This is a genomic window from Brevundimonas diminuta 3F5N (genome assembly GCF_900163625.1).
Classification (GTDB): domain Bacteria; phylum Pseudomonadota; class Alphaproteobacteria; order Caulobacterales; family Caulobacteraceae; genus Brevundimonas; species Brevundimonas diminuta_A.
Window position 1 is genome coordinate 55,910 of sequence record NZ_FUIE01000020.1, and the last position, 114,556, is coordinate 170,465.

Consider the following 114,556-nt stretch of genomic DNA (forward strand, 5'->3'; position numbering starts at 1 on the left):
TCGGATCTGGTGGCCCCAACCGATGTCCGTCTTGGCGTCGGCGAGAGCCTGAGCCGCAGCCTCACGTTTCTGAAGCTCCAGCTCGTACAGACGCGCCCGCAGCATCTTCCAGGCCTGTTCGCGGTTCTGGTGCTGCGAACGACCGGCCTGGCAAGCCACGACCGTATTGGTCGGAATGTGCGTCAAACGCACGGCCGAGTCCGTCTTGTTGATGTGCTGACCGCCGGCGCCGGACGCGCGATAGGTGTCGGTGCGCACATCCGACGGGTTGATGTCGATCTCGATCGTATCGTCCACGACCGGCGACACCCCGATGGAGGCGAAGCTGGTGTGACGCTTGGCCGCCGCGTCATAGGGGCTGATACGGACCAGGCGGTGAACGCCCGATTCCGACTTCAGCCAGCCATAGGCGTTCGGCCCGGCGATCTGCAGGGTCGCGGACTTGATGCCCGCCTGTTCGCCCTGTTCCTCGGCCTCGATCGTGACCTCGTAACCGTGGGCGCGGGCCCAGCGGCTGTACATCCGCATCAGCATCCCGGCCCAGTCGTTGGACTCGGTGCCGCCGGCGCCGGAGTTGATTTCCAGATAGGCGTCATTGCCGTCGGCCTCGCCGGACAGCAGGGCTTCAAGTTCGGCGCGGGCGGCGCGTTCCTTGATGGCCTTCAACTGCTCGCGCGCGTCCTCGAGGGTGGCTTCATCGCCCTCCTCGTCGGCCATGTCGGCCAGCATGATCCCGTCTTCGAGACCCTGCTCCATTTCCTTGACGGCGTTGACCTGGGCTTCCAGGCGCGAGCGTTCGCGGCTGACGGCCTGGGCTTGTTCGGGATTGTCCCACAGCGTCGGATCCTCGACCCGCGCGTTCAGCTCATCGAGCTTTCTTAGAGCGACATCCCAGTCAAAGTCGCCTCCTGAGCAGAGCGACGCTCTGCTCGATGTCGGCCTTCATGGCCTCGACATCCGGTCTCATCGCAATCTCCGCGATATAGGGTGAAACGGCGCGCCTGATGACAGGCGCGCCGGGTGGTGGGCTTACCTAGAGGGTCAGTAGAGGTCGCTCAAGTCCTCAGCCGGCTGCTTCTTGGGCGGCGGCGGCGCCACCGGCGGCGGCGCGACCGGCGCGGGAGCCTGAGACTTCGCTTCCTGCTCGCGACGAATGACCTCGTAGTAGTTCTGCGGTCCTTCCGGCGCAGCCGGACGCGGCGCTTCTTCACGCAACTGGCGCTCGGTGCCGGGCCGGAAGGCTTCCTCGATGCCGTTCACGGTGCGGAAGATGGCGTTCTTCGGCTTCACGAAGGGACGCGCGGGACGTTCCTTCAGAGCGTCTTCCATGAAATCGATGAAGATCGGCACGGCGGTCGAGGCCCCCGCCTCGCCCCCGCCCAGCGAGCGGTTGTCGTCGAAGCCGACGAAGACGCCGACGACGATGTCAGCCGAGAAGCCGACGAACCAGGCCGAGCGGTATTCATTGGTCGTGCCCGTCTTGCCCCCGACCCAGCGGCCCAGACCGCGGGCGCGGGCGCCGGTGCCGCGCTGGATCACGCCCTCCAGCATGGAGCTCATCTGATAGGCGGTGATCGGGTCGATCACCTGGGTTCCGCGGTCCTGCAGACGCGGCGATTCCTGGCCGCTGAAGCCTCGGCCGCAGTCGCGGCATTGGCGACGGTCGGCGCGATGGATGGTCTGGCCGTTCCGGTCTTGGGCCAGTTCGATCAGATAGGGATCGACCCGGCGCCCACCGTTGACGAAGGCGGCATAGGCGGCCGTGATGCGGTACGGCGTCGTTTCACCGGCGCCCAGCGACATGGCCAGGTTCGGCGACATGTCGTCCACCACGCCCATCTTCTTCGACAGGTCGACGACGTTCCTCATGCCCACCGCCTGGGCCAGACGCACGGTCATGACGTTGCGAGACAATTCGAGGCCGCGACGCAAGCTTTGCGGGCCGTAGAACTGGCGGCTGTAGTTCTGGGGCGTCCAGGCGCGGCCGCCGGGGCCGCCCGGGAAGCTGATCGGCGCGTCCAGAACGATCGAGGCAGGCGTGAAGTCGCCTTCCAGCGCCGCCGCATAGACGAAGGGCTTATAGGCCGAGCCGGGCTGGCGGCGGGCCTGGGTCGCGCGGTTGAAGCTTGACAAGGCGTAGGAATAGCCGCCGACCATCGCCAGGACGCGACCCGACTGCGGCTCGATGGCGACCAGGGCGCCGTTGACGGCCGGCACCTGCTTCAGGGCGAATTGGCCGCCCTGACGCTCGACAAAAATCAGATCGCCACGCTTCAGCGGGCGACGTCCTGCGTTGGACCATGTCACGTCGGCAGCGCGCAGCGTGCCTGTCTGATCGTCCTTGGCCGTGCGAACGCGAATCGCGCCGCCGCTGACGTTCTCGACGGCGGCGGCCTGCCACGAGCGACGCTCGGGCGGGGTCGTCCGTTTCTGTGCTTCGGCCTGCCAGCCCTCGGCGAAGTCGGTCGTGCCCCACGCGCCGCGCCAGCCGTGACGACGGTCATAGTCCTCAAGGCCGCGCATCAGGGCGTCGCGCGCCGCCGATTGCAGCTGCGGATCCAGGGTGGTGCGCAGGTAATAACCGCCACGGTTGACCTCTTCCTGGCCGAACAGAGCGATGGCGCGACGACGCGCCTCTTCCACAAAGAAGTCGGCGTCAGCGTATTCGGCGCGACGCGGCGCCGAACGGGTGCTCAGCGGACGGGCCAGAGCAATCTGCAACTGTTCGTCCGACAGCCATTTGTTGTCGGCCATCTCGCCCAGCACCCAGTTCCGGCGGCCCAGCGCGGCCTCGGGATAGCGTTTGGGGTGATAGTTGGTCGGACCCTTCGGCAGGGCCGCCAGGAAGGCCGCCTCGTCCGGCGTCAGCTGATCCAGCGACTTGCCGAAATAGTTATAGGCCGCCGAGGCCACGCCGTAGGAGCGATAGCCCAGGTAGATTTCGTTCAGATACAGCTCGAGGATCTGTTCCTTGCTCAGCGTCGCTTCCAGACGGCTGGACAACACCGCTTCCTTAAGCTTGCGGTTCAGGCTGGTCTCGCTGGTCAGCAGGACGTTCTTGGCCACCTGCTGGGTGATGGTCGAACCGCCCTCCAGGCGACGCCCGGACAGCACGTTGAAGACGTTCTTGAACATGGCCCGACCGATGCCGGACACGTCGATGCCGCCGTGACTGAAGAAGTTCTGATCCTCGGCCGCCAAGAAGGCGTGAACGACCGTCTGCGGCACTTGGTCATAGGTGACGTAGATTCGGCGCTGATCCGAGAACTCGCCGATCAGGGTGCCGTCCTCGGCATAGACGCGCGTCGCCGTCGCCGGGCGATAATCCGCCAGCTCTGAGGCGTCCGGCATGTCGTGCAAGACCCAGGCGGCGTAGATCGCCACCACCACCCCGGCCACGGCGATGGCGCCCAGCAGGGCCACGCCCGCCATGACGAACCAGCGTTCGGCTATCTTCACCATGAACTCCGCAAGACGCGCCCCATGTTCCGTCGTTTATCGCGCGTCGCGCGGCGCGCAAAGCGGAACTGCACTTATCCCTTGTCGCGCAGCAGGCGCGCCTTGTCGCGCTGCCAGTCGCGCTCAGCCGAAGTCTCGCGCTTGTCGTGCAGCTTCTTGCCCTTGGCCAAGGCGATTTCCAGCTTCGCCTTGCCTGCCTCGTTCAGATACAGGCGCACCGGCACAATGGTGCGGCCGTCGCGCTGAACGGCGCCGATCAGCTTGTCGATCTGCTTGCGATGCAGCAGCAGCTTCCGATGGCGGCGCGGCTCGTGATTGAAGCGGTTCGCCATCTTGTAAGGCGGAATGTCGGCGTTGATCAGCACCATCTCGCGCCCCTCGGGTGAGACGTAGCTTTCGGCGATGTTGGCCCGACCGTCGCGCAGCGCCTTGATCTCGGTGCCCAGCAGTTGGATCCCGGCCTCGATATGATCCTCAAGGAAGTAATCGAAGCGCGCGCGTCGGTTTTCGGCGATCGTCTTCTGTTTCGGCGCGTCTGCTGCCATCAGGCGACCCCGGCCTCGGCCAGCGCCTGGTCGATCGCAGGCTTCACGGCGTCGGCTGTCAGCGACAGCGGCAGACGAACCTCTTCCGTGCACAGACCCAGCTTGGCCAAGGCGTATTTGGTAGGCGACGGCGAATTGTCGAGGAACAGCGCCTTGTGCAGACCGATCAGCCGTTCCTGCCACGACCGGGCGGCGGCGAAGTCGCCGGCCTGGATGGCGTCATACAGTGCGACCATCGCCTCGGGCGCGACGTTCGACGTCACCGATATGACGCCGACGCCGCCGTGGGCCGCATAGCCCAGGTAGCTGGAATCATCGCCCGAGATCAGGTCGAACGCGCCGTCGATGTTGGCGCGCATCCAACTGGCCCTCGCCACGTCGCCGGTCGCGTCCTTGATGCCGACGATGTTCGAGTGCGCCGACAGGGCCGCAACCGTCTCGTTCGACAGGTCCACGCCCGTGCGTCCCGGCACGTTGTACAGCAGGATCGGCAGTTGCACGGCATCGGCCACGGCTTCGAAATGCGCGTGCATCCCGGCCTGCGACGGGCGGTTGTAATAGGGGGTGACGACCAGGGTGCCGTCGGCGCCGACCGTCTTAGCGAAGCGGGTCAGCTCGATCGCCTTGTCCGTCGCGGACGCCCCGGCGCCGGCGATGACGCGGATGCGCCCGGCGGCGATCTCGACGCACTGTTCGACCACGCGCTTGTGTTCGTCCAGGTGCAGGGTAGCGCTCTCGCCCGTAGTGCCCATCGGCACGACGCCGTGAACTCCAGCGGCGATTTGACGTTCCAACAGGCGCTTGAAAGCGGCCTCGTCCACGTTTCCGTCACGAAGAGGTGTGATCAGGGCGGTGATCACGCCCTTGAACAAGGGGGCGGTCATGGGAACAACATACCTGCGCGGAGAAATGGGCGGCGATCCGCCCGTCACTAATCGGCAAAGGGTAGGTTGCCCGCCGCTTGGCCGCAACCAAAGATGAATGAGGATCAGATATCTGATGATCGCGACGACCGTGGCCGCCGCCCTGGCGATACTGACTCCACCGGCTCAGGACGTGCTGAACAGCACGCCGACGCCCTATTCCGCCAGTCAGGGCGGGATCATCAGCAGCCAGGACGCCGCCCTAGTGCAGCAAGGTCTGACGGCCGCGCGGGCGCGCGACGTCGTCGGCACGCAGTCCATCATGGCGCGCATTTCCGATCCTGCGGCGCGCAAGCTGGTCGAGTGGGCGCTGGTCGACACCTCGGACAAGCAGATGTCCTACAGCGACCTGGCGCTGGCTCAGACCGACCTGGCGAACTGGCCGCGCGGCGATTCGCGCCGGGGTGCGGGCGAGCGCGCCCTGGACATGGCGGGCCAGTCGCCGGACGCCGTTCTGGCCTTCTTCAACGGAACCGCACCGACCACGGCCCAGGGCGCCATCGCCCTGGGCGGCGCGCTGGAGCAGACGGGCCGCCGCCAGGAGGCGCAGGCTCTGATTCGCGACTGGTGGCGCACGCAGAGCTTCGATGAAGCTCAGCAAAGCCGCATCTATTCGCGCTGGAGCGGCTGGCTGACCAGCGACGACCATGTGACCCGGCTGAACATGCTGCTGCTGGGACCGCACGGTCCCGCGACACGGGCCATGGTCGCCCTGGTCCCGGCCGACCGCCAGGCCGTCGCCAACACCGTCATGGCGCTGCGCACCGCCTACGCTCCCGACGTGATCGTCGGCGGCCTGTCGCAGACCCAGGCCAACGATCCGGCCGTGGTGCTGGAGCGGGTGCGCCTGCTGCGCTCGGCCGGCCGCCAGTCTGAGGCCTTCCCGCTGCTGTCCGCCCTGCCCCCCGCGCCGTCGCACGCCGACGGCCAGAACACCCTGTGGAGCGAGCGCCGCAACTACTTCCTGGACGCCCTGCAACAAGGCAACGCCCGCGCCGCCTACGCCGCCATGAACGGCCACGGCTTCCCCTCAGGCGAGCGCAAGGTCGACGCCGAGTTCTTCGCCGGTTGGGTCGCCCTGACCAAGCTCAACGACCCGGCGACGGCGGCCCAGCATTTCGAAGTCCTGCGCAACGCCTCCTCGACCCCGATTACCCAGGGTCGCGCCCTCTACTGGCTGGGCCGTGCGGCCGAGGCGCGCGGCGCCCGCGAGGACGCCCAGCGCTGGTATCAGGCGGGCGCCGAACACTGGCAGACCTTCTACGGTCAGTTGGCGGCGGAAAAGGCAGGCGCGACGACCCTGACCCTGCCGGGCGAACCGTCCCCATCGGCGGAAGACGTGAACCGCTTCGAAGGCAATGAGGTGGTGCGCGCCACGCGCATTCTGGGTCAGATCGGCGAAAAGACCCTGATGCGGGTCTTCGCCTATCATCTGGATGATGCGCTGCCCTCGCCCTACGACCTGTCTCAACTGTTCGACCTGATGCAGGGCTACGGCGACCAGTTCGGCTCGATGATGGTCGGCCGCGCGGCCAGCCAACGCGGCTTCGTCATGCCCGAGCGCATGTACCCTATCCGCCTGCCGCAGCAGGTTCCCGGCATGGCGCCGAACGAGTTCGCCCTGGCCATCACCCGTCAGGAATCCAGCTTCGATCCCCTGGTCCGCTCGCACGCCGATGCGCGAGGCATGATGCAGCTTCTGCCCGCGACGGCGCAGGGCGTGGCCCGCCGCATGGGCCGTTCCTTCAGCTCTGAACAGCTGTGGGATCCGGAGGTCAACATGACTCTGGGCAGCTATCACCTGGGCGAACTGATGAACAACTTCGGCGGATCGCCGCTGCTGGCCGCCGTCGGCTATAACGCCGGCCCGGCGCGCCCGCCGCAATGGACCGCCCGCTGCGGAGACCCGCGCCAGGCCCAGGTCGATCCCATCGACTTCATCGAGTGCGCGCCCTTCACCGAGACGCGCAACTACATGATGCGGGTGATGGAGAACATGCAGGTCTATCGCGCCCGCCTGAACGGCGGCTCAGCGCCGCTGACGCCCTCGGCGGACCTGGCGCGGGGCACGCCGCCCAACACCGGACCGCGTCCCTATCAGCCCTGATATCAGTTACTGGGCAGACGGCGGGCCGCCAGCAGCGGCCCGTCCAACGCCTCCAGCCAGACAGCGTCCAGGTTGAAGACGGTCTTCAGCACGCACGGCGACAGAGCCTCGGTCGGCGCGCCTTCCGCCGCCGTCCGCCCCTGATCCAGCACCACGACCCGATCGGCGAAGCGCGCAGCCAGAGTCAGGTCATGCAGGCTAACCAGAACGCCATGCCCAGCGTCAGCGCGCGTCCGCAGCCGCTCAAGCACCAAAAGCTGGGCGTCGGGGTCCAGACCGGCGATCGGCTCGTCCGCGACCAGCAAGGGAGCGGAAACCGTCAGGGCGCGGGCCAGTAGAACGCGCGCACGCTCGCCGCCCGACATCTCGGCCACGCCGCGATCCGCCAGATGGCCCACGCCGACCTCGTGCAGCGCGACACGCGCGCGGTCCAGCGCGGCCGCGCCCGCCAGGAAAGGCGCGCCCAGCGCCGCCAGTTCGACCGCCGGCAGGTTCCACGCGATCGAACGGTCCTGCGGCAGGTAGGCTGCACGCTCGCCGCGCTGACGCTCGGACAGACGCCGCACCTCATCGCCGCCCAGGCGGGCCGAGCCTTGCGTCAGCGGCGTCAGGCCCAAGGCGGCGCGCACCGCCGTCGACTTGCCCGCGCCATTCGGCCCGCACAGGGCGACCACTTCACCCGCCCGCACCGACACGGACGCGCCTTTCAGCACTTCGGCCCCGCCAACGCGGGCATGGGCGTTCTCAAGAGCCAACAGAAGACTCACAGTCGCCACTCCCGCGCCGCGCGCCAGGCGATCAGGGCGAACAAGGGCGCACCGACCAGGGCGGTGAAGACGCCCAGCTTCAGCTCCTGATCCGTCGGCAGCATCCGCGCCGCCAGATCGGCGGCCACCAGCATCAAGCCGCCCGCGAGGGCCGATGGCAGAAGCAATCGCCCCGGATCGCCGCGCACCGCCGCCCGCACCAGATGCGGCGCCGCCAGACCGACGAAGCCGATGACGCCCGCCACAGCCACCGCCGCGCCCGCCGCCACGGCCGCCGCCGCCAGCGCCAGCACCCGCATTCGCCCCATCGACAGGCCCGACGCCCGCGCCGCCTCCTCGCCCAAAGTCAGCATCCGCAGGCCCGGCGACGCGCTGCGCGCCAACAGGCCGGCCACCAGAACGGCGGGCGCGACCCAGGCGACATCGATCCAGCTGCGGTTCTCCGCCGAGCCCAACAGCCAGTTCATCACCTCGGCCGAAGCGATGGGCGACGGCGACAGATTGAAGATCAGAGCCGTCAACGCCCCCGCGAAACTGGACAGGGCCACGCCGAACAGGATCAGCGCCTCCGGCGTCCGCACCCGCGCGGCCAGGGCGATCAGCAACCCTCCGCCGACCGTGGCGCCGAACAAAGCCGAAACCTCCACCGCGCCGGGGATCGCCGCCAGCCCCAGCACGATGGCCGTCGCAGCGGCCAGGGCCGAGGTCGCTGACACGCCGAGCACGCCCGGTTCGGCCAGCGGGTTGCGCAACAGCCCCTGCATCACCGCCCCCGCCAGCCCCAAAGCCGCGCCTACGAACAGGGCGCAGATCGCTCGGGGCGCGCGCACGAGCCACAGCACCTCGCCAGGCCCTGAGCCCGGATTGCTCAAGGCCGTCATGTAATCGGCGGCGTTGAAACGGGTTTCACCCAGCGTCACCGCCAGAACGATCGCCGACACGATCGCCGCCGCCAGGCCGATATTCAGCGTCGCAGTCCGCTTCATGACGCCTGCTCGGCCAACTGCGCTGCGGCGTCCGCCGCGAACCAGGCCGGGCATGTCAGAGTCGCACCGGGCAGTTCAGCCGCCGTCCGACCTCGCATGGCGCGCTGCATCACCGGATGCCGTCCCGCCCCGCGCCAATCCGAACGCGCCAGATCGAAGAAGCCCTTCACGAAAAGAGCAGGCGGCGTCAGCAGCACGCGTTCGAGTCCCAGAGGCTGATAACCCGGCCGTTCGACCCCATTGCGAAACCCGGCCGCGCGCAGGACAGCGTCCATCAAGGAGCCAGGGCCGGAGGTGAACCCGCTGGCCGTGACATAGACGGCCTTGCGCCCTCGGCCTGCGCCTTCAGCCTTGGCCAACTGCGCCTCCATACGCTGCGTCAACGCCTTGCCTCGCTCCGGGCGCCCCAGAGCCTGAGCGACGACCTGAATGTTCGCGCGGACTCCATCCATATCCGTGGCGTCGGATATGGTGACCGTGCGGACGCCATCGCGCTCCAAGGCGGCCAGAAGGCGAGCGTCGCCGCCCCAGTAGCGCACCGCCACGTCTGGTCGAAAGCCGACAGCGGCCTCCAACGTCGGTCGCACCCGCCGATGGCCCTGGGCGTCAGCACGCAGCCAGGAATCAGGATCATCCGCTCTCGGCGACAGGCCCAACTCCGCATCGGGCGCCAGGGCGAGGACAAATTGATCGGCGCATTGATCCAGGGCCATGACCCGCAAAGGCTGGGCCGCCGCGACGTTGCTCCAACACGCCATCGCCGAAACGACGGCCGTGATCGCGATCTTCACGAGGCGGTCAATCCTGCAAACAAGGCGTCCATCTGGGTGCGGACCAAGGTCTCACGATCCGCCCAGTCGAAATAAGGCTTGGTCGTCATGATAGAGACCAATCCATGGGCGCTGGCCCAGATGACCTGCGCCAGCGTGCGGGGATCACCTCGCAGCGCGCCTTGATCGACCGCCTCTTCGACCACGCTGACAAAGGCACGAAACAGGTCGGCCCCGCTTTGCTGCGCCACGGTCTCGGCGCCGTGGCGTGTCTGGACCTGCGGGGTCAGATAGGCCAGCCGATAGGCGTTGGGATTGGCGAAACCGAACGCGATGTAATTCTCGACAATCCGGCGCAGCCGCGCCAAGGGAGGCGCATCCTCAGCCAGGGTCCGTTGGTGTTGCTCGGCCAGGGTGTCGAAGGCGTTGCGGCAGATCTCGTTGAGGATCTCTCCCTTGTCCGCAAAGTGCATGTAAAGCGCGGTCGACGACAGGCCCACCTCGTCAGCAATCTTGCGAATGGTGGCGCCTTCATAGCCCCGCTCGACGAAAATACCTTCGGCCGCCGCCAGGATTTCCGCACGGCGCTCGTGCCCTTCACCCTTGGGTTTGCGTGTCGAACGCGACGATGCGGCAGGTGCGAGCGACACTCGAATGCTCCCCAAGTTGAACTCCCGTGTGGGGGCCAGTGATAGCCGCAAAAGCCGGCTCCGGCCAAATATATTGCTTTACATAGATGTTAGTATAACATTGATCTACGAACGGGAGGGCGACGATGCGAAGGGGAACGGTCGCCCGCGCGGACGGCGATGCTCTGAAGTCTGCGCGCATCACGCTGACAACCCGTCAGACGCTAGGTCTTACCCTCATCGTCACCGGCGTTTTGGCCGCCACGACAATCGCCCCTTTGTCAGGTTCTGTCGTACTTCTAAGCCTCCAGATCGGATTCATGAGCCTGGCCGCCTGGAGGCTGTTCCTGCTCTGGAACAGCCGCCTCCAGCACTTGTCCGACACGCCACAGATATGCCCGGACCCGTCGTGTCCATGGCCCCGCTATACCATTGTGTCAGCCCTGTATCAGGAGACGTCCGTCCTACCGCAACTGATCGAACGGTTGTCCGATATCGACTATCCGAGAGAACGCCTTGAGGGGTTTCTGGTGCTTGAAACGGACGACGCTGCGACGATCAAGGTTGCTCTGGACCTGCCCAGGCCCGACTGGCTTCAGGTGTTGATCGTGCCGCCCGGCGCGCCCAAGACCAAGCCGCGCGCCCTGAACTACGCCCTGGCGCGCTGTAGCGGCGACCTGATCACCATCTATGATGCAGAAGACGACCCCGACCCGCTGCAACTGCGCGAGGCCGCGACGCGCTTCATCTACGAAGGCGAAAGCCTGGCCTGCCTTCAGGCGCCGCTACGTATCCGTTGCAGGAACAAAGCCAGCGCCAGCCCCTTTCTCGACCGGCAGTTCGCGGCCGAGTACGCCGCTCTGTTCGAAGTCACCCTGCCGGCCATGAGCCGCCTGGGGCTGCCCTTTCCTCTCGGCGGAACCAGCAACCATTTCCGAGTGCCTGTCTTGCGAGCGCTGGGAGGCTGGGATGCCTGGAACGTCACCGAGGACGCCGATCTGGGCTTTCGCATCTGGCGCGCCGGCTATCGGCTCGGCGTCATCCAGAGGCCCACGTATGAACCGCCGCCTGGACCCTTGCCGCTCTGGCTGCCGCAACGCACACGCTGGCTGAAAGGCTATCTGCAAACACTGGCTGTCCATACACGCTACAAAGAGGGAATGGGCTGGCGAGGCTGGGCGGCGTTGGCCGTCACCGTCGGCGCTGGCGTGGCGTCCGCCGCCATCCACGCCGCCTGCGCCGCCTGGGTGTTCAGCGTGGCCCTGACCTCTATCGTCGCGGGACGCCTGCCTCACTTTTCGCCGCAAGGCAGTATCGTTCTGATCTCCGGCGTCATTGCCGCCTGGCTTTTGAAGCACCGCGGCGCACGGCAGGCGGGCGCTTCCTATGGCCTGGGCGACATGCTGGCCTCCCTCGCCTATTGGTGCCTGCTCAGCCTGGCGTTCGCTCACGCCGCCATCCGCCTGATCTTTGAACCGCATCACTGGGACAAGACCCCGCATCAGGCTGAACCCGAACCCGATATCGCCATGATCAACGGCGCTGACGCTGGACGAGCGGCCGCCTGAGCGCCTATCAGCGCGCATGGCTCCGGTTCTCTCCTCCTCGCCCGAAACCCTCGTCACGCGTGGGTGGTCGGACTACGCCCTTCTGGACAGCGGCGACGGTCGCAAGCTCGAGCGTTACGGCCGCTACACTGTCGTGCGACCCGAGCCCCAGTGCTTCTGGAAGGCGCACGACGAGAACGCCTTCGAGCGCGCCAACGCCATGTTCGATCCGCAGCAGGAGGAAGAGGATTCCGGTCGCTGGCGCTTCGACGCCCACGGCCCGATCGACGCCTTTCCGCTGAAGTGGCGCGGCGTGAGCTTCATGGGGCGCTTCACCCCATTCCGGCACCTGGCCTTCTTCCCGGAACAGGCGGCCAACTGGGAATGGCTGGACGCGCGCGTCCGCACCCTGAAGCAACCGAAAATCCTGAACCTGTTCGGCTATACCGGCGTGGCCAGCCTGGCCTGCTCGGCGGCCGGCGCGCACGTCACCCACGTCGACGCCTCCAAGAAGTCCGTCGCCTACGCTCGCGAAAACGCCGAGCTGTCAGGTCTGGCCGACCGCCCGATCCGCTGGATCGTCGAGGACGCCCGCAAATTCGTGGCCCGCGAAGTTCGGCGCGGCAGCAAATACGACGGCATCATTCTGGACCCGCCGAAATATGGGCGCGGCGCTAATGGCGAGGTCTGGCGCCTGTTCGAGGACATGCCGGAGCTGCTGAAAGACTGCGCCTCCTTGTTGTCCGACGACGCCTCCTTCCTGTTGCTGAACGCCTATGCGGCGCGGATTTCCGGCCTGTCGTTGGCGCACATGATGGCCGAGGCGACCCATGATCGCGGCGGCCGCATCGACTGGGGCGAACTAGCCCTGTCCGAAGACGGCAAGAACGCCCGCGCCATCGGCCTGTCCTTCTTCGCCAGATGGAGCGCCTGATGACCGAACGCCTCATCACCTCCCTGACCAACGACACGATCAAGGCTGTCCGCGCCCTGCACATGCGCAAGGAGCGCGAGGCGACGGGCCGCTTTCTGGCCGAAGGGCTGAAGTTCATCGGCGAGGCGCTGGATCAGGGCCGCGCGCCGGTCATGCTGCTGGTCGGTCAGGACGCTCGGCCGCACCCCCTGCTGGACCGCGCCAAGGCCGAAACGCTGAAGGCCGGCGGCCAGATCATCGTCGTCACCCACGCCATCCTCGAAAAGATCAGCCGTCGCGACAATCCGCAGACGGTGCTGGGCGTGTTCGAGCAGGTCTATACGCCGCTGGACGCCATCCGGCCGGACGCCAAGCCTTGCTGGGTGGCGCTGGAGCAGGTGCGCGATCCCGGCAATCTGGGCACCATCATCCGCACGGCGGACTCGGCCGGCTGCGGCGGGGTCATCCTGATCGGCGACTGCGTCGATCCCTTCTCGGTCGAGGCGGTGCGCGCGACCATGGGCTCGGTCTTCGCCGTCAGCATCAGCAAGGCGTCGCGTGAAGAGTTCCTGGCTTGGCGCGCCTCATGGCCGGGCAGCGTGATCGGCACCCGCCTGGACGCGACGCACGGCTATCGCGACAGCCCCGTCCGCCACCCCGCCATCATCATGATGGGCAATGAACAGGCGGGCCTGACCGATGAACTGGCCGCCGCCTGCGATCTGAGCGTCAAGATCCCGATGCGCGGCCGCGCCGACAGCCTGAACCTGGCTGTCGCGACGGGGGTCATGGTCTATGCGGTGACCGACGCGGCCTATGGCTCCAGCCTCTAGGCCTCGCCCTCGGTCTTGATGCGGCCCATGCCGATCAGGGCCAGGACCGTCAGCAGGGCCGCGACCGTGAGATAGGCGCCAACCGCCTGAAGGCCATAATGGCCCGCCAGCCAGGTCGCGGCGTAGGGCGCCAGCGAGGCCCCGAGGATGCCCGCCAGATTGAAGGTCATCGACGCGCCGGTGTAACGCACCGTCGTCGGGAAGGGTCGCGCCAACGCGGCGCCCAGCGGTCCATAGGTGCAACCCATCAGGCTGAAGCCGATGATGAAGAAAGCCACCACGCCCGCCATGCCGCCGCTGCCGAACAGCGGCGCCAACACTAGGCCGAACAGGGCGATGGCGATGGTGGTCGCCAACAGCGTCCTTCCCTGCCCCCAGCGATCCGCCGCCAGAGCCGCCAGCGGGATGAACAGGCCGAAGAAGCAAACCCCCAGCAACTGGATCGGCAGGAACTGCTCGCGCGTATAGCCCATGCTGGTCGTGCCCCAGCCCAGGGCGAAGACGGTCATCAGATAGAACAGAACGAAGGTCGCCAGCCCGGCCAGCGTCCCTGTCAGCAGGGCGAACTTGTGGTGCGCCACAAGCGTCAGAGCGGGCGCCTGAACGCGCTCGGCGCGGTCGATGGCGCGCTTGAACTCGGGCGTCTCGGTGATCTTCAGCCGCATCCACAAGCCGACGATGACCAACAGCGAACTGGCGATGAAGGGGATGCGCCAGCCCCAGTTCATGAACTGATCCTCGCTCATCACCTGGCCCAGGGCGATGAAGCTCAGGGTCGACAGGATGAAACCGATCGGCGCACCCAATTGCGGGAACATGCCGAACCAGGCCTTCTTGCCCGGCGGGGCGTTCTCGGTCGCCAGCAGGACCGCCCCGCCCCACTCGCCGCCAAGGCCCAGCCCCTGTCCGAACCGACACAGGGCCAACAGCAGCGGGGCGATCACGCCGACCGAATGCCAGGTCGGCAACAGGCCGATGGCGATGGTCGACAGGCCCATGGTCATCAAAGCCGCCACCAGCGTCGCCTTTCGCCCCACCCGGTCGCCGAAATGGCCGAAGACGACCGCGCCGATCGGCCGAGCGAAGAAGGCGATGGAGAAGGTGGCGAATGAGGCCAACATAGCCGTCATCCGGTCTCCGCCGGGGAAGAACAGGTCCGGAAAGACCAGCACTGCCGCCGTGGCGTAGATGTAGAAGTCGTAGAACTCGATCGTCGTACCGATCAGGCTCGCGAACAGAACGCGCCGCTTGGAGGCAGGAGGCGGTAAAACGGCAGCGTCGGTCACGCGGAATCCTTACGGTTGACGCACGATCATTGCGGCGTGGCGCATCTATGCGTCAAGCGCAGGATCAGGTTCCGCGAGGCTTGACCCGGTTGGTGGCCGCCGCATTGGCAGGGTCTTCCGGCCAGGGGTGGCGTGGATAGCGGCCACGCATCTCGCTACGGACCGCCGCCCACGACCCGGCCCAGAACCCCGGCAGGTCTTTCGTCACCTGCACCGGTCGTCGCGCAGGCGACAGCAGCGACAGCGTCAGGGGAACGCGGCCGCCGCCGACGGTCGGATGAATCTTCACCCCGAACAGTTCCTGCACTCGGATCTCGACGCGCGGCCCGCCCTCGGCGGCGTAATCGATGCCCGCGCTGCCCAACGGCGTCGTCAGGCGTACAGGCGCCAGATCATCCAGCCTGCGTTGCAAGTCCCAGGGGATCAAGCCACGCAGGGCCTCGGCCAGCTTGCCGTCGCCGATGTCGGCCAGCGACCGCGCCCCGTCCAGCAGTGGCCACAACCAGTCTTCTCGCGCAGCCAACAGACCTTCGTCCGAGACGTCGGGCCAGGCGTTATCCAGTCCACGCAGGAAGGCCAGGCGCGCCCGCAGCGCCCCCGCCTGCTCCCCCCATTTCAGCGCGCCCAGCCCCCCGGTCTCAATCTCCGACTTCAGCGCCGCCGTCATGGTCGCCCGGTCCGGGGCGCCCACGACCTTTTCATCCAGCACAATCGCGCCGATGCGGCGGATCCGGCGGATCACCGGCTTGCCCGAAGGTTCGCGCGCCAGCCGATCCTCGACCTCGATCAGACGCGACAGATCGGTTTCCAGCGTTGTCGCGTCCAACGCCGCCGCCAGACGGATGCGATCGCGCGCGTCGCCGCCGCCCAGTTCAGCCACGGCCAACCAGGACTCGCGCGCCAGGAGGTCCGTCGGCTCGATAAAGGCGCCGCGCCCCGAGGCCAGCAGCACCTCGCCCGGCTTGCCCTTGGCGCGCGCGATGCGTTCGGGGAAGGCCTCGGCCAGCAGCAGGCCCGCGTCCGCCTCGCCATCCCGCCCGCCCCCCGCAGCGCGCGCCCAGCGTTCGGCTAGCTTCATCGCATCGCGACCACGCGGCGAGCGATCCCGCTCCAGCCCCTTCAGGCGGTCGTGCAGATCGACGCCGTTCCCGCCCAGGCCCGGCTCGCTCAGCACCGCCGCGATCTTCGCACCGCCGAGGGCGTCGCCCTGATCCGAAGCGACCGCGACCATGTGCGCCAGACGCGGCGCCAGCGGAATGCGCGTCAACCGTCGCCCGTGCGGCGTCAGATCCCCCTTGTCGTCCAGCGCGCCCAGCCGGGTCAGTACTTTGCGCGCCTCAGCCATCGCCCCGGCGGGCGGCGGGTCCAGCAGGGCCAGCCCATCGACCGACTTCGCACCCCAACGCGCCAGATCAAGGGCGAAGGCGGTCAGGTCCGCCTCCTGAATTTCCGGCCGCTGATGGGCGACCAGACCGCGCGTCTGTTCCTCGTCCCACAGGCGGTAGCAGACGCCGGGTTCGACCCGGCCCGCCCGGCCGCGCCGCTGTTCGGCCGAGGACTTGCTGACCTTGACCGTCGCCAGTCGGGTCAGACCGCTGGACGGCTCGAAACGCGGCACGCGCGACAAGCCGCCGTCGATGACCACGCGCACGCCTTCGATCGTCAGGCTGGTTTCGGCCACCGAGGTCGCCAGCACCACCTTGCGGCGACCGGGCGCGGCGGGCTCGATGGCGCGGTCCTGCTCGCCCTTGTCCAGCGCACCATAAAGGGCGACGACATCGACAGCCGGATCGCGCAGCCGTTCATTCAACCTCTGAACCGTGCGATGGATCTCGCCCTGCCCCGGCAGGAAGGCCAGGATAGAGCCGGTCTCGTCGTGCAGGGCCTGGATCACGGCCTTGGCCATGGCGTCCTCGAACCGCTCGACCGGGTTGCGGCCCAGATAGCGGATCTCGACCGGGAACATCCGCCCCTCGGCCTCGATGACGGGCGCGTCTTCCAGCAGGCGCGACACCCCGGCGATATCGAGCGTGGCCGACATGACCAGCAGGCGTAGATCGTCGCGCAGCACCGACTGGCTCTCGCGCGCCAGCGCCAGGCCCAGGTCGGCGTCGAGGCTGCGTTCATGGAATTCGTCGAACAGGACGGCGCCGACACCCTCCAGCGCCGGGTCGTCCAGAATCATGCGCGTGAAGACGCCTTCCGTGACGACCTCGATTCGCGTGTCCGGACCGATGCGGCTCTGAAGACGGGTGCGATAGCCGACGACGCCGCCCGCCTTCTGGCCCAGAGTGGCGGCCATTCTGTCGGCTGCGGCGCGCGCGGCCAGTCGTCGCGGCTCCAGCACCAGCACCTTGCCGTCGCCCAGCCAAGGCTGGTCCAGCAGGACCAGGGGCACGACCGTCGTCTTGCCCGCGCCCGGCGGTGCGGCCAGCACGACCGCAGAGCTCTGGGCCAGTGCGGCCTTCAGTGGTTCCAGAACAGCGTGAATCGGCAGCATGGCACGGGCTGTAGCGCCTTCGGCCAGGGTCACGAAAGCGTCGTCCGCACGTCATCCTTCGTAAACCGCGTTGCGTGCGAGCCCTCAGATGGCTAGCGTCCCCGCCCAAGAAGGCGACCCGGGAGGGGTCGTCGCATAAGTTTGGGGGCGCACCTGCATGTCTGCAGATGGCGTAAAGCCAGCCGGAAACCGGCTATTTCTTAAAAAATCCATCGCCCAGATTCAGAAAGAAGCCGCCAAGAGCGAGCTGAAACGGACCCTCGGTCCGATGAATCTGATGAGCCTGGGCATCGGCGCCATCATCGGCGCCGGCATCTTCGTTCTGACGGGTCAGGTGGCCTCGGCCCACGCCGGTCCGGCCATCATGTTCTCCTTCGTCATCGCCGGCATCGCCTGCGCCCTGGCGGGCCTGTGCTACGCTGAACTGGCGTCGACCATGCCGGTGTCGGGCTCGGCCTACACCTATGCCTACGGCACCCTGGGCGAGGTTTTCGCCTGGGTCATGGGCTGGCTGCTGGTGCTGGAATACGGCGTCGCGGCCTCGACCGTGGCGGTCGGCTGGTCCGGCTACGTCGTGTCGATCCTGAATGACTTCGGCGTAAGCGCCAGTCTGTTCCCGACAATAACCTATCCAGGCGGTGAAGGGCCCCAGTGGGCCACCCCGCTGATCCAGTACGTCGCCTCAGGCGACAACGCAGGCTTCCCGCTGACGGGCACCTTCAACCTGGTCGCGGCCGTCGGCATCGCCGCCGTGTGCGGCCTGCTGGTGCTGGGCGTGTCGGAATCGGCGAACATCAACAACGCCATCGTCGTCATCAAGATCATCGTCCTGCTGACCTTCATCGCCGTGGGCCTGCAGTACATCAACCCGGCCAACTGGGACCCCTTCATCCCGCCGCAGGGCGAAAGCTGGGACCAGTTCGGCGTGGGCGGCATCTTCCGCGGCGCTTCCATCATCTTCTTCGCCTATGTCGGCTTTGAAGCGGTTTCGACCGCCGCCGCCGAAGCCAAGAACCCGTCGAAGGACGTGCCGATCGGCATCCTGGGCGCCCTGTTCGTCTGCACCCTAATCTACATGGTCGTGGCCGCCGTCATGACCGGCGTCGTTCCCTACCTGGAGCTGGCTTCGCCGGCCCCGATCGCTGTCGCCATCGACCGCATGGGTCTGGAATGGGCCAATGTGCCGCTGGCCAGCGCGCCGAGCGGACAGCTGAACATGATCGCCTTCCTGATCAAGATCGGCGCCATCACCGGCCTATCCTCGGTCATGCTGGTGCTGTGCTACGGCCAGACGCGCATCTTCTACACCATGGCGCGCGACGGCCTGCTGCCGAAGGCGTTCGCCATGGTGCACCAGAAGTTCCGCACCCCGTGGATCGGCACCATCCTGCTGGGCATCGTCATCGCCATTGCGGCGTCCTTCCTGCCCATCTCGATCCTGGGCGACCTGGTGTCGCTGGGCACGGCGACGGCCTTCGCCATCGTCTGCCTGTCGGTCATCGTCCTGCGCATCAAACACCCGGAGATGGAGCGTCCGTTCCGCGTTCCGGGCGGCATCGTCACGGCCGTGCTGGGCATCCTGGCCTGTCTGACGCTGGCGTCGTTCAACTTCATCCCGATGGTGACGCACGCCCTGAACGACAATCCGCTGCCGCTGACCATCCTGGGCGTCTACGCCCTGGTGGGCGCCTTGATCTACGGCCTGTACGGCTTCGCCCACTCGAAGCTGGCCAAGGGCATCGACATCACCGAGGACACGACTCTGGAATCGGCGGTCGAGGCCATGGGCCACGGCGTGGACAACAAGAAGGACTGATCTCGATCGGTCGGCCTCAAGCCGCGTAGAAACGCAGTAGGCCCAAGACAGAGAAAGGCCCCGGAGCGATCCGGGGCCTTTTTTCATGTCCAGACGGGATTGCCGAAACCGCCGCCCTCGCCTACAGCCTCGGGCGAACCTATGCGGATGTGGCGGAACTGGTAGACGCACCAGATTTAGGTTCTGGCGCCGCGAGGCGTGGAGGTTCGAGTCCTCTCATCCGCACCACGTTCTTCAGCCGCTCAGAAGGCCTGTCAGCACAGCAGGAAGCGCCTGCGGCAGGTCCTCAGCGATCAGCCCCGGCCCGAACCGGCGCGCCGCTTCCGAGTGGATCCACACCGCTGCCCTCGCCGCATCGAAGCTGTCCATATGCTGGGCGATCAGACCGCCGATCATACCCGCCAGCACATCGCCGCTGCCCGCCGTCGCCAGCCAAGGCGAACCGTCGCCGTTGACCGCCAAACGCTCGTCCGGCGCCGCAATGACGGTCGAAGCCCCCTTCAGCACGATAACCGACCCTGCACGCCGCGCAGCTTCCTGCGCCGCGCCCTCACGTCCCAGTTCGACCAACAGTCCGGGGAACAGCCGCTCGAACTCGCCTTCATGCGGGGTCAGGACGTCGTCGCGGTCCAGCCATCCGAACAACTGTTCTGATCGATCGCGAAACAGGGTCAGGGCGTCCGCGTCGACCACCAGCGCAGCCCCCGTCCGCGCCAAGGCGGCCAGATTCAGCACCGTGCTTTCATTCAAGCCCGCTGCGGGCCCGATCACGACGGCGTCCATCGGATCGGCCAAGGCCTGAAGCTGATCAGGCGTAGCGAAGCTGGCCAGCATCACCGCCTCCAGCGCCACCGCCAGAACCGGCACCGCGTCCGGCGGGCAGAAGACCTTGACCAGGCCGGCGCCTATCCTCAACCCAGCCCGAGCCGACAAGCGCGCCGCCCCCGTAGACATGGCCCCGCCGGAGATGACGCCCAGCCGCCCACGCGCGTGTTTGTGGCTCTGCGGCCCCGGCTGAGGGAGCAGATGACGCCACTCTGACGGACTGTTACCGAACTTCATGTGGATTTCCGTTCACGGAAGGCCTTAGCGGACGAAAATCGCTTGCCATATTGTGCAATGCAATGTCCCTTTACCACCCGAGCGTCGGACCAACAAAGGAGCCGGCTCGGGACCCGCCATGAAGAAGATTGAAGCCGTCATCAAGCCGTTCAAGCTGGATGAAGTGAAAGACGCTCTCCAGGATATCGGAGTGCAGGGCATGACCGTGCTGGAGGCCAAGGGATATGGTCGCCAGAAGGGCCATTCGGAACTCTATCGCGGCGCCGAGTACGTCATCGACTTCCTTCCCAAGATCAAGATCGAGGTCGTGGTCGCGGATGACCTGGCCCCTGCCGTGGTCGAGACGATTCAGAACGCCGCCCGCACCGGCAAGATCGGGGACGGCAAGATCTTCATCACCAACCTCGAAGACGTCATCCGCATCCGCACGGGCGAAACCGGCGCCCAAGCCATCTAGTCTAACGGCCGCCTCTCGGGGCGGCCGATTTCAATTCCCCAGCTACAGGACCTCCCCCCATGAGCGCCGCCAACAAGATCCTGCAAGAGATCAAGGACAAGGACGTCCAGTACGTCGACCTTCGCTTCACCGACACGCGCGGCCGCGTCCACCACGTGACCTTCGACATCGGCATGGTCGATGAGGAGTTCCTGGAAGACGGGACCATGTTCGACGGTTCGTCGATCGCCGGCTGGAAGGCCATCAATGAGTCCGACATGCTGCTGAAGCCGGACCTATCGAGCGCCTTCATCGACCCCTTCTATCAGCAGACGACGCTGTTCATGTTCTGCGACGTGCTGAACCCGGACACGGCCGAGCCCTACAATCGCGACAGCCGCTCCATGGCCAAGAAGGCCCTGGCCTATGTCCAGTCGTCGGGCGTGGGCGACACCGTCTTCTTCGGACCGGAAGCCGAGTTCTTCGTCTTCGACGATGTGCGCTGGAACACCGCGCCGCACGACACCCGCTACAGCTTCGACTCCAGCGAGCTGCCGGCCAACACGGGCGCCGAATACGCCGAGGGCAACCTGGGCCACCGCCCGGCGACCAAGGGCGGCTACTTCCCGGTCAACCCGGTCGACTCCGGCCAGGATCTGCGCGGCGAGATGCTGGCCGTCATGAAGGACCTGGGTCTCGATCCCGAGAAGCACCACCACGAGGTCGCCCCCGCACAGCACGAACTGGGCCTGAAGTTCAGCGACCTGCTGACCATGGCCGACCGCATGCAGCTGTATAAGTACGTGATCCACAACGTGGCCCACGCCTATGGCAAGTCGGCGACCTTCATGGCCAAGCCGATGTTCGGCGACAACGGCTCGGGCATGCACGTCCACATGTCGATCTGGAAGGACGGCAAGCCCCAGTTCGCGGGCGACCAGTACGCCGGCCTGTCGCAGGAGTGCCTGTGGTACATCGGCGGCATCATCAAGCACGCCAAGGCCATCAACGCCTTCGCCAACTCGACCACCAACTCCTACAAGCGTCTGGTGCCGGGCTATGAAGCGCCGGTGAAGCTGGCCTATTCGGCCAGCAACCGCTCGGCCTCGATCCGCATCCCGCACGTCACCTCGCCCAAGGCCAAGCGCCTGGAAGCCCGCTTCCCCGATCCGATGGGCAACCCCTATCTGACGTTCGTGGCCCTGCTGATGGCGGGCCTGGACGGCATCGAGAACCGCATCGATCCGGGCGCCGCCGCTGACAAGAACCTGTATGATCTGCCGCCGGAAGAGCGTCATTCGATCCCGGAAGTCGCCGGTTCGCTGAAGGAGGCCCTTGAGGCGCTCGACGCCGACCGCGCCTTCCTCAAGAAGGGCGGCGTCATGGATGACGACTTCATCGACGCCTACATCACGCTGAAGCAGGAAGAAGTCGCCCGGCTGCAACTGCACCCGCACCCGGTCGAGTTCGACATGTATTACAGCTGCTGATCTCTGGATCAGCCTGGTACAGAAAGCCCCGGACGATCCGTCGTCCGGGGCTTTTCATTTACGCTTGGTCGTAACGGGCGGCCGCCTCGGCCAAGGCCTTGATATTGTCAGCGCACAGCAGCGGGCGCAAAGCCTCGAACTTCGCTTCAGGCCAGCCATAGACGTCGAGCGCCAGCAACTCCTCGATCACGGCGTCGGAGAACCGCTTGCGTATGGGGACCGCCGGATTACCCGCCACGATGGCGTAGGGCGCTACATCCTTGGTGACGATGGCCCCGGAGGCGACCACGGCCCCCTCGCCGATCGTGACGCCCGGCATGATCATGGCGCGCATTCCGATCCAGGCCCCGTCCTTGATCACGGTGTCGCCCTTGCCCTGATAGGCGTCCAGAATGACCTCGGCGAAGGGATAGAGGCTGAACCAGTCTGTCCGGTGGGTGTGGTTGCCGCCCAGCAGGATCACAGCCTCGGCGCCGATGCAAACGCAATCGCCGATCCGCAGCTGGTCGATAGGCCACTGCGGCTCCCATGCCCTCAGGCTGTAGGGATCGCCATAGAGGTAGCGGACGACGCTTTCCTCGAACGAGCCGGTCCAGGCGTTGCTGTAGTAGCTGCGCCGGCCCTTGATGTGGATGTTCGGATTGGCGACCGTCTCGTGGAGCAGTTCAATCTTGGACCAGTGCCGGTCCGGGGCGGTATGGGACATGAAGCGACCTCAAGATGCTTGTCAGCGTCCAGATCGCCTCACCGCCCAAAACTGATCAGGCCGCCAGGCCGTCGGCCGTATCAGCCTTCTTGCGGCGCAGCTCGATGATGCGGACGCACCAGATGGAGACCTCGTAGAGCAGGACCATCGGCACGGCCAGCATCAGTTGGCTGATCGGATCAGGCGGCGTCACCACAGCCGCGACCACGACCACGGCGACAATGGCGTATCGACGGCCCTTGGCCATCATCTGGCTGTTGATCAGGCCTGCCAGGCCCAGCAGGGTCATTACGACCGGCAACTGGAAGCATAGGCCGAAGGCCAGGATCAGCGCCGTCACCAGGTTCAGATAGTCCGACACCTTGGGCAGCAGTTCCGCCGCCACGTTCTCGCCGATGATCTGCTGGCTCAGCGAGAACCACATCACGAAGGGCAGCATGACGTAATAGACCAGCGCCGCGCCCAACAGGAACAGCACCGGCGCCGCGAGCAGGAACGGCAGGAAGGCGCCCTTCTCGTTGCGATAGAGACCGGGAGCAACGAAGCGGTACAGTTGCCAGGCCAAAACCGGGAAGGCCACGATGACGGCGCCCAGGCCCGCCAGCTTCATCTTGGTGAACAGGATTTCCAGCGGCGCGGTGTAGATCAGGCGCACGCTGTTGTGGTCCACGTCAGGCACGGGGATCAGCCCCGCCGTGCCCAGGATCAGGCTGAATGGCGACACATGGCCGTTCGCGCCCACCGTCTGGTGGAAGGCGGCCGAGACCACATAGGGTTTCACCAGAAACAGATAGAGGGTCTCTGAAAAGGCGAAACAGCCGATAAAGGCAATGATGAAGGCGACCACGCAGATCATCAGCCGCGAACGCAGCTCGATCAGGTGATCCATCAGGGGCGCGCGCGAAGCCTCGATCTCGGCTTCGTCGTGATCAGCGCGGCTCATAAATCAACCTTCTTGGTGCGCGCGGCCTTGGGGCGAGAGGCGTCGGCTTTCGTCACAGTCTTCGCAGCAGGCTTTGCGGCTGGCTTACGCGTCTTGGGCTTAAGCGCTCCGTCGGCAGAAGAAGCGACGCTCGCCTTCCTGGTTCGCGGTTTGGCGACCGATTGCGGCTCCGATGCGGACGCAGCGGCGGCGGCCGGGGCCGTATCCGGCCACTCGTCTACGCCCGTGGCCACGGGCTGAGCAGGCGTTTCCACAGGTGCAGCGGCCGGCGCTTCAATCGGCGCCTCCAGTTCCTTGCGGATGTCCTTGAAGGCCTCGTCCGCATCGGCGCCCAGGGCGTACATCCCCTGCCCCGACCGCAACGCCTCAACCTCCTTGCGAAGGTCGTCCAGTTCGGACTGGCGCGCCATCTCGTCGAAGCTGGCGCGGAACTCATTGGCCATGCCGCGCGCCTTGCCGACGAACTGGCCGACCCGGCGCATGAGCATAGGCAAATCCTTGGGCCCTACGACAAGCAGGGCCACCAGACCGATGACAAGGATTTCGAACCCGCCGATTCCGGGGCCAAGACCACCCATGATTCAGCGTCTTCCGGCGAGAGTCAGCGGTTCAGTTCTTCTTTTTCGGCGTCCGTGCGCGGCAGGGCGCCCGGCGCTTCCTTGCCCTTGGCGTCCGTGTCGTCCTTCAGGCCGTCCTTGAAGGCGCGAATGCCCTTGGCCGCATCGCCCATGATGCCAGACAGCTTTCCGCGACCGCCGAACAGGACCAGCACGACGACGACGACGATGGCCCAATGCCAGATGCTCATGGAGCCCATGGCGATACCTCCTCAAGGGGACTCACCGAGACGCGGCCCCACCGACTGATTGTTGTGCGTCATATAGGCTGAGTGATGGCGACGCGCCAAGGGACGCTGTACGCATCGCGGCCATGAGTCTCAACGATCACGTCATCATCCACACCGACGGCGCCTGCAAGGGCAATCCCGGCCCCGGCGGCTGGGGGGCGATCCTGCAAACCGGCGGAGGGCACGAAAAGGAACTTTGGGGCGGCGAGCCCCTGACGACCAACAACCGCATGGAGATGATGGCCGCGATCATGGCGCTGGAGGCGCTAAAACGCCCTTGCCGCGTCGATCTGCACACCGACAGCAAATACGTCATGCAGGGCGTGACGGAATGGATGCGTGGCTGGAAGGCGCGCGGCTGGAAGACCGCGGACAAGAAGCCGGTCAAGAACGAAGACCTGTGGCGGCGGCTGGACGAAGCCCGCAACCGCCACGAGGTCAAATGGCACTGGGTGAAGGGCCACGCCGGCCACGCCCTGAACGAGCGGGCCGACGGGCTAGCCAATCGCGGCGTGGCGGAGATGCGTGGGCGCTAGACCGCGCGCACCTTCAGCAGGGGGCCGGAGACCGATTCGATGATCACGCTCTCGCCCGCCAGGGGCGAAGCGCCCTCGATCTCAGCAGGCCATTCCGATCCCGACACGAAAACCCGACCGCGCCCGCCGACAAAGGCTTCGACCACGCGCGCGCGTTCGCCTACCAGACGGACGTCACGATCATTGATGTCGGGCTGATCCTTGGGATTGACCCGCTTGATCAGGCGACGCGACAGGATGGTCGATGCCACCGTCAGCGCCGCAAAGACGCCGATCTCGACCGGCAGGCCCAGTTGCGGCGCCAGGGCGGACAACAGGGCCGTCAGCCCCGCCGCCACCGCCGGCCACAACAGCCATTCGGTCGAGGCCGCCGCCTCTATCCCCAGCAGCACCACGCCGATCGCCAGCCAAAGCCAGAACGGCTGGGCGGCGTAGAGGGAGACGAACCAGTCCATGGCTTACTCCGTCGTCGGCACGGAGCCGCCCGAACGACGCGGCGCGGCGCGCGCGGCGGTCTGGCGCGCGTCCGTGCGGACCTGCTGTTGCTCCCTGGCCAGGCCGACCAGTTCGCCGACGCCCGCGATGGTGCCGACCAGCGCGCCCATTTCCGACGGCACGATGACCGTCTTCTGCTGCGGGCTGCGGGCCAGTTCGGCAAAGGCCTCCACATACTTCTGCGCCACAAAGTAGTTGATGGCGTTGACGTCGCCGCGAGCGATCGCTTCGGACACCATGGCGGTGGCCTTGGCCTCGGCCTCGGCTTCACGTTCACGAGCCTCTGCGTCGCGGAAGGCGGCTTCCTTGCGGCCTTCGGCTTCCAGGATCGCAGCCTGCTTGGCGCCCTCGGCGCGGGCGATGGCGGCCTGCTTCTCGCCGTCCGCCTCGGTGATGACAGCGCGGCGTTCGCGCTCCGCCTTCATCTGGCGGGCCATGGCGTTGGTGATGTCCACCGGCGGCGTCAGGTCCTTGATCTCAATGCGGTTGGCCTTGATGCCCCACGGCTCGGTCGCGGCGTCGATGACGTGCAGCAGGCGCGTGTTGATGGCGTCGCGCTGCGACAGCACCTCGTCCAGTTCCATCGAGCCGACCACGGTCCGCAGATTGGTCATGCAAAGTTGGGCGATGGCGTAAGGCAGGTTATCGACGCGATAGGCGGCGCGTGCGGCGTCCATCACCTGAATGAAGACGATGCCGTCCACCTTCACCATGGCGTTGTCCTTGGTGATGACCTCTTGGGTCGGGACGTCCAGCACCTGCTCCATCATGTTCATGCGGTGGCCGACGCGCTCGACGAACGGGGTCAGGATGTGGATGCCCGGCGTGAGGGTCTTGGTGTATTTGCCGAACCGTTCCACCGTGAATTCACGCCCTTGCGGCACGATCTTGATCACGCTGAACAGGAAGATGATCGCGAACACCGCGAACATCACAAAGAAAATCAGCGAAAAATTCATAAGGCCCTCCAGTTGGACCGGGAGCTTAATCGCCGCAGCCGTCCCGCGCCACCGAATCCGGTTCCGTCAGCATGACATCCGCGTCAGCCATCCTGCGCGCCATGCGAATGATGCGTCGCGTCTCGTCCCAATCCACCTTGGCCAGAGCCGCCTCGAACGGGAAAAAGACCGCTTCGGCGGCGTCGTCGCCAGCGACCGGCTCGCCGGACATCCAGACCGCCGCATAGTCGATTAGGACATAGTGCCGCCCCGCCTCGGGAAAGAGGCCGTCCACCACGTCGACCAGACCGATCAGTTCGGCCTCCACGCCCGTCTCCTCGCGCAGTTCGCGCAGGGCGGCGTCAGCCAGGCGTTCGCCCGGCTCCAGTCGGCCGCCAGGCAGGCTCCACTCCCCCACACGAGGCGGCGTGCCGCGCCGGATCAGCAGCACTTCATCGCCTTTCAAACACACTACGCCCACGGCCGGCGTCGGAATCATGTTTTGCCCTTGAATTGACCGCCAGAAGGCAAGGTTTTGCGCTTCCACCACGGGCTGCCTTTTGCCACAAGGCCGATATGACCCTCCCGACGCCAGAATCCCTCGCTGAACTCAAGGCCGCCCTGCCCGGCGCCTGGACCCAGGACGCCGCCGAAATGGCGCCGTGGCTGACCGAATGGCGCGGCCGCTGGACGGGGCAGACGCCGCTGCTGCTGCAACCGCGTACGACCGAGGAAGTCGCCCGCGCCGTCGAGATCTGCGCCCGTCACGGCACAGCCGTGGTGACGCAGGGCGGCGGCACCGGACTGGTCGGCGGCCAGATCCCTTATGGCGAGGTTCTGCTGTCCACGCGCAAGCTGCGGACGGTGCGCGACGTGACGCCGCTGGACGACGCCATGACGGTCGAGGCGGGCGTAACCCTGCTCGAGGCGCAGGAACTAGCGAAGGAGAAGGACCGCTTCTTTCCCCTCAGCCTCGCGGCCGAGGGTTCGGCCACCATTGGCGGCGTGATCTCGACCAATGCGGGCGGCACAGCCGTCCTGCGTTACGGCATGATGCGCGATCTGGTGCTGGGCATCGAGGCGGTCATGCCCGACGGTCAGGTGTTCAACGGCCTGAAACGCCTGCGCAAGGACAACACCGGCTATGACCTGAAGCAGCTGTTCATCGGCGCCGAAGGCACCCTGGGCGTCATCACGGCGGCGACGCTGAAGCTGTTCCCCATCATGCGCAGCCGCGCCACCGCCATCGTCGGCCTGGAAAGCCACCACGACGCCGTCGTTCTGCTGGCCCGCGCCAAGGCCGAGACGGGCGGCGGGGTCGAGGCGTTCGAGCTGATGAAGCGGCTGGGCATGAGCCTGGTGCTGAAGAACATCCCCGACACGCGCGAGCCGCTGGAATCGACGCCGCCCTGGTATGTGCTGATCGAACTGACCTCGGGCGAGCCGAACGGCGCCGAGGCGGCGATGGAGCGCCTGCTGACCGCCGCCTTCGAGGAAGGCCTGATCATGGACGCCGCCATCGCCCAGAACGACGCCCAGAAGGCCGAATTCTGGCGTCTGCGCGAAGAGCACTCGGCCGCGCTCAAACCGGAAGGCGGCGGATGGAAGCACGACGTTTCGGTGCCCGTCTCGCGAATCGCGGACTTCATCGACGAGGCGACAGCCGCGGTTGAAAAATTCCACCCCGGTTGTCGGGTGTCGGTCTTCGGCCACGTCGGCGACGGCAATCTTCACTATGATGTGATCCCCGGCGTCGGCGAAGACGTGCCCGCCTTCATCGCGCGCTGGATGGAAGGGTCAGAGGTCGTGCATGACGTGGTCGCCCGCTACGATGGGTCGATTTCCGCTGAACACGGTCTGGGGCGGCTGAAAACCGACGAGGCCCGGCGTTATAAATCACCGCTTGAAATCGCAACGATGCAGGCGATCCGTCAGGCCATCGATCCGCAGCGGATCATGAACCCAGCGGTCCTCTTCTGATGATTGACGACCGTATGTGACGTTTCAGGCGGTTCAAAACGTCGTCGAAGCGGCCTATGAGGCCCGCTCTTGAGACGCATAGGGAGTCGATCGTTTTGCTGATCGTCCTGTCCCCGGCCAAAAAGCTGGACTTCAACCCGCCCGCCACCGACGCCCCCGTGACGCCACGGCGATGCGCTGATGAGACCGCCGAACTGGCCAAGGTGACGCGAGGGCTGAGCCGTGCGGACTTGCGCCGCCTGATGTCGATCTCCGACGCCCTGGCTGAGTTGAACTATCAGCGCTTCCAGGCTTTCGACAATGAAACACCGGAGGGCGCGCTGCAGGCCGTCTTCGCCTTCGCCGGCGATGTCTATGAAGGGTTGTCGGCCCGCACCCTGTCGGCCGACGACCTGACGTGGGCTCAGGACCACCTGCGTATTCTCTCGGGCTTCTACGGCCTGCTGCGGCCGCTGGATGCGATTCAGCCCTATCGGCTGGAGATGGGCATCCGGTTGAAGACCAAGCGCGGCGCCACCCTCTATGACTTCTGGGGCGAGCGCATCTCGCTGCGCCTGAACGAAGACGCCGAAAAGCTGTCCGAACAGACCCTGGTGAACCTAGCCAGCCATGAGTATTTCGGCGCGGTCGACGCCAGGGCGCTGAAACTGCCGGTCGTGACTCCGCACTTCAAGGAAAAGAAGGACGGCGAGGCCCGCATCATCTCCTTCTACGCCAAGAAGGCGCGCGGCGGTATGGCCCGTTTCGCCATCGAGAACCGGCTCGAAAAGGTCGAAGACCTGAAGGCCTTCGATCGCGACGGCTACCGCTTCGACAAGAGCCTATCGACGGACACGGACTGGATATTCATCAGGGAAGGAAAATCCTGATCGCCAGATTGAACGACTGCGGTTAGGTTGCATTGCAGCATCATCATCCACGGGTTCTTTCTGTCATGTTCGCGATGAACGATCTCAAGGGCCGCGTCGCGGTCGTATCCGGCTCGACCTCGGGCATCGGACTGGCGCTGGCGCGGGCCGTGGCCTTGTGCGGCGGCGATGTGGTGCTGAACGGCCTGGGCGACCCCGTCGTCATTGAGAAGACGCGCGCGGACCTGGCCGCCGAAACCGGCGTGCGCGTCCTCTATCATCCCGCCGACATGACCCAGCCGGATCAGATCGAGGACATGATCGCCACGGCGCATCGCGAACTGGGCCGCCTCGACATCCTGGTCAACAACGCCGGCATCCAGCACGTCGAGGCCGTCGAAAACTTCCCCGCCGATGCATGGGAGAAGATCATCGCCATCAATCTGTCCTCGACCTTCTACGCCACCAAGGCGGCGATTCCGATCATGAAGGCGCAAGGGCGCGGGCGGATCATCAACATCGCCTCGGCCCACGGTCTGGTCGCCAGCCCGTTCAAGTCCGCCTATGTCGCCGCCAAGCACGGGGTGATCGGCTTCACCAAGACGGTGGCGCTGGAGTTGGCGCAGGATAACATCACCTGCAACGCCATCTGCCCCGGCTTCGTCGAGACGCCGATCGTCGCCAAACAGATTGAGGATCAGGCCCGCACCCGCGGCATGAGCGAGGAAGACGTGATGAAGAACGTCATCCTGGGCTCGCAGCCGACCAAGCGTTTCGTCACGACTGACGAGCTGGCGGGCATCTTCCTCTATCTGGCGTCGGACCTCGGCGCCTCGGCCAACGGCGCTCACTTCTCCATCGACGGCGGCTGGACGGCCCAATAGGTTTCACTCGGCCATAAGGGCCGCAAGACGGAGAGTTTGATGGCGACAAAGCGCAAACCCGTCTGTCTGGCCTTGCAGGGTGGCGGCGCCCACGGCGCCTTCCAATGGGGCGTGCTGGACCGGCTGCTTGAAGCCGATGTGCTGGACGTGCGCGCCGTCACCGCCGCCTCAGCCGGGGCGATGAACGCCGCCGCCCTGATCACCGGGCTGGAGCGCGGCGGCGCAGAAGGCGGGCGTGAAGCTCTCGATTATTTGTGGCGCGAGGTGAACCAGTCCGGCGGCCGCAATGTCTTCGGCGACAGCTCCGTTTGGTCCAAGGCACTGACGCCCGACTGGCTGAAGGGCACGCCGATGTGGCAGGCAGGTCAAACCCTGGCTCTGTCGATGAGCCCCTATTCCTTCAACCCCTTCAATCTGAACCCATTGCGTCGGGTGCTGGAGACGGCGGTGGATTTCGAGGCCCTACGCACGTCCTCCATCCGCATGTTCGTCTCGACGACTGCTGTGCGCGCGGGTCGATCTCGCATCTTCAAGTCCGATGAAATGGCGCCCGAGGTGCTGCTGGCCTCGGCTTGCCTGCCCCAACTGTTCCAGGCGGTCGAGATCGAAGGCGAACCCTATTGGGACGGCGGTTATCTGGCCAATCCGGCGCTGTGGCCCCTGTTCTACACTGACACGCCGGACGATATTCTGCTTCTGCCGCTCAACCCGTTCCAGCGTGACGAGCCGCCGCGCGAAGCAGGCGACATCAACGACCGGCTGAACGAGATCGTCTTCAACGCCCCGTTGGTCGCCGAACTGAGGGCCATCGCCTTCGTCCAGGACCTGATCGCCGAGGGCAAGCTGAAGCCCGGCGAGGACCGACGGCGCAGCATCCGCATCCACGTCATCGAGGCCGACGAATGGCTGGGAGATGAGTCGCTGCACTCCAAATTCGACACGGAGTGGACCTATCTGAACAAGCTGAAGCAGCACGGCCGGACAGCCGCCGAGGCATGGCTTGAAAGCTGCCTGCCAAAGGTCGGCAAGGCGTCCAGCGTGGATATAAAGGCGCGGTTTCTTTAGCCCACGAAGCCCGCCGCTCGACGCAGGCGGTCGTTGATCGCTTCGCCCAGCCCCTTGGCCGGAATGGGCGACACGGCGATCCCGGCGGGCTTTGTGCGATCCGCCTCACGCAACAGGCGGAACAGATTGGCCGCCGCCTCGCGCAGGTCGCCGGTCGGGCTGAGACTCCAGCGCGGGTCGCCGACGCCAGCGCCGAAGCCCAGCAGGATTTCGCAGTCCCTGACGCCCTCCGCCTCAATCCGCACCGGCGCGTCGGGCGCATAGTGCAGCGCCAGACGCCCCGGAGAGCGATGCCCCTGCCCGCCTTCAGCCAGCGGCCCGACAACCGCCTCGATCTCTTCGCGCGTGACGGAGCCGGGACGCAGCAGGGCGACCTGACCGTCCAGCACCGAGACGACCGTGCTTTCCACCCCCACGGCGCAGGGGCCGCCATCGACAGCCGCGCCCACCGCGTGGCCCGTCTCTTCCAGAGCGTCATCGAAGGTCGTCGGACTGGGCCGTCCCGAGCGATTGGCCGAGGGCGCGACGACAGGCCCGCCAAATGCGCCGATGACCGCCCGCGCGCGCGGATGCCCCGGCACGCGCACCGCCACGCTGTCTAGCCCCGCCCGCGCCAGATCACTCACCCGTTCACGATCGCGCACCGGCGCCACGATGGTCAGCGGTCCCGGCCAGAACGCCTCAGCCAGCGCCCGCGCCTTTGCGTCGAACACGGCGATCGCCTCGGCGTCCACGGCGTTGGCGACATGGGCGATCAGGGGATTGAAGCGCGGCCGCCCCTTGGCCTCGAAGATTCGCGCCACCGCCTGCGGGTTGGAAGCGTCAGCCGCCAGTCCATAGACCGTCTCGGTCGGCAGGATGACCAGACGCCCCGTTTTCAGCGCCTCGGCGGCGATTTCGGGGCTGTCGCCCCTGGCGGGTCGGTCGGCGGGCACGGTCGGCCTTTCCTTACGCGGCGTCAGCCGTTCAAACAGAGGGCCACAGTGCGCGGAAACTCGACCAAAGTCCAAGCAGGCTTGCGCCCGGCGACGCGGCGGCCGACAGAAGCGCAACGTCTTTCTGAGGATAACCGATGAGCTACCGCGCCCCCGTCCGTGACATCGCCTTCGCCCTCGACGCCGTGGCCGGGATCGGCCAGGTGGCGGCGACCGGCGCCTTTCCCGATTACGACGCCGATGTCGCCTCGGCCGTGCTGGACGCCGCCGGTCAGTTTTCGGAAGAGGTTCTGGCTCCGCTGAACCGACCCGGCGATCTGGCGGGCGCCAAATACGCCAACGGCGCCGTGACGGCCGCCCCCGGTTTCGCCGACGCCTATCAGCAGTTTGCAGCGGGCGGCTGGACCAGCCTGACCGCCTCGGTCGAGGCCGGCGGTCAGGCCCTGCCCAAGGCGCTGGAGCTGGCCGCCTATGAAACCGTCCACTCGGCCAACATGGCCTTCGGCCTGTGTCCCATGCTGTCGCTGGCCTCCATCGAGGCGCTGGAGCAGGTCGGCAACGAACACCAGAAGGCGACCTATCTGCCCAAGCTGGTCAGCGGCGAATGGACCGGCGCCATGGTGCTGACCGAACCGCACGCCGGGTCTGATCTCGGCGCCCTGACGGCGACGGCGGTTCCCAACGGCGACGGAACTTATGCCCTGACCGGCCAGAAGATCTTCATCACCTGGGGCGACCACGACGCCACGGACAACATCGTACATCTGGTGCTGGCCCGCCTGCCCGACGCGCCTGCGGGTCCGAAGGGCATCAGCCTGTTCCTGACGCCCAAGTTCGCGGTCAACGCCGACGGTTCGCTGGGCGAACGCAACGCCTTCCGCCCGGTCGGCGTCGAGCACAAGCTGGGCATCCACGCCTCGCCCACCTGCGTCATGAGCTATGAAGGCGCCCGCGCTGAACTGGTCGGGCAGCCGAACCAGGGTCTGGCCCATATGTTCGTCATGATGAACGCGGCGCGTCTGGCCGTCGGCGTCGAAGGCGTCGGCATCGCCGAGCGCGCCTATCAGCACGCCCTGGCCTATGCGCTGGAACGCCGTCAGGGCCGCAGCGCCTGGACCGGCGAGAAGGACGCGCCGATCTTCGACCACCCCGACGTGCGCCGGATGCTTTCGGTGATGAAGGCCAAGGTCGCCGCCGCCCGCGCCATCTGCCTGTCGACCGGCGTCGCCGCCGACCTGGCCCGCCACGCCGCCACTGAGGAAGAGCGCAAGGCGTGGAAGGGTCGCGAAGATCTGTTCACCCCCATCGCCAAGGCCTGGTCCACCGACGTCGGCTGCGAGGTCGCCTCAATGGGCGTTCAGGTCCACGGCGGCATGGGCTTCATCGAGGAAACCGGCGCGGCCCAATACTATCGCGACGCCCGCATCACCCCGATCTACGAAGGCACCAACGGCATTCAGGCCATGGATCTGGTGGGACGCAAACTGTCGATGGACGGCGGCGAGTCGGCCAAGGCCCTGATCGCCGAAATGAAGGCCACGCTGGCCCAAATCGATCGCCTGTATGCCGGCAAGCCGGTCGAGCGCTTCGCCACCGCCATCGAGGCGGTCGAGGACGCCACCCTGTGGCTTCTGGACGCCAAGTCGGACCCGGCCCGCGCGGCCGACGTGCTGGCGGGCGCTGACGCCTATCTGAAACTGATGGGCGACGTGGTCGGCGGCTGGATGCTGGCCAAGGGCGCCCTGGCGGCCAAGGCGAAACTGGACGCCAATGACGGCGACGCCGCCTGGCTGCAGGGCAAGCTGGACCTCTATGAAGTCTACGCCGCCAACGTCCTGGGCCACGTCTCCAGCCGTCTGGCCGCCGTGGGACAGGGCGGCGATCTGCTGCAACGGATGAGCGTTGAAGCCCTGGCGGGCTGATCGCCGTTCTATGACTTGAGCGTAAAGCGCCTCCTGTGCCACCTAGGCGCGGGAGGCGTTTCGTATGAATCGAGCAGTCAGCGCGGCTATCCTGGCCACGGTCATTGTCGGGTCGAGCACGGCCGCCCTTGCCGATGATAAGGCCAGGCGTAAGGGAAATCCCGTCGTCATCGAAAGTCCGGCCTGGGTTGTTCCGCCACAGGTTGATGGCGACGACTACCCCATCTTCGCCGCCTATCTGGGCGTGAACGGCTCTGTCAGCCTGGAGTGCATGGTCACTCCGCAGGGAAGCCCCGCAAACTGCCTGGTCCAGGAAGAGCGGCCGACAGGGCTGGGTTTCGGCGACGCCGCCAAACGCATCATTCTTCGCCATCGTCTGACGCCGCGCCGCGTAAACGGGGTGGCGACTCCGGCCAAGTTCGTGGTTCGCCTGCCTTTCACCGCCGACTATGACGACCCAGAAAACGCCGCCGCACCTCCCATCACGCCCTGGGACGGACCGGAGCCCTCGGCGCCCCAACTCGCCAATGCCCGCGAAGTCATCGAAGCTGTCGGCATCCCGCCTGTCGCCGAGCGATTGGGGCTGGATGAATTGCCGGAAAGCCGGCGAGCAGCCATCCAAGCATGGGCGGCCGAGTTGTTTCCACCTGATGCTGACCTCGCAGAGGTGATGGCGCTCGGCATGGCGCGACTATGGGCCAAGGAAGCTTTGGATCGCTTTGTCCTGGGAACAGAAGCGCCTCAAATCACCGAAGCAGAGGCCAACGCGGCATACGCAGGGCCGGATTTCACCGCCATCGACGCCGAAATGAAGCGCCGCTATTGCGCCGCCTATGACTGCGGAGACGCACGGAGATGACCGTGACGGCTCTACTCTTGACCGCGCTCGCACTGGCGCCGATGCCTGAAGAGCAGAACACCCCGCCGGTCGCCTGGGTCACACGCCCCGCCCCGACATCGGACGACTTCCCTCCCTTCGCCGCCGCCATGGGCATCAACGGCTGGGTCGAGGTGAACTGCCTGGCGACGGCGGAAGGGCTGCCCAACGCCTGCACCGCCATGCGCGCCCGTCCGGATGGACTGGGCTTCGCCCAGGCGGCGGTCCGCATAGTCGAACGAGCACGGTTAACGCCTGCCGCGCCCACCGCCTTGCCCGAGAAACGCGTATTCACGGTGCGCGTGCCGTTCAATGCTTCGCCATTCAACACGGAAGAGCCGACGCCTTGGTCTGGACCGACACCCAACGCCGCACAAATGGAAGGCGGCCGTCGCTTCGCCCGGCGCAGCGTCGAGCCCGCCATCCGGCTGAGACGTTATTGGCGGCTGGACCAGATGCCTCCCGAAATGCGCCGGACGACCGAAGGCTGGATCGCCGAACTGTTCGGAAATCTGGAGACGGAGCGCCAAAGACAGGGCCTGGTCATGGCGCGCGTCCTGGCCCTTCGCGGCTTGGACGCCCTGCCGCCCAAGCAGCCGGATGACTGGAGCGAAGCCTGGACTCCTCAGTTGCGTGAGGCTGGCAGGGATGTCTTCCCTAGAACACCGATGATCGAACTGCGTCGTCGATACTGCGCCCGATACGACTGCGGCCCCGCGGCGCTGTCGGCCGACACCACGTCCTAAGAACGCACAGGAAACCTGAACATGATGACGCTTCTGGCGAGCCTGGCCCTACTGGCTGAACCCGTTCAGTGGGAGACGCGCCCTGTCGTCGAACGACATGACTACCCGGCCCTGGCCAAGGATTTGCGGATCAACGGAACCGTCACCCTCGAGTGCGCCAACAACGAAGACGGCGCCTTGGCTCGATGCGCCGCCATGTCCGCAAACCCTGCCGACGCGGGCTTCCAGGAAGCGGCGCTGGCGATCGTGTTCCGTGGGCGCGTCGCCCAGCCCGCGAATGTCCCTTTCACGATCAAACTGCCCTTCAGCACCCTGACCGAAGGCGACGAACCGCTGCGTCAACCATGGGAAGGCCCTGAGCCTGGCCCCGAGCATATCCAGGCCGCCCAGGCTTTTACCGACAGCTTTTATGGCGGCAGCCGCTCCGCGACCGAACGCTCGATCCGTGACTGGAAAGTCGACGAAATGCCTCCTGAGAAGGCAGCCCTTCTACGCGCCTGGATGGCCGAGCTATACCCTGACCTTGAAACCGAGAAGGCCTGGCACGCCGCAGGGGTCGCCCGCGTACTGGCACGACACGGCCTGGACTATCTGCCGACCAAGAAGCCGATCGGCTGGGATGTCTGGTACGCTCAAGTCACACAAGCTAGCCCGGAAGACCCGGCCCTGATCAGGAACGAGATGCGCCGCCGCTACTGTGCGGCGTTCGACTGCGGTTCCGGCGCGGCGTCTGACTGATCCAGCAGGGCGATGGCCTCACGCACATATTGGGCGTGGGCGACGACGCCCAGGTCCATGCCTTCGCCGCCGCCCTGCACTTCTTGAACCAGCACTCCCGCTATGAAGGGATGCTCCGGCACGGGCGCCCCCGGCACGCGACGCGCAGCGGGCGTCCAGAAGACCGGGCCGCCGGAATTGCCCTGAGCGACCACGAAGTCGAGCAGGAAGATCGGGAAATGCCTGATTGGCGTCAGCGGCCAGGAACTGATCCGCCCCAAACGCAGGATCGGAAAGCCCGCCCGATTGGCCGAAAGCCCATGCGGATAACCCAACGCCAGCAACTCATCCCCCGGCCCCATGCGCCAGCGATCGAAAGCCTCGGCATCGGCCAGCCATCCCGCGGGAATCGCCGCCTGTGCGAAGGCCGGCGGGGCCGTGACCTCCATCACCGCCACGTCGCGTTCCGGGTGCGCGGTCCACAGCGGCGCGCCGCTGGCGTCGCGGATCGCCAGGCTTCCGGGCGTGAACTTCCAGGCGCCGTCCGCCTCGGCCGTGCGCCAGCCGATCCGCGCCTCGTTTCCGGGCATGACGTCCAGCACATGCCGCGCCGTCACCAGCACCACGCGCGGCGCGCCGTCAGGCCGGGGCGCGGCGATCAGGAAGCCTGTGCCGACCTTCCTCTGACCGTCGCTGATGGCCTGATCCAGTTGCACGGTGGCGTTGATCACGCCGACCGTCAGATCCCATTCGGGCGGCGGGGCGGCGACGACGGCGGGTTGTTCGGGCGGAAGATCCTGAATGATCATGACGCCATTTGACGCCGAGCGTCGCCGGGCACAAGGTCCGGCTCAAATCATATTCTAGGGGGAAGCCCACGCCATGAACCGTCGCGAACTGATCGCCTCGACCGCCGCCGTCGGCTTGGTCGCCGCCTCCCCTGCTATCGCCCGCCAGACTACCGGAGCCTCAATGTCCAAACCCACGCCGCCCGTCGCCAAGAAAGTCCCCGTCCGCATCGAGCAGCTGGGCCGGGTCCGCGTCGACGACTATCAGTGGATGAAGGACGACAACTGGCAGGCCGTGCTGCGCGATCCCTCGCTGATCAAGGCTGACGTCAAGGAGCACCTGACCGCCGAGAACGCCTATCGTGAAGCCATGATGGCCTCCACCCTGCCGCTGCAGGCCACGATGTTCGAGGAGATGAAGGGCCGCATCAAGGAGGACGACAGCTCTGTTCCCGCCGCCGACGGCCCGTGGGAATACTACGTCCGCTACAACACCGGCGACCAGCACCCCCTCTATTGCCGCCGTCCGCGTGGCCAGAAGGACGGCGAGGTCATCCTGCTGGACTGCAACAAGCTGGCCGAGGGCAAGGCCTATTCCGAAGTTTCCGCTACCGAGCACAGCCCCGACCACGCCCTGTTCGGCTATGCCGAGGATGCGCAGGGTTCCGAAGTCTACAAGATCTATGTGAAGGACCTGGCTACCGGCGAGGTTCTGCCCAACCCGATCGAATCGGCCAGCGCCAACTTCACCTTCTCGCCCGACAGCCAGTGGATCTTCTGGACCAACCGCGACGACAACGGCCGCCCGGACAAGATCTTCCGCCGCCCGGCGCGCGGCGGCGAGACTGCTTTGGTCAATGCGGAAACCGACGAGGGCATGTTCCAGGGCGTCGGCCGCACCGCCGACGACGCCTTCATCGTCATCTCCATCGCCAATCAGGAAACCTCAGAAAGCCGCATCATACCGGCCGCCAACCCCACGGCGACGCCCGTAGTGGCCGAGCCGCGCCACGTCGGCCGCCTGTATGACCTCGACCACTGGGGCGACCGTTGGGTGATCCGCACCAACGCCGACGACGCCGTCGACTTCAAGGTCATGGAAGCCCCGACCAACGCCCCGGCCAAGGCTAACTGGAAGGACCTGATCCCCCACACGCCCGGCCGCTTCATCGAGGGCGTGGCTCTGGTGAAGGACTATCTGGGCCGTCAGGAGCGCGCCGAAGCCAACACCAAGATCGTCATCCGCAACCGCGCCGGCGCCGAGCACGAGATCGCCGTGGACGAGCCCGCCTACGCCCTGTCGCTGGGCGGAGCGTCGGAGTTCGACACCACGGTCATGCGCTATGGCTACAACTCGCCGTCGACGCCGACCTCGACCTATGACTACGACCTGAAGACCCGCGAGCGCACCCTGCGCAAGGTTCAGGAAATCCCCTCGGGTCACAATCCAGCGGACTATGTGGTCGAGCGCCTGAACGCCCCGGCTTCTGACGGCGAACTGGTACCGGTGACGGTGCTGCGTCGCAAGGACACGCCGGTCGATGGTTCGGCGCCGCTGCTGCTCTACGGCTACGGCTCCTACGGCATTCCGATGGCGGCCAGTTTCGCGACCAACCGGCTGTCTCTGGTGGATCGCGGCTTCATCTACGCCATCGCCCATATCCGCGGCGGCTCGGACAAGGGCTGGAACTGGTTCCTGACCGCCCGGCGCTTCACCAAGAAAAACACCTTCACCGACTTCATCGCCGCCGCCGAACATCTGATCGCGCGCAACTACACCAAGGCCGGAAACATCGTCGCCGAGGGCCGCTCGGCCGGCGGCCTGCTGATGGGGGCCGTCACCAATATGCGGCCGGACCTGTGGGCGGGCGTGATCGGCGGCGTGCCCTTCGTCGACGTCATCAACACCATGAGCGACACCAGCCTGCCGCTGACCCCGCCGGAATGGCCCGAATGGGGCAATCCGCTCGAGGACGCCGCCGCCTACGACTACATGCTCAGCTACAGCCCGTACGATCAGATCGAGGCCAAGCCCTACCCGGCCCTGCTGGCGACCGGCGGCCTGTCCGACCCCCGCGTCACCTATTGGGAGCCGGAGAAGTGGGTGGCCAAGCTGCGGCCGGCCTCGACCTCGGGCAAGCCGGTGCTGCTGAAGATCAACATGGAGGCGGGCCACTTCGCCTCGTCAGGCCGGTTCGATTACCTGAAGGATATCGCCCACGACTACGCGTTCGCCGTCTGGGCGGTCGAGAAGGGCTGGGAAAAGGCGTGATTGTCCGGCCGTTTGCGGAGGCCGACCTGGCGGCCGTGACGGCCATCTACGCCGACAGTGTGCTGAACGGCACGGGGACGTTCGAACTGGACGTCCCCTCGACCGACGACATGCGGGCGCGCCTGGCCGCGCCCGCCGCGCTCGGCCTGCCCATCCTGATCGCCGAAATCGACGAGACGGTCGCTGGCTACGCCTATGCCGCACCCTATCGCCTGCGCGCGGCCTATCGCTTCATGGTCGAGGACTCGATCTACGTCGCAGAAGCGTTTCGCAACCTCGGCGTGGGCAAGGCGCTGTTGGACGCCCTGCTCAGCGCATGTGAAGCCCTGGGAATGCGTCAGATGGTGGCGGTGATCGGCGACAGCGCCAACACCGGCTCCATCGCCCTGCACGAAGCGGCGGGCTTCGCCCATGTCGGCGCCTTCCGCGACGCCGGATGGAAGTTCGACGGTTGGCGCGACGTCGTCTTCATGCAGAAGGCGCTCGGCCTCGGGGGCGCAGCTCCCCCCGACGCCCACGGCCTGGATTGCGGCCGCTAGAGTCTGAATTCGCAGATTTTTTAGCAAAAGCGCCACAATGCGCTTGACCGAAAGCGCGACGAACCGTATTCGCCCCTCCTCTCCTCCTCGCGGGGAGAGAAACGCGGGTGTAGCTCAGTTGGTTAGAGTGCCGGCCTGTCACGCCGGAGGTCGCGGGTTCGAGCCCCGTCACTCGCGCCACTCCTTCTCAGAGATGAGGGAGTGGCGCGCCACCCCGCCCTAAACCTTATAGCATTTACTAAAGCATATAGCATGATGAAGCGCGCTTCGTCGTGTCGCACACTTCGTGCTCATATGCTGAACAGGCCCTTCAGTCGGCCCTCCCCCTCCAACCAATAATGGCCACAAAAAAAGACGGCGGATCGATTGATCCGCCGTCCAGTCTTCATGGTATTTTCGCTACTTAGAAGCGGGCAGTCAGACCCACGAAGTAACGACGACCCAGTACATCATAGGTCGACGGGTCCGTGTTCGCCTGGATGTTCGGCGAGTACAGCGGCGGCTGCTCATCAAACAGGTTGTTGACGCCAACTCGCAGCGAAACTGCGTCATTCACGTCATAGGTTGCGCGTAGATCGAAATACCACATCGAATCCACGCCAGTACCTGCACCACCCGTAACAGTGTTGCTATGCACCATCTCGTCAATGAAGCGAGCCGTACCCGTGACCGAGAACGGATCCAAACGCCAGCTCGTGCTAATCGTATGGCGCCATTCCGGCGTCGCCGACCCCGTGCCGGTGCCAATGGTGCCAACATAATTACGCACCGGATCCAGCGGAGTAGTCTGGGTCTCGTACTTTTCGACCCAGGTCGACAGCACGTTGAAGTCCAGCGCACCAGCGCCGCCCAGTTCGAAACCAACGCCGAAGTTGAAGTCGACGCCGCTGGTTTCCGTCATCGCTTGGTTACGCGACAGCTGAACAACATTCTGCACCGAACCATTGGCCTGGTTGCGCTCGAACAAACGACACCAATCGTTGTTCGCGTCATAGGTCGGGTTCGCGTTGTCCAGGTTGAAACAGCGCTGAACGATCGTGCCCACCCCGATCGAAGCAATAACGTCTTCGATCTTGATCGACCAATAATCCACCGACAGATAGAGGCTATCAGCCCAACCGCCCGTGTTGAAGGGTGAACGCGCCACGAAACCAGCGGTCCAAGAGTTAGATTCCTCCGGCTTCAGGTCCGGGTTGCCGCCCGTAATGGCAGGAATCTGACCCGACCAGGTAAAGTTAGCGCCACCGGCCACAGCCGACTGCGCCTGGCACAGTTGCGTAATCTTAGCGCCGTTCGGACCATTGCGGCTGTACTCCGCAGTGGCCGGCAAGCGAACGTCACACGGATCAAGACGGTTGAAGGACGGGAAGTTATTCACCTGAGGGGCAAACAGCTCCGAAATCGTCGGCGAACGAACCGCCGTCTGATAACCACCGCGTGCGCGGAGCCAATCATTCACTTCCCACTCGAGGTTCGCCTTCCAGCTATTGGTCGTGCCCGAATGAGAATTCTCCGAAACACGATAACCCAGCGACAGCGACACATCCTTGGCGAAAGCCACATCCTTGACGACCGGAACCAGCAGTTCGGCAAAGATATCCTTCCAGTTCAGGAAGCCCGAAGTCGGCAGTTGCTGGTTAAAGCCGGCCACCAGACCAGGCTGCAACCCGCTGTCCGGACGGAAATCAAAATCCAGTTCACGATAGCTGGCCCCGAAAGCGCCTTGAACCGGGCCGGCAGGCAACTGGAACAGATCACCGTTGACTGAGGCTTCAACCACGGATTGCTCAACGACCGTCAGGTTCTTGGCCTCAAGGCTGACCCAAGCCGCACAGCTGGCATCAATCGGCGCGGCTCCGAACAGGTTGAGGCCATTCGGGCAAGCACCTCCAGAAAGCGCGGCTTGCTGAGCGATCGTCGGCGCCCGGAAGGCAGCGACGCGTGCATCATACGCCGCCTGGCTCTCAGTGGCGCCCTTGGCATCAATATGGCCGAGCAGTTGGCCAACACGATCACGCCGGACGTTGCCGCCTTGGATTTCGTTCAGAGACGTGCGACCATATGAAGCATAGACATCATAGGTCCAGGTGTTGGTCCGAGGCAGCGAACCCTTGGTGCCCAACAAAACCTGCCAGACGTCATGGGTGCTGAAGCCAGTACGGCCGCCCAAGTCGTTGAACCGCTTCGAGAAGGCGAATGGATCGTTCGGACGAGCGCGCGCCGCCAGGAGCGATCCCAGTTGCGATCCGATGAACGGGTTGCTGACCGCCACGTTCCAGCCCGTCGAACCGCCGGCTGGCGTCGGAGCGAGTTCCTGCTTGGCGTTATAGTTGGTGTACAGCGCCTGGACGTAAGGCTTGAAGTGGTCGTTCAGCTCATAGTTCACGCGCGTGAACAGGTTCCAACGCTCCATCGGCAGGACCAGGATGTTGTCCGGCTCGAAGTTGTACGAGAAGATATTCGGTGCAAACGCCGTAGCGACAGCAGAGTCCGGTCCTTTGTAGCCGTACATATTGTAGACGCTGCTGGTTTCTAGACCCGTACAGAACAGGCTTCCATCCGGATTGAATCCGAATCCAGCCCAGCCGCCCGAAGCGTCGCAGTTGTTCGGACCGCCAAATAGGCCATTCACGAAACCTTGCGTCGGAGTGTTGGCACCTAGTGCAACCGAGCCGCCAGGGAAGATAGACGTCGTTGTAGAAGCTTGCGAAGCAAAATCACGCGTGCCCTTATACATGACCTCGCGGTTGAAGTAGCTGGCGTTGAAAACCGCATTACCCTTACCGTCGCCGAATTGGCCGCCGAAGGTAATGTCAGTGCCCCACTCCTGCCCGTCGCCTTCTTCGGTGAGACGGTATTGGGAGTCGATCTGAATGCCTTCGAAGTCATTCTTCATGATGAAGTTGACCACGCCCGACACGGCGTCCGCACCATAGGTCGAGGCCGCGCCTCCGCTGATGATCTCAACGCGATCAATCAGAGCTGCGGGAATGGTGTTGACGTCGACAGTGCCGCCGGCGGTCGAGCCCATGGGGCGACGGCCATCCATCAACACCAAGTTACGGCCCGAGCCCAGGCCACGCAGATCGATGAAGGCGCGCCCGTTCGAGCTTGGATTGTTCGACTGCGAGCTGAGACCCGCAGTCACCTGCGGGAGAGTGTTGAGATACTGTTCGACAGTGGTCGAACCGGAGTGCGTCATGTCTTCCTGTTGGACAGTCAGGATCGGGCTCTCCGAGACGGCGTCGCGTCGAGCAATACGCGAGCCCGTCACCACGACCTCATCGACACGTGAAACCTCATCCTGCGACGCGCTCTGCGCGAACGCGGGCGCGGCGAAGCCGATAGCGGCCACCCCAGCGATCATCGTGGTCGCCAGCAATCGCTTGCGATGTTCCATGGAAATCAATTCTTCCTCCATTAAAATGAAGGAGCGCAGCGGAAAGCGGATATTCCCAAAAACGCCGACACCCCCAACCCAACCTCAATTTCTAACGATTCGAAATCGTGGCTGACCTTGCATTTATCTCCATATTTGAACTCATTCATTCGTCTTTACGATATCAACGCGAGTTAGCCCTCAGCCTGTCTCAAAATCGCCACATATATAGCCAAATAGCCCAGAAATTGACACTTACAAATCAACCCTCAACTTGAAACAAGATTTCAAAAAACATGAAAATATTGACAATTCCACCCCTTTTTCGTCCCTATTCGGCCTTTATCCTTCTCGCCCTGCTCGCGGCCGGAAGCGCCAAAGCCCAAAACACCCCCTCCGCCTTCGAAAAGTTGTCCGAATGCCAGGACCTCATCGCAAACGAACAACGACTAGCCTGTTACGACGAGCGCATGACCGAGCTCCGCGCCGCAGCAAACAACGGCGAAGTCGTAATCGTGGAGCGCGCGCAGGTTGATGCCGCCAAAAGAGCTGTATTCGGTTTCTCAACACCCAACCTTCCGGCCGTGTTCGGAGGAGAAACTATAGAAAGCTTGGAATCTACGCTCGAGCGTGCTGCCGCTGCTTCGGATGGCGCCTGGATTTTCTACCTGGCAGACGGCTCGACATGGCGGCAGATCGACAATACGCGCGTCACTAACCCTAGGGCTCGCCAAGGGGAAGAAGTTCGCGTTCGCAAGGCCGCGCTAGGCAGCTACTTTCTCAACCTCGGCTCGAGTCGGGCCGTCCGCGTGCGACGCGAGTAACTCACCAAAAGCGCCTTGAGGCGCACAAGAAAAAGGGGGCGATGGATAGTAAATCCTTCGCCCCCTTTCCTTATGTTATAAAGATTTAGAAGTTTGCTGTAACGCCGAAGAAGAAGTAACGACCCATGGCGTTATAAAGCTGCGGGTAGGTATTATTGTTACCCGTCGTCCCCACGCTATAGGATAGAGGGGGATCGGAGTCGAAGACGTTGTTCACGCCAGCGCGCACCGAAATATTATCCCTCATCTGCCAAGTTCCGGCCAGATCGAAATAGTTCTGGGAGTCCAGAACGCGATCGATACGGTCGCTCGGCGAGTTGTTCAGGCTGCCATCCGAACCCAGCACCGCGATTTCGGCTTCACCATAGTAGCGCCAGGTGCCGTTCAGGTTCAGACCATCAATCGGGGTGTTCCAGTCAACACGGAAGCGGTGACGCCACTCGGGGTTCGGCACGCCGCACTGGTTGGCGTAGAAGCCGGCGCAGTCATACGTCGAACGGGCCAGCCCCAGACCGGTGTCGGTCTCAAGCTTGTCCAGCCAGGTGCCAACAAGGGCGAAGCCCAAGCTGCCGACACCGTTCCAGCCAAAGTCCGCCAAGTCGACGTTGTAGTTAGCTGCAACGTCGACGCCCGAAGTCTTCAGGCCGCCGATGTTGGTGTTCAGGTCCACCACGTTGCCGGTGCCGACCCAAAGCTGACCGTTAGCGTTCCGCTGGATGTTGTTACAGGCCGTCATGAAGCCGCCCTCGTAACAGGCGTCCAATGCGTTCTGCGGGCCGACCGATGAGATCAGGTTGTCAATCTGGATGTCGAAGTAGTCGAGCGTCAGGTTGAAGCCCGGCAGGAACTCAGGCGTGAAAACCACGCCGAAAGTCAGAGTGTCCGAGCTTTCCGGCGTCAGGGTCGTCTCCCCGCCCTGCAGCACATTGTACTGACCGGCGGGGCTGCTCAGGTTGCCGCCGTCAGCTTGGCCTTGCGACACCTGCCAGGGATTGGTGCCCACGCAGGCAGCTTGCGAGGCGGTTCCGTCCTCGTTCGGGTCGGTGAAGTCGCAGGGATCATCATCCATATCGAACAGGTTGAAACCCTGCGCGGTGAACAGTTCGATGACGTTCGGCGCACGCACAGCGCGCTGAGCGCTAGCCCGGAAACGAACCGAGGGAACAGGCGCCCAGTCGCCGCCGATCTTCCACGAATCCGTACCGCCGCCGAGGTCGTACTCCGAGTGACGATAGGCTAGGTCGAGCGACAACTGGTCAGCGAAAGCCATGCCTTCTGCGATCGGAATCTGAGCCTCGACGAAGACGTCGTAAACTTGGTTCGCGCCATTCAAGCCCAGGGTCGGACCGCCCTGACCGGCGCCGTCGCCGCTCGAGAACGACACGTCAGGCGTCAGATCCAGAGCGTCACGGCGATATTCGCCGCCGAAGGCCGCCTGCACGCTACGCGTCGCCCAGGGCGACTTCACGCCATAGGCGCCCAGATCGACCGTCAGCGAACCCGAAGCCACCTGCTGGGTCGTCCAGCCAGTCGCAACCAGCGGCACCTGCAAATAGTTCAGAGCCTCCTGCGACACGCCGCCCGGTTTGAAGATGTCGTAAGGGACGCAGTCGGCGTCGATGCCGGCCAGCACGGACCGGCAAACCGGCGTGTTGGTGCTGGGATCCAGCACGACGTCCAGGGCACGCGCCAAGCGGGTGTTCGAAAACTCATTGCGGTAGATGTTGGTGAACTGCGCACGCGAGTACTGGATCGACAGATCGTAGCTCCAGGCGTCATTCAGATCGCCGCGAGCGCCGATCACGCCGCGATACGACTGGAAGCGGATGTCGGACTGACGTCCGCCGCCTTCAACGTTACGCCGCCCGATGTACAACGGCACCAGGTTGGGATCCTCCAACAAGCGGAAAGCCTCGTTGCCGCCTGGCGTGGTGGAGCCGGGAGCCGAAAGCGAGAAAGTCTTGTCGTCGTTCTCGATCACCCAGGTATTGTAGGCGGCGGTAGCTTGCGCACCACAGCCAAGCGCTGCCGCCTGCTGTGCGTTCAGCAGCGGACTGTCGCAGTTAATGAACGACGAGCCGTCGGTGGTGCGGAAGCCGTTCTTGAACTCACCGAAGAAGTTACCCGACGGTGCGATCTGAGCGATCGTCGAGTAATCGCTATACATGAGCTGGGTGTACACTTCGATCTTGTCGGTCACGTCGTAATGACCAAAGACCCCCAGCGTGTACCGCTCATCAGGGCGCTGGAAATAGTTGGACGGACCAAAATTATAGGCATCCGTCGCGCCAACATAGTTACGGAATCCAGCGTTATTCACCGTATAGGCGAAGCTCGGCAGCGGATTGACGTCAATGTCATCCGTAGTGGGGTCGCCGTCGGTATCGATCAGGAATTCATTGCCGCCGAAATCCGTAAACTGCCCAGGGAATGACGTACCTGAACCGCCGCAGTTGAATTCACCGGGGGGCGTGCTGGCCGCCGGCGCCGAGAGCGAACAGGCCGAGTAATCGTAGTCGCGTCCCAGAACCTTATTATTCTTCCGATAGCCGGCATACAGCGTGATGTTGCCGCGATCATCGGGGGCGTTGACGCCCATCAGCAAGTTCACTTCACGGCTGAACCCCGTGTAAACATTATCGTCGGGCAGCTGGTACTGTGATGGGTTGGAGGCGGAACGACGCGCGATAACGTCACGCAGATTGCCTACGCCGTCATAGTCGTTGTTGTGCTGGTTGAAACCGTACTGGGCGTCGATCTCGATGCCCTCGAAGTTACGGCGCATGATGAAGTTCACAACGCCGGCGATAGCGTCCGAACCGTAGACGGCCGAAGCGCCGCCAGTCAGCACTTCAACGCGCTCGACCATCTGGCCGGGAATCTGGTTCAGGTCAGCCGCGTCGTCCTGCGGCGAGCCGTAACCCATCCGCTTGCCGTCAATCAGCACCAGAGTGCGCGACGAGCCCAGGTTTCGCAGCGACACCGTCGCCGTGCCGGAAGCGCCGTTGGCGACCGTCGAGTTCTGCGCGGCGAAAGCTTGAGGCAGTTGGGTGACCAGGTCTTCAACGCGGGTTACGCCCTGAACGTCGATGTCTTCGCCCGTAACCTGGGTCACAGGGCTGGTGGTGGTCAGATTCGGCTGACGCAGACGCGAGCCGGTGACGACGATGTCGCTGACCTGGCTCGGCTGATCCGCCTCCGGATTCGGCGTGGTCTGAGCCGCAGCGGGGGCGGCGAAGCCCACCAGCGCAAGGCCCGCGATCATCGTCGACGCCAACAGACGCTCACGTTTGATCTGAAAATTCAAAGCTCGTCCTCCTGAGTTGTGGTCGACTCCGGCGAAGTCCACCCCCACCCGTCGACCACGGATACAGCTAAGTTCCGTATCAATCGGAACTTCATTCGGCATCCGATCAGAAGGTTAGGCATGGAGCACGACTACAGACCACGCAAATTACATGGGCGATAAAATTGCGCCGCAGCTATGTCGCAATTTCGCCACGCAAGGACTCCTAGTGACACGCAATCATCTCGCATGCGATGGTACTCACTCTTCAAACTCACAATTTCGGAATGTGCCAAAAATGCGAACGATGTTGACCTTCTGCGTTGCAATGATCGGCACATTCGGCCTCACCTGCGACACATTGGCGCAAGTTCAATCCTCCGAGCGTTCGGCGCTCCTGAGCGCGCTCTCGGGATGTCGCGCCATGCCGGACGCCGCCGCTCGCCTGAACTGTTTCGACAGAACGGCGGATGCTTTGGATACGGCGGAACGCCAGGGCGACCTTGTGATTATGGAGCGCCAACAGATTCGCGAAGCGCGGCGCCAGCTCTTCGGCTTCAGCGCCCCGGCCCTCCCCACGCTCTTCGGCCGTGGCGGCGGGGGGGCCGATACTGAGCCAGAGGTCGATTCCGTTGAAACGACCTTGGTGAGCGCCGGTCAGGATCATGAGGGTAAGTGGACTTTCCGCCTGGCCGATGGCGGTGAGTGGCGACAGATCGATTCAGCGCCTGTCCGCTTCCAGAATCGAAACGGCACGGAAGTCAGGGTGCGCCGCGCAGCCCTGGGCAGCTATCTGTTGACCGCCGGCAAGAGCCGCGCCGTTCGTGTCAAACGACAGTAATCGGAAGCGAACGGCATACGCTCTCTCGTGAGTCCGGCTATGATCCGAATTGCTCTCCTTTGAGGAGAAGCGGTTGCAGGATTCGCTCACGCAAGGGAGGCTGGCCATGATCCCCTATCTCCGTCAGTTCGACTTCGCCTATGGGCGGCGCGATCAGGTCTCCCCGTTGATTCAGCGCGTGATCGCCGACAATCCGGGGCCATTCACCTTCACTGGCACAGGAACCTATATCGTCGGGCGCAACTTGCCGGGCGCCGAGGTTGCAGTGATTGATCCTGGACCAGATGACGAGGCTCACCTTTCAGCCCTGCTTCGCGCGATCGAAGGTCGAACCGTCAGTCATATCCTGGTGACGCACACCCATCGGGACCATGCACCTCTCGCCCGCCCGCTGGCCGAGGCCGTCGGCGGCGCGCCGATCCTGGCGGCTCAACCACCCGTGCGGACCCTGCACGCCTCAGGAGCGCTAGACGAGGACGATGACGCCGACTTTCATCCCGACGAGGTTCTGACGGGGGGCGAGCGGATCGAAGGCGACGGATGGACGCTGGAAGCCATGCCCACGCCAGGGCATGCCTCAAACCATATGGCCTTCGTGCTGAGACAGGAGAACGCCCTGTTCAGCGGCGACCATGTGATGGGCTGGTCGACCACTGTGGTGGCTCCGCCGGACGGCGACATGGTCGACTATATGAACAGCCTGGACGCCGTGCTGGCGCGTGGCTTCTCGACGATATGGCCGACGCACGGCCCGGCGATCACCCAGGTCGCGCCCTTCTTGAAGGCTTATCGCGACCACCGGCTGGAGCGTGAGGCCCAGATCATGGCTCGACTGGCCTCAGGAGATCAGAGGATAGCGGACATGATCCCCGCCCTATACGCCGCCGTCGATCAGCGCCTGTGGCCGGCCGCCAGCCTTTCGGTGCTCGCGCACCTGATCAAGCTGGAAAAAGAGGGGCGTGTTCAGGCATCCCCTCAGCCGGAAATGGCCGCGACCTGGCGACTAAACGATCCCGCCCTTTAGGGTCTCAGCTCCGCAACCACGGCCTTGGCGAGGCGACAGGCCTCATCACCGACCTGAAGGCTGTCGCGCCCGGCGACGCGGACATCTGTGCGGCCGGGACGGATCCGGACGGTGACATCATGCGTCAGGCCAAACCACGCGCCTTCCTTGCGTCCATCCACGCGGAACGGCGCCGTGCCCAGAACCGTGAACCCCGCCTTCTCAAGCGCCCAGGCTGCGGTTTCCGGCGCGACCTGGGTCGGCGCAGAGGCCAAACCCTCGCAGGCCTGAGACCGGGTTTCAGGCACGCGCGCGAGGCGCCGCTCGGCCGCTAGAATGCGCGCAAAGGCTGGCGGCTCCGACGGATCGGTCGTCACATCGCGCGGCGCATCGGTAAAACGGCGTTGCTGAATCAGATAACCGCCCAGGGTCACGCCTGCGATCGCCAGCGCCGCCCCTGCGATTCCCAACAGCCGACGCTCGCGAAACGCCATCAGGCAGGCCGTCAGGGCGGCCGCCAGGCCCAGGTAGGCCAGCACCCGCCCCGCCTTCAGGGCCAGCACGCCCAAGCTGAAATCGGCGCTCCACACGCCCACCCGCGCACCGCAGACCGCAACCAGCAACAACGTCGGCGCGAGAAACGCAACGAGCAGCAGCATCACGGCCAGAGACTGGCCTTTGGGGCGTGTGGTCGACATGGCGTCCTCCGTCGCTATCAGCCGGCGGCGGGCAGTTGGTAGTCTTTCATCCGCTCGCGCAGCGTCTTCTTATCGATCTTGCCCGTGGCGCCCAGAGGAATGTCATCGACGAAGACCACATCGTCCGGCATCCACCACTTGGCGATCTTGCCCTGCAGGAAGTCGAGATGCTCCTGCTTGTTCTCGGCCTCGCCTTCCTTGAGCTTGACCAACAGCACCGGCCGCTCGTCCCACTTGGGATGGGCCGCGCCGATGACGGCGGCCAGCGCGACCTTGGGATGGCCGACAGCGATATTCTCGATATCGATCGAGCTGATCCACTCCCCGCCCGACTTGATGACGTCCTTGGCGCGGTCTGTGATCTGCATGAAGCCGTGAGAATCGACGCTGGCGATATCACCCGTGTCGAAGAAGCCTTCGTGGTCCAGGATGTCGCCGCCCTCGCCCTTGAAATAGGCGCCGGAGATGGTCGGTCCCTTGACCATGACTCGACCATAGGTCTTGCCGTCATGCGGCATATCCTGGCCGCCGTAGTTCTTGATCTTCAGCTCGACGCCCAGCGGCGGCGTGCCCTGCTTCATACGCCAGGCCATCTGCTGATCATAAGGCAGCGCCTTCAGCTCAGGCGTCAGATTGGCGATGGTGCCGATGGGCGAGGTCTCGGTCATGCCCCAGGCGTGGACCACCTCAACGCCGAACTTGTCCTGAAACCCGCGGATCAGAGCCTCGGGGCAGGCAGAGCCGCCGATCAGCACCTTTCGCAGCGTCGAGAACTTCAGATTGTTCTCCACCATATGACCGAACAGCCCCTGCCAGACCGTGGGCACGGCGGCCGAGAAGGTGACGCCCTCGGTCTCAATCAGTTCATAGATGGAAGCGCCATCCATCTTGGCGCCCGGCATGACCAGCTTGGAGCCCGCCGCCGGCCCGACAAAGGCGATGCCCCAGGCGTTGGCGTGGAACATCGGCACCACGGGCAGAATGACTTCGCTGGGCGTGCCTCCGACAACCGTCGCCTGCATCCCCAGCAGCGTATGAATGAAGTTGGAGCGGTGAGAATACAGCACCCCCTTCGGATTGCCGGTCGTGCCAGAGGTGTAGCAGAGGCCGCAGGCCGTCTGCTCGTCAAAGCCGCCCCAGGCCACATCGTTCGACGACTGCTCCAGCACCGCCTCATAGGCCTGGGCCTTCGGCAGCTTGGCCTGAGGCATGTGAGCGGCGTCGGTCATGACAATGACGCGCTCGACTGACGGGCAATGCGGCAGAATGGCTTCCAGCAACGGCACGAAGGTCAGATCGGTGAAGATGATCCGGTCTTCGGCGTGGTTGATGATGTAGGCCAGTTGCTCCGGAAACAGGCGTGGGTTCAGGGTGTGGCACACGGCCCCGATCCCCATGATTCCGTACCAGGTCTCGATATGATTGCCGGTGTTCCAGGCCAGGGTCGCGATCCGGTCGCCCGGCTTCACGCCCCAGGCCAGCAGAGCGTTCGACACGCGGCGCGCCCGTTCATGGATCGCGGCGTAGGTGGTGCGGACGATCGGCCCCTCGACCGAACGCGTTACGACCTCGCGCTCCCCGTGCCAGTTCTTCGCGTGATCGAGGATCTTGTCGACCGTCAACGGCCAGTCCTGCATCATACCCAGCATTCGGCGTCTTCCCTCGTCTATGCGCCTTGGTTGAAAGCGGCGCTTGCACCCACGCTAAGACAGGTGAACCGCGACAAGCAACGTGACGCAAGGGAAGGCCGGCCGCGACAGATCGCCGTTTCAACGCACGATCAAGGCTTGCATCCAGCTCCATCCGGGTGAATGAGCCGCCCATGACCATACTGATCGCCATCACCGGCGGCTCGGGCTCTGGCAAGAGCACCCTGGCCGAGGCCCTGATTTCCTCGTTGCCAGAGGGCGTCGCCACCCTGTTGCGCGAAGATTCCTACTATCTGGATGCGGCGTCCGTGCCCGGCTTCGATGCGACGACGCACGATTTTGACGATGTCGCCGCTCGCGATCACGATCTGCTGATTTCCGACCTGACCGACCTCAAGGCCGGGCGCAGCGTGACCGCTCCGCTCTACTCCTTCATCCATCACGGACGCGAGCCAGGCGGCGAGCCGGTTCCGGCAGCCCAGGTTGTCGTCGTCGAAGGCACGCATCTGTTGTGCACGCCCGCCTTGACCGCCCTGTTCGACATTCGGGTTTTCGTCGACACTCCGGCGGATATCCGCTTCATCCGCCGACTGCTGCGCGATCAAACCGAGCGTGGACGCACGGCCGAATCGGTCATCCATCAATACCTCGCCACCGTCCGTCCCGGTCACGAACGCCTGACGGAACCCTCGCGGGTTCATGCCGATTTCATCGTCGCTGACGCCACCGCCGCGGTCCGTCTGGAAGACCCTCAGGCCGTCGTGCGCCTGGCCGCGCCAGTGTTAGCCCATCCGCTGCTTGAAGCTTGGCTGAGCTAACGCCTTTCGCTCGACGCGTTAACCGAGATCGTTGCAATCGTGGCAAATTAAAGGCAGGATCATCACCTAACGATTGGTGACAATCCGATGACCGTTTCGGTCCATGTTCTCGAAGACCCCCGACGTGACGCCTTGGTGCGCCAAGCCCGGCTGCATTTCGTCGAGGAAGGCTATGCCGGCACCAAGATGGAGCCCATAGCCAGAGAAGCTGGCGTATCGACAGCCACCCTCTACGCCATGTTTGAAAACAAGGCGGCGCTCTTCGCCGCCGTGATTGACGAGGCTTCCGCCGATTTCGCCGAGCGGATGGCCAAGGTGAAAGGCTGCAACGGCCCGGCGCAACCCAGGCTGAACAGTTTCCTGACCACCTACGCCGTTTTCATCAGCGACCCGTTCGTCAGGGCCATCTTTCGCCTGGTCATGACCGAGCGCCGCCGTTTTGAGAGCCTGGCGAGCGCCTTCTATGAGCAGGCCAAGCAGGATTTCGGCACGGTGCTGGTCTCCGCCCTGGCCGAAATGGCCGCCAAGGGCGAGTTGAAACTCAACAAGCCGTCCTGGGCCGCCAGCCAGCTGATGGGCATGGTGGAGCACCCCCTGTTCTTTGTGCCGACAGTGACCGGGGATCAGGTTCTGCCGGCTCGATCCCCTGCCGCAATCGCCGAGGACGCCGTGGAGACCTTTCTGGCTCGCTACGCCGTCTGAGCGGCTTCAAGACCGTCCTCTAGGGCCACAGACGACTGCGGCTCCAAGACTGATCTTGCGTCGTCCGATCAAAGCGCAGACGGTCGTGCAGGCGGAAAGGACGATCGCGCCAGAACTCGATCTGCACAGGCTTGACCCGCCAGCCGGTCCAGCGATCCGGACGAGGCACCTCCTGACCGTCAAAGCGCGCGGTCTGTTCCGCCACCCTCGCTTCCAACGTCGCCCGGTCCGCCAGGGGGCGCGACTGGTCCGACACCCAGGCGCCGATGCGGCTTTCACGCGCCCGACTGGCGAAATAGGCGTCAGCCTCTGCCGCGCTGACCGGCTCGACCGGGCCGCGAACACGCACCTGACGGCGCAGGCTCTTCCAGTGGAACAGCAGGGCGGCGCTTGGGTTGGCCCACAACTGACCGCCCTTGGCGCTTTCCTGGTTGGAGAAGAAGGTGAAGCCTCGCGCATCGACATCCTTCAACAGGACCATGCGCACATCGGGATAGCCGTCGGCGTCAACCGTGGCCAAGGCCATCGCGTTCGGATCGTTGGGTTCAGCCGCTCGCGCGGACTCCAGCCATTCCAGGAACAGGGCGATCGGCTCGTCTCGTTCGAAAAGGGTTTCGTCCGCGTTCGCTTCAAGCTGGGCGGCATAGTCTGCACGAGACGGGCTGGGCGGGATCACAGACTGGGTCATGTCGGACCTATAGTCCCGCTTGAGGTTCTCGTCACACAGCCTTCGTTCAATCCTGCGTCAGCTTTGCAAACAAGGTTAACCCTGTCTTGACCATGTGGCCCGCACAGTGGCCTTCATGCGCGCAGACAGCCTCTCCATTATGGATGCTCGGCGCCTGCTCGGCCTGAACGGCCCCGCGGGGCCGCAGGCGTTGGCCGCCGCTTTCCGCGTCGCTATCAAGGCTTCCCGACCGGATCAGCCTGGCGGCGACGCCGAACGGTTCCGTCGCACAATCGCCGCCTATCGCCTGTTGCAGACCGAGACGCGCGCCCTGCCCGCGCCAAGCAAGGATTCAGAGGCTCCCGGCGTCCAAGCTGCGCCCGCCGCGTCCATTCCGCCGCCGCTTATAGTGTTGACGCCGATGCAGGCTCTCAGCGGAGGCAGCGTGATCGTCAAGGCTTGGGGTCGGAGCCTGCTGGTCCACGTTCCGCCGGGCGTGCGGACCGCCGACCGCATCCGTCTGAAGGGCTGCCCTGCTCTGCTATGCGTCTTGGTCCGGCCCGCTGACGACCTGTCTGTTCTGGGAGCGGACCTCTTTATGGATTGGCCCATCGCGCCGCGTTTGATGCGCGACGGCGGACGCATAGAGATCGACACACATGCCGGGCTACAGGCCGCCTGGCTGGTGCCGGACATGGTCGAGCCCGTGCGGCTGCGCCTTCCCGGCCTCGGTCTGCCCGCGCGAGGGAAGCGCCCCGCCGGCGACCTGTTCGTCAAGCTGGTTCCTTCTGACGACCTGCCTTCGGCCGCCGAGGATATGCTGCTTCGCTTCACTCGGGTCTGGACGCCGGAGCGGATGGCGGCTTAAGCCTCGCCATCATGTCGCACAACACCTTCGGCCACCTGTTCCGCATCACCACCTGGGGCGAAAGCCACGGCCCGGCCATCGGCTGCGTCGTTGACGGCTGCCCGCCGCTGATCTCGCTGACCGAAGCCGACATCCAGCCCTGGCTGGACCTGAGGAAGCCCGGCGGCAGCCGCTTCGTCACCCAGCGGCAGGAGGCCGACCAGGTCCGCATCCTGTCCGGCGTCTATGATGACGGAAACGGCCCGGTCACGACCGGCACGCCGATCAGCCTGATGATCGAGAACACCGACCAGCGCTCCAAGGATTACGGCGAGATCGCCCGCGCCTTCCGCCCTGGCCACGCCGATTACGCCTATCAGGCCAAGTATGGCGTGCGCGACCACCGCGGCGGCGGTCGCTCATCGGCCCGCGAAACGGCCAGCCGTGTCGCGGCGGGCGCCGTGGCGCGCAAGGTGCTGGGCGAGACTATCCGCATCCGCGCCGGAGTGGTCCAACTGGGCCCGCACCGAATTTCCGATGAGGCGATCGACTTCGACGCCGTTTACGACAACGCCCTGTTCGCCGCCTCGGCCGAAGTCGTGCCCGTGTGGGAGCAGTATCTGGACGGCGTGCGCAAGGCAGGCTCATCCATCGGCGCCGTGGTGGCGCTGGAGGTTACGGGCGTTCCCGCCGGCTGGGGCGCGCCCCTCTACGCCAAGCTGGACGCCGAACTGGCCTCGGGCCTCATGTCCATCAACGCCGTCAAAGGCGTCGAGATCGGCGCGGGCTTCGGCGCTGCCGAACTGTCGGGCGAGGACAACGCCGATGAGATGCGCTTGGGCGACGGCGGCCAGCCCGTCTTCCTGTCGAACAAGGCGGGCGGGGTTCTGGGCGGTATCTCAACCGGCCAGCCGCTGACGGCGCGCGTGGCGTTCAAGCCTACCTCCTCCATCCTGACCCTGCGCCAGACCATCAACCGTGACGGGGCCGAGGTCGATCTGCGCACCAAGGGCCGCCATGACCCCTGCGTCGCCTTACGCGGCGTCCCGGTGGTCGAGGCCATGGCCGCCATCATTCTGGCTGACGCCAAGCTGCGACACCGCGCCCAGATGGGCTGACGGCCAATAAGAAACAAGCACGGTTGCAAATGAGATTTGGCGATCCTATCTAGGTCTCAAGCATTCCTCGGATGGGAGACCGAACCATGATCGACATCAGACCTTTCAACACGCTCGGCGGCGCCAACCACGGCTGGCTGAACGCCAAGCACCACTTCTCGTTCGCCAACTACTACGATCCCAATCGCATGGGCTGGGGTCGGCTACGCGTCTGGAACGACGATGAAATCGGCGCCCGGTCGGGCTTTCCACCTCACCCGCACGCCGACATGGAGATCATCACCTATGTTCGCACCGGCGCCATCACCCACGAAGACTCGATGGGCAACAAGGGCCGCACCGGCGCGGGCGACGTTCAGGTGATGAGCGCAGGCACAGGCGTGCGTCACTCCGAGTTCAATCTCGAGAACGAGACGACCACCCTGTTCCAGATCTGGATCGAGACCGACAAGCCGGGCGCCCAGCCCTCCTGGGGCCAGCGCGAGTTTCCCAAGAACGACCGCTCGGGCCGCTTCACCGTCGTCGCCTCGGGCGATCCGACGGACGAAGCCCTGTCGATCAACGCCGACGCCAGGATCCTGGCCGCCACGCTGAAGGCCGGCGAAAGCCTGTCCTATGACCTGGCCGCCGGGCGCCGGGCCTATCTGGTGCCCGCCGTGGGACAAGTGGAGGTCAACGGAACCACGCTGAATGCTCGCGACGGCGCCGGCATCGTCGACGAACCGACAATCACCATTACGGCCAAGCAGGACGCCGAACTGGTCATGGTCGACAGCCTGTAGGACCACGCTGATCGAAAGATCACAGGGGGCGCTCGAAAGAGCGTCCCCTTTCTTTTGCGCGCTGACAGAAGGCGCTGGCCACGGCAGACTGCCCCAATGATCCAGCGCTTTTCCGCCCTCGCCCTCTGCCTGTCCTCCGCCCTGATACTTCAGGGCTGCGTCGCGGGCGCCGTCGTCGGCGCCGGAGCCGCCATGGTCGGCGGCGCGGCCAAGGTGACGGGCGCCGCCGTCGGCGCAGGCTTCGACGCCGTCACCACCTCGGACGAGGAAACCAAGGCCAAGCGCGAGCGCGAACAGCGTGAATACGAACGCGAACAACGCCGCTGCGAAGAGAGGCAGCGTCAGGGCAAGGACTACTAGGCTCCTTCGGCTTCGAGACGTTACACCGACAACCCATTGAATCTCTTTTCGCCGACTGCTAACCGCCACGGCTCGCAGAAGGAGATTTATGCGCAGAGCCCTCCATTGAGCCCGCCCACGCGGGATTCCTGCGCCTGATTGGGCGCAGTCTCTGTTTGCATATCTATCTGCGGAAAATTCATGTCACACATGGACACGATCATTCGTGCCTATAGCCCGTCGACCGACACGGCCTCGCTGTCGGACATCTGGCTGCAAGCCTCCATCCTCGCGCACGCCTTCATCGGCGAGGAACGTCTTCTCGAACAGCAGGGCCTGATCGAGACCGAATATCTTCCCAACGCGGAAACCTGGGTCGCTTGCCGTGAAGGCCAGCCGGTCGGCTTCATCAGCCTGATCGACTCTTTCATCGGCGGCCTTTTCGTCGCTCCCGACCAGCAAGGCCACGGTATCGGGCGCGCCTTGATCACGCACGCCCTTTCACTGAAAGGAACGCTGATGCTGGAAGTCTATACGGGCAACGAGCAAGCGATGCGCTTCTACGAAGCCCTCGGCTTCCGTGAGCAATCGCGCCGGGCGACAGACGATTCAGGCCTGCCCTTCGAAAACGCCCAGATGCTTCTGGCGGCCTAAGGCCACCCGGCAGGGCGGTTCGCCGCCCTGCCCTCGCCCTATCGCACCCCGATATACTTGTGCGTCTGAACGCTGAGGCGCCATTGCGGGTGGGTCAGGCAGTATTCGATGGCGGCGGCGGTGTTGGCGGCCTGATCAGGACCATCCATCGGCTGAAGCCAGAAACGCTCAAAATCGAGGTGTTCGAAACGGTCGGGCATGGCCAGGGGCTGAGGAAAGACCAGCTTCAATTCCTGACCAGACGCCTGGACCACGGGCGCGTCAGCCTTGGGGCTGATGCAGATCCAGTCGACGCCGTCCGGCGCCGCCAGGGTGCCGTTGGATTCGATGGCGATCTCGAACCCGCGCGCGTGCAGGGCGTCGATCAGCGGCGCATCCAACTGCATCAACGGCTCACCGCCCGTGCAGACCACCAGCTTGGGGTCGCCCTCGCGACCGCGCCACATCCCGGCGACGTGGTCGGCCATCAGGTCGGCGGTCTTGAACTTGCCGCCGCCGTCGCCGTTCACCCCGACGAAATCGGTGTCGCAGAAGCTGCAGATCGCGGTCGCGCGGTCCCGCTCCAGCCCGCTCCACAGGTTGCAGCCGGCAAAGCGCAGAAAGACCGCCGGGCGCCCCGCCTGCCCGCCCTCGCCCTGCACCGTCAGGAAAACTTCCTTGGCCGAATAGGTCATGCGGCCGCCCATTGCGCATAACCCGCAGCGCGAAGTTCGCAGGCCGGGCACGCACCGCAGCCATAACCCCAGACATGACGGTGCGTTCGGTCGCCCAGATAGCAGGTGTGGCTGAACTCGATGATCGCCTCGACCAGGGCGCGACCGCCGATCTGATCCGCCAATTCCCAGGTCTGGGCCTTGGTTAGGAACATCAGCGGCGTCTCGACCGGCACGGACTTGTCCAGACCCAGCGACAGTGCGCGGGCCGTAGCCTGGATCGTGTCGTTGCGGCAGTCCGGATAGCCGGAATAGTCGGTCTCGCACATGCCGCCGATCAGGACTTCCAGCCCCCTGCGATCGGCCAGAGCCGCCGCCGCGACCAGGAAAATCAGATTGCGTCCCGGCACGAAGGTGTTCGGCAGGCCGCGTGCATCCGCCTCAATGGCGCGTTCGGTCGTCATCGCCGTCTCGCCAATGGCGCCGAAGCCCGTCAAATCGACCACATGATCGTCACCCAGACGATCGGCCCATTGAGGCAGGGCTTTAACCAGTTCCTCGCGAACAGACTGGCGCGCCTGCATCTCGACCGCATGACGCTGGCCGTAATCGAAACCGACGGTCTCCACCCGATCGAAACGCTCCAACGCCCAGGCCAGGCAGGTGGCGCTGTCCTGACCGCCCGAAAAGAGGACAAGAGCTGTTTTTTCAGAGTGTTGCACGATTGCGCTCATGACAAACCTGCGGTCGGCCCGCAGGCCGCGCGCATTCGAAAAAAGGAACCAGGGTCGGATAGATGGGACGTCGCCTCCTATACGCCAGAGCGACGGGCTCGGCAAAGGACGCGAGACTGAAGAATAAACGAGGCGGCTTAACCCTTCCGCAAAAGATTCTCTGAGATTGTAAAAGAACCTCAGTAGGAGCCGGCCGAATGCCGACGATTGAAGTGCTGACCGACCGCGTGGAGCCGGTGGCGAAAACCGCCATGACCGGCGACATTCTCGCGCGGTTCCAGCGCGAGCCGGACACCATGGTGATACCGGTCGTCGATGGCGATCGACCTGTCGGCCTGATCGAGCGTGGAGATTTCCTGCTGAAGCTGGCCGGCCCGCTGGGCCAGAGCCTGTATGGCGCGCGCGAAGTCATCCACGTGATGGACCCGGAACCCGCCGTAATCGAATCCGGCGTTCGTGTGGACGCCTTTTCATCCATCATCCTGAAGAGCGGCCCCGGCGCCTTGATGCGCGGCTTCATCGTCACACGCGGCGGGGCCTATCGCGGCGTCGGCACAGCTGTGGCCCTGCTTCGCGCCATCAATGAGGACCAGCGTCACGAGAACCAGCGTCTGGTCGAGCAACTCCGTTCCTCCGACGCGGCCGAACGCGCGCTCCAGACCGCGGCGCGCGACAAAAGCCGCTTCATGGGCCTGCTGAACCGCGAACTCAGCACCTCCATGAACGGAGTGCTGGCCGTGGCCGAGTTGCTGCACCGTCAGCCGCTGAATGAAGCCGCCAAGGCCCATGCCCGAACCATCATGGATTCAGCCGAGGACATGCTGGACAGCCTGCGCGACGCCCTCGACCTGGCTCGCGCCGAGGCGGGCGAACTGCAGATCACGACAACCGCCACCCCCCTGCGCACCCTGATGGACGAGTTACAGAGCCATTGGTCGCCGCGCGCGGCTCAGGACGGCGTCACCCTGATGGTCGGCTATGAAGGCGACACGGAACTGGCGGCCATGGTCGATGCAGACCGCCTGCGCCAAGTGTTCAACAACCTGATCGGCAATGCGCTGAGCTTTGCCCGTCACGGCATGGTCGAAGCCAGCCTCAAGGCGCACGCCCACGGCGACCGCGTCCAGATAGAGGCTCGCATCCGCGATGATGGCCCCGCCGACGAAAGCCGCACCCGCGGCCTGCTTGATGCTTCGGAGCCGGATAGCGGATTGGGCCTGGCGATCAGCCGACGCTTGATCGAATGCATGGACGGCCGCATCTGGGCCGAAAACAATACGGGTCGCGGCGCCACCTTCGCCTTCGACCTGTCTGCGCCGATCGCCTTCATCGAGCGCCACGAACCGACCAACGTCGCCGATCTGGACGGCCTTCACCTCCAGGCGCGCCCGCATGTGCTGATCGCCGACGACAACGCCACCAACCGCGTCGTGGCGCAGGCCTTGTGCGAGATGTTCGGCTGCACCTCCGAAACCGTCGAGGATGGTCAGGAAGCCGTCGAAGCCGTTCAGTCGCGCCCCTTCGACCTGATCCTGATGGACATCAAGATGCCGCGCCTCGACGGCGTCGGCGCGACACGCGCCATTCGCGCTCTCGATGGGCCTCAGCGCGACATTCCGATCATCGCCCTGACCGCCAACGCAGATCCGGACGACGCCAAGGCCTATCTGGCCGCTGGCATGGCCGCCGTGGTGGAGAAACCCATCAAGCCGGAACGCCTGCGCCTGGCCATGAACACCGCGCTTGAACCGACGAACGCCGCCCCGGCTCGCGCAAGAGACGTCGCCTGACGGCGCTCAAACTGTCGCCAGATCGCCCAGGGGTTCTTCATCATCCTCGTCATAGCCGACGAGACGCAAGGCTTGCGCCTTCACACCTTTCAGCTCAGCCCAGCGCAGCAGGCCTTCCTCGCGCCCGTGCGTGATCCAGATTTCTTCCGGCGCCAGTTCCTCGAAAGTCTGGATCAGTTCGGGCCAATCCGCATGATCCGAAATGACCAGGGGCAGTTCCACGCCCCTTTGACGCGCCCGCGCCCTCACGCCCATCCAGCCAGAGGCGAAGGCGGCCACCGGATCGGCGAACCGGCGCGCCCAGCGGTCCTGAACGGCTGAAGGCGGCGCGATCACCACCTCGCCGCCCAAGGCCCCTGCTTTCAGTCCCGTAGCGGGCGCCAGCGGCCCCAGGTCGATCCCTTCGTTCTGATAGAGACGATTCAGACGCTCGAGCGCGCCGTGCACATGAATGGTCCGATCCCACCCCGCCTCGCGTAGCAGGCAGATCACCCGTTGCGCCTTGCCCAAGGCGTAGGCGCCGACCAGATGGGCGCGCTCAGGAAACTGCGTCAGAGAATGAACCAGGCGCGCAATCTCCTCCCGATCCGGCGGGTGAACAAAGACCGGCAGACCAAATGTCGCCTCCGAAATGAAGACATGGCAGGGAACCGGTTCGAACGGCAAACAGGTCGGATCGCGTCGCCGCTTGTAGTCGCCGGACACCACCATGGTCAGGCCGCCTCGCTCGATAACGGCCTGAGCCGAGCCCAGCACATGCCCGGCGGGCGCAAAACGCACCGCCACGCCGTTGATCTGCGTCGTCTTTCCGTAAGCGGCGGGCTGCGTCCGCCCGGCGAAGTCGGGTCCGTATCGTTCGGCCATGATGGCCAGGGTCTCGGGCGTCGCCAACACGGCGCCATGCCCCGGCCGCGCATGATCAGAATGGCCGTGCGTGATCACCGCCCGGTCGACCGGTCGCACGGGATCCACATAGAAGTCGCCGACAGGACAATAGAGCCCCGCCGGCGCCGGCCGCAGAAGATCTTGAGGTCGGATCATCAACCTATCCGCTCGCTGGACAAGGAGGCCCCCGACGGGCGACCAAGGCGAGACTCAACACAGGACGCCTCGATGACGGATTCGTTCCTAGACACCTTATTGCCGCAACTCGCATCCGGCGCGGCCCATACCCACGCCCTGGGTTTCGCGTTCGAGGGCCTGGACGGAGACCGCGTCCGCATCCGCGTTCCCTATCGTGATGATCTGGTCGGCGATCCCGAGACCGGCGTCCTGGCCGGGGGTCTCGTCACCACTCTGCTGGACCACGTCGGCGGTCTGGCCGTCTGGGTGGGGCTGGGAACGTTTCGACCTGTGGCGACGCTCGATCTTCGCGTCGACTATATGCGCGCCGCAGCGCCAGGGCGCGACCTGCTGGCCGAGGCGCGATGCTATCGCCTGACGCGCAATCTCGCCTTTGTGCGCGCCTGGGCCTTCGAGGATGATCCGGCCGATCCCGTCGCCGCCGCCCAATCCGCCTATATGGTCAGCGCCGAAGGCGATCACCGCGCCGGCGCGAACCTGAAATCCAGGACCGTCGCATGACCGCCTCCCTGCTCGACAGCCTGCCCTACGCCCGCTTCCTGAACCTCCAGACGCAGATGAACGGCGACGAGATCACTGTCGTCATGCCATTCGCCGACAAATTGATCGGCAACCCGATGCTGCCGGCTCTGCACGGCGGCTCGACCGCGGCCCTGCTGGAGATGACGGCCATGGCCCAGGTCTCGCTGACCTATCCACGACTGCGGCTGCCGCGCCCGATCAACGTCACCGTGGCTTATCTTCGCTCTGGCCGCCCCATCGACGTCTATGCGCGCGCCAGGATCAACAAGGCGGGACGCCGTGTCGCCCATGTCGTCGCCGAAGCGTGGCAGGACACCCGGCAGGAACCGATCGCCTCTCTCACCGCTCACTTCCTGCTGGACCCCGAAAACGCAGGATCGTGACACGCGACGGTGCGACAACGTCAATTGTAAAATTTGTAAAGAAAATCCTACCCAAATTAGTTAATGCACGTTAACACTTTCTCGTTGTTCTTTTTCAACGAGGGGTAAGTCATGGATCGCAACGAAGTCATCGCCGGTGTCGCTGGCGAACTGCACGCCACCGAAAAGGCGCTGGATGACGCCATCGCCCACGCCGCCACCCTGGTTCAGGCCATGATCGGCGCGCGCTCTGCTCTGTCGCTCTCGGCCGTCGCCGCCGCAGGCTCCCAGACCAAGGCGATGGAAGCCATCTCCGCTCTCAGCACCGCTCGTGAAGCCCTGATCGCTTGCCACGCCGAACTCGCGAAAGACCATCGCCGTCTCGGTTACGGCACCTACGCCCTCGGTCCGCTCGACAAGCCCAATGAATGGGATAGCCGCCCAATGGGTAGCCAAGAGCGTCACCTGCGCGTGGCGTGAATTCGGCGTAATCTTACGCATCAGCTATCCGGCTTCAAACTAGCTTGGTGTAGCTTGGCCCCCATCGTTGTAGAGACGATGGGGGCTTTTCATTGTTCGAATTCATCGCAGGCTACATAGGCGCGGCTAGCGTCCTGCTCGTGTGCTTTTTTGCGCTGACAAAGGGAGGCCCCCCCGAGCGAATCGGCGCGATCGTGGTTCTGTGCGGCTGGTTCCTCTCGATACTAGCCCAACGCTATTTGGGTTATGTCGCCACCCAATGGCCAGTGCTGCTGATTGATCTGATTGCTCTGGTGGTTTTTGTGGCCCTGGTCTGGAAGTCTCCGCGCACCTGGCCGGTCTGGGCCAGCGCTTTCCAACTTCTGTCTGTCGCAAGCCATGTCATGGTTCTCATGAAACTTCGGCCTGAAATTTCTGCCTTCTATACAGTCGTCAACATGGCTGGTTACGGCATCATCATCGCCCTGGGCGTTGGAACCTTCTTCGCTTGGCAGGAGCGGCGGGCGGCGGGCGTAGAAATTTCATAGGTAGATATTCCTATTCCACCCAGGTAACCTGACGCCTCGCGTTTCTCGGAACCTGCGCCATTGCCCTTGTCCCATGCCCAGATCTGGAAGGCCATCGACGCCCTGGCGCGACATGAGGGCATTTCGGCCTCGGGTCTTGCGCGGCGGGCGGGGTTGGACGCCACCAGCTTCAATCCATCCAAGCGACTAGGCCCGGGCCAGCCTCCTCGGCCTCGTTGGCCCTCGACGGAAAGCCTGATGCGCGTGCTTCAGGCGAGCGAGCTAAGCTTGGCTGAATTCGCCGCACTCGCCGATGACGCCGCGCCGCAGCGTCGCGCCATACCGCTTCTGGGCCTCGCTCGCGCGGGCGACGAAGGCTTCTTCGACGACGCCGGCCTGCCTATGGCCGAAGGGTGGGATCAAACCGATCTTCCGACTCACAAGGACAGTCTGTTCAGCCTGACCATCGACGGAGATTCCATGGAGCCGGTTTACCGACCAGGCGACAGGGTCATCGTCGACCTGGACGCTACAGAGGTCCGGCGCGGCGACCGGGTGGTGGTTCGCACCGCGGGGGGCGAGACCCTGGCCAAGGAGATCGCAGCCCTGAATGGCCGCGAAGTCGTTCTGGCTTCACTCAATCCGCACTATGAGCCGCGTATCCTGCCACGCGACCAAGTCCTGTGGATGGCCCGCATCCTTTGGGTCAGCCAGTAGAACAGCAAAAGGCCGCCCCTTGCGGGACGGCCTTCGCATTTTGATCGACGCGGGGGAGAATCCGCCGATCAGTTCGGCGCTACGTAACGAGCGTTGACCCAACCGCCGCCAGCGATCTGCACCCACTCGCCTTCAGAACCCACGGCCGTGAAGGGTTGGCCAGCCGACAGGCTGCCGGTCTGGCGATATTGTGCGCCCGGTCCGGTGCGGATCCGCAGGTTGGAGGTTGCGCGGTACATATTGGCGTTGCTTTGGCTCGCGGCGCGCGTGCGCTGCTGGTTGCAGCCGATATAGGAACCGGCCGCTGCGCCCGCGCCGGCGCCGACGACGGCGCCCAAGGCGCGTTCATTCTTCGACACCTGGCTGCCCGCCAGGCCGCCCAGCACAGCGCCGATGGCGGCGCCAGCCTGCTGACGGCCGCCCGGCGCGTCGCAGTTGGTGATTCCGTTAGCCTGAGGCATGGCGCTGGCTGTCATAGGCACAGCGGCGGCAGCCAGAGCGGCGAACATTGCGGTGGCGGCCAAACCCGCCTTGAAGGTCTTCGACATGAGGCTCTCCTGTCATCGAGTTGTCGATGAAGGGACAATGCCTCGCCCAAGCTGAAGGCTCCCCCAGCCTCGTCGTTATATGCCGTTCATCTTTCTTGCTGGGCGCAGAAGCGCCTGACGCTCCGGCGCATCCAAGTCCGTATGAGAAAAACAGATATTGTTCATTTCCTCCCCCATTCGGGGGATGGGCAGAGGCCGCATTGTCGTGCGCTATGGCGTCCATGGGCGCACTTGGAAAAGCAGACGTGGCTCTGGATGTGCTGTGGCGCAGCCTTTACGGCCAGCCGCTGCCGATCTCCGGCTCTGCCGAGCTCGCCCTGCAGGTCATTATGGAATGCGAGCGAAAATCATGGTCCCCAGCACCCGTACCCGACGCCATCGCCGATCAATCTGGTTGCCGTCCCCGTTTGAGAGTTTGCTCTTGATGCTGGCTGTAGCGTCCTTGGTCGGGGCCGTCTTCGTCGCCTGACCAGCCCATAACGAAGACGGGCCGCTGATGACATCAGCGGCCCGAAACCCCTTGATCCTTAGCCCTCGGCGAGGCTGCCTGAGGTGCCCTTCTCGATCAGGTCGATCGTCTGGGACAGGCCATAGATAGCAGCGAACGATCCGAAGCGCGGCCCCTGCGAAGCGCCCAGCAGCACCTCATACAGCGCCTGGAACCAGGCCCGCAGCGGCTCGAACTCATGCGCCTTGCCCACGGCGTAAACCTCGCCCTGGATGATCTCGCCATCGGTCGTGTCAGCGGGCAGAGCCTTCAGGCGTTCCGCCAAGTCCAGCAGCGCCGCCTTCTCCTTGTCGTCGGGCAGACGATAGGTCTTCGAGGGCTTCACGAAGTCCTCGTAGTAGTTCAGCGCATAACCCATCAGACGGTCCAGCACCGGCTCGTTGTCCGGCGTAGCGTCAGGCAGATACTTGGCGAAGTAGGCCCACAGCTGGTCTTTGGTCGAGGCGTTGGCCACGCCGACCAGGTTCAGCAGCAGGGCGAAGGACACCGGCGAGGCGCTCTCAGGCGGTTGGCCCGAGTGGATATGCCAGACGGCGTTGTCGATCTGTTTGGCCGGTTCCTGCGTCTTGTACTGCTCGATGAAGGACAGATAGTCGTCCGTCGCGCGCGGAATGACGTTGAAGTGCAGGCTCTTGGCCGACTTCGGCGACTGGAACATGTACCAGGACAGGCTCTCGGGCGTGCCGTAGCGCAGCCAGTCCTCCATCGTCAGGCCATTGCCCTTGGACTTGGAGATCTTCTTGCCCTCGATGTCGAGGAAGAGCTCATAGTTGAAGCCTTCAGGCGGGACGCCGCCAATGGCGCGGCACAGCTTGGACGACTCGCGCACGCTCTCGATCAGGTCCTTGCCCGACATCTCATAGTCGACGTCCAGCGCCGTCCAACGCATGGCCCAGTCCGGCTTCCACTGCAGCTTCACATGGCCGCCGGTAACGGGAACCTCGGTGCGGCCGCCAGCGGGGTCGTCAAAGACGATGGTCCCGCGTTCGATGTTGCGCTCCAGCGTCGGCACCTGCAGCACATGGCCGGTGATCGGGCTGATCGGCAGGAAGGGCGAATAGGTCGCCCGGCGCTCTTCGCCCAAAGTCGGCAGCATGATGCCCATGACCTTGTCGAAGCGCTCCAGCAGGGTCAGCAGGGTCGCGTCGAACCGGCCCGACCGATAAGTCTCGGTCGAGGACATGAACTCATAGTCGAAGCCGAAGCTGTCGAGGAAGGCGCGCAGGCGGGCGTTGTTGTGCGCGCCGAAGCTGTCGTGCGTGCCGAACGGATCGCGCACCTTGGTCAGCGGCAGATGCAGGTCTTCGCGCAGCATCTCCGGGTTGGGGATGCCCTCCGGCACCTTGCGCAGGCCGTCCATGTCGTCGCTGAAGGCGATCAGGCGGGTGGCCCAGTGATCGCCGGTCAGGGCGCGGAACGCGTTGCGCACCATGGTCGTGCGCGCCACCTCGCCGAAGGTGCCCATATGCGGCAGGCCCGACGGGCCGTAACCCGTCTCAAGGATCACTGGCTTGTTCAGCGCCTCGAAGGTCGCCAGAGCCTCGTCCGCCTTGCCCGCGTCGATCAGCAGTTTCGCGGCGTCGCGCTCTGCGTCGGACAGCCGTTTTTTGAGCACGTGGGCCAGCAGGTTGCGCGCTTGCTCAAACGGCCACGAACGGGCCTCACGGGACAGGGTTTCGAGGTTCTCTAGCATGTATCGGGCTTTGACGCCTTGGAGGCCCGGGGTCAACAGCGGCGGCGTTTTACAGCCGCGCTTCGGCGTTCCTCGGCAGTTGCATCTGGTTCTCGAAACTCATGGCCAGATCGCCGTCTTGATTGATCACCGTCGTCTTGGTGCGGACGACGCCGCGATCAGGCTGGCTCTTCGACGGGCGTATATCGATGATCTCACGGCGCACTGTCAGGGTGTCGCCGGGACGCACGGGCCGCACCCACCACAGGGCGTCGACGTTCATGCCCAGCAAAGGCGTCTGGCCAAAATAGGCCTCGTCCACGAACTGACGCATGACGCGCGAACAGACGTGCCAGCCGCTGGCGATCAGGCCGCCGAAACGCCCCACCTCGGCCGCCGCCTTGTCGATGTGCATGGGTTGCGGGTCGAACTCGGTCGCGAAGGCGATGATCTCGGCTTCGGTCATGGTGAAGGGCTCGCTGTCCCAGCTTTCACCGACGGTCAGGTCGTCCAGATAGCGATCGGTCATACACTCAAACTCCCATTGCTCAGTCTGACATAGCGGCTGAGACGGTTTTCGCCAGTCGACTTTCCGCGGGGCTTCGCTTGACCGGAAAGGCGGGGCGTGAGCATTGCCCGCCTCATGCGGACATCCGATTTCGACTTCGACCTGCCCGAGGCGTGCATCGCCCTGCGCCCCGCCGACCCGCGCGATTCCGCACGGTTTCTGATCGTGAAGGGCGGCGATCTTCAGGACCGGATCATCCGCGACCTGCCGGATTTCCTGCAACCGGGCGACGCCCTGGTCTTCAACGACACCCGCGTGATCCCCGCGCGCCTGTCGGGCGTGCGCCATCGCACCGGACCGGAAGGCGACCTCCTGTCGGTCCCTGTCGAGGCGACCCTGCACCACCGCGACGCCCCCGATGTCTGGAGCGCCTTCATGAAACCCGGCAAGCGGCTGAAGGTCGGCGACCGCGTTCGGTTCGGACGCGAGGAAGACAACGCCTGCCTTCTGGGCCAGGTCGACGCCGAGATCATCACCAAGGGCGAGGACGGCCTCGTCACCCTGCGCTTCGATCTGGCGGGCCCAGTGCTGGACGACGCCATCCGCGAGGTCGGGGTCATGCCCCTGCCCCCCTATATCGCGGCCAAGCGGGCCGAGGACGATCAGGACCTGAAGGATTATCAGACCGTCTTCGCCGAGCACGACGGCTCGGTCGCGGCGCCGACGGCGGGTTTGCACTTTACCCCTGCCCTGCTGGACGCCATCCGCGCGCGCGGCGTGACGACCCATGCCGTGACACTGCACGTCGGGGCAGGCACCTTCCTGCCGGTCAAGGCGGACGACACCGCCGACCACAAAATGCATTCCGAGTGGGGCGAGGTCGCGGCCGAGACCGCCGCCGCCCTGAACGCCGTTCGCGCGGCGGGCGGGCGCATCGTCTGCGTGGGCACCACCTCGCTTCGCCTGCTGGAGAGCGCCACGACCAAGGACGGCGTGGTCCAGCCCTTCCACGGCGACACGGCCATTTTCATCACGCCGGGCTATCGCTTCCGCGCCTGCGACGTGCTGATGACCAACTTCCACCTGCCGAAGTCGACGCTGTTCATGCTGGTCAGCGCCTTCGCCGGGCTGGAAACGATGCGCGCCGCCTACGCCCACGCCATCGACAGCGGCTACCGCTTCTATTCTTATGGCGACGGAAGCCTGCTGTTTCGGGAAGACGCCCAATGAGCCACATCGACGATCTGCCCGAAAATCTGGCCGCGACCTTCGACATCCTGGCTTCGGCGGCCAGTGAGCTTCAAGACCCCTGGTGGGTGTTCGGCGGCGCCGGCATGGCGCTGTCGGGCCTGTCGGAATGGCATGTGCCTGACGTCGATGTGATGACCAGCCCGCGCGACGCGCGGCGTCTGATCGAGGCTCTGCACGGCGAAACCGTGGAGGACCCCGGCGAAGGCCTGTTCCGATCGCAGGTCTTCGGCCAGATCCTGACCACGCCGGTGCCGGTCGAGGTCATGGCGATGATGGACGTTCGCGCAGGCGCAGATTGGACGCCGGTCATCTTCACCACACGCCAGGCGATCGAGTTCGACGGGGGAATGCTCTACATCCCCACCGTCGCCGAACAGATCGAGAAATGCCGACTGTTCGGCCGCCCCAAGGACCTGCAGCGCGCGGAGCGTCTCGAGACGCTCCTGCGCTGAGACTGGGCTCAATACCGGAAGCGCAGACCCACGGTGTAGAGGCTCTCTTCGTAGCGCACATCGCGCGGATAGACGCCCTCGCCGTCATCGTAGAACGACCGGAACGGCTGGCCCAGGATATTGGTCGCATCGAAGCTGACGGTGATCTGTTCAGTCGGCGACCAGCCCGCCGAGAAGTCCAGCCGCGCCACGTCGTCGACGTGCTCGCCGATGACGCCGTTGCCGAACTTCGTGCGCAGATTATAGGCCAGCCGCGCCGTCCACGGCCCGTTTTCGTACATGCCGGTCAGGTTGTAGGAATATTTCGACACATAGGGCAGCGCTCCGTCGATATAGGTCGCGTTGGCCTGCACCCCGAACGACCGCGCCCATTCAGGCACGACGTCGTAGTCGAAAAAGGTCGTGAAGGACGCCTCGACGCCCTGCAGCACGGCGTCGTTCAGATTGACCGGCCGCGTGACGCGCAGGACGCCATAGACTGGATCGTCCACGTCCATGGTCTGATCGGCGATGAAGCCTGAAATCTCGCGCCGGAAAACAGCCAGCGTCGCAGCGCCGGTATCAGCGAAATAGCGCTCCAGCGTCAGGTCGTAATTGGTCGACTGGATCGGCTTCAGATCGGGGTTGCCGCCCGAGGCCGTGCGCCGTCCGGAGGTATCGGCCGACGGGCTGACGAACAGGCTGGGGTTCAACTGACCAAAGGCCGGACGCGTCCGCGTCTGGTTCGCCGCCATGCGCAGGATGAGGCCGTCGTCCAGCATGAAGCGCATGCCCAAGCTGGGCAGCAGATCGGTGTAGCGTCCGCCCTGATCCACCGGCGTGAAGACCTCAGTTTCACCTTCAGTCGAGCGGCTGGTCCCGCGCACGGTGAAGTCGGTGGCGACGATGCGCAGACCCAGTTCGCCCTCGATCGGAATGCGGGTGTTGAAGGCGAAGTCGGCCTGGCCATAGGCCGTATAAGCCGTCTCGGACGCCTCATAGGTCTGGACCGGGTTGATCGGCGGACGGCCCGATTCGAAACCGGCCAGGGCGCGCAGGGCGTCCATGTTTCCACGCAGGCTGCCATAGGTCGGCGACACCCAGGCGCGCATGGCCTGCACGTCGCTGCCGTTAAACCCGGCCGGAATCAGGGCCAACTCGACCGGAAGCGAGGTCAGGGGCAGACCGAGGTCTTCCTGGTTCTGATACCGCTCGCCGTTCTGATAGGAGCCGTTGCGGTCGACGTAACGCACCCCGAACTTCAATTGCGGGATCAGGCTGTTTCCCGTGTCATAGGTCAGGTCGATTTTCGCCTGCCAGTCGTCACCCGCGCCAATGAAGTGACGGTCAAACAGGCCGCGGTAGACGTAGTTGTTCGGGTCGGCGACGTCGAAGTCCCGGAATTCGAAGGCCGCTCCGCCGTCCTCGTCCGGCGTGTCGAAGTCGATCAGCGTCACGGGCGAACGGGTGAAGGCCGTATCAAAGCTGTAGTTCGAGAACTCATAGGTGCTGTCGGTGCGCGCCAGATCGAAGGCGATCTGAAGCGGCCCGGCATTGTAGCTGCCGCCGATCGCCGCCTGCCAGGTGTTGGTCTTGCCGGTCGAGGCGCCCTGCCACTGCTCCGGACGACGCCCCGCGACCTGGGTCAGGCTCTGGATCTCGTTGCGGCCGTTGCGCAACGCCACGTCCTCGAACCGGGTGGTCTCGTGGTTCAGCGGCACGATGAACTGACGGTCCGAGATCTTGTTGCGATAGCCCTGATAAAGGGCGTCGACATAAAACTCCCACTGGTCGTTCGGCCGCCACTGCAACGCCAGATTGGCCGACGGCCGCCAGCGCTCGCCAGTCCCGTAGAAGATGCCCACAGCGTCGGGATAGCGCGCACCCTGAACCGCCGGATCGGCCGACTGCCCGTCCACTCGGACGATGCCGCCGCTGTCCCAGCGCACGGAGTCGAGATAGCGCAGACTGGTGTAGGACAGGTTCAATAAAGCCCCGACCTCGCCCGCCCCTGTGTTCCAGCGATTGCTGATCAGGATGTCGCCGTTCGGGTCATAGCTTTCCGACTGGGTGGCGTAGGAGCCCTTCACCGACGTCGACAGTTCGAAGCCGTCAAAATCGAACGGCCGCCGGGACCGCACATTGATCAGGCCGGCGATGCCCGATTCCAGCCGCCAGGCCGAACTGGACTTGTAGACTTCCAGCGCTGCGATAGCCGCCGCCGGAAAATCCTGCATGGCTACTGCGCGACCCTGGTCCGTGAAGATGTCGCGGCCGTTGTAGGTGGTGGCCACGTCAGGCAGGCCGCGCACGATCACCCGCGACGCTTCCCCGCCCCCGCGCTCCACCTGGATGCCCGTGACCCGCGCCAGGGATTCCGAAGCGTTCACGTCAGGCAGCTTGCCGATGTCCTCGGCGACGATGGCGTCCATCACCTCGTCGGCGTTGCGTTTCAACGCCTGGGCTGAGCGCAGGCTGCCGCGCAGACCCGTCACCACGACGTCCTGAACCTGAACAGGGCTGTCCGAGGCGACCGGCGGCGGCGTGACTTCAATGGAATCCTGAGACCAGGCAGGGTGGGCGACGGCGAGCGCGAGCAAGGAGACGGAACCCAGGGTTCCCGAACGGAGCAGCATTAATCAGGCGACTTTCACGGTTTCGTGCGCTGCCCTAACAGCCGCGTGATCGTTCGGTTGCCAAATAACCGTCGCTATTCAAACAAAGGCGCGGACGCCGGATTACCGCCACAGAACCGCCTCAGGACGTGACGCCCCAGGACTGGCGGCCTTCCCCCGTTCGGCCTAAGACGCGGCTCCTTGCAAGGAACGCCCATGCCTTTTCCGTTTGAGATCTCCGCTGTCGAAGGCCGCGCTCGCACCGGCGTGCTGAAGACCACGCGCGGCGACATCCGCACCCCGGCCTTCATGCCCGTCGGCACCGCCGCCACGGTCAAGGCGATGACGGTGGATCAGGTCAAGCAGACCGGCGCGGATATCCTGCTGGGCAACACCTATCACCTGATGCTGCGCCCTGGTCCCGAGCGGATGGAGCGCCTCGGCGGGCTTCATAACTTCATGCGCTGGGACAAGCCGATCCTGACGGACTCCGGCGGTTTCCAGGTCATGAGCCTGTCGGGAATCTCCAAGCTGACCGAGGAGGCCGTGACCTTCTCCAGCCATATCGACGGCTCCAAGCACGTCCTGACGCCGGAACGCTCGATCCAGATTCAGGCGGATCGTCTCGGCTCCGACATCGTCATGCAGTTGGACGAATGCGTCGCCTGGCCCGCCGAGGAAAAGCGCGCGCGCGAGGGCATGGAATTGTCGGCGCGCTGGGCCCAGCGCTCCAAGAACGCCTTCGGCACGCGCGATGCGCAGGCCCTGTTCGGCATCCAGCAGGGCTCGACCTATGAGAACCTGCGCCGCGAATCCTCGGAACGCCTGCAGGAGATCGGTTTCGACGGCTACGCCATCGGCGGTCTGGCCGTCGGCGAAGGCCACGAAGCCATGTGCGAGGTGTTGGACTATGCGCCTGAGTTCCTGCCCAAGGATCGCCCTCGCTATCTGATGGGCGTCGGCAAGCCGATCGACCTGGTCGAGGCGGTCTATCGCGGCGTCGACATGTTCGACTGCGTCCTGCCGACACGCGCCGGGCGTCACGGCCAGGCCTGGACCTGGGACGGCCCGCTGAACCTCAAGAACGCCCGCTTCGCTGAGGATCAGGATCCGCTGGACATCGAAGTCCCCTGCCCCGCCTCGCAAGACTATTCAAAAGCTTACCTGCACCACCTGATCCGCGCCGATGAGATTCTCGGCAAGATCCTGCTGAGCTGGCACAACATCGCCTTCTTCCAGGCGCTGACGGCGGCGATGCGCGCAGCCATCGCCGAGGGCCGGTTCGAGCAGTTCCGTCGCGACTTCCGCGCGCGACACCTGAAGATCTAACCGCGACGCGGAACGAACCCGGCCGGAGCCGCCGGCGGCGCGCAGTTCCGCTGCATCCCCACGCCTTTCAGGAAGGAGCGGCGACGCAGTCCCGCCTGGATGGCCGACTGGACATGCTTGCTGTGGGCGTCGGCGCCGGTCAGGCGGCGCACCCAGCTGCGGGCCGGAATGAAGTCCGTCACTGTGCCGCGCACGGCGTCCAGCGTCGCCCCGGCGGCGGCGTCGGCGGCGCGTTCGCTCATGAAGGTTCCATCGTCGGTGGGCGCCGCGTCCGTATCCGGACCCAAAGCCTCATCCAGGCGCGCGATCTCGGCCGCGATCACCGAGCATCGGCTCATGTTGCGCACGTCATAGGGATTGGATTCCGCCTGCAGCAGAATGGTCGGGATTTCCTGGCGCTTGAGATTCAGATCCTCGAGCGGCGCAGCCACGGCGTCGCCTAGCCCCGTGCCTACCTGATCCACCCCGTCTCGCGCAGAGGCGCCGGCGTTGCAGCCGGCAAGCAACAGGGACACAGCGATGACGGTCAATGAAATCTGGCGCATGCCCGCGTTTAATCACGCCGCGCGCTTTAAAGCCAAGCCGGTCTCCCTCGACATCAGGCCAGAAGCCCACCTAAGCTGACGTCATGCGCACGCTAAACGCCCCGCTCTATAATCTGACGTGGCTGGATTTCGTGATCGCCGCAGTCGTACTGGCGGCGGCGCTCGCGGTTGTCTGGCGGCTCCACGGCCCCTTACGACGGCGCGGCGTCGGAACCTCGTATGTCAGTTGGCTGGACGAACGCCTGACGAAACTGGAGCGCGCGGTCCGCAACAAGAACGCGCAACCCTAGAGGCTTCATCATCTTGGAATTTTTAGGGGAGTGGTACGCCCCCTCGGGCTCGAACCGAGGACCCTCTGATTAAAAGTCAGATGCTCTAACCAACTGAGCTAGGGGCGCACATCGCGTTTGCGAAGAGCGCGGAACATACGGATGAGCTTCGCGGCGGGCAAGTGGAAATTTCAGGAAATTTTTCACCGCACAAACAAGGCTCTGACGACAGCTGACGCCTCGAAACCAAGGCGCTTCCAGCACGCGATTCATTCCAGGTTCACATGAACCCTTTAAAGGCGCGACGAGAGGAACCGGCTTCGCCTCTCCACGTTTCCAGCCCCTAGAGGGGGATCAAAAATGAATCGATCCATGTTGAATCGTCTGATGATCGGCGCCGCGTTGGCCGCCACCGGCTTCCTGGCCGCCTGTGAACAACCTTACAGCGAACCGACGCCCGTCGAAGCGCCCGCGCCCGTAGAGGCCCCCGCCGCCGAAGACGCCGCCGCGCCTGCTGTCGCCGAGGCTCCCGCCGCGCCCGAAGCAGCTACGCCGGTGGAAGCGCTTCCGCCGGACCAGCGTTCCTCCGAAGAGACAGTGCAACCCGAAAGCGATACGCTGTTTTACTGATTCTCCTGACGAACGGGGCTAAGCGCTCATGATCGTCTCGCAACCAGGGTTCGGATTTGACGTCGAGGCTTCCCCTCCTTCTTGCCGGCGCGGCAGTATGCGCCCTTGCAAGCCAGGCCGCCGCCGAACCCCGGGCTCAGATTCGCGGTGAAATAGACGGCGATCTTAAACGTCAGCTCGAACAGGCCATTGGCGATGTGGACGGCGCGCCGTCCAATCGCTTCGAGGCGCGTCGTCGCGCCCGCGCGGCGCTGACGTCGGCCCAGGCCCTGCTGCGATCAGAAGGCTACTATCAAGCCACAGTCGAGGATCAGGTCGAGGGCGACGACAAGCCCGTCGCCGTGGTGCAGATCGCGCCGGGCCGTCGTTTTGTCCTGGGCGAGACCACGATCAACTGGACCGCCCCCGCGCCGGACGCCGAGACCAGCACCGCCGTCATCGAGGATATCCGGCTCAAACCGGGCGAGCCGGGCCGCGCCGCCGGAATCCTGGAAGCCGAGGGCCGCGTGGTCGCGGACCTGACCCGGCGCGGCTATGCCGACGCCATCGCCCTGCCCCGCCGCGTTGTCGTGGATCACGCTACCTTCCTGGTTCAGCCCGGCTTCAACATCAATTCCGGCGAGTTGGTCAGGCTGAACGGAATTCAACTGCGGACCCAAGGGCCGACCAAGGAAAGCTGGCTTCAGAGCCTGGCGCCCTGGAAGGAAGGCGATCGCTACGATCCGGAGGACGTCGCCGAACTGGAACGCCGCCTGCTGGACACCGGCGTCTATGACGGCGTGGGCGTGGCCCTTTCGCCGCTGGACGATATCCGGCCCGATGGCCTGCGTCCGGTCGTCGTCACCCTGGCCGATCGGCCGGTCAGTCTGCTGGAAGCCGGCGCCAGCTATTCGACCTATGAAGGCGTCGGCGTCGATGTCTTCCGTACGCGCTACAACCGCTTCGGCCGCGCCGACACCCTGCGCTACGGCGCGCGGATCGCCAGTATCGACAGCCGCATCGGCGGCGAGTGGTCCCAACCGCACTGGCGCAAGGCCGGTCGAACGCTGAAGCTGTCGTCCTTCATCGTCAATGAACAGACCGACGCCTACGACCGCAGCGCCATAACCATGGCCGCGGACCTGTCCCAGCGCCTCGGCAAGACGTCCTGGTTCAGCTACGGCCTGGGCGTCGATGCTGGCCGTTACACTGAGTATCGGTTTGATCCGGTGACGCAGGCGCCGATCACCTTCGACCGCGATCTGGCCATCGTCACTCTGCGCGGCAGCGCCTTCATGGATCGCTCGAACGATCCGCTGAACCCCACCTCGGGCTATCGTCTGTCGCTGTCGACCCAGCCGACTGCGGTGGCGGGCGAGGATACGGTCCTGTTCCTGCGCACCGAAGGCCAGGCGACCGCCTATCTGCCGCTCCAGGACGACGCCAAGACCGTGTTGGCAGGACGCGCCCGCATCGGCTCCATCATCGGCGGCGAGGAACTGACCGTGCCGTCGGACCGTCTGTTCTATTCCGGCGGCGGCGGCTCGGTGCGCGGCTATTCCTATCAGAGCATCAACCCGCGCCTGCCCAACAATCGACCGCGCGGCGGCCTTTCGCTGTTCGAGACCTCGGTCGAAGTGCGACGCGACATCGGCGAGAAGTTCCAGGCCGTGGCCTTTGTCGACGGCGGCGCCATCGGCTTCCAGGAAACGCCGAACCTGACCAACATGCGCTACGGTGCGGGGGTCGGCGTGCGTTACAAACTGCCGTTCGGCCCTGTTCGCGCCGACATCGCCTTCCCGCTTAACAAGCGCGAGGGCGACTCCGGGTTCCAACTCTATCTCAGCATCGGCCAGGCGTTTTGACCGACACACCTCCGCCTCACGAAACGGGCGCAGACGTCGCCGATACGCCAGCCAAGAAGGCCAAGCGCAAGCGCACCCGCCTGCAACTGGCGGCCTTCATCGCGGGCGCGACCTTCGCCGGTCTGTTGGCTCTGATCGTCGTCGCCCTGGTAGGCGGGCGAATGTATCTGGTGTCCGATGCGGGGCGCGAACTGATCACCAGCTTCGTCGCAGGCAAGAAGATCAGCCGTTACGGCCGCATCAACGTCGAGGGGCTGCAGGGCGACCTGTTCAACGACTTCCGTCTGAAGCGCGTCACCGTGACCGACGAGAAGGGCGTTTGGCTGGAAGCCACGGACGTCCGCGTTGACTGGTCCTACTGGCCTCTGCTGGCGCGGCGCTTCCACGCGACGGAAATCAGCGCGGGCCAGATTCGTCTGTTGCGCCGCCCCGAGTTGGAGCCGCCGAGCGAACCGGGCGGGCCCCAGGCCATCTCCATCGACATCGACCGTTTCAGCGCCAATGTCGAACTGCTGGAAGGCTTCTCCAAGGAATACGGCCGCTGGACCCTCAGCGGCGACGCCGCCATTCCGCGCAAGGGCGTCAAGACCGCCAACGTCAACGCCTACAGCCTGAACCGCAAGGGCGACTATCTGCGTCTGGCCGCCGCCTTCGGCGACAAGCCCGAAGACCTGCGCGTCAATCTGCGCGCCAATGAAGCCCAGGGCGGCCCGATCGCCGGATCGCTGGGCTATTCGCCAGATCAGCCCTTCTCGGCCGTCGCCGTGGTCAACGGCGAGGTCATCGACGTGGCTGTTCAGACCGGCCAGTTCCGCCCCCTGCTGGTGCAAGGAAGCTATGGCGACAACGGCGCCAAGGTGTCGGGTTACGCCGACTTCTCCGGCTCCGACCTGCTGGAGCCCTTCGTGGAGCGTATCGGCCGCACCGCCCGCTTCGGTTTCGCCATGACGCCGGACGCCAAGCGCGAAGGCTATCAGGGCGTGGCCTGGCGCCTGTACGCCGACAACATCCAATCCAGCGCGCGCGGTCTGATCCGCACCACGGACAACACCTCGCCAGACGGCATCAGCCTGGAGTTGAACACCCCGTCGCTCAGCCGCCTAGTGGGCAGCCCTATCGCCGGTCCGGCGGCCTATACGGGCGTGTTCAAGGGCGACGCCCAGGTGTGGAGCCTGCAAGGCTCGGCCAGCTTGCTGAACGCCGACATCGCCTCCTATCGCGCCACGCGCATCTCCGGCCCGGTCAACATCGCCGCCAACAAGGGCCGCATCGATGTGACGACCGATGTGCGCGCCGTCGGCGGCTCTGCGGCCGGCATCATCGGCGGGCTGCTGGGCTCTGCGCCGCGCATTCAGATGGAAGGCACGCGCATGGCGGACGGCGCCATGCTGCTGAAGAAGATCGACGCGCGCGGCCAGGGTCTGACCCTGACCGGCTCGGGCGGACGCAGCCTGAACGGCGGCCTGAACTTCACCGGCCGGGCGGACCTGACCGACCTGTCGCGCATCCAGCCCGGCGCGCGCGGCGCCTTCGGCGGTCCGATCCGCGCAGCTTCGGCCAAAACGGGCGCGCCCTGGACCCTCAGCTTCGACGGGCGCGGTTCGCGCATGGCTATCGGCATGGAAGAGCTGGACCGCCTGCTGGGCGCCGCGCCGCGACTGCAACTGGCCGGCTCGATGAACGGCGGCGTCATCTCCATCAATCGCGGCGAACTGACCGGCGCCGCCGGACGCGCGGGCGCCAAGGGCCTGATCGAGGGGCCCAAGCTGCGGCTGGCGCTGGACTGGAACGCCCAAGGCCCCTTCGGCGTCGGCCCGGTCGCCATCGACGGCGCCATGTCGGGCGACGGGGCCCTGACCGGCACCCTGGCCCAACCGCGCGCCGACCTGCGCGCCGCCTTCGACAAGGTGGCGGCGGGCGGTTTGACCCTGACCAACGCCGATCTGGTGCTCAGCTTCCGTAAGGGCGCCGACGCTTCGGACGGGCGCGTGGTGCTAAACTCCGGCTCCAACTACGGACCGGCTCACGCCTCGGGCAACTTCTACCTGGGCGGACCGCGCCTGCGTCTGTCGGATGTCGACGTGAACGCCGGCGGCGTGGCGGCCCAGGGCGATATCGCCCTGTCGAACAACTTCCCCTCCAGCGCGGACCTGACCTTCACCGCGCGTCAGGGCGCCTTCCTGGCCTCGGGCGAGGCCAACGGCCGTGTGCGTCTGACTGAAGGCGCAGGCGACCAGACCGCCGTGCTGGACGTCACCGGCCGCAACGTGCGCCTGACCGGTCAGGACTGGACCCTGCGCAACCTGTCGCTGAAGGGCCAGGGCACGCTGGACCGCCTGCCCTTCACCCTGGCGGCCGACGTGGGCGGCGCCAATCCGGTGCAGTTCAACGGCTCGGGCGAATACGCCCGCCAGGGACAGGCGCAGAGCCTGACCCTGCGCGGCGGCGGCCGTGTGCGTGAGATCGCCTTCACCACCCGCGCGCCCGCCGTTTTCGCCCTGAACGGCGACGGCCGCGTCGCCCGCCTGGACCTGGGCGTCGGCGGCGGCGTCCTGACCGGCGAACTGAAACAGGACAGCGAAGGCAGCGTCATCCAGGCCGACATGACCAATGTCGAAATGGGCTCTCTCGTCCCCGACTTGCGCGGTCAGGTGACGGGCCGTGTCTCGATGCAGGGTCAAGGCGACACGCTGCGCGGATCCGCCAATGTCGACCTCAAGCAACTGCGCAGCCTGGACGCGCCGCGCGGTCTGGCGGTCGACGGCACACTGAACGCCGACCTGACCGGCGACGCCCTGCGCCTGCGCGCCGAAGCCCACAACGGCACGACCGTTCAGGCCACCGCCGACGTCACCCTGCCGGTCGAAACCTCGGCCGCGCCCCTGCGCCTGGCCATCGCCCGGACCGAGAACCTGTCGGGCCAGATCGCCATCCGCGGTCAGATCCAGCCCATCTGGGACCTGTTCCTGGGCGGCGCCCAATCGCTGTCTGGTCAGGTGAACGGCCAGGCAACCCTGGCCGGCACCCTGAACGCGCCGCGCCTGAACGGGCGACTGGACCTGAATGAAGGCGCCTTCCGTGACGGGACGACGGGCCTGCGTCTCGAGAACATGACCCTGGCCAGCCGCTTCAACGACAGTCAGGCCGTGATCGAACGCTTCCAGGCCACCGACGGCGTGAAGGGCGAAGTGTCCGGCAGCGGCGACCTGGGCCTGCGTCAAGGCTCGCCCTCGACGCTGCGGCTGGAGCTGGCGCGCTTCCAGATCATCGACAACGACATCGCCAAGGCGCGGGCCAACGGTCGCCTGACCGCGGTGCGCGGCGCCGATGGCAACATCCGCCTGACCGGCAATGTAAACATCGATGAGGCCGAGATTTCGCCTGACCTGCCCGGCTCTACCGGCATCGTCAAAATGGACGTGGTCGAAATCAACCGCCCCGGCGGCGACACCGTCGAGACCGAGAAGAAGGCCGCCGCCGGTCCGCAGATCGGCCTGGACCTGACGCTGACCGGGCGCGAGATCTACCTGCGCGGCCGGGGCCTGAACGTCGAGCTGCGCGCCGACGCCCGCGTGCGCGGCACCATCACCCAGCCCGAACTGAGCGGCACGGCCAATGTGGTGCGCGGCGATTATGAGTTCGCGGGCAAGCGTTTCGTCTTCAATGATCGCGGCTCGGTGATCCTGTCCACCGATCCCGCGCGCATCCGCCTGAACCTGGAAGCCGTGCGCGAAGACCCGGCCCTGACAGCTGTCATCAAGGTCACGGGCACTGCCGTCTCGCCCAAGATCGAGCTGACCTCCACCCCCGACCTGCCCCAGGACGAAATCCTGTCGCAGGTGCTGTTCGGACGTTCGGCGGCGCAACTATCTCCGTTCGAGGCGGCCCAGTTGGCCTCGGCCGTGGCGTCCCTGGCCGGCGGCGGCGGCTTCGACGTGGTCGGCAACCTGCGCGAACTGGCCGGTCTGGACCGTCTGTCCTTCAGCGGCGAGGCTTCCAGCCTGACCGTCGCGGGCGGGCGCTACATCACCGACGACATCTATCTGGAGGTCATCGGCGGGGCCGAGCGCGGCGCAGCCGTCAATGTGGAGTGGCAAGTCCGTCGCAACCTGGCGATCACCTCCAAGTTCGGCGGCGAAGGCGACACCGCCCTGTCAGTCCGCTGGCGTCGCGAAGGCCCCCGCCCCGGCGGCGATCGTGGCGACCGCCGCCCCAACGCCGGCGCCCGACGCTAACCCGAGCAAGGCAGGCTGAGAGGCCGCCTTGCTCGCCTGTTTATTTTGTTCTTGATTTGTTCCAACTCATTCCGCATCCTGTGGACATGAGTAAGGCGATTAACGGACGCGGCGCACGCTCCAACGCCTCGGGTCGGTACGAAGCCGATCGACGCGAGGCCTACGACGACGGCTGGACGGATCAGGACGAGGCCGCAGCCCCGCTTCGCACCACCCTGTCCCCGGAACACGCCCGCACCATCATCGCCAAGAACACGAGTCCCGACGTCGGCTTCGATCGCTCCATCAACCCCTACAAGGGCTGCGAACATGGTTGCATCTACTGCTACGCCCGTCCGTCCCATGCCTGGATGGGCCTATCCCCGGGCCTGGATTTCGAGAGCCGGATCTTCTTCAAGCCGGACGCCGCGCGTCTGCTGGAACAGGAGCTCTCAAAGCCCCGATACGTCTGCCGGCGCATCCACATAGGCGGCAACACCGACCCCTATCAGCCGGTCGAGCGCGAAACGAATTCGACCCGTTCGATCCTGGAGGTCATGCAGCGCTTCAACCACCCGTTCAGCATCATCACCAAGTCGGTGCTGATCGCGCGCGACGCAGACATCCTGGGCGACATGGGACAGCGGGGTCTGGCCTCGGCCTTCGTCTCCATCACCACCCTGGACCGCAGACTGGCGCGGGCGATGGAGCCGCGCGCCTCCACGCCCGCCAAGCGGCTGGAGGCCATCAGCCGCCTGGCCGAAGCCGGATGCCCGGTCGGCGTCGGCTTCGCCCCCGTCATTCCCGGCCTGAACGACCATGAACTCGAAGCCGTGCTGGAGGCGGCGCAGAAGGCCGGCGCGACCTCGGCCATGTATGTGACCCTTCGCCTGCCGCTCGAGATCAAGGATCTGTTCCGCGAATGGCTGGCTGATGCTCGCCCCGACCGCGCGGCGCGCGTGATGTCCCTGATCCGTCAGACGCGCGGCGGCAAGGACTACGACCCCGACTGGTCCCAGCGCATGAAGGGAACCGGCCCCGTCGCCGAACTGATCGCCACGCGCTTCAAGGCGGCGGCCAGGCGTTACGGTCTGGACGCGCCGCGCCAGCCGCTGGACATCACCCAGTTTCGCGTTCCCGCCGACGCCCGGCCGCAGTTGGAACTGTTCGACATTCCCGCCTGACGCCGCCTAGGATGACGCTAAAGCTGGCAAGGTGAGGACCATCTCCATGCGCGGAACCCGGATGATCATCGCCGCAGCCGCGGCCATCAGCGTCGGCGGTTGTTCCGTCAACGTGCCGGAAAACGCCTTCCTCTACCCCGATGCGCGTATCGCAGCCGAAAAGATCGAACTCACGCCCGGTCCCGCCATGCCGGAATCGGCGCAGACCCTGCCCCTGCCCTATGCTGGCGGTCAGTTGGCGACGACCCGACTGTCTTCCGCAAAAGGCGATCAGGCGCCGCTGATCCTGTTCTGCGGCGGCAACATGTTCCGGCAATCGGCCTATGGCGGACTGGTGGGCGAACAGCTGTCGGCTTTCGGCGACGTCCTGCTGTTCGACTATCCCGGCTACGGCGCCTCGACCGGCGCTTCCGATATCGCCTCCATGAAGGCGGCTGTCGCAACCATGGCCGCTCATGCACGAACGATCGCTGACCGGGAGCAGCGACGTCTCATCCTGTGGGGACACTCCCTCGGCGGAACAGTTTGCGCCGAAGGGGCCGTGAACGCCAAGGCCGACGCTCTGGTGCTGGAGACGACGACGCCGTCAGCCAACGCCGTCGTGCAGGAGACCCTGGGCTGGAAGCGGGTGCTGGTCCGCGTGCGCCTGGCTCAGCCACTGGCCGAGATCGATATTCCTTCGACCCTTGCCGAATATCCCGGCCAAATCATCGTTCTGGAGGCCGGACGCGACACGGTGCTTCCGCCCGTCCTGAGCCGCCGCCTAGCCCAGGCGCTGATCGCCAAGGGACGGTCTGTCGACCACATGGTCTTCGCCGAAGCCGGCCACAACGACGTTCACAGCCAGGCTGACTTCAGGTCCCGAATGGCCGACGTTCTCACCCATCCCTAACCTGTTCGGCTTGATCGCATCTAGCGCCGGAAGACGCCGACCAATTCGATGTGCGTCGACCAGATGAACTGGTCGATGGGCGTGACCTTCTCCAGCCGGAAACCGGCGTCGACCAGGACGCGCGCGTCGCGGGCGAAGGTCTGGGGATTGCAGGACACGCCGACGACGACCGACGCCTTGGTCCCCGGCAATTGCTGAGTCTGCTCCAGAGCGCCTGCGCGCGGCGGGTCCATGACGATGGCCTCGCACCCCTTCAAGTCATAGGGCGACAGCGGACGACGGAACAGATCTCGCGCCTGGGCCTCGATCCCCTTCAGGCCCTGAGCCGTGCTGAGGCCCGCTTTCAGGGCGGCGATGGAGGCGGCGGCGGAATCGGCGGCCGTTACGCTGGCGATCTCGGCCAGAGGGAAGGTGAACGTGCCCGCCCCACAGAACAGGTCCGCGACCTTCTTGGCCCCCCTCACCGCCTCGACCGCGCGTTCGACCATGGCCGCTTCCGCAGCAGGCGAGGCCTGCAGGAAACCGCCCGCCGGCAAGGGCACGGACGCGCGTCCGAACCGCACGCGCGGCTGGCGCGCCATGACCAGCGTATCGCCGTCCAGGCTGAGCCGCGCCAGATCGGCCTCGGCCGCCGCCGCAATGGCCAGCGCCGACTGGTCTCCATTCAGACCGCCCGAACGCTTCTCGACCCCCGTCACATCGACGTCCAGACCCGTGTCGGTCAGGGTCACGTGCAGAGTCGGCGCCGATTTCGGATGCCCCAAGAAGGGCGCCGCGACCTTGGCCAGGGCGGGCAGAGCCGCCGTCAGGTGCGGGTCCGACAACGGACAGTCCGTCAGCTCGACCACCCGCCATGACTTGCGCGCCTTAAAGCCCAGGACAACGCGACCGTCCGGGCCCTGACGCGCGTGCAGCGCCAGACGACGGCGGCTGGCCAACGGCGTCGCTACCGTCGCCTCAACCTCGGTTTCCAACCCCTCGCGCGCCAGCGTCTGGAGCACCACCTCACGCTTCCAGGCCAGATAGGGTTCATCAGCCCAATGCTGCAGCGGCGCGACCCCGCACTCGGCATAGGTCTGTGAATGGATCGGGCGTCGGTCGGGGCTGGCCTCGATCAGGTCGAACCGTTCAGCCCGGCCGTCCTTGACCTCGGCGGCGATCACCTCGCCCGGCAGGGCGCCCGGCACGAAGACCGGGCCGTTGGCGGTGTCGGCGATCCCGTCGCCCTGATGGCCCATGCGGGCGATGGTCAGCGTCTGCGTCATGCAGCGGCTTCTAACGGCTTCCGCGTGAAAATCGAAACATGAACGAAGATGAACGCAGCGATCAAAAGCCGTTCAGCTTCACGGCCCTATCAATGGTTGCAACAGACGGCGACCTGATCCGTTCAGGTGCGGCATCCGGCGAAGGAAAAAACGATGATCGCTCTCATCTCGAAAAAAGCCTCGGCCGCCGCCATCGCCGCCCTGGCCTGCGCCTCGGCTGTCGCCCTGCCCGGCGTCGCCTCAGCCCAAAGCTACGGCTATGACTATCCGCCCGCCTATGGTTACGGCAACAGCGGTTACAGCCAGGGAACCTACTATGATCCCTGCGCGCGTGATCAGCGTCAGCGCGCCACGACCGGCGGCCTGCTGGGCGCCGCCATCGGCGCCGTCGCCGGCTCGCAACTGGCCGCGCGCGGCCGCCGCACCGAGGGCAGCGCTCTGGGCGGCGTCCTGGGCGCCGCGATCGGCGCCGGCGTGGGCAACAGCTCGGCCGCCTGCGACAGCCGTTATCGCCGCGACGCCAACTACGGTTATCAGGGAACCTACGTCCCGCCGGCCTATGGTTACGACAACCGCGGTTATGACGACGGCCGCCGCTACGACGATCGCCGCGACGGCTACGACTATTACCGTGACTATCCGCAAGCCATTGATCCGGGCTTCAGCCCCCAGACCAACAGCTACCAAGGCTATGGCGACGAATGCCGCCTGGCCGAGAGCAACATCCGTCTTCCCGACGGTCGCATGGAGACGCGCTACGTCCGCTCCTGCCGCGACCAATCGGGCCGCTATCGCGTCGTCGATTAAGTTTCAGCCCCCCTGTCAATCGACGATGTGAAGAGGGCCGCCGGACATCCGGCGGCCCTCAAATCGTTTGGGGTCAGGCTTTCTGCGCCCAGAGCAGAAACTCGACGTTGCCGTCGCCGCCCGTGATCGGGCTGTCGGCGACCTCGCGCACGATCCAGCCAGTCGCTTCCAGCCAGTCGCGCACCTTGGCTACGGCGGCGGCGTGCGCCTCCGGGTCCTTGACTACGCCCTTCTTGCCGACCGCCTTGGGGCCGTCCGCCTCGAACTGAGGCTTGACCAGGGTGATCAGATCAGCCCCCGGTGCGGCCAGATCGAGCGCCGTCGGCAGCACCTTCGACAGGCTGATGAAGCTGACGTCGCAAACGACCAGGGACGGCGCTTCGGTGATGACAGCAGGCGTCAGGTCGCGGGCGTCGGTCTTTTCCAGGTTCAACACGCGCGGATCGGCGGCGACTTTCGGATGCAGTTGCCCCGTGCCGACGTCCACGGCGAAGACGCGCGCAGCCCCGCGATCCAGACAGACCTCGGTGAAGCCGCCCGTAGAAGCGCCGACGTCCAGCACGACCCGCCCCTCGGCCGCGACCGGCCACAGGTCCAGCGCCCGTTCCAGCTTCAAGGCGCCGCGCCCCACCCAACGATGGGCGGCCTCGGCCTCAATGACGGCGTCCTCAGCGACCTTTTCCGAAGGCTTGGCGACCGTGCGGCCATCCGCCTTCACCAGCCCCGCCTCGATGGCTGCGCGGGCGCGGGCGCGGGTGTCGAAAACGCCCCGCGCGACGAGAAGCAAGTCGATCCTCACGCCCTTCTCCCCTCGGGGGAGAAGGTGTCGGGCGAAGCCTGACGGATGAGGGGGCTGTGTCCGCAATCTCGGCGGTGGAGGATGAGGAAGACGTCCCCCTCATCCGTCTCGCTGTGCGAGCCACCTTCTCCCCCGAGGGGAGAAGGGATCACAGGGCTTCCAGCCGCTTGAGGGCGGCTTGCAGCTTGGCCTTGCCCTCTTCGGCCTCGGCCAACTTGGCGCGCTGTTCGTCAACCACCTCGGCGGCGGCGCGGGCGACGAAGTTGGGGTTGCCCAGCTTCTTGTTCACATGGCCGATATCACTGTCGAAGGCGGCGATTTCCTTCTCAAGGCGAGCGCGCTCGGCGGCCAGGTCGATGATCCCGGCCAGCGACAGCGCGACTGTCGCCCCGCCCGAGACGAAGGTCACGGCCCCGGCCGGCGCGGCCTCGGCCACGGCGACCTCGGATACACGGCCCAGCGTCAGGATCAGGTCGCGGTGGCGCGCAATGCGCTCAACCGAAGCGGCGTCCGGAGCGACGAAGGCCAGCGGCGGCTTGGCTGACGGCGGCACGTTCATCTCGGCGCGCAGGGCGCGGATTTCACCGATCAGGTCGACCAGCCAGCCGATCTCGGCCTCTGCGTCTGCGTCCACAAAGGCGTCCGGCAGCACCGGCCAGGTTTCCCCCATCAGCAGACCGTCGCGGCCAGAAACACGGGCAGCGCCTTCCTTGCCCAGCTCGGCCCACAGCTCCTCGGTGATGTAGGGCATGACCGGGTGCAGCAGCTTCAGCGTCTGGTCGATGGTCCAGGCCGTCATGGCGCGGGTTTCAGCCTTGGCCGCTTCATCGGCGCCGTTGAACACCGGCTTGGCCAGTTCCAGATACCAGTCGCAGAAGACGTTCCAGATGAAGCGGTACAGGGCGCCCGCCGCATCGTCGAAACGACCGCCTTCGATGGCGTCCGACACCTGGCGTTCGGCCTTGGTCAGTTCGCCGCGGATCCAGCGGTTGATCGTCTGCTGCACGCCACCGGGATCGAAGCCCTCGACGCGACGCGCCTCGTTCATCTGGCTGAAGCGGGCGGCGTTCCACAGCTTGGTGCCAAAATTGCGATATCCTTCAATGCGCTGCTTCGATAACTTGATGTCGCGCGTACCTGACAGGATGGCCATGGTGAAGCGCAGCGGATCGGCGCCCAGCTCGTCGATGATGCCCAGAGGGTCGATGACGTTGCCCTTGGACTTCGACATCTTCTGACCCTTCTCGTCGCGGACCAGGCCATTGATGATGACGCGCTTGAACGGGACTTCGCCGTCCATGAAGTGCATCCCCATCATCATCATCCGGGCGACCCAGAAGAAGATGATGTCCGCCGCCGTAACCAGATCGCTGGTCGGATAGAAGCGCTCCAGATCCTCGGTCTTCTCGGGCCAGCCCATGGTCGAGAAGGGCCACAGGGCGGAACTGAACCAGGTGTCAAGAACGTCCTCGTCCTGGGTCAGCATGACCTCGGAATCATAGTCCGACAGCGCCTGTTCGCGAGCGTCCTCTTCCGTCTCGGCGACATAAATCTCGCCGTTGGGGCCGTACCAGGCGGGGATGCGGTGACCCCACCACAGCTGACGCGAAATGCACCACGGCTCGATGTTGCGGAGCCACTCGAAATAGATCTTCTCATAGCTCTTCGGCTCGAAGACGGTGGCGCCGTCCTCAACCGCTTTCAGGGCGGGCTGGGCCATGACCTTGGCATCAACATACCACTGATCCGTCAGCCACGGCTCGATGACGACGCCCGAGCGGTCGCCGTGCGGGACGACATGCTTGGTCTTCTCGATCTCGCGCAGCCAGCCCTCTTCTTCGGCGCGCGTGACGATGGCCTTGCGCGCAGCGAAGCGGTCCATGCCCTCGTATTCGGAGGGCACGTCGGGTGTGTCGGCGGCGGTGATGCGGCCGAAAGCGTCCATGATGTTCAGCGCTTCAAGTCCAGCCCGCTTTCCGACCCCGAAGTCATTGAAATCGTGTGCAGGCGTGATCTTCACCGCGCCCGACCCCTTGGTCGGATCTGCATAGTCGTCGGCGACGATGGGGATGCGACGGCCGGTGATCGGCAGGGTCACGAACTTGCCGACCAGACCCTTGTAGCGTTCGTCCTCCGGGTGAACGGCCACGCCGGTGTCGCCCAGCATGGTCTCAGGCCGGGTCGTGGCGACGACGATGAAGCCGCGCGTCTCGAACTCAGTCGCCTTGCCGTCTTCATCGAAGGCGACCGGGTGCGGATAGGTCACGCCGTCGGCCAGCGGATAGGCGAAGTGCCAATAGGCGCCGTCGACCTCCTTCTGCTCGACCTCAAGGTCCGAGATGGCGGTCTGGAAGTGCGGATCCCAGTTCACCAGTCGCTTGTCGCGATAGATCAGGCCGTCCTTGTGCAGTTGGACGAAGACCTTGCGGACAGCGGCGTTCAGCCCCTCGTCCAGGGTGAAGCGTTCGCGCGACCAGTCGCACGACGAGCCCAGACGGCGCAGTTGGCGCACGATGGTCCCGCCGGATTCGGCCTTCCACTCCCACACCTTCTCGATGAAGGCGTCACGGCCCAGGTCGCGACGGCCGATATTGCCCTCGGCCGCCAGCTTGCGCTCGACCACCATCTGGGTGGCGATGCCCGCGTGGTCGGTGCCCGGCAGCCACAGGACAGCCTTGCCCTTCATGCGGTGATAGCGGGCCAGGATGTCCTGAAGCGTGTTGTTCAGGGCGTGGCCGATGTGCAGGCTGCCCGTTACGTTCGGCGGCGGAATGACGATCGAATAGGCGTCGGCGGCGCCGTCAGTCGGCTTGGCTGCGCGCGGAGCGAACAGGCCGCTGTCCTCCCACTGGGCGTAGATGCGCGGCTCGGCGGCCTTGGGTTCGAACGTCTTCTCAAGCATGGTCATCTCGTTTCCCCGAGGCGTCGCGCGAATACGCCGCCGATCGGGGCTGGAATTCTTCGGTAAAGCAAAGGGCGGTCCCGCCGGAACCGCCCTTATGTGACTTAATGATCGCCGCGTCCCACGGCTAGGTCAAATCAGTGGCGGCGAGGCGAGAACCAGCCCTCATCCGTGCGCTGGACCGATCCCGCCACCGCCAGAACCGCCAGGGTCTGCTCGATCCGGTCCGTCTTGCGGCGACCGATCCGGCCATCAAAGCGACGCGCGAGCTCCAGCGGTTGCAGCGGCCGCCCCTCGCGACGCAGCTCTTCCAGCAACACGCCCGCCAGGATCGCTGGCGCATCGGGCAACGGCGCACGCGCGTTCACCTTATCGAGCGGCGCCTCAATCTGCACGGCGCGGGCCGACGATCTGATGCGTCCCGCCTGATAGCTCGGCCGCAGAAAGTGGATATCTCCCCTCTCCTCCTGCGCCCGCCGCGCGCGGTTCAGTTCCAGCAAGGCGCCGAGCGTCGCTTGATCCGTCATGCCGTCGCGCCAGCCGTAGGCCGACGTCACCTGCTGATCCAAGCGTTGATGGAGATGGTGCAGCAAGCCGACCTGACCGCGATCATAAAGGTCGCGCTCGGCCCCGGTCAGTTCTACGCCTTCCTGAAGGCGACGCCGGACATTGTAGAGCCCGGTCATCGTCAGATCTTCGTGCTGGGCCAAAACCTGACGCCGACACGCATCGATCTCCTCGGCCAGGGCGCCGATCTCCGCGCCTGCGCCTCCATTGAGATCGGGAAAGGGAAAGCCGTCGAAGCAGACCTTCTTGTTGTAGACAGGCCGATCCTCCAGCCGCCCGCCGCGCGCCAGGGCCCACAGCCCATGCACGTGCGACGACAACACGCCCAGGATGCGCGGATCGTCCGAGGCGACGGCGATCAGGGTGTTGTCCGGCAGGATGTCCGCGTCCAGAAAGCGGAACCATCGATGCTTGGCCGTCTCCACAGTGACGATATAGCGGGACAGCCCCTCCAGCGCCGGGCGGAACTCGCTGCGCGGTTCGCCGAACACCCACCAGTTGTCGCGATAGGCGGCGCGATTGTTGCGGTCGCGTTCGGGCTTCACCGCCTCCAACAGATGCTGGAAGACGGCGGGGTGGCTACGACGCACCTCTTCCTCGGTCCAGCCGAACAGATCGATCACATTCACGCCGCGCGGGCGTGACGCCAGATCGCGCCCGTTGCGATAGGCGCGGATTGGGTTTTCCGCCCCATCGCTGGACGCCGCCAGCAACTGCTCCGCCCGATCAGGCGACACCATGAAGCCCCCGCCGTGCAACTTCACGCCCGGCGAGCACAGCAGCGCATTGGCCTTCAACGGCTGAGCCTCGCTGACCGACGCTCCAATGGTCAGATCCGGCCCGATGTCGCCGCGCTGTTCGCGAAGCACGATGTCCGGCGTTTCGCCGTCGTCCATCCGCTCATCGACCACCGTCAGCAAGCGGCCCTGCCCATTCGGTTCGCCGCGCTCGGCCACGGTCATGGCGATGCGGACGTCGGCGCGGTCGGCGCCCTTGATCCACGGATGGTCAGGGATGGCGAAGGTCAGACGCATCGGCGGCGCGCCGCTCAGGTGATGCTCCAGCACGCGCCGGGAAAAGGTTTGGGTGATCGAGTTGGTGGTGATGAAGCCGAACCGTCTCAGCGCGCTGTTCTTCGCCGTCAGGATCTCGGCCGCGCGGTCCCACCAGGCCGTGACCAGATCAGCCGAGCGGAACCGCCCCTGCCGCACCCGCCACAGGGCGTCGACATAGCCGTCGCCCAGTTCACCGCGCACGTCCTTGCCCCCAATGAAGGGCGGATTGCCGATGATGAAGTGCGCCGTCGGCCAGGCCGTCGGGCGTGGATCGATGTAGCGGGCGATCTCACGCTCCTCGCGAACCACCGCCGCCGTAAGGCCATCGCCCCGGCTCAGCACCCGCGTGTGGGTCAGCGGCCGCCCCTGTTCATCGCGCACCAGTTCTTCGCGCGTCCACGTCAGCAGCGCGTCCGTATGCTGGATGCGGTTGAAGTTTCGCAGGATCGGTTCGGTCGGCTTGGCGTCGCCGGCGTTCCTGAAATGCCATTGCAGATAGCCGATCCACATCACCATCTCCGCGATCCAGGCGGCGTGAACGTTCTTTTCCAATCCCCAGAACTGTTCAGGGCTGACAGTGTGTCCCTCCAGGCCGAGCGCCGTCTGGGCGTCGCCCAGATCGGTCAGGGCGGTCAGGACCTCGCTCTCGAGATCCTTCATCATGTCCATGGCCACATAGAGGAAGTTACCGGTGCCGCAGGCGGGGTCCAGCACCCGCGTCGCACAAAGCTCGCGATGGAAGTCGCGCATGGCGCGGCGCGCCCGCACGACGTCGCCGCTGGCGTAGTGACCGACCGCCAAGCCTGCTACCGCTTCCCACTCAGCGCGCAAAGGCTCCATGATCGTCGCCTCGACCAGCCGCCGCACATAGGCCTTGGGCGTGTAGTGAGCGCCGAGCTCTCCCCGTTCCGTCGGGTCCAGCGCCTGCTCCAGCAAGGCGCCGAAGATCGCCGGCTCGACCGAAGCCCAGTCGCGCTGGGCGGCCGCGATCAGGGCCTCAAGCTCGACCTCCGTCACTGGCACGGCGGCCTCTTCCTTGAACAGGCCGCCATTGAAACGGCGCAGGTCCTGACGAACGGCCGAGCAATGACCGCCGCTGTTCATGCGACGAAAGAAGTCCGCCGCGCTGATATGAAAGCGATCCGCCATCCCGCGATAACTTTCCAGCAGGCGCAGGAAACCTCTGTCGTCGATCAGTTCGACGCTGTCGGCGAACATGGCGAAGATGCACTGCATGACAAACAGCGAGCTGCGCTTGTCCCACGCCGCCCGCGCCACGACATCGACGCGGCCGCCGGGATCGGTCGGCGCCCGCTTGCGGATGGAGCGCACCAGCCAGGCCAGTCGCTCGGCGATGTCGCTGGTCACGGCCGCCACATGGCTCGCCGGGTCCAAGCTCATAGGCTCATCCCAGACCCGGCGCAGGCGATCCCGCACCGCTGGATCACGCAGATCGTCCATGGAGATGCGGCAGCGCGCCAGGTCGGGGAACGGCACATAACCCTTCCCCTGTCGGTCAAAGTCGGCCCACAGGTGAATAGAGCGCCCGACGTCCACGACAACAATGAAGGGCGGCCATTCATCCAGCGCCTTGGCGTAGGTCTCGGCCTGACGCTTGGCGTCCAGCATCAGCCGCTCGATTGCGCCAGCATCGCCTTGCGGCGGTTTGCGCCCGCGCCCGTTGAACAGGGCCAGATGCCGCTGCGGATCCAGTTCGCCGCCGGGCGCCCGCTTCTGCGACTGCTTGGCCTCCAGCACGAAGGCGCCGCGCCGGTAGCAGTCGATAAATCCCCGGTGCGCGCCGCCATCATGAAAGCGGAACTCCACCCGCCGCTCGAAGCAGTAGCCGCGATCGCCGACCGTCTCCTGATCCGGCGCGGTCACGCCGATCAGGGCGCACAGCTGGCTGATGAAGGTCTGATAGTGCGAACGCTCGCTGATCGTCGCACCGCTCCAGCGCGTGATGAACGCCTCAACATCCATGGATTGTTCTCCCGCCCCTGAGAGAACAATATTAGGTTGAATTTTTGCACAAACACAACCTTACATTATCGCGTACAACCTGCACACGATAAGCCTCAGCGGCTGCCGAAATCCTTCAGCACAGCCCGCGCCGCATTGTGTCCTGGCGCGCCCGTCACCCCCCCGCCCGGATGGGCGCCAGATCCGCACAGATAAAGACCGGGAACCGGCATCCTGTGGTCGGCGTGGCCCAGCACGGGCCGGGCGCTGAACAACTGATCCAGCGTCAGCCGCCCGTGGAAGATGTCGCCGCCGATCAGGCCGAAGCGGCGCTCCAGATCGCGCGGCCCCAGCGCCAGCCGCCCGACCACCGAGGCCTTGAACCCCGGCGCATGGACCTCGACCGTCTCGATCATCAGATCAGCCACTTTGTCGCGGTGCTCGTCCGCCAGATCGGGCGAGACGTGCTGGCAGAACAGGCTGGCGACGTGCCGCCCCGCCGAGGCCAGACTGTCGTCCAGGGTCGAGGGGATCAGCATCTCGACGATCGGCTTGGACGACCAGCCGTTCAGCCGCGCCTCAGCATGAGCGCGGTCCATATAGGCCAGCGACGGCGCGATGATGATGCCCGCCGTCAGGTGATCGCCCGCCCCCGGCAGGGCGGTGAAGCGCGGCAGCTCCGACAGGGCCACGTTCATGCGGAAGGTGCCCGAGCCCGAGGCGTAACGGCTCATCCGTTCGGTGAAGTCCGCCGGGACAACGGCCGGATCGACCAGCCGGTCGAACAGCAGACGCGGGTGCAGATTGGACACGACGGCGCGGGCGCGGACCATATCGCCCGCCTCGGTCACGGCCCCGACCGCCCTGCCCTTTTCGGTCAGCACCTCGGCGACGGACGTATCCAACCGGATGTCGACGCCCTGCTCGGCGCAGGCAGCGGCCATGGCCTGTGTGATCGCCCCCATGCCGCCGATGGCGTGGCCCCAGGCGCCCTTCTTGCCATTCACCTCTCCGAAGACGTGGTGCAGCAGGACATAGGCCGAGCCGGGCGTATAGGGGCTGGCGTAGTTGCCGACGACGCTGTCGAACCCGAACAGGGCCTTGATCGGATCGCTCTCGAACCAGCCGTCCAGCCAGTCGCCTGCCGACTTGGCGAACAGGTCCAACAGGTCGCGCTGCGCCGCCAACCCCAGGCCCGAGGCCCGCCGCCCCAGCGACGCCGCCTTCAGCATTTCCGGCAGGGCCGCCAGCCAGCCGCCTTCCACCACATTAGGCGGGGTGGTCAGGATCAGGTCGCGCAAGATGGCGGCGACCGTCTCCAGCCGCGCCTCATAGTCGGGCAGGCGTTCGGCGTCGCGCACCGAGAACTTGGCGACCTCGGCCTGGGTCCGCCCCTCGCCGGTCAGCAGGTAACGCCCGTCGTCAAAGGGCAGAAAGTTCGCCGCCCGTCGCTCGACCACCCGCAGCCCGTGGCGCGGCAGCTCCATGTCGGCGATGACGCGCGGGTTCAGCAGGCTGACAGTGTAACTGGCGGTCGAGTTGCGGAAGCCGGGATGGAATTCCTCGGTCACCGCCGCCCCGCCGACGACGCCGCGTCGCTCCAGCACCGTCACCTTCAGCCCGACCCGCGCCAGATAGAAGGCGCAGACCAATCCGTTATGCCCGCCGCCCAGGATGACGACGTCCGTTTCCGCCTGCGCCATGCGCGCTCCCTCCCGCTTGAGGGAGCGACGCTAGTCCTAGGCCGCGCGTCCCGCCAGATAGCGGCGATGCAGCAGCGGCTTGCCCAACCAATAGGCCAGCTCCGCCGGGCGGCTGATATCCCAAACAGCCAGGTCGGCGGCCTTGCCCGCCTCAAGCGTGCCGATCTCGTCCTGCAGGCCCAGCGCGCGGGCTGCGTTGCGCGTGGCGCCCACCAGCGCCTCTTCCGGCGTCAGGCGGAACTGGACGCAGGCCAGATTGATCGCCGCCGTCATCGAGGCGACCGGCGAGGTGCCGGGGTTGCAGTCCGTCGCCACCGCCATGCGCGCGCCATGCTGGCGCAGCAGGGCGATCGGCGGCGCCTGAGTCTCGCGCAGCATCAGGAAGGCGCCCGGCAGCAGCACCGCCACCACGCCCGCCTCGGCCATGGCCTTCACGCCCGCCTCGGTCGTGTGCTCGATATGGTCGGCCGACAGCGCCTGATAGCGGGCGGCCAGCGCCGCCCCGCCGCCATCCGACAGTTGGTCGGCGTGCAGCTTGACCGGCAGGCCCAATTCCTCGGCCTTGTCGAACAGGCGGCTGACCTCCTCGACCGAGAAGGCGATGGGCTCGCAATAGGCGTCCACGGCGTCGACCAGCCCCTCGGCGTGGGCGGCGGGCAGGATTTCATCCACAGCCTTGTCCACATAGACGGCGCGGTCGGCCTTATGCTCCGGCGGGACGGCGTGCAGGCCCAGGTAGGAAGTGCGCACCCGCACCCCGGCCTCGCGCCCGATGCGGCGAGCGACGCGCAGCATCTTCAGCTCGCTATCGTGATCCAGACCATAGCCGGACTTGATCTCGACGGTGGTGACGCCGGTGGCCTTCAGCCCCTCCAGCCGCGCCAGGGCCGAGACGTAGAGCTGATCCTCGCTCTCTTCTCGCGTGGCGCGCACGGACGAGACGATGCCGCCTCCGGCGCGGGCGATCTCTTCATAGGTCGCGCCTTCCAGCCGCCGCTCGAACTCGCCCGAACGGTCGCCGCCGAAGACCAGATGGGTGTGACAGTCGACCAGCCCCGGCGTGACCCAGCGCCCGCCCAGACTGTCGGTTTCCACAGCTTTGTGCACAGGCAGGTCCGCACGCGGCCCGACCCAGGCGATGCGCCCGTCCTTGATCAGGATGGCGGCGTCCTCGATCGCGCCATAGGGCGCTCCACCCTCGGTCATGACGGCGACGTGGCAGTCAGTGATGAGACGGTCGTAAGTCAGTGTCATTCGTCAGTTTCCAGCCTTCCAGCGGCCTGTCTCAAAGCTTCTACCATCTGTGGATCAACGACCTCGGCCGGGGCCAAATGGCTGATCACGTACCAACGCCCCCAACGCCAAGGCTCCAAAGGCATGTCGCTAACTCTAATGCGGCGAGTAAAAGCGATCACAACACCCTCCGCAGGCGCCTCACCACAATTGGTACTGACACTGGTCATGCTTTTCCCAGGCGGAGTACTTCCATGAAGGGCAACCATGGGGCGGAGCTGGCTCCGGGCCTCCGTTACAGGTTTGGCTCTTGCTAGGAAAACGGCGTCTGCGTCCCTCCACAAACCCTGCTGAAAGTCCAGACTCTCGGCGTAGGTCGGAGCAAAGTACGTGCAGGACCAAGCGGGAGCAGCGCCTACACATCCTAGCAGGAAAACAAAGGTCGACGCCCAACGTCCTGTCATCGCGCGGCTACTCCAGCCAGAATTTCACAGAACCAGCGGCCCGCCGTCAGGGAGCCGAGATCGCCGATTTCCAGCGACGGGTCGTATTCGGTCAGGTCGACGGCGCGGACCTTGGCGTGCGCGCCGATGGCGCGGGCGGCGTCGAAGAAGTCGTGGACCAAAACCCCTCCCGGCCGCGCGCCGGGGCTGGCGGGCCACTGACTGCGGTCGATGACGTCGATGTCGAAGTCGACGTAGATGACCTCGCACAGGGACGACAGGCGCTCCAACTCCTCGACCACGATATTGGCCAGACCACGCTGGCGGCACTCGCGGGCGGTGCGGACGCTGATGCCGGCGGCCTCGGCCTTTTCATGGGCGCGGCGGGTGTTGGCGAAGGGCGCGAGGCCGACCTGGCTGATACGGCGGCCGTCCATGCCGTCATCCAGCAGGGCCTGGATCGGATTGCCGTTGGTCAGGCCCTGATCCGTGTCGCGCAGGTCGAAATGGGCGTCCAGGGTCAGCACGCCGACGCGCTCGAGCCCCAGAGCGTGAACGCCCGGCCGGGTGATGGCGTTGTTGCCGCCGACCAGAATGGTCAGGTCGCGGCGCGCTTGAGCCGCCACCGCGTCGCGCACGGGCTCAAAGGCGTCAAACGGCGAAACGGCCTTCAGCGTCACATCGCCAGCGTCGTGGACCTTGATCTCAAGCTCCAGACCCGTCTCGACGTCATAGGTCGACAAGCGCGGCAAGACGCCGCGCAGCGTCTTCGGCCCCAGGTCACAACGGCCCGGCGTCAGCGACCGCTCGTTCAGCGGCGCGCCGATCAGAGCGACGGGAGCGTCGGGGTGATTGCCCACCAGATCGCCGACAGAACGCCACCCCAGGGCTTCAGACGGTTGGCTCATCAGGGTCATCCTTTGGTCGGGGAAAAGCGCGCGACCAGATCATAGGCCGCGCCGGGGAAAATCTGTGAGGCCCAGGTCACGCCGTGGCCGTCGCGCCAAGTGCGGCGCTCCAGCCGCAGGCAGGGCGCGCCGTCAGCCAGGCCCAGGCCCGCCGCCGTCTCGCGGTCGGCGCCGACGGCAGAAATGCGATGCTCGGCCTCGGTCCAGGGCATGTGGGCCAATAGCCAGCCGCCCGGCGGCTGCGTCGTAAAGTCGGCGGCCTCCGCCTCGGGCGCTGCGGACAGGGAGATCAGACGGCGCTCGAAAACGAACGGCAAACCGTCGGCCAGGTGCAGGGTCTGCAGTTCGATCACCCGCTCGCCCAGCCCGTCTTCCTCGCCGCTCGCCGGGCGGACGATGCGGCCCAGCAGGCGATGGGAATAGGCCAGGCCCCGGCTCTCGATCTCGCCTTGAATATCGGGGATGGAAACCAGGGCCGAGGAATGCAGCGGCGGATGAGCCACCACCGTGCCGGCGCGACGCCGCCGCACCACCAGCCCGCGCGACGCCAGATCAGACATGGCGCGCGACACGGTCATGCGGGCGCAGCCGTATTCCGCCGTCAATTCAGCCTCGGTCGGGATGCGGAAACCCGGCCGCCACTCGCCTGAGGCGATGCGGCGCTCGATGTCGCCCGCGATGCGGCGATGAAGCGGCTCCTGATCCATGAAACGAAAATGCCTCTTGCACGCAATAATGTCTAGACATAACAGTGCGACCAACGCACGACGGCGGCTGACGCCGCATGGAGGATTCGATGGCCACGCCCAACACCCGTATCATCCGCAGCCCGCGCGGGCCGGAAAAGACCGCAAAGACCTGGGCGGCCGAAGCCGCCATGCGGATGCTGATGAACAACCTTGACCCCGAGGTGGCCGAGCGTCCCGAAGACCTGGTCGTCTATGGCGGCATCGGCAAAGCGGCCCGCAACTGGCAGGCCTTCGACACCATCGTCGACCAGTTGCAGAAGCTGGAAGCCGACGAGACGCTGATGGTCCAGTCGGGCAAGCCGGTCGGCGTCTTCCGCACCCATGCCGACGCGCCGCGCGTGCTGATCGCCAACTCCAACCTGGTGCCCAAGTGGGCGACCTGGGAGCACTTCAACGAACTCGATAAGAAGGGTCTGGCCATGTACGGCCAGATGACCGCCGGGTCGTGGATCTACATCGGTACCCAGGGCATCGTTCAGGGCACCTATGAAACCTTCATGGAAGCGGGTCGCCAGCACTATGGCGGCGACTGGTCGGGCAGGTGGATTCTGACGGCGGGCCTGGGCGGCATGGGCGGCGCCCAGCCGCTGGCCGCGACCATGGCCGGCGCCTCGTGCATCACCATCGAGTGCCAGCGTAGCCGCATCGAGTTCCGCCTGCGCACCCGCTACGTCGACGTCATGGCCGAAACGCTGGACGAAGCCCTGGCCCTGCTGGAGCAGTCGTTCAAGGACAAGAAAGCCTTGTCGATCGGCCTGTTGGGCAATGCGGCTGATCTTCTGCCTGAAATGGTCAAGCGCGGCGTTCGCCCCGATCTGGTGACCGATCAGACCAGCGCCCACGACCCGGTCAACGGCTATTTGCCCTCGGGCTGGACCGTCGCCGAGTGGGAAGAGAAGCGCGTCAGCGACCCGGCCGCCGTCGAGACCGCCGCCCGCGCGTCGATGGCGACCCACGTCAAGGCCATGCTGGACTTCCAGAAGATGGGCGTCCCCACGACCGACTACGGCAACAACATCCGTCAGGTCGCCTTTGACGAAGGCGTCGAGAACGCCTTCGACTTCCCCGGCTTTGTGCCCGCCTACATCCGCCCGCTGTTCTGCCGTGGGATCGGCCCGTTCCGCTGGGCCGCGCTGTCGGGTGATCCCGAGGACATCCGCAAGACGGATGAGGCGATGAAGAAGCTGTTCCCCGACAACGCCGGCCTGCACCGCTGGCTGGACATGGCGGGCGAGCGCATCGCCTTCCAGGGCCTGCCGGCGCGCATCTGCTGGATCGGTCTAGGCGACCGCCACCGCGCGGGTCTGATGTTCAACGAGATGGTCGCTTCGGGCGAGCTGAGCGCCCCCATCGTCATCGGCCGCGACCATCTGGACTCAGGCTCCGTCGCCAGCCCGAACCGCGAGACCGAGGCCATGATGGACGGCTCGGACGCCGTGTCCGACTGGCCCCTGCTGAACGCCCTGCTGAACACCGCATCGGGCGCGTCGTGGGTGTCGCTGCACCACGGCGGCGGGGTCGGCATGGGCTATAGCCAGCACTCGGGCGTCGTCATCGTCGCCGACGGCACCGAAGAAGCCGCCAAGCGTCTGGAGCGCGTTCTGTGGAACGACCCGGCCACCGGCGTCATGCGCCACGCCGACGCCGGATACGACATCGCCAAGGACGCCGCGCGCGAACATGGCCTGAACCTGCCCTCGCTGGACCTGTAAGCCTATGACCACCACCATTGAAATCGGCGCTGCGCCGCTCACCCTCGCCCAGCTTCGCTCGGTCCTCAACGGCCCGGTCACGGTCAGCCTGACCGACGCCGCCTGGGCCAATGTCGAGAAGGGCGCGGCTGTCGTCGCCGCCATCCTGGACGAAGGCCGCACCGTCTATGGCATCAACACGGGCTTCGGCCTGCTGGCCAACACCAGCATCGCGGCGGAAGACCTTGAAACCCTTCAGAAGAACCTAGTGCTCAGCCACGCCTGCGGCGTCGGCGAGCCGCTGAGCGCGGACACCACCCGCCTGCTGATGGTGCTGAAGATCGCCAGCCTGTCGAAGGGCGCCTCGGGCGTGCGTCGTCACACGCTGGAGACCCTGATCGGCATGGTCAACGCCGAGGTCCTGCCGCTGATCCCGGCCAAGGGCTCGGTCGGCGCTTCAGGCGATCTGGCGCCGCTGGCCCATATGTCGTGCGTCCTGATCGGCGTCAGCGAAGCCCGCTATCAGGGCCAGGTGCTGGACGCCGTGTCGGCTCTGGCCAAGGCCGGGTTGAAGCCCGTCGTCCTAGGCCCGAAGGAAGGCCTGGCCCTGCTGAATGGCACCCAGTGCTCGACGGCCCTGGCGCTGACCGGCCTGTTCGCGGCCGAAGACGTCTTCGCCGCCGCCATCGCCGCGGGCGGCCTGTCGGTCGACGCCCTGCTTGGCTCGGACGCGCCGTTCGATCCCCGCATCCACGCCCTGCGCGGCCAGCCGGGCCAGATCGACGTGGCCCGGCGCCTGCGCGAGTTGCTGAGCGGCAGCGCCATCCGCGAGAGCCATCGTCACGATTGCGCCAAGGTGCAGGACCCCTACTCGCTGCGCTGCCAGCCGCAGGTCATGGGCGCGACGCTGGACGTGCTGCGCAACGCGGCCGCCATGCTGGAGCGTGAAGCCAACGCCGTGACCGACAATCCGCTGGTCTTCATCGAGGATGGCGACGTCATCTCGGGCGGCAACTTTCACGCAGAACCTGTTGCATATGCAGCCGATCAGATCGCCATGGCCCTGTGCGAGATCGGCAATATCAGCGAGCGTCGCACCTCCATCCTGGTCGACCCCAAGATGACCGACCTGCCCGCCTTCCTGGTCAAGGACAGCGGCGTGAACTCGGGCTTCATGATCGCCCAGGTGACGGCTGCGGCCCTGGTGGCCGAGAACCGCATGGTCGCCCATCCTTGCGTCATCGACACCGTACCGACCAGCGCCAACCAGGAAGACCACGTGTCGATGGCCACCCACGGCGCACGTCGCCTGCTGGACATGGCCGCCAACACGGCGACCGTGGTCGGCATTGAACTGCTGGCAGCAGCGCAGGGAATCGAGTTCCGCCGTCCGCTGACCTCGTCGCCGGAACTGGAGCAGACCTACGCCATCGTGCGCGAGGCCTGCGGCGCCTATACGGAAGACCGCTATTTCGCGCCGGACATCGCTCGTGCGACGGAAGGCGTGCGCGCAGGCCGTTACCGGGCCTTTGCCGGCGATCTGTTGCCTTCGGCTTGAACCGGACGGCGGTTGAGCGCTTTCGTAATAGGCACGAACGCAGGATGCCGCCGACCATGAACAAAAGCGCCATCATTCTGGCATCCGCCGCCCTGGTCCTGACCGGACTAGGCGCGGCGGGCTGGGCCGCCTGGAATTCGACCTCGGCGGCGCATGGCGGGCGGGCATCAGGCTCAGCCGTCGCCATCGACGTCGTGCCGCCCGTCGAACCCGATCTGCCCGTCGGCTCCATCATGGCTGTTGGGGAGCTGCGGGGCGGATACGAACACGATCCCGAACGGCTTGCTGCCCTGCCCGGCGACGACGAACCCTATGTCGAGAGCGCCTGGCTGGAGCTGATGCCCGACCTGCCTACGCCGCCGACGCATGACGCGCCTCCGACCATTATCCGACCCACAGCGCCTCCGCCCGCTCCGCAATTGAAGCAGGACGACTACGGTTTCGGTTTCGATACGCCTCAGCCCGACTACGCGGCTGAGCGTGAAGCTCGCCAGTCCGCGCTCAAAGACCCGCCGGCGCCTGACACGCGGGCCGCATCAGACAGCGTCTTCTATTGAAAAAGGCCCCGGCGAAACCGGGGCCTTTTCCTTGTCAGCGCATCGTCGTGACGGAGACGGTGTAATCGCCTTCCTGCGCCGAGCTGAGGCTGTTGGCGCGGAAGGAATAGGAGCCGGGGCGCAGGTCCTGAGTGACCATGGCGCTCGTGCCGCCGCCGCTGTCGTCGTCGGAGGCCAGGCTGTCGCCGTCGCATTGCGGCCCTTCGTGCAGCGAGAGGTAGGCGTCGAACTGCGCCGAATCCATGCGGACCGAGACATTGCCCCCGCGGCTGACGTTCAGGACGTAGCAGTCGTAGAAGGAGCCGTCGTCGGCCTGACGGTCGCTGAACTCCAGTCGGCCCTGGCGGCTTTCACCGACCGAGATCGGCACGATCTGGGTGGTCGGGCGCAGGCGCTGGCCTTCCGAGACGCTGAGGCGGAAGGAGCCGGTCTGGCCCTCGCTCAGCGTGTTCGCGCGGATGATCCAGTTCCCGCCGTTGGAAACGAAGCGCAGTTGCGAGTCGGTCCCCATGTCCGGACCGTCGTCGTTCGTCACCGAGGTCTCGTCGCAATCCGTGCCCGCGCCCGCCATCAGGAAGGTGTCGAAATCCGACGACTGCATGGTCACCGTATAGGCCTGGCCCGATTGGGTCTGCACCACGTAGCAACGGTAGTGCGACCCGTCGTCCATACGGGCGTCCTTGCTGCTGAAGTTGCCGGTCACGGTCTGCCCAGGCCGGATGGAGCTCTGGGCCGCGGCGGCGCCGGCCAGAAGCAGGGAGGACGCGAGAACCGACGTCATCAACAGGGCGCGCATGGGAATCTCCTTGGGTGCGACGCAAAAATCGTAGGGCGAAAATGCCCAGCTTATTTGACAGGAAGCAACGAAACTCGTTTCAAAGCCGCTAAATTTGAAGCGTTTACGCAAAAACATACGGTTCGCAGTTGCCGAATGGCGAGCTGGAACCGTTCGATGACCGCCTCGGTCGAGACGGTCGCCGCCTGGATGACGCCCGAGGCCATGCCGACGACATCGGCGCCCAGGCGAATCGCCTTGGCCGCATCTACGCCATCACGCACGCCGCCCGATCCGATCAGCAGGGCGTCGGGCAAGGCGTTGCGTGTCTCAGCCAGGGCGCGCGCGGTCGGAATGCCCCAGTCAGCGAAGGCCAGGGCATGCGCCTTGTCCGCCGCATCAGTCGCGCGCTCGCCCTCGATCAGACCCCAGTTGGCGCCGCCAGCTCCGGCGACATCGACCCCCGCCGCGCCCATGGCGATCAAGCGCTGGGCCGTCACGGCCGAAATCCCCGCTCCCGTCTCCTTGACGATGACCGGCGCGTCCAGATCGCGGATCAGGGCCTGAAGCGCCGCCCCTACGCCCCACCAGTCCCGATCGCCTTCCGGCTGACAGGCCTCCTGCAGCGGGTTCAGGTGAACGACCAGGGCGTCGGCGCCGATCATGTCCAGCGCCCGGCGCGCCTCGTCCCGACCGAAGCCGCGCGTCAGCTGGGCCGCGCCGATGTTGGCCAGGATGGGCGTATCCGGCGCCTTCAGCCGCAGCGAGAAGTCCAGCCCGCCCGCCGCGCCGCCTTCCAGCGCCGCCCGCTGCGAGCCGACCGCCAGGGCGATGCCCAGGTACTGCGCCGCCTCGGCCAGGCGGGCGTTGATCGCCCCGGCGCGCGCCGGGCCGCCGGTCATGGCGCTGATCAGGAAAGGCGCCTTCAGCCGCCGCCCCAGGAAGTCGACGCCCAGATCGATGCGTGCATGATCAAGGTCCGGCAGGGCCTCGTGCACGAAGCGCCAGTCGTCAAAGCCCGCAGACAGGGCATGACGCCCGCCGCCGGCCAGCACCACGTCTAGGTGCTGGTCTTTCCGGCCCAGGATCAGGGCCGAGGCGGCGGCGTCGTCAGGTTCGCTCAGGGCTGCCGCTCCGTGATCAGCACATAGTCGCCGGTCGAGTTGGAGCCGAAGCTACGCGCGCGCAGCACATAGGAACCATCGCGCGGCGCCGTCCAGTTCAGACGGGCATGGGTGTCGGACAGGCTGTCATCGTCCTCTTCCAGCTTGAAGTAGTCGCCGTCCTTCTCCTCGCCGACCTCGACCACGGCGTCGAAGCTGCTGGCGATCAGGGTGAAGCGCAGCTTCTCATCCGCCTTGGCCTTGAAGTGATAGGCGTCGTAGTAGACGCCGTCATCGGTGAGGCTGGCCCGCTCACTCAGCCGCCCGCGCACGGTCGAGCCGATCAGCAGGCTGCCGGGCGAAGGTTCGTCGCCCAGATCCTGGAGCTCCAGCGCATACAGGCCCTTGGCGTCGCGCGACCACGAGCGCGCGCGCAGCACATATTCGCCCGTTTCCGGCAGAGTGAAGATCAGACGCGCGTCCGTTCCCTGGCCCAGACCGTCGTCGTCGCTGGCGATCTCGTTGAATTCCTCTTCGTTTTCGCTCAGCTGCAGATAGGCGTCGAAGTCGCCGGACCGCATGACGGCCTGGATGCGCTGCCCTTCGGTCCCGCTGAAGACGAAGGCGTCATACAGGCGACCGTCATCATCGGTGGCGTCGCTGTTTTTCAGTTCGCCCTCGACCGTCTGCCCGAAGGCGATGGCGGACGGCGGCGGCGGCGGGGCGATCTCCTCGATCTTCAGCGTGTAAGGCCCCTCGCCGCTGGAGAAGGCCCTCGCCTCGATCAGATAATCACCGTCCTCGGCCAGGGTGTGGGTCAGGCGTGCATTCAGATCGCCGGCGCTGTCGTCGTCGGTCGCCAGGCTGTTGTGGTTGGCGTCGAACAGTTCGAGGTAGGTGTCGAAACCGTCCGCCTCCATGGTGATCGCCACGCGCTGTCCGGCGCGGCCGCTGAAGCGATACAGGTCGGCCGGAGCGCCGGAATCGCTGGTCGCGCTGTCCGAGTTCAGGCGGCCCCGCGTCTCCTCGCCGACCGTCACCGACGTCGCCGTCGGCGCGGGCGGCCCCTGCTCCAGCGACAGGCGATAGTCGCCTTCGGCCGAGCCGTTATAGGAGGTGGCGCGGATCAGATATTCCCCCGCCTGCGGCGCCGTGAACACCAGGCGCGCGTTCAGGCTGGAGCCGCCGTCGTCGTTCTCGGCCATCTGCACGAAGGCGCCGTTCACGATGCGGCCGACACGCAGGAAGCTGTCGAAGTCGTCGGACTCCAGATCGATCTTCACCCGCTCGCCCGCCGACGCGCGGAAGGCGTAGGCGTCATAACGCTTGCCGTCGTCATCCTCGGCGCTGCTGGAGCCCAGGCTGCCCGTCTCATCGCGACCGATGGCGATGCGGCCCGGCCGCGGCATCCGCGGCGCGGCGCGCTCCTTCAGCGACAGCTGATAGTCGCCGGTCTCCATGCCCGAGAAGGTGCGGGCGCGCACGATGTAGACCCCGGCCTCGGGCGCCGTGAACCGCAGACGCGCGTTCAGATCGCCCGCGCTGTCGTCATCGCTGGCCAGCGATTGCCGCAGGGAGCCTTCGGCGTAGACTTCCAGATAGGTGTCGAAATCGTCCGACGTCATCTCGGCTTCCAGCCGCTGACCGGCGCGCAGGTTCACGCGATAGTCGTCATAGCGATAGCCGTCGCTCCCGCGCGTGCGGGCGTCGCCGTCTTCCAGCCGACCGCGGATGTCATCCCCCAGCCGGGCGTCGGTCGCCGATTGGGCCCAGGCGGCGCCGGTGGACAGAAGAGCGACAGCACTGACCGCCGCGAACAGGGAATAACGCATAAAAACCTCTTTGCTGGCGTCATCATAGACGCCGAACCGCAGCGCCTGTAAATCGCGGCAACGCTTTCCAGTTCCCGGCAGATGGAGCCAATTATGGCTGTCGAACCCGCTCGCGCCTCGCTGATCGACGGCAAGGCCTTCTCACAGACCCTGGTGGAGCGCGTCGCGGCCGCCGCCGCACGGCTGGAATCCGCCCATGGCGTCAAGCCCGGCCTGGCCGTCGTCATCGTCGGCGAAGACCCCGCCAGCCAGCTCTATGTCCGCAACAAGGGCGAGACGACGCTGAAGGCCGGAATGCGTTCGGACACCCACCGCCTGCCGGCCGAAACCACCCAAGCCGAGCTGCTGGCCCTGATCGCGTCGCTGAACGCCGATGCGGGCATCCACGGCATCCTCGTGCAGTTGCCCCTGCCCAAGCATATCGATTCGGCCGCCGTGCTGGACGCCATCTCGCCGGACAAGGACGTGGACGGCTTCCACGTCGTCAACGCCGGACGCCTGGCCGTCGGCCTGCCGGGCATGATCCCCTGCACACCGCTGGGCAGCCTGATGCTGCTGAAGGATCAACTCGGCGACCTGTCGGGCCTGAACGCCGTCATCGTCGGCCGCTCAAACATCGTCGGCAAGCCGATGGCGCAACTGCTGCTGGGCGAAAGCTGCACCGTCACCGTGGCCCACTCGCGCACCCGCGACCTGCCCGCCCTGTGCCGCACCGCCGACATCCTTGTGGCCGCCGTCGGCCGTCCCGAGATGATCAAGGGCGACTGGATCAAGCCGGGCGCCACCGTCATCGACGTGGGCATCAACCGCGTCCCTTCGCGTGATCCGGTCAAGGCGGCCGAGGGCAAGACCCGCGTGGTCGGCGATGTGGACTTCAACGAGGCGGTCGAAGTCGCTGGTCGCATCACCCCCGTCCCCGGCGGCGTCGGCCCCATGACCATCGCCTGCCTGCTAGCCAACACCTACACCGCCGCCTGCCGCGCGGCGGGCGTGGAGCCGGAAGACCTGAACGGCTGAGATCTTCGTCAAAAATCCAGCCTTGAAGCGGAGCCTTTCGGGCCCGATAGTCTTTAGCGATCAGCGGTCATGAGGGCCGCCCGCAGGAGCTTCTTCATGGCTGGATTTTCGCCTCGTATCGCGGCCGTCGCCGCTGTCGTCGTCCTGGCCCCCGCCGTGGGCGCCTGCGGCTACAACACCATTCCGACCAAGCAGGAGCGCGCCGAGGCCGCCTGGGCCGATGTCCAGAGCCAGTATCAGCGCCGCGCCGACCTGGTGCCGAACCTGGTCGCCACCGTTCAGGGCGCAGCCATTCAGGAACGCACCACCCTGACCCAGGTGATCGAGGCCCGCGCCAAGGCCACCAGCGTCAACATCGACGCCTCCAACCTCGATAACGCCGCCGCCTTCCAGCAGTATCAGCAAGCTCAAGGCGAGCTTTCCAGCGCCCTGTCGCGACTGCTGGTGACGGTCGAGGCCTATCCTCAGCTTCAGGCCAATCAGAACTTCCTGACCCTGCAGTCGCAACTGGAAGGTACCGAGAACCGCATTTCCGTGGCGCGCCGCGACTACAATGAGGCCGTGCGCGACTACAACACGACGCTGCGCACCTTCCCGAGCGTGATCTGGGCCAAGACCCTGCACGGCGGCTCCAAGCCCATGCAGCTGTTCACCGCCACGGCCGAGGCTCAATCCGCGCCAACGGTAAACTTCGACCTGGGCGCCCAGCCCGGCGGCGGCGCGCCCGCCCCCAGCGCCGCGCCGGGATCCACGCCGCCTGCGGCCGCGCCCGCCCCGGCGGCGCAGTAAGCCTGCAATGAACCCTTTTCCCCTCGCCCCGAGGGAAGGCGCAGCGCGGGGCCTGATCCCCGCGCTGTTGCTGGGCCTCGCGCTGTGGCTGGCCGCCCTGCCCGGCGCCGGCCTGGCCGCCGAGATCAAGTTCCCGACCCTGACCGGGCGGGTGGTCGACGACGCCCAATTGCTGACGCCCGCACAGGAACAGGCCCTGACCGGCAAACTGGCCACGCTGGAACAGCAGACCGGGGACCAGTTGGTCGTCGTCACCCTGCCCTCGCTTCAGGACCAGGAAATCGAGGACTTCGGCTATCAGCTAGGTCGCCAATGGGGCATCGGGCAAAAGGAAAACGACGGCGGCGCCCTGCTGATCGTCGCGCCGAACGAGCGTAAGGTGCGGATCGAGGTCGGCTATGGGCTGGAGGGCGTACTGACCGACGCCTATTCCTCTCTCATCATCCGTAACGACATCCTGCCGGCCTTCCGTCAGGGCGATTACGCCGCCGGCATCATCGCTGGGACCGACTCCATCATCGCGCAACTGACCGCCGATCCGGCCGAAGCCCAGGCGCGTGCCGAAGAGGCCAAGAGCGCGGCGACAGCGACGACCAAGCCGGTTCTGCCCGCCATCGTCATCCTGGCGGTGTTCGCCTTCATCTTCTTCAGCATGGTCGGCGCGGCGGCGGGCGGCCGCAAACGGCGCGGGCGCGGCGACGGCCTGTCGCCCATCCTGATCTGGGCCGCCAGCGAGGCCCTGCGCAACCGCGACGACGATGATCGCGGCGGCTGGGGCGGCGGAGGCTGGGGCGGAGGCGGCGGATTCGGCGGCGGTGGTTTCGGCGGCGGCGGCGGCGGCTTTGGCGGCGGCGGCGCCTCGGGGGGATGGTGATGCAGTTCACGAACGACGACCACGCAAGGGTGGCCCAGGCCATCGCCCAGGCCGAGGCGAACACCTCCGGCGAGATCTTCTGCGTCGTGGCGCGGCAGGTGTCCTCCTATCGTGACGTCAGCCTGGGCTGGGCGGCGGCGGCGGCGCTGCTACTGCCGCTCGGACTGATTCCGTTCGGCTTCAACGGCGACTGGCTGACCTTCGGCGGCGGGTGGGAGATCGCCCACGCCCCCGCCGCCTCAGCCGAGATCGGACGGGCGCTGGCCGCCTATGGACTGGTGCAGGCCGGCGTCTTCGTGGCCGTCTTCCTGTTGTCGCTGATCCCGGTCGTACGCAGGATTCTGACGCCCGCCGCCCTGCGCCGCACGCGCGTCCGCCGCGCGGCCATGCAGCAGTTCCTGGCTCACGGCCTGCACGTCACCGAGGCGCGCACCGGCGTTCTGATCTTCGCCGCCCTGGCCGATCATCAGGTCGAGGTGGTGGCCGACGAGGGCATCCACTCCTGCGTCAGTCCCGAGGTCTGGGCCGACGCCGTCGCCGCCCTGACCGGCGCGCTGCGGCGCGACCGCCCAGTCGAGGGCTTCGAGAAGGCGATCGCTTTGTGCGGTCAGGTTCTGGCGGAACGCTTTCCGCCCAAGCCCGCTGATGAAAACGAGATCCCCGACAAACTGGTTGTCATCTAGTCCGGTTATCAGGACGGTTATCGGGGCCTCGCGACCGCCGCATTGAGGCGCGACAGTCGCTGCGATCGCGGGCAAGGAATCCATGCCGAGACTTCTGACCTACAACGTCCATCGCTGCGTCGGCGTCGATCGCAAGCTGGACGTCAATCGCATCGCCGATGTCATCGCCGAGCATGAGCCCGACGTCGTCTGCCTGCAGGAACTGGACGTGGGCCGCGCCCGCACCGGCTGGGTCGATCAGGCCGATTCCATCGCCCAGCGCCTGGCCATGAGCGTGCAATTCCATCCCGCCATGAAGGTGGAGGCCGAGCTTTACGGCGACGCCATCCTGACTCACCACCCCGAGCGGCTGGTGCGCGCCGCCGCCCTGCCCACCCTGCCCGGCCTCAAGGGGTTGGAGCCGCGCGGCGCCCTGTGGTCGGCGGTCGATTTCGACGGAGTGGTGGTCAACATCCTGAACACCCACCTGGGCCTGGTCCCGCGCGAGCAGCGGCTTCAGGCGGCCGCCCTGATCGGTCGGGACTGGCTGGGCGATCCGATGTGCGAGGGGCCGACCATCCTGACCGGCGATTTCAACGCCACCTCCATCACCCGCCCCTATCAGGCCCTGACCCGGCGGCTGGACGACGCCCAGCGGCGGCTGGGGCTGAAGCCCTCGATCAAGACCTTCCCGTCCACCTTCCCGGCCATCCGCATCGACCACTGCTTCGTCAGCCGCGAGATCCGCGTGACCGGCGCACGCACCCCGTCATCGCCCCTGGCGCGAGCAGCCTCGGACCACTTGCCGCTCATCATCGATTTCGAGATCGATCAGCCCAAAGGTCAACCCGGCGCCTGACCGCCCTCTGACTTGGGTCGGGTGCGGTGCGAGCGGTTCAGCCGCTTCCACGGCCGCCAGGCGTCTGTAGAGGACACCGGATCGCCGAACTGCCACTCGGCGAACATCCGCTCGACCCGCGTCGGCTCGGTGGCGCCCAGCGGCTTCATGCGTTCATGCCCAAAGGTCTGAATCGCCTGACCAACCGAGCCCAGCAGGGTCTCCGCCTCAGCGAAAGCGTCGCCCGACACGCCGATGAAATGACCGAGAGAGTGACGACGGAACCGCTGAATCACCTCGCTCTGCGCTTCCGTCTCAGCCTCGACCGAAACGTCGCATTCCGTATCCAGCCCCATCGAGCGGTTGTTCAGGTTGCTGGACCCGATCCGCAACAGCTTGTCATCGATGATAGTCATCTTGGCGTGGACGATGATCCGCTCGCCTTCGTCCGTCACGGGATAGAAGGCGGTGAAGCGGTCGTGACGATCCGCCTGCTCCAATCGGTACAGAACCTCGGCCCGCGCTGTGTCCATCGTCATGCCGTCGAACCAGCTGGGACTGCGGCCGGTCGAAACCAGCACCACCTCCGGCCCGTCCGGCTCGTCCAGCCGCGCCGCCAGCGCCGCCGCGAGCAGAGGCGAGGTGAAGTACTGGTTCTCCATATAGATGAGCGAGCGTGCGCGCCGGATGCCCTCCAGATGCAGGGCCTCGTTCTCGCGCACCTCGGAACGGCCGCGCACCTGAGGCTCGGTGCGGGATATCCCGACCGACACCTGCGTCAACGCGGGCGTCACGCGCTCCGGCCATGAATCCGCGCATTTGGCCGTAATCGGCGCGATCACCTCGCCGGTCGCCCGCCTCCACCGCTCGCGCGCCAGTTCGCCCAGAGCCTGCGCCGCCGGGCCGTCCATCACGCACATGACCTCATGTCTGGGCGCAGGAATGACGCCGGTCGGCTCGCACCGACGCGGATCACCTGAAAAATGCTCTTCGGTGTCCCAGCGGTCCGTCGAGATATCGCCGCCGCCGCAGAAGGCGATCTGGTTGTCGATCACCACCACCTTCTGATGGTGACAGGCGCCCAGTATCCCAGGCCCGTCCAGTCGAAACTCGACGATGCGGCGCCGGAACCAGCGCTGCGCCTTGTGCGGGTAGAAGCCTTGCGAGGCGGCGATCAGCAGGGGCGAGCGCCAGATCAGCAGGCGCACGTCCAGGTCAGGCTTGTGACGCACCAGAGCCTTCAACTGATGACCGATCTCGGCGCGCCGGTCGTTCAGCGGTCCCTCCGGATCCAGACGCGTGCGCGGGTCGAACTGCCAGCCGAGAATCAGGATGGAACGCTCGGCCTTGTGCAGCGCCGACGCCAGGGCGTCGAAATAGGCATTGTTCTCCATCAGGGGGGTGAACCGATGCGCCTTTGCGGACCGCCACACTCCGGTGGCCGTCTCAAGCAGGCTGCCCTCATAGAACTGGTCTGCTCGCATACCCCCCGCAATGGCTGATTCGCGTGACGGCCGGATGGCCCTCCTGATCTCACTCAGACGCCGGTGAGGCCGGATCGTTCCATTTTCGCATCAGTCCGGTCAATGGCGCCGCTTCATCTGTTCGCCGCATTGTCGCCCGAAGATGTTTCTGGCATACTGCGATTATGCAAGCTCTGATCGAGATGCTGGCCGGCCTGATCGCCCTGCTCGCCGCAGCGGCGTTGTCGCAATTCGGCGTCGATCTGAACGCCCCGCAAAAGCCGAACCGCGAAATTCAACGGGTGCAGGATTGCGGCGACAACAAGCCCGCAACCACGGTCCATGTGACCGCTCCGTCGTCCTGCTGATCCACAGATCACGCTGACCCGCGTCGGCAAACGACGATCTAATCCGCGCTCGAGCCTTTTCGCCTTACGATCCAGCCGTTAGGGTCCCTGCCTTGCGCCCTTCGCCGCCTTCGCTGGCGATCAGTGATCGAGACCGACGCCCATGAAATCCCGCCATCGGCCGCCGCTCAATCTGACCGACTCCGAACCCGCCTCTACAGAGACGGATCCCTCGGTCACGCCCGAAGCGATCGAGACCCTCGACGAAGCGACGCCCGAGACCGACCTGGAGCCGCTGTCCGACGCGCCCCAGCGCCCCATGTCCGAGCGCCAGCGCCGTCGCCTGGCCGAGCAACAGGCGCTGGCCGAAGCGCGCGCCGCAGAGGCCGAAAAGGCCGCGCGCGCCCTGTCGCCGTTCGCCGAATCCGCCGACGCCCCGCCCGCCACCGTCACGCCTGCTTCGCCCCCGGCCAAGACGTCCAGCAAGCGCAAGGGCAAGGCGACGGCGTCCAACGGCGCGGCCAACGCCTATCTGATCGCGGGTCTGGCCTCCGCCTTGTGGGTCGGCGGCCTCGCCTCCTGGTTCGCCTACGAACTGGGCTCGGGGATGATGGAGCTCGATCCCCTGCGGCTGGCGGTCTACGTCCTGATCCTGCTGGCGCCGGTGGGCCTGTCCATCTTGCTGGCCCACGCCGTGCGCCAGGGCGCGGGCCTGGCCCAGGAAACGAAGCGCGCGCGGGAAATGGCCGACGCCCTGGTCGGGCCGACCGCCCTGGCCGCCAACCAGGCCGGGCAGGTGCTGAACACTCTGCGCGAAGACATCGACCGCGCCGCGCAATCGGCTGAGCGCGCTCGGGGCGACCTGGCGTCGCTGCGCGAGGCCCTGGTCAAGGAATCCAATCTGCTGAACGAGGCCGCTGAACTGGCCGGCGGGACGGCGCGACGCCTTGCCGAACAACTGTCGCACGAACGCGAGCAGATGGGCGTCCTCGGCGGCAAGCTGGAAGGTCAGGCTTCGGCGGTTGTCGAAACGGTCGAGCGTCAGTCGCGCATGGTGGCCGACGCCTCTGACCTGGCCCAGACTCAACTGCGTGAGGCCGAAGCCGCCCTGGCCGCCCGCGCCGCCGATCTGGCGGCAGCCGCCAACGAAGCCCAGGAAGCCGCCCGCGCCGCCTCCGACGATCTGGCCCGCCAGACCCTGCGGCTGGAGACAGCCGGCTCCGGCGTCGCCGAACAGATTCAATCCGTCGAGGAAGGTCTGGGCCAGCAACGCGCCGCCCTGGTCACGGCCGCCTACGCCCTGCGCACCGATCAAGAAGACTTCTCGGCCCAGATCGAGAGCCAGCGCGCCCAGCTCCTCGACCATCTGTCGCAGACCCGCACCGCCGCCGACGACATCAATCTGCGCGGCGACGAAGCCGCCGCCGCCATCAAGGCCCAGGTCGACGCCGTGGTCGATCAGTTCAAGGCCCTGGTCGAGATGTCCCAGCGCGAGGCCGACGGCTTCGACCACGCCACCAAGCTGTCGCTGGACCGCTTTGAAAGCCTGGCCGCCGAATCTCGCGACCTGTTGGTCGAGGAGACCCGCCGTTCGCTGGAGGCGCTTCAGGCCACGGCGGACGAACAGCGCGCCGCCGCCCAGGCCGCGATCGAACAGGCCCAGATTCGCGCCGACCGCCTGGGCGAATCCCTGTTCGACGCCGCCCAGAAGGCTGATGAAGCCGCCGAAGCCCGCATCGACGGCGCCCGCCGCATCGTCGCCCAGACGGCCGACATGGTGGATCTGACCGGCCAGAAGCTGGTCGACAGCCTGCAGACCACCCTGGTTCAGGTCACCGACGCCCTGACCTCGGTCGAACAGGCCGTCGCCGAAATGGATCAGCGCGCCGCCCGCCTGCCCGACGAAGCTCGCGCCCGCGTCGAAGCTGTGCGCCTCACCGTCGAAGAAGGCCTGAGCGCCCTGACCGCCGCCTCGCGCAAGGCGGCCGAGGACACCGAAGCCCTGGACGCCGGGTTCCAGGATCGCGTGCGACGCAACTATGAAATGCTGACCGAGGCTGTGCGCCTGATGGGCGCCGTCTCCGGCGAGGGCGGCCAGCCGCGCCGCCGGCCGACGACAGTCCCCGCCCCGCGCGAGGTCGCGCCTGCGCCCGAGCCCAAGCGGCCGACGGCTGCGCCGGGCCTCGCATCCGGCCTGGCTTCGGGTCTTGGCCTGCGAGGCCGCATGCGCCCTGAACACCCGGTCGAATCCGAGATCGAACCGATCCCCACGGCCCCGGCCCCGACTACGGCCCCGAGCTCGGCTCCGACGCCTGAACCGCCCCACGCCGAGCCGACACGCATTGGCGACGCCCTAAGCTGGCGCGATCTGGTTCAACCGGAATCGGCGCCCGCCGCGCCTGCCGAGCCTGCCGTCCCGTTGGAGCTGAACGCCGCCATCGGCACGCCGGAAGAGATCGACGCCCTGGCTGGACGCGTCACCTCGGCCATCCGACGTATGGGCGTCGACCCCAACGCTCTGTTGCCCCGCCCCCGCGTAGAGGAGGCCGCGCAGGCCTTCGCCGGCCACGACCCGGCGCGGGCGCGCCAGATCGTCCGCCGCGTGGCTCCGGCCGCCGTCCGCAGCGTCTCTCGCCGGGTGCTGAGCGACGACGCCCTGCGCGCTGACGCCGAAGCCTATGTCCGCGCCTTCGCCCATGGGTTGAAGCTTCAGGCGGAACGCGGCGACGCCGAGGATGTGCAGATGCGACTGGCGACCGACGAGGGCCGCGCCTTCATGCTGCTGGACGCCGCCGTAGGCGATCTGAGCTGACCACCTCGCCTTTACATTACGCCATTGCGGCGCCGGTCAGGCTTGACCTGGCGCCGCATTTCAAAGCACCGTTCATGCTGCGGCGCGCCACAACGGCGCTAGAGGGGGTCTATTTCCTTTGATGGGTCTGGATTCCAACGGTCGCCCTGATCGGCGCCCCGTCATCTCAATTTGCGCCTGGTCGCCGTCGTATCGGGCCTGGGATCCCGTCGAGGATTTGTCCGGCGATCCCTGGAACCCGCCCGGCGCGCGTACCTTGGCGACGCCCGGCGACGCCTCGGCCGAGACCCTGGCCGAAACTCTGACGGGCCTGCTGTCGCGTGGCGATTGCTCGGCCCTGCTGCTGGTCGGGCGCACCGTTCACGCCGGACCGATCCGGGTGCAGATGCGCGCCGAGAACCGCCGTCTGGGCGAGCCGGGACGCCTGGACAGCACCGGCCCCAGCATCGCGCGCGTCACGGCGCCGGTCGCCGACATTCTGCGCGATCTGACGGAGGCGGGAGTCTCGGCCATCGCCGACTCTGACGCCGAAGAGGATGCGGGAAGCTACATCCTGTATCGCATTCTGGCGGATCTGCCCGACAGCCTGGAATCTCCGTCCATCGGCCTGCTGCGGATTCCCAACGGCGAGAGCGAGAACACGGTCCGGACGGCGGTCAAGACGGCCGCTTCGGCCATGGCGCGTCGACTGGCGCCCCTGCCCCGATCAAACGTGGCCTGACGCCGCTTCCTTCGATCGCACCCACAGACCGACCAGCCCCCCGGCTAGCGCCAGCGCCGCCATGGCTAGATAGGCCTTCAACCCGACGGCGTCGTACAGCGGCCCGCTGGCCAGGGTCGCCAG

The 114,556-nt window shown here is 65.8% G+C and carries 101 protein-coding genes and 3 tRNA genes (2 of these 104 cut by a window edge); 57 read left to right on the top strand and 47 right to left on the bottom strand.

Going from position 1 to position 114,556, the window contains the following annotated elements; genetic code table 11:
* The 4 genes from prfB to dapA form a co-directional block, all read right to left on the bottom strand.
* Positions 1-967, bottom strand: a protein-coding gene (gene prfB / locus FM111_RS03665) for a peptide chain release factor 2 (protein WP_143276040.1) whose coding sequence is annotated in 2 segments (ribosomal slippage) — positions 1-897 and positions 899-967 — 1,113 coding nt in all (it extends 147 nt beyond the left edge of the window). Because the reading frame shifts where the segments join, the coding sequence is not laid out codon by codon here.
* Between the two features lie 74 nt (positions 968-1,041).
* Positions 1,042-3,462 carry a penicillin-binding protein 1A gene (locus FM111_RS03670; RefSeq protein WP_087139378.1) on the bottom strand — a complete coding sequence of 807 codons (2,421 nt, stop codon included), beginning with the start codon at positions 3,460-3,462 and terminating at the stop codon, positions 1,042-1,044.
* Between the two features lie 71 nt (positions 3,463-3,533).
* Complete coding sequence (gene smpB / locus FM111_RS03675) at positions 3,534-4,004, bottom strand: SsrA-binding protein SmpB (RefSeq protein WP_087139379.1); 471 nt, start codon at positions 4,002-4,004, stop codon at positions 3,534-3,536.
* Positions 4,004-4,888, bottom strand: a complete 885-nt coding sequence (gene dapA, locus FM111_RS03680; protein ID WP_087139380.1) for a 4-hydroxy-tetrahydrodipicolinate synthase — start codon at positions 4,886-4,888, stop codon at positions 4,004-4,006. The genes smpB and dapA overlap by 1 nt, the downstream gene beginning before the upstream one ends.
* 115 nt (positions 4,889-5,003) lie before the next feature.
* Here dapA and FM111_RS03685 point away from each other — a divergent pair, with 115 nt between their 5' ends.
* Complete coding sequence (locus tag FM111_RS03685; RefSeq protein WP_256968076.1) at positions 5,004-7,034, top strand: lytic transglycosylase domain-containing protein; 2,031 nt, start codon at positions 5,004-5,006, stop codon at positions 7,032-7,034.
* A gap of 2 nt (positions 7,035-7,036) precedes the next feature.
* On the opposite strand, the gene FM111_RS03690 is transcribed toward FM111_RS03685, so the two are convergent.
* The 4 genes from FM111_RS03690 to FM111_RS03705 are packed head-to-tail and all read right to left on the bottom strand — an operon-like array spanning position 7,037 to position 10,258.
* The gene (locus FM111_RS03690; RefSeq protein WP_218779166.1) at positions 7,037-7,801 is read right to left on the bottom strand and encodes an ABC transporter ATP-binding protein; all 765 of its coding nucleotides are present in this window, start codon (positions 7,799-7,801) and stop codon (positions 7,037-7,039) included.
* Positions 7,798-8,787, bottom strand: coding sequence for a FecCD family ABC transporter permease (locus FM111_RS03695; protein ID WP_256968077.1), 990 nt, complete (start codon positions 8,785-8,787; stop codon positions 7,798-7,800). Before FM111_RS03695 ends, FM111_RS03690 begins: the two co-directional genes overlap by 4 nt.
* Positions 8,784-9,578, bottom strand: a complete 795-nt coding sequence (locus FM111_RS03700) for an ABC transporter substrate-binding protein (protein ID WP_087139384.1) — start codon at positions 9,576-9,578, stop codon at positions 8,784-8,786. Before FM111_RS03700 ends, FM111_RS03695 begins: the two co-directional genes overlap by 4 nt.
* Complete coding sequence (locus tag FM111_RS03705) at positions 9,575-10,258, bottom strand: TetR/AcrR family transcriptional regulator (protein WP_256968078.1); 684 nt, start codon at positions 10,256-10,258, stop codon at positions 9,575-9,577. Before FM111_RS03705 ends, FM111_RS03700 begins: the two co-directional genes overlap by 4 nt.
* A gap of 248 nt (positions 10,259-10,506) precedes the next feature.
* Between FM111_RS03705 and FM111_RS03710 the strand changes: the two genes are divergently transcribed.
* From FM111_RS03710 to FM111_RS03720, 3 genes are read left to right on the top strand one after another with little or no spacing between them, the layout of a single operon-like run.
* Complete coding sequence (locus tag FM111_RS03710; RefSeq protein ID WP_256968079.1) at positions 10,507-11,754, top strand: glycosyltransferase; 1,248 nt, start codon at positions 10,507-10,509, stop codon at positions 11,752-11,754.
* 16 nt (positions 11,755-11,770) lie between these two features.
* Positions 11,771-12,667 (top strand): class I SAM-dependent methyltransferase, encoded by an 897-nt coding sequence (locus tag FM111_RS03715; RefSeq protein WP_087139387.1) that lies wholly within the window; start codon positions 11,771-11,773, stop codon positions 12,665-12,667.
* Positions 12,667-13,479 carry a TrmH family RNA methyltransferase gene (locus FM111_RS03720; protein ID WP_087139492.1) on the top strand — a complete coding sequence of 271 codons (813 nt, stop codon included), beginning with the start codon at positions 12,667-12,669 and terminating at the stop codon, positions 13,477-13,479. The genes FM111_RS03715 and FM111_RS03720 overlap by 1 nt, the downstream gene beginning before the upstream one ends.
* Here the strand turns inward: FM111_RS03720 and FM111_RS03725 are convergent.
* Together FM111_RS03725 and hrpB are read right to left on the bottom strand one after the other, a co-directional pair.
* Positions 13,476-14,765, bottom strand: coding sequence for an MFS transporter (locus tag FM111_RS03725; RefSeq protein WP_087139388.1), 1,290 nt, complete (start codon positions 14,763-14,765; stop codon positions 13,476-13,478). The two genes, FM111_RS03720 and FM111_RS03725, sit on opposite strands and share 4 nt — an antisense overlap.
* Positions 14,766-14,829: 64 nt before the next feature.
* On the bottom strand, positions 14,830-17,265 hold the full coding sequence (hrpB, locus tag FM111_RS03730) for an ATP-dependent helicase HrpB (RefSeq protein WP_087139389.1): 2,436 nt from the start codon (positions 17,263-17,265) through the stop codon (positions 14,830-14,832).
* Positions 17,266-17,422: 157 nt separating this feature from the next.
* Between hrpB and FM111_RS03735 the strand changes: the two genes are divergently transcribed.
* Both FM111_RS03735 and FM111_RS03740 read left to right on the top strand, forming a co-directional pair.
* Positions 17,423-19,081, top strand: a complete 1,659-nt coding sequence (locus tag FM111_RS03735) for an amino acid permease (RefSeq protein ID WP_087139390.1) — start codon at positions 17,423-17,425, stop codon at positions 19,079-19,081.
* 143 nt (positions 19,082-19,224) lie between these two features.
* A tRNA-Leu gene (locus FM111_RS03740) sits at positions 19,225-19,309 on the top strand.
* 6 nt (positions 19,310-19,315) lie between these two features.
* Here FM111_RS03740 and FM111_RS03745 read toward each other — a convergent pair.
* Positions 19,316-20,143, bottom strand: a complete 828-nt coding sequence (locus FM111_RS03745; protein ID WP_087139391.1) for an NAD(P)H-hydrate dehydratase — start codon at positions 20,141-20,143, stop codon at positions 19,316-19,318.
* A 118-nt stretch (positions 20,144-20,261) separates the two neighbouring features.
* On the opposite strand from FM111_RS03745, the gene FM111_RS03750 reads away from it, so the two are divergent.
* On the top strand, positions 20,262-20,600 hold the full coding sequence (locus FM111_RS03750; RefSeq protein ID WP_024352698.1) for a P-II family nitrogen regulator: 339 nt from the start codon (positions 20,262-20,264) through the stop codon (positions 20,598-20,600).
* Positions 20,601-20,659: 59 nt separating this feature from the next.
* A complete protein-coding gene (gene glnA / locus FM111_RS03755; RefSeq protein ID WP_087139392.1) occupies positions 20,660-22,069 on the top strand; it encodes a type I glutamate--ammonia ligase in 1,410 nt (469 codons plus the stop codon).
* 58 nt (positions 22,070-22,127) lie between these two features.
* Here the strand turns inward: glnA and FM111_RS03760 are convergent, their stop codons facing one another.
* The 4 genes from FM111_RS03760 to FM111_RS03775 are packed head-to-tail and all read right to left on the bottom strand — an operon-like array spanning position 22,128 to position 24,535.
* Positions 22,128-22,775, bottom strand: coding sequence for a CatB-related O-acetyltransferase (locus tag FM111_RS03760; RefSeq protein ID WP_087139393.1), 648 nt, complete (start codon positions 22,773-22,775; stop codon positions 22,128-22,130).
* Between the two features lie 55 nt (positions 22,776-22,830).
* Positions 22,831-23,718, bottom strand: coding sequence for a twin-arginine translocase subunit TatC (gene tatC, locus FM111_RS03765; protein ID WP_087139394.1), 888 nt, complete (start codon positions 23,716-23,718; stop codon positions 22,831-22,833).
* On the bottom strand, positions 23,715-24,296 hold the full coding sequence (gene tatB, locus FM111_RS03770; protein WP_087139395.1) for a Sec-independent protein translocase protein TatB: 582 nt from the start codon (positions 24,294-24,296) through the stop codon (positions 23,715-23,717). Before tatB ends, tatC begins: the two co-directional genes overlap by 4 nt.
* Before the next feature lie 23 nt (positions 24,297-24,319).
* Entirely contained in the window at positions 24,320-24,535 is a 216-nt protein-coding gene (locus FM111_RS03775) for a twin-arginine translocase TatA/TatE family subunit (protein ID WP_087139396.1), read from the bottom strand.
* A gap of 113 nt (positions 24,536-24,648) precedes the next feature.
* Between FM111_RS03775 and rnhA the strand changes: the two genes are divergently transcribed.
* The gene (rnhA, locus tag FM111_RS03780; protein ID WP_087139397.1) at positions 24,649-25,101 is read left to right on the top strand and encodes a ribonuclease HI; all 453 of its coding nucleotides are present in this window, start codon (positions 24,649-24,651) and stop codon (positions 25,099-25,101) included.
* Here rnhA and FM111_RS03785 read toward each other — a convergent pair.
* The 3 genes from FM111_RS03785 to FM111_RS03795 are packed head-to-tail and all read right to left on the bottom strand — an operon-like array spanning position 25,098 to position 27,033.
* On the bottom strand, positions 25,098-25,556 hold the full coding sequence (locus FM111_RS03785) for an NfeD family protein (RefSeq protein WP_087139398.1): 459 nt from the start codon (positions 25,554-25,556) through the stop codon (positions 25,098-25,100). The two genes, rnhA and FM111_RS03785, sit on opposite strands and share 4 nt — an antisense overlap.
* Positions 25,557-25,559: 3 nt before the next feature.
* Positions 25,560-26,528, bottom strand: coding sequence for an SPFH domain-containing protein (locus FM111_RS03790; RefSeq protein WP_373407953.1), 969 nt, complete (start codon positions 26,526-26,528; stop codon positions 25,560-25,562).
* Between the two features lie 52 nt (positions 26,529-26,580).
* Entirely contained in the window at positions 26,581-27,033 is a 453-nt protein-coding gene (locus tag FM111_RS03795; protein WP_087139400.1) for an NUDIX hydrolase, read from the bottom strand.
* Between the two features lie 77 nt (positions 27,034-27,110).
* Here FM111_RS03795 and FM111_RS03800 point away from each other — a divergent pair, with 77 nt between their 5' ends.
* The 4 genes from FM111_RS03800 (at position 27,111) to FM111_RS03815 (ending at position 31,311) form a co-directional block, all read left to right on the top strand.
* Positions 27,111-28,514 carry an FAD-binding oxidoreductase gene (locus tag FM111_RS03800; protein ID WP_087139401.1) on the top strand — a complete coding sequence of 468 codons (1,404 nt, stop codon included), beginning with the start codon at positions 27,111-27,113 and terminating at the stop codon, positions 28,512-28,514.
* A 95-nt stretch (positions 28,515-28,609) separates the two neighbouring features.
* On the top strand, positions 28,610-29,383 hold the full coding sequence (yaaA, locus tag FM111_RS03805) for a peroxide stress protein YaaA (protein WP_087139402.1): 774 nt from the start codon (positions 28,610-28,612) through the stop codon (positions 29,381-29,383).
* 65 nt (positions 29,384-29,448) lie between these two features.
* On the top strand, positions 29,449-30,246 hold the full coding sequence (locus FM111_RS03810) for a 3-hydroxybutyrate dehydrogenase (RefSeq protein ID WP_087139403.1): 798 nt from the start codon (positions 29,449-29,451) through the stop codon (positions 30,244-30,246).
* A gap of 39 nt (positions 30,247-30,285) precedes the next feature.
* Positions 30,286-31,311, top strand: coding sequence for a patatin-like phospholipase family protein (locus tag FM111_RS03815; protein WP_087139404.1), 1,026 nt, complete (start codon positions 30,286-30,288; stop codon positions 31,309-31,311).
* On the opposite strand, the gene FM111_RS03820 is transcribed toward FM111_RS03815, so the two are convergent.
* Positions 31,308-32,246, bottom strand: a complete 939-nt coding sequence (locus FM111_RS03820; RefSeq protein ID WP_087139405.1) for an L-threonylcarbamoyladenylate synthase — start codon at positions 32,244-32,246, stop codon at positions 31,308-31,310. The two genes, FM111_RS03815 and FM111_RS03820, sit on opposite strands and share 4 nt — an antisense overlap.
* Positions 32,247-32,383: 137 nt before the next feature.
* Here FM111_RS03820 and FM111_RS03825 point away from each other — a divergent pair, with 137 nt between their 5' ends.
* The 4 genes from FM111_RS03825 (at position 32,384) to FM111_RS03840 (ending at position 36,529) form a co-directional block, all read left to right on the top strand.
* On the top strand, positions 32,384-34,168 hold the full coding sequence (locus tag FM111_RS03825) for an acyl-CoA dehydrogenase (RefSeq protein WP_087139406.1): 1,785 nt from the start codon (positions 32,384-32,386) through the stop codon (positions 34,166-34,168).
* Positions 34,169-34,232: 64 nt separating this feature from the next.
* Entirely contained in the window at positions 34,233-35,027 is a 795-nt protein-coding gene (locus tag FM111_RS03830; protein WP_087139407.1) for an energy transducer TonB, read from the top strand.
* A 2-nt stretch (positions 35,028-35,029) separates the two neighbouring features.
* Positions 35,030-35,791 carry an energy transducer TonB gene (locus tag FM111_RS03835; RefSeq protein ID WP_179205008.1) on the top strand — a complete coding sequence of 254 codons (762 nt, stop codon included), beginning with the start codon at positions 35,030-35,032 and terminating at the stop codon, positions 35,789-35,791.
* Positions 35,792-35,812: 21 nt separating this feature from the next.
* Positions 35,813-36,529, top strand: a complete 717-nt coding sequence (locus tag FM111_RS03840; protein WP_087139409.1) for an energy transducer TonB — start codon at positions 35,813-35,815, stop codon at positions 36,527-36,529.
* On the opposite strand, the gene FM111_RS03845 is transcribed toward FM111_RS03840, so the two are convergent.
* A complete protein-coding gene (locus tag FM111_RS03845; protein ID WP_087139410.1) occupies positions 36,484-37,317 on the bottom strand; it encodes a trypsin-like serine peptidase in 834 nt (277 codons plus the stop codon). The two genes, FM111_RS03840 and FM111_RS03845, sit on opposite strands and share 46 nt — an antisense overlap.
* A gap of 73 nt (positions 37,318-37,390) precedes the next feature.
* Here FM111_RS03845 and FM111_RS03850 point away from each other — a divergent pair, with 73 nt between their 5' ends.
* The 3 genes from FM111_RS03850 (at position 37,391) to FM111_RS03860 (ending at position 40,287) form a co-directional block, all read left to right on the top strand.
* Complete coding sequence (locus tag FM111_RS03850) at positions 37,391-39,568, top strand: S9 family peptidase (RefSeq protein ID WP_087139411.1); 2,178 nt, start codon at positions 37,391-37,393, stop codon at positions 39,566-39,568.
* The gene (locus FM111_RS03855) at positions 39,565-40,107 is read left to right on the top strand and encodes a GNAT family N-acetyltransferase (protein WP_087139412.1); all 543 of its coding nucleotides are present in this window, start codon (positions 39,565-39,567) and stop codon (positions 40,105-40,107) included. Before FM111_RS03850 ends, FM111_RS03855 begins: the two co-directional genes overlap by 4 nt.
* A gap of 103 nt (positions 40,108-40,210) precedes the next feature.
* Positions 40,211-40,287 (top strand) — tRNA-Asp (locus FM111_RS03860).
* Positions 40,288-40,510: 223 nt separating this feature from the next.
* Here the strand turns inward: FM111_RS03860 and FM111_RS03865 are convergent.
* Entirely contained in the window at positions 40,511-43,507 is a 2,997-nt protein-coding gene (locus FM111_RS03865) for a TonB-dependent receptor domain-containing protein (RefSeq protein ID WP_179205009.1), read from the bottom strand.
* Positions 43,508-43,782: 275 nt separating this feature from the next.
* On the opposite strand from FM111_RS03865, the gene FM111_RS03870 reads away from it, so the two are divergent.
* Positions 43,783-44,310 (top strand): hypothetical protein, encoded by a 528-nt coding sequence (locus FM111_RS03870; protein ID WP_087139414.1) that lies wholly within the window; start codon positions 43,783-43,785, stop codon positions 44,308-44,310.
* Between the two features lie 85 nt (positions 44,311-44,395).
* Here FM111_RS03870 and FM111_RS03875 read toward each other — a convergent pair whose 3' ends face one another.
* On the bottom strand, positions 44,396-47,617 hold the full coding sequence (locus FM111_RS03875) for a TonB-dependent receptor domain-containing protein (RefSeq protein WP_256968080.1): 3,222 nt from the start codon (positions 47,615-47,617) through the stop codon (positions 44,396-44,398).
* A 286-nt stretch (positions 47,618-47,903) separates the two neighbouring features.
* Between FM111_RS03875 and FM111_RS03880 the strand changes: the two genes are divergently transcribed.
* Together FM111_RS03880 and FM111_RS03885 are read left to right on the top strand one after the other, a co-directional pair.
* Entirely contained in the window at positions 47,904-48,437 is a 534-nt protein-coding gene (locus FM111_RS03880; protein WP_087139415.1) for a hypothetical protein, read from the top strand.
* 106 nt (positions 48,438-48,543) lie between these two features.
* A complete protein-coding gene (locus tag FM111_RS03885) occupies positions 48,544-49,461 on the top strand; it encodes an MBL fold metallo-hydrolase (protein WP_087139416.1) in 918 nt (305 codons plus the stop codon).
* Here the strand turns inward: FM111_RS03885 and FM111_RS03890 are convergent.
* The gene (locus FM111_RS03890; protein WP_087139417.1) at positions 49,458-50,138 is read right to left on the bottom strand and encodes a DUF1499 domain-containing protein; all 681 of its coding nucleotides are present in this window, start codon (positions 50,136-50,138) and stop codon (positions 49,458-49,460) included. The genes FM111_RS03885 and FM111_RS03890 overlap by 4 nt on opposite strands.
* A 17-nt stretch (positions 50,139-50,155) precedes the next feature.
* Complete coding sequence (locus FM111_RS03895) at positions 50,156-51,787, bottom strand: long-chain-fatty-acid--CoA ligase (protein WP_087139418.1); 1,632 nt, start codon at positions 51,785-51,787, stop codon at positions 50,156-50,158.
* A 173-nt stretch (positions 51,788-51,960) separates the two neighbouring features.
* Here FM111_RS03895 and udk point away from each other — a divergent pair, with 173 nt between their 5' ends.
* Positions 51,961-52,605, top strand: coding sequence for a uridine kinase (gene udk / locus FM111_RS03900; protein WP_087139419.1), 645 nt, complete (start codon positions 51,961-51,963; stop codon positions 52,603-52,605).
* Between the two features lie 87 nt (positions 52,606-52,692).
* A complete protein-coding gene (locus FM111_RS03905) occupies positions 52,693-53,307 on the top strand; it encodes a TetR/AcrR family transcriptional regulator (RefSeq protein WP_087139420.1) in 615 nt (204 codons plus the stop codon).
* 19 nt (positions 53,308-53,326) lie between these two features.
* Here the strand turns inward: FM111_RS03905 and pdxH are convergent, their stop codons facing one another.
* Positions 53,327-53,995: a pyridoxamine 5'-phosphate oxidase gene (gene pdxH / locus FM111_RS03910; protein ID WP_087139421.1), complete on the bottom strand. Its 669-nt coding sequence runs from the start codon at positions 53,993-53,995 to the stop codon at positions 53,327-53,329.
* A 115-nt stretch (positions 53,996-54,110) separates the two neighbouring features.
* Between pdxH and FM111_RS03915 the strand changes: the two genes are divergently transcribed.
* The 5 genes from FM111_RS03915 (at position 54,111) to FM111_RS03935 (ending at position 57,714) form a co-directional block, all read left to right on the top strand.
* Positions 54,111-54,842, top strand: a complete 732-nt coding sequence (locus tag FM111_RS03915; RefSeq protein ID WP_179205010.1) for a J domain-containing protein — start codon at positions 54,111-54,113, stop codon at positions 54,840-54,842.
* 11 nt (positions 54,843-54,853) lie between these two features.
* Positions 54,854-55,939, top strand: a complete 1,086-nt coding sequence (gene aroC, locus FM111_RS03920) for a chorismate synthase (protein WP_087139423.1) — start codon at positions 54,854-54,856, stop codon at positions 55,937-55,939.
* A gap of 86 nt (positions 55,940-56,025) precedes the next feature.
* Positions 56,026-56,721, top strand: coding sequence for a pirin family protein (locus FM111_RS03925; RefSeq protein ID WP_087139424.1), 696 nt, complete (start codon positions 56,026-56,028; stop codon positions 56,719-56,721).
* 96 nt (positions 56,722-56,817) lie between these two features.
* The gene (locus tag FM111_RS03930) at positions 56,818-57,081 is read left to right on the top strand and encodes a hypothetical protein (protein WP_087139425.1); all 264 of its coding nucleotides are present in this window, start codon (positions 56,818-56,820) and stop codon (positions 57,079-57,081) included.
* A gap of 189 nt (positions 57,082-57,270) precedes the next feature.
* Positions 57,271-57,714, top strand: a complete 444-nt coding sequence (locus FM111_RS03935; protein WP_087139426.1) for a GNAT family N-acetyltransferase — start codon at positions 57,271-57,273, stop codon at positions 57,712-57,714.
* 38 nt (positions 57,715-57,752) lie between these two features.
* Here FM111_RS03935 and queE read toward each other — a convergent pair whose 3' ends face one another.
* Both queE and queC read right to left on the bottom strand, forming a co-directional pair.
* Positions 57,753-58,388, bottom strand: a complete 636-nt coding sequence (queE, locus tag FM111_RS03940) for a 7-carboxy-7-deazaguanine synthase (protein ID WP_087139494.1) — start codon at positions 58,386-58,388, stop codon at positions 57,753-57,755.
* Positions 58,385-59,092 carry a 7-cyano-7-deazaguanine synthase QueC gene (gene queC, locus FM111_RS03945; protein WP_369822388.1) on the bottom strand — a complete coding sequence of 236 codons (708 nt, stop codon included), beginning with the start codon at positions 59,090-59,092 and terminating at the stop codon, positions 58,385-58,387. The genes queE and queC overlap by 4 nt, the downstream gene beginning before the upstream one ends.
* Positions 59,093-59,298: 206 nt before the next feature.
* Between queC and FM111_RS03950 the strand changes: the two genes are divergently transcribed.
* Positions 59,299-60,891, top strand: coding sequence for a response regulator (locus FM111_RS03950; RefSeq protein ID WP_087139427.1), 1,593 nt, complete (start codon positions 59,299-59,301; stop codon positions 60,889-60,891).
* A gap of 6 nt (positions 60,892-60,897) precedes the next feature.
* Here the strand turns inward: FM111_RS03950 and FM111_RS03955 are convergent, their stop codons facing one another.
* Complete coding sequence (locus tag FM111_RS03955; protein WP_087139428.1) at positions 60,898-61,932, bottom strand: ligase-associated DNA damage response exonuclease; 1,035 nt, start codon at positions 61,930-61,932, stop codon at positions 60,898-60,900.
* A gap of 72 nt (positions 61,933-62,004) precedes the next feature.
* Between FM111_RS03955 and FM111_RS03960 the strand changes: the two genes are divergently transcribed.
* The 5 genes from FM111_RS03960 to FM111_RS03980 all read left to right on the top strand — a co-directional run bounded on the left by FM111_RS03960 (position 62,005) and on the right by FM111_RS03980 (position 64,561).
* Positions 62,005-62,475 (top strand): PaaI family thioesterase, encoded by a 471-nt coding sequence (locus FM111_RS03960; RefSeq protein ID WP_087139429.1) that lies wholly within the window; start codon positions 62,005-62,007, stop codon positions 62,473-62,475.
* A complete protein-coding gene (locus FM111_RS03965) occupies positions 62,472-62,879 on the top strand; it encodes a PaaI family thioesterase (RefSeq protein WP_087139430.1) in 408 nt (135 codons plus the stop codon). The genes FM111_RS03960 and FM111_RS03965 overlap by 4 nt, the downstream gene beginning before the upstream one ends.
* A gap of 111 nt (positions 62,880-62,990) precedes the next feature.
* A complete protein-coding gene (locus tag FM111_RS03970) occupies positions 62,991-63,338 on the top strand; it encodes a hypothetical protein (RefSeq protein WP_087139431.1) in 348 nt (115 codons plus the stop codon).
* A gap of 92 nt (positions 63,339-63,430) precedes the next feature.
* A complete protein-coding gene (locus FM111_RS03975; RefSeq protein WP_087139432.1) occupies positions 63,431-63,865 on the top strand; it encodes a hypothetical protein in 435 nt (144 codons plus the stop codon).
* A gap of 60 nt (positions 63,866-63,925) precedes the next feature.
* Complete coding sequence (locus tag FM111_RS03980) at positions 63,926-64,561, top strand: S24 family peptidase (RefSeq protein WP_087139433.1); 636 nt, start codon at positions 63,926-63,928, stop codon at positions 64,559-64,561.
* A 68-nt stretch (positions 64,562-64,629) separates the two neighbouring features.
* On the opposite strand, the gene FM111_RS03985 is transcribed toward FM111_RS03980, so the two are convergent.
* From FM111_RS03985 to FM111_RS03995, 3 genes are all read right to left on the bottom strand, one after another.
* Positions 64,630-65,109 (bottom strand): SH3 domain-containing protein, encoded by a 480-nt coding sequence (locus FM111_RS03985; RefSeq protein ID WP_087139434.1) that lies wholly within the window; start codon positions 65,107-65,109, stop codon positions 64,630-64,632.
* Between the two features lie 527 nt (positions 65,110-65,636).
* Positions 65,637-67,310, bottom strand: a complete 1,674-nt coding sequence (locus FM111_RS03990; protein WP_087139435.1) for a lysine--tRNA ligase — start codon at positions 67,308-67,310, stop codon at positions 65,637-65,639.
* Between the two features lie 49 nt (positions 67,311-67,359).
* Positions 67,360-67,818, bottom strand: coding sequence for a MaoC family dehydratase (locus tag FM111_RS03995; RefSeq protein WP_087139436.1), 459 nt, complete (start codon positions 67,816-67,818; stop codon positions 67,360-67,362).
* Positions 67,819-67,932: 114 nt separating this feature from the next.
* On the opposite strand from FM111_RS03995, the gene queA reads away from it, so the two are divergent.
* A complete protein-coding gene (gene queA / locus FM111_RS04000) occupies positions 67,933-69,027 on the top strand; it encodes a tRNA preQ1(34) S-adenosylmethionine ribosyltransferase-isomerase QueA (RefSeq protein WP_087139437.1) in 1,095 nt (364 codons plus the stop codon).
* Positions 69,024-69,500: a hypothetical protein gene (locus tag FM111_RS04005; protein WP_087139438.1), complete on the top strand. Its 477-nt coding sequence runs from the start codon at positions 69,024-69,026 to the stop codon at positions 69,498-69,500. The genes queA and FM111_RS04005 overlap by 4 nt, the downstream gene beginning before the upstream one ends.
* Positions 69,501-69,508: 8 nt before the next feature.
* On the opposite strand, the gene FM111_RS04010 is transcribed toward FM111_RS04005, so the two are convergent.
* Positions 69,509-72,079, bottom strand: coding sequence for a TonB-dependent receptor (locus tag FM111_RS04010; RefSeq protein ID WP_179205011.1), 2,571 nt, complete (start codon positions 72,077-72,079; stop codon positions 69,509-69,511).
* Between the two features lie 231 nt (positions 72,080-72,310).
* Here FM111_RS04010 and tgt point away from each other — a divergent pair, with 231 nt between their 5' ends.
* Positions 72,311-73,423: a tRNA guanosine(34) transglycosylase Tgt gene (gene tgt, locus FM111_RS04015; protein ID WP_087139440.1), complete on the top strand. Its 1,113-nt coding sequence runs from the start codon at positions 72,311-72,313 to the stop codon at positions 73,421-73,423.
* On the opposite strand, the gene FM111_RS04020 is transcribed toward tgt, so the two are convergent.
* On the bottom strand, positions 73,420-73,968 hold the full coding sequence (locus FM111_RS04020) for a hypothetical protein (RefSeq protein ID WP_087139441.1): 549 nt from the start codon (positions 73,966-73,968) through the stop codon (positions 73,420-73,422). The genes tgt and FM111_RS04020 overlap by 4 nt on opposite strands.
* An 83-nt stretch (positions 73,969-74,051) precedes the next feature.
* On the opposite strand from FM111_RS04020, the gene FM111_RS04025 reads away from it, so the two are divergent.
* Entirely contained in the window at positions 74,052-74,258 is a 207-nt protein-coding gene (locus FM111_RS04025) for a hypothetical protein (RefSeq protein ID WP_087139442.1), read from the top strand.
* Between the two features lie 31 nt (positions 74,259-74,289).
* Here the strand turns inward: FM111_RS04025 and FM111_RS04030 are convergent.
* Positions 74,290-74,366, bottom strand: a tRNA-Lys gene (locus FM111_RS04030).
* Between the two features lie 243 nt (positions 74,367-74,609).
* Between FM111_RS04030 and FM111_RS04035 the strand changes: the two genes are divergently transcribed.
* The 5 genes from FM111_RS04035 (at position 74,610) to FM111_RS04055 (ending at position 83,001) form a co-directional block, all read left to right on the top strand.
* Positions 74,610-74,867 (top strand): hypothetical protein, encoded by a 258-nt coding sequence (locus FM111_RS04035; RefSeq protein ID WP_256968082.1) that lies wholly within the window; start codon positions 74,610-74,612, stop codon positions 74,865-74,867.
* Between the two features lie 56 nt (positions 74,868-74,923).
* A complete protein-coding gene (locus tag FM111_RS04040) occupies positions 74,924-76,711 on the top strand; it encodes an autotransporter assembly complex protein TamA (protein WP_087139444.1) in 1,788 nt (595 codons plus the stop codon).
* Positions 76,708-80,946, top strand: coding sequence for a translocation/assembly module TamB domain-containing protein (locus tag FM111_RS04045; protein WP_087139445.1), 4,239 nt, complete (start codon positions 76,708-76,710; stop codon positions 80,944-80,946). The genes FM111_RS04040 and FM111_RS04045 overlap by 4 nt, the downstream gene beginning before the upstream one ends.
* Positions 80,947-81,032: 86 nt before the next feature.
* Positions 81,033-82,109 (top strand): PA0069 family radical SAM protein, encoded by a 1,077-nt coding sequence (locus FM111_RS04050; RefSeq protein ID WP_087139495.1) that lies wholly within the window; start codon positions 81,033-81,035, stop codon positions 82,107-82,109.
* 46 nt (positions 82,110-82,155) lie between these two features.
* On the top strand, positions 82,156-83,001 hold the full coding sequence (locus FM111_RS04055) for an alpha/beta hydrolase (protein ID WP_087139446.1): 846 nt from the start codon (positions 82,156-82,158) through the stop codon (positions 82,999-83,001).
* A gap of 20 nt (positions 83,002-83,021) precedes the next feature.
* Here the strand turns inward: FM111_RS04055 and FM111_RS04060 are convergent, their stop codons facing one another.
* Positions 83,022-84,266: a class I SAM-dependent RNA methyltransferase gene (locus FM111_RS04060; RefSeq protein ID WP_087139447.1), complete on the bottom strand. Its 1,245-nt coding sequence runs from the start codon at positions 84,264-84,266 to the stop codon at positions 83,022-83,024.
* Between the two features lie 153 nt (positions 84,267-84,419).
* On the opposite strand from FM111_RS04060, the gene FM111_RS04065 reads away from it, so the two are divergent.
* Positions 84,420-85,073 carry a glycine zipper 2TM domain-containing protein gene (locus tag FM111_RS04065; protein WP_087139448.1) on the top strand — a complete coding sequence of 218 codons (654 nt, stop codon included), beginning with the start codon at positions 84,420-84,422 and terminating at the stop codon, positions 85,071-85,073.
* Between the two features lie 73 nt (positions 85,074-85,146).
* Here the strand turns inward: FM111_RS04065 and FM111_RS04070 are convergent, their stop codons facing one another.
* From FM111_RS04070 to FM111_RS04100, 7 genes are all read right to left on the bottom strand, one after another.
* Positions 85,147-85,872: a TlyA family RNA methyltransferase gene (locus FM111_RS04070; RefSeq protein ID WP_087139449.1), complete on the bottom strand. Its 726-nt coding sequence runs from the start codon at positions 85,870-85,872 to the stop codon at positions 85,147-85,149.
* Positions 85,873-86,020: 148 nt separating this feature from the next.
* Positions 86,021-88,774 carry a valine--tRNA ligase gene (locus FM111_RS04075; protein ID WP_087139496.1) on the bottom strand — a complete coding sequence of 918 codons (2,754 nt, stop codon included), beginning with the start codon at positions 88,772-88,774 and terminating at the stop codon, positions 86,021-86,023.
* Positions 88,775-88,911: 137 nt separating this feature from the next.
* Entirely contained in the window at positions 88,912-92,379 is a 3,468-nt protein-coding gene (locus FM111_RS04080) for a class I SAM-dependent DNA methyltransferase (RefSeq protein WP_087139450.1), read from the bottom strand.
* A gap of 95 nt (positions 92,380-92,474) precedes the next feature.
* Positions 92,475-94,061 (bottom strand): phytoene desaturase family protein, encoded by a 1,587-nt coding sequence (locus FM111_RS04085; RefSeq protein ID WP_087139451.1) that lies wholly within the window; start codon positions 94,059-94,061, stop codon positions 92,475-92,477.
* Positions 94,062-94,097: 36 nt separating this feature from the next.
* Positions 94,098-95,315, bottom strand: coding sequence for an imidazolonepropionase (hutI, locus tag FM111_RS04090; RefSeq protein ID WP_087139452.1), 1,218 nt, complete (start codon positions 95,313-95,315; stop codon positions 94,098-94,100).
* A gap of 439 nt (positions 95,316-95,754) precedes the next feature.
* A complete protein-coding gene (locus FM111_RS04095; RefSeq protein ID WP_256968084.1) occupies positions 95,755-96,645 on the bottom strand; it encodes an agmatinase family protein in 891 nt (296 codons plus the stop codon).
* Between the two features lie 5 nt (positions 96,646-96,650).
* Positions 96,651-97,352 (bottom strand): UTRA domain-containing protein, encoded by a 702-nt coding sequence (locus tag FM111_RS04100; RefSeq protein WP_087139454.1) that lies wholly within the window; start codon positions 97,350-97,352, stop codon positions 96,651-96,653.
* A gap of 89 nt (positions 97,353-97,441) precedes the next feature.
* On the opposite strand from FM111_RS04100, the gene hutU reads away from it, so the two are divergent.
* Genes hutU through FM111_RS04115 form a run of 3 tightly spaced genes read left to right on the top strand, consistent with a single transcriptional unit; the run spans position 97,442 to position 101,200 of the window.
* Positions 97,442-99,106 (top strand): urocanate hydratase, encoded by a 1,665-nt coding sequence (gene hutU / locus FM111_RS04105; protein WP_087139497.1) that lies wholly within the window; start codon positions 97,442-97,444, stop codon positions 99,104-99,106.
* A gap of 4 nt (positions 99,107-99,110) precedes the next feature.
* The gene (gene hutH / locus FM111_RS04110) at positions 99,111-100,643 is read left to right on the top strand and encodes a histidine ammonia-lyase (RefSeq protein WP_087139455.1); all 1,533 of its coding nucleotides are present in this window, start codon (positions 99,111-99,113) and stop codon (positions 100,641-100,643) included.
* A gap of 56 nt (positions 100,644-100,699) precedes the next feature.
* Positions 100,700-101,200, top strand: a complete 501-nt coding sequence (locus tag FM111_RS04115; RefSeq protein WP_256968085.1) for a hypothetical protein — start codon at positions 100,700-100,702, stop codon at positions 101,198-101,200.
* A 34-nt stretch (positions 101,201-101,234) separates the two neighbouring features.
* Here FM111_RS04115 and FM111_RS04120 read toward each other — a convergent pair whose 3' ends face one another.
* From FM111_RS04120 to FM111_RS04130, 3 genes are read right to left on the bottom strand one after another with little or no spacing between them, the layout of a single operon-like run.
* Positions 101,235-101,996, bottom strand: coding sequence for a peptidase (locus FM111_RS04120; RefSeq protein ID WP_087139457.1), 762 nt, complete (start codon positions 101,994-101,996; stop codon positions 101,235-101,237).
* A gap of 50 nt (positions 101,997-102,046) precedes the next feature.
* Complete coding sequence (gene fni / locus FM111_RS04125; RefSeq protein ID WP_306299137.1) at positions 102,047-103,099, bottom strand: type 2 isopentenyl-diphosphate Delta-isomerase; 1,053 nt, start codon at positions 103,097-103,099, stop codon at positions 102,047-102,049.
* On the bottom strand, positions 103,096-104,910 hold the full coding sequence (locus FM111_RS04130) for a PPC domain-containing protein (protein WP_087139459.1): 1,815 nt from the start codon (positions 104,908-104,910) through the stop codon (positions 103,096-103,098). The genes fni and FM111_RS04130 overlap by 4 nt, the downstream gene beginning before the upstream one ends.
* Positions 104,911-105,003: 93 nt before the next feature.
* Here FM111_RS04130 and folD point away from each other — a divergent pair, with 93 nt between their 5' ends.
* From folD to FM111_RS04155, 5 genes are all read left to right on the top strand, one after another.
* On the top strand, positions 105,004-105,927 hold the full coding sequence (gene folD / locus FM111_RS04135; RefSeq protein ID WP_087139460.1) for a bifunctional methylenetetrahydrofolate dehydrogenase/methenyltetrahydrofolate cyclohydrolase FolD: 924 nt from the start codon (positions 105,004-105,006) through the stop codon (positions 105,925-105,927).
* 96 nt (positions 105,928-106,023) lie between these two features.
* A complete protein-coding gene (locus FM111_RS04140; protein ID WP_087139498.1) occupies positions 106,024-106,716 on the top strand; it encodes a LemA family protein in 693 nt (230 codons plus the stop codon).
* Between the two features lie 7 nt (positions 106,717-106,723).
* Positions 106,724-107,590: a TPM domain-containing protein gene (locus tag FM111_RS04145; RefSeq protein ID WP_179205012.1), complete on the top strand. Its 867-nt coding sequence runs from the start codon at positions 106,724-106,726 to the stop codon at positions 107,588-107,590.
* The gene (locus tag FM111_RS04150; protein WP_087139461.1) at positions 107,584-108,273 is read left to right on the top strand and encodes a TPM domain-containing protein; all 690 of its coding nucleotides are present in this window, start codon (positions 107,584-107,586) and stop codon (positions 108,271-108,273) included. The genes FM111_RS04145 and FM111_RS04150 overlap by 7 nt, the downstream gene beginning before the upstream one ends.
* A gap of 82 nt (positions 108,274-108,355) precedes the next feature.
* Positions 108,356-109,111, top strand: coding sequence for an endonuclease/exonuclease/phosphatase family protein (locus FM111_RS04155; RefSeq protein ID WP_087139462.1), 756 nt, complete (start codon positions 108,356-108,358; stop codon positions 109,109-109,111).
* Here the strand turns inward: FM111_RS04155 and FM111_RS04160 are convergent.
* A complete protein-coding gene (locus tag FM111_RS04160) occupies positions 109,096-110,574 on the bottom strand; it encodes a phospholipase D-like domain-containing protein (RefSeq protein WP_087139463.1) in 1,479 nt (492 codons plus the stop codon). The genes FM111_RS04155 and FM111_RS04160 overlap by 16 nt on opposite strands.
* 164 nt (positions 110,575-110,738) lie before the next feature.
* Between FM111_RS04160 and FM111_RS04165 the strand changes: the two genes are divergently transcribed.
* The 3 genes from FM111_RS04165 (at position 110,739) to FM111_RS04175 (ending at position 114,433) form a co-directional block, all read left to right on the top strand.
* On the top strand, positions 110,739-110,921 hold the full coding sequence (locus FM111_RS04165) for a hypothetical protein (RefSeq protein ID WP_087139464.1): 183 nt from the start codon (positions 110,739-110,741) through the stop codon (positions 110,919-110,921).
* Positions 110,922-111,063: 142 nt separating this feature from the next.
* Positions 111,064-113,712, top strand: a complete 2,649-nt coding sequence (locus tag FM111_RS04170) for a tipN (protein ID WP_087139465.1) — start codon at positions 111,064-111,066, stop codon at positions 113,710-113,712.
* A gap of 217 nt (positions 113,713-113,929) precedes the next feature.
* Positions 113,930-114,433 (top strand): hypothetical protein, encoded by a 504-nt coding sequence (locus tag FM111_RS04175; RefSeq protein WP_256968086.1) that lies wholly within the window; start codon positions 113,930-113,932, stop codon positions 114,431-114,433.
* Here the strand turns inward: FM111_RS04175 and FM111_RS04180 are convergent.
* Positions 114,419-114,556, bottom strand: the 3' portion of a protein-coding gene (locus FM111_RS04180; protein WP_087139467.1) for an MFS transporter. It continues 1,032 nt past the right edge of the window; the window shows 138 of its 1,170 coding nt (coding positions 1,033-1,170); its start codon lies off the right edge, out of view — the gene reads right to left on this strand; the stop codon is at positions 114,419-114,421. The genes FM111_RS04175 and FM111_RS04180 overlap by 15 nt on opposite strands.

Excerpts from the sequence above, each read along its gene's own strand:
- FM111_RS03670 (WP_087139378.1), bottom strand. The coding sequence starts at position 3,462 with ATGGTGAAGATAGCCGAACGCTGGTTCGTCATGGCGGGCGTGGCCCTG.
- smpB (WP_087139379.1), bottom strand. The coding sequence starts at position 4,004 with ATGGCAGCAGACGCGCCGAAACAGAAGACGATCGCCGAAAACCGACGC.
- dapA (WP_087139380.1), bottom strand. The coding sequence starts at position 4,888 with ATGACCGCCCCCTTGTTCAAGGGCGTGATCACCGCCCTGATCACACCT.
- FM111_RS03685 (WP_256968076.1), top strand. The coding sequence starts at position 5,004 with ATGATCGCGACGACCGTGGCCGCCGCCCTGGCGATACTGACTCCACCG.
- FM111_RS03695 (WP_256968077.1), bottom strand. The coding sequence starts at position 8,787 with ATGAAGCGGACTGCGACGCTGAATATCGGCCTGGCGGCGGCGATCGTG.
- FM111_RS03710 (WP_256968079.1), top strand. The coding sequence starts at position 10,507 with ATGAGCCTGGCCGCCTGGAGGCTGTTCCTGCTCTGGAACAGCCGCCTC.
- FM111_RS03715 (WP_087139387.1), top strand. The coding sequence starts at position 11,771 with ATGGCTCCGGTTCTCTCCTCCTCGCCCGAAACCCTCGTCACGCGTGGG.
- FM111_RS03720 (WP_087139492.1), top strand. The coding sequence starts at position 12,667 with ATGACCGAACGCCTCATCACCTCCCTGACCAACGACACGATCAAGGCT.
- hrpB (WP_087139389.1), bottom strand. The coding sequence starts at position 17,265 with ATGCTGCCGATTCACGCTGTTCTGGAACCACTGAAGGCCGCACTGGCC.
- FM111_RS03735 (WP_087139390.1), top strand. The coding sequence starts at position 17,423 with ATGTCTGCAGATGGCGTAAAGCCAGCCGGAAACCGGCTATTTCTTAAA.
- FM111_RS03745 (WP_087139391.1), bottom strand. The coding sequence starts at position 20,143 with ATGAAGTTCGGTAACAGTCCGTCAGAGTGGCGTCATCTGCTCCCTCAG.
- FM111_RS03750 (WP_024352698.1), top strand. The coding sequence starts at position 20,262 with ATGAAGAAGATTGAAGCCGTCATCAAGCCGTTCAAGCTGGATGAAGTG.
- glnA (WP_087139392.1), top strand. The coding sequence starts at position 20,660 with ATGAGCGCCGCCAACAAGATCCTGCAAGAGATCAAGGACAAGGACGTC.
- FM111_RS03760 (WP_087139393.1), bottom strand. The coding sequence starts at position 22,775 with ATGTCCCATACCGCCCCGGACCGGCACTGGTCCAAGATTGAACTGCTC.
- tatC (WP_087139394.1), bottom strand. The coding sequence starts at position 23,718 with ATGAGCCGCGCTGATCACGACGAAGCCGAGATCGAGGCTTCGCGCGCG.
- tatB (WP_087139395.1), bottom strand. The coding sequence starts at position 24,296 with ATGGGTGGTCTTGGCCCCGGAATCGGCGGGTTCGAAATCCTTGTCATC.
- FM111_RS03775 (WP_087139396.1), bottom strand. The coding sequence starts at position 24,535 with ATGGGCTCCATGAGCATCTGGCATTGGGCCATCGTCGTCGTCGTCGTG.
- rnhA (WP_087139397.1), top strand. The coding sequence starts at position 24,649 with ATGAGTCTCAACGATCACGTCATCATCCACACCGACGGCGCCTGCAAG.
- FM111_RS03785 (WP_087139398.1), bottom strand. The coding sequence starts at position 25,556 with ATGGACTGGTTCGTCTCCCTCTACGCCGCCCAGCCGTTCTGGCTTTGG.
- FM111_RS03790 (WP_373407953.1), bottom strand. The coding sequence starts at position 26,528 with ATGTTCGCGGTGTTCGCGATCATCTTCCTGTTCAGCGTGATCAAGATC.
- FM111_RS03795 (WP_087139400.1), bottom strand. The coding sequence starts at position 27,033 with ATGATTCCGACGCCGGCCGTGGGCGTAGTGTGTTTGAAAGGCGATGAA.
- FM111_RS03800 (WP_087139401.1), top strand. The coding sequence starts at position 27,111 with ATGACCCTCCCGACGCCAGAATCCCTCGCTGAACTCAAGGCCGCCCTG.
- FM111_RS03810 (WP_087139403.1), top strand. The coding sequence starts at position 29,449 with ATGTTCGCGATGAACGATCTCAAGGGCCGCGTCGCGGTCGTATCCGGC.
- FM111_RS03815 (WP_087139404.1), top strand. The coding sequence starts at position 30,286 with ATGGCGACAAAGCGCAAACCCGTCTGTCTGGCCTTGCAGGGTGGCGGC.
- FM111_RS03825 (WP_087139406.1), top strand. The coding sequence starts at position 32,384 with ATGAGCTACCGCGCCCCCGTCCGTGACATCGCCTTCGCCCTCGACGCC.
- FM111_RS03830 (WP_087139407.1), top strand. The coding sequence starts at position 34,233 with ATGAATCGAGCAGTCAGCGCGGCTATCCTGGCCACGGTCATTGTCGGG.
- FM111_RS03840 (WP_087139409.1), top strand. The coding sequence starts at position 35,813 with ATGATGACGCTTCTGGCGAGCCTGGCCCTACTGGCTGAACCCGTTCAG.
- FM111_RS03845 (WP_087139410.1), bottom strand. The coding sequence starts at position 37,317 with ATGATCATTCAGGATCTTCCGCCCGAACAACCCGCCGTCGTCGCCGCC.
- FM111_RS03850 (WP_087139411.1), top strand. The coding sequence starts at position 37,391 with ATGAACCGTCGCGAACTGATCGCCTCGACCGCCGCCGTCGGCTTGGTC.
- FM111_RS03865 (WP_179205009.1), bottom strand. The coding sequence starts at position 43,507 with ATGGAACATCGCAAGCGATTGCTGGCGACCACGATGATCGCTGGGGTG.
- FM111_RS03870 (WP_087139414.1), top strand. The coding sequence starts at position 43,783 with ATGAAAATATTGACAATTCCACCCCTTTTTCGTCCCTATTCGGCCTTT.
- FM111_RS03880 (WP_087139415.1), top strand. The coding sequence starts at position 47,904 with ATGTTGACCTTCTGCGTTGCAATGATCGGCACATTCGGCCTCACCTGC.
- FM111_RS03885 (WP_087139416.1), top strand. The coding sequence starts at position 48,544 with ATGATCCCCTATCTCCGTCAGTTCGACTTCGCCTATGGGCGGCGCGAT.
- FM111_RS03890 (WP_087139417.1), bottom strand. The coding sequence starts at position 50,138 with ATGTCGACCACACGCCCCAAAGGCCAGTCTCTGGCCGTGATGCTGCTG.
- FM111_RS03895 (WP_087139418.1), bottom strand. The coding sequence starts at position 51,787 with ATGCTGGGTATGATGCAGGACTGGCCGTTGACGGTCGACAAGATCCTC.
- udk (WP_087139419.1), top strand. The coding sequence starts at position 51,961 with ATGACCATACTGATCGCCATCACCGGCGGCTCGGGCTCTGGCAAGAGC.
- FM111_RS03905 (WP_087139420.1), top strand. The coding sequence starts at position 52,693 with ATGACCGTTTCGGTCCATGTTCTCGAAGACCCCCGACGTGACGCCTTG.
- pdxH (WP_087139421.1), bottom strand. The coding sequence starts at position 53,995 with ATGACCCAGTCTGTGATCCCGCCCAGCCCGTCTCGTGCAGACTATGCC.
- FM111_RS03915 (WP_179205010.1), top strand. The coding sequence starts at position 54,111 with ATGCGCGCAGACAGCCTCTCCATTATGGATGCTCGGCGCCTGCTCGGC.
- aroC (WP_087139423.1), top strand. The coding sequence starts at position 54,854 with ATGTCGCACAACACCTTCGGCCACCTGTTCCGCATCACCACCTGGGGC.
- FM111_RS03925 (WP_087139424.1), top strand. The coding sequence starts at position 56,026 with ATGATCGACATCAGACCTTTCAACACGCTCGGCGGCGCCAACCACGGC.
- FM111_RS03930 (WP_087139425.1), top strand. The coding sequence starts at position 56,818 with ATGATCCAGCGCTTTTCCGCCCTCGCCCTCTGCCTGTCCTCCGCCCTG.
- FM111_RS03935 (WP_087139426.1), top strand. The coding sequence starts at position 57,271 with ATGGACACGATCATTCGTGCCTATAGCCCGTCGACCGACACGGCCTCG.
- queE (WP_087139494.1), bottom strand. The coding sequence starts at position 58,388 with ATGACCTATTCGGCCAAGGAAGTTTTCCTGACGGTGCAGGGCGAGGGC.
- FM111_RS03950 (WP_087139427.1), top strand. The coding sequence starts at position 59,299 with ATGCCGACGATTGAAGTGCTGACCGACCGCGTGGAGCCGGTGGCGAAA.
- FM111_RS03955 (WP_087139428.1), bottom strand. The coding sequence starts at position 61,932 with ATGATCCGACCTCAAGATCTTCTGCGGCCGGCGCCGGCGGGGCTCTAT.
- FM111_RS03960 (WP_087139429.1), top strand. The coding sequence starts at position 62,005 with ATGACGGATTCGTTCCTAGACACCTTATTGCCGCAACTCGCATCCGGC.
- FM111_RS03965 (WP_087139430.1), top strand. The coding sequence starts at position 62,472 with ATGACCGCCTCCCTGCTCGACAGCCTGCCCTACGCCCGCTTCCTGAAC.
- FM111_RS03970 (WP_087139431.1), top strand. The coding sequence starts at position 62,991 with ATGGATCGCAACGAAGTCATCGCCGGTGTCGCTGGCGAACTGCACGCC.
- FM111_RS03985 (WP_087139434.1), bottom strand. The coding sequence starts at position 65,109 with ATGTCGAAGACCTTCAAGGCGGGTTTGGCCGCCACCGCAATGTTCGCC.
- FM111_RS03990 (WP_087139435.1), bottom strand. The coding sequence starts at position 67,310 with ATGCTAGAGAACCTCGAAACCCTGTCCCGTGAGGCCCGTTCGTGGCCG.
- FM111_RS03995 (WP_087139436.1), bottom strand. The coding sequence starts at position 67,818 with ATGACCGATCGCTATCTGGACGACCTGACCGTCGGTGAAAGCTGGGAC.
- queA (WP_087139437.1), top strand. The coding sequence starts at position 67,933 with ATGCGGACATCCGATTTCGACTTCGACCTGCCCGAGGCGTGCATCGCC.
- FM111_RS04005 (WP_087139438.1), top strand. The coding sequence starts at position 69,024 with ATGAGCCACATCGACGATCTGCCCGAAAATCTGGCCGCGACCTTCGAC.
- tgt (WP_087139440.1), top strand. The coding sequence starts at position 72,311 with ATGCCTTTTCCGTTTGAGATCTCCGCTGTCGAAGGCCGCGCTCGCACC.
- FM111_RS04020 (WP_087139441.1), bottom strand. The coding sequence starts at position 73,968 with ATGCGCCAGATTTCATTGACCGTCATCGCTGTGTCCCTGTTGCTTGCC.
- FM111_RS04025 (WP_087139442.1), top strand. The coding sequence starts at position 74,052 with ATGCGCACGCTAAACGCCCCGCTCTATAATCTGACGTGGCTGGATTTC.
- FM111_RS04035 (WP_256968082.1), top strand. The coding sequence starts at position 74,610 with ATGTTGAATCGTCTGATGATCGGCGCCGCGTTGGCCGCCACCGGCTTC.
- FM111_RS04050 (WP_087139495.1), top strand. The coding sequence starts at position 81,033 with ATGAGTAAGGCGATTAACGGACGCGGCGCACGCTCCAACGCCTCGGGT.
- FM111_RS04055 (WP_087139446.1), top strand. The coding sequence starts at position 82,156 with ATGCGCGGAACCCGGATGATCATCGCCGCAGCCGCGGCCATCAGCGTC.
- FM111_RS04060 (WP_087139447.1), bottom strand. The coding sequence starts at position 84,266 with ATGACGCAGACGCTGACCATCGCCCGCATGGGCCATCAGGGCGACGGG.
- FM111_RS04065 (WP_087139448.1), top strand. The coding sequence starts at position 84,420 with ATGATCGCTCTCATCTCGAAAAAAGCCTCGGCCGCCGCCATCGCCGCC.
- FM111_RS04075 (WP_087139496.1), bottom strand. The coding sequence starts at position 88,774 with ATGCTTGAGAAGACGTTCGAACCCAAGGCCGCCGAGCCGCGCATCTAC.
- FM111_RS04080 (WP_087139450.1), bottom strand. The coding sequence starts at position 92,379 with ATGGATGTTGAGGCGTTCATCACGCGCTGGAGCGGTGCGACGATCAGC.
- FM111_RS04085 (WP_087139451.1), bottom strand. The coding sequence starts at position 94,061 with ATGGCGCAGGCGGAAACGGACGTCGTCATCCTGGGCGGCGGGCATAAC.
- hutI (WP_087139452.1), bottom strand. The coding sequence starts at position 95,315 with ATGACACTGACTTACGACCGTCTCATCACTGACTGCCACGTCGCCGTC.
- FM111_RS04095 (WP_256968084.1), bottom strand. The coding sequence starts at position 96,645 with ATGAGCCAACCGTCTGAAGCCCTGGGGTGGCGTTCTGTCGGCGATCTG.
- FM111_RS04100 (WP_087139454.1), bottom strand. The coding sequence starts at position 97,352 with ATGGATCAGGAGCCGCTTCATCGCCGCATCGCGGGCGACATCGAGCGC.
- hutU (WP_087139497.1), top strand. The coding sequence starts at position 97,442 with ATGGCCACGCCCAACACCCGTATCATCCGCAGCCCGCGCGGGCCGGAA.
- hutH (WP_087139455.1), top strand. The coding sequence starts at position 99,111 with ATGACCACCACCATTGAAATCGGCGCTGCGCCGCTCACCCTCGCCCAG.
- FM111_RS04115 (WP_256968085.1), top strand. The coding sequence starts at position 100,700 with ATGAACAAAAGCGCCATCATTCTGGCATCCGCCGCCCTGGTCCTGACC.
- FM111_RS04120 (WP_087139457.1), bottom strand. The coding sequence starts at position 101,996 with ATGCGCGCCCTGTTGATGACGTCGGTTCTCGCGTCCTCCCTGCTTCTG.
- FM111_RS04130 (WP_087139459.1), bottom strand. The coding sequence starts at position 104,910 with ATGCGTTATTCCCTGTTCGCGGCGGTCAGTGCTGTCGCTCTTCTGTCC.
- folD (WP_087139460.1), top strand. The coding sequence starts at position 105,004 with ATGGCTGTCGAACCCGCTCGCGCCTCGCTGATCGACGGCAAGGCCTTC.
- FM111_RS04140 (WP_087139498.1), top strand. The coding sequence starts at position 106,024 with ATGGCTGGATTTTCGCCTCGTATCGCGGCCGTCGCCGCTGTCGTCGTC.
- FM111_RS04145 (WP_179205012.1), top strand. The coding sequence starts at position 106,724 with ATGAACCCTTTTCCCCTCGCCCCGAGGGAAGGCGCAGCGCGGGGCCTG.
- FM111_RS04150 (WP_087139461.1), top strand. The coding sequence starts at position 107,584 with ATGGTGATGCAGTTCACGAACGACGACCACGCAAGGGTGGCCCAGGCC.
- FM111_RS04155 (WP_087139462.1), top strand. The coding sequence starts at position 108,356 with ATGCCGAGACTTCTGACCTACAACGTCCATCGCTGCGTCGGCGTCGAT.
- FM111_RS04160 (WP_087139463.1), bottom strand. The coding sequence starts at position 110,574 with ATGCGAGCAGACCAGTTCTATGAGGGCAGCCTGCTTGAGACGGCCACC.
- FM111_RS04165 (WP_087139464.1), top strand. The coding sequence starts at position 110,739 with ATGCAAGCTCTGATCGAGATGCTGGCCGGCCTGATCGCCCTGCTCGCC.
- FM111_RS04170 (WP_087139465.1), top strand. The coding sequence starts at position 111,064 with ATGAAATCCCGCCATCGGCCGCCGCTCAATCTGACCGACTCCGAACCC.